Source organism: Haloarcula salina, from assembly GCF_049603855.1.
Taxonomy (GTDB): domain Archaea; phylum Halobacteriota; class Halobacteria; order Halobacteriales; family Haloarculaceae; genus Haloarcula; species Haloarcula salina_A.
In genome coordinates, this window is sequence record NZ_CP187146.1 from 553,810 (window position 1) to 662,675 (window position 108,866).

Here is a 108,866-nt window from a genome sequence, read left to right on the forward strand (position 1 = left end):
TCTCGATGTTCTCGCGGTCAGTGGCGGCGGCGACGATGTTGACATCGGGGTTGAGCGTCTGCGCTGTCAGTATCGCCAGCGCGTCCTGTGCGTCGTCGTTCGTGGCCGCGACGACCGCCGCCGCGTCCTCGATGCCGGCACGCTGGAGCGGTTCCTCGTCGCTCGGGTCGGCGGTCAACACGTTGATGTCCTGCTGTTGCAGGCGGGTCGCCGCGTCCGTGTCCGGCGTGATGACGACGAAGTCGATCGCGCCGGCCAGTTCTTCGATGATCGGTTCCGTCAGGTCGCCGAAGCCGAGGACCAGCACGTGGTTCTCGAGCAGATTGAGTTGTGCGTCAGACATGTTTCCGAGGACTTCCGCGAACCGCTTTTCGATGGCCGGGCCGAGCAGCGACCCCAGCGCGATACCGAAACTGGCCACGCCGAGCACGACGACGGACATCCCGAACAGCCTCGCCTGTGGCGTCTGCGGCGTGATGTCGCCGTAGCCGACCGTGCTGGCGGTGACCAGCGTGAAGTAGAACGCGTCGGTCAGCGTCGAGATGCCGCCGAACTCCTCGCGCAGCGCGTACGCCCCGACGGTCCCGTACACCTGCGCACCGATCAGCGCCGCACCGGCGGCGAGCTGGGCCGTCGAGAGGTCGATCGGCCGGTCGAACCGCCGGCGGTTCAACAGCATCGTCGGCAGCGACAGCAGCGAGAGCCCGACGAGCGGCAGCGAGAACGCCGAGCTCTGGACGAGGCCCTGCAGCGCCGAGACGGGGAGCAAGACGACGGTGACGTACCACGCGACCCGCAGCCGACGACGGAGACCGAGCACGCTGATCAGCAGCGTGAAGCCGGTCAGCGCGCCAGTGAACCCGGCGGCCCGCTGGATGCTTCGCGGGATGTACGCGGCGAGCGGTCCGCTGATAGACACGTCGCTGATGTTGACGACGCCGGTGGCAAAGGAGAGGATCGCCACCAGGACCGGGAGCAGGATCGCGGCCCGCGCCCCCAGCCAGTCCCGCGGTCTGTCCATGTCCATGCAGATTGCGTGGGTGGGTGTAAATGTACTGTCTGGGCCCCGTCCGCCGGAAGCGATTTACTGCCGGACGGACACGGTGTGGACATGGCTTCGCTCCCGATCGAGATTCTCATGGGCATCTATCTGGGGTTGCTGGTGGGAGTGATCCCGGCGCTCGTCTCCTGGGCGCTCGGCTTCATCTTCAAGTACTTCACCGGGGTGAGCGTCCCCGGCTTCGGTGTCGTCGTGCTGGCGATCGCGCTCGCCGGCGTCAGCGGCGGCCTCCTCGCACTCGCCGACAGGTCGATCACGCAGGCGCCGAACGCCGAGCGCGTCGTCACCGCGATCCTCCTCGTCGGGATGGTGTCGATGTACGCCCACAGCAAGGGCGACCAGCTCGGTGCGAACTTCCCGAAGCGCCTCTCGCTGAAGGGGCTGCGGGACAAGCGCCTCTCGGCCGACGTGGTCGAGTTCGTCGGCGGTCGCGACGAGGTCCGCATCCAGATCGTCGGTGAGGTCGCCGATATGGAGGGGTACCCGCCGCTGCCCGAGCCGCTCCGGGCCGAGATCCGCGGTGAGGAGTGGCGGTTCCCGGCGGACCTCCGGATCGGCGAACTCGAACGGCGCATGGAGGAGCGACTCAAATCGGAGTTCGACCTCGGCGACGTGGCCGTCACCATCGACGAACAGGGCCGGGCATCGGTGGTCGCCGCGCCGCCGTTCTCCGGGCTCTCGAAACGCGTGGGCGACGGCCGTCACGCGGTGTCGGTCGACGCGCTCCTGCCGACGGGGCTCGCCCGCAACGACGAAGTGACGGTCCTGACCGAAGACGCGCAGGTCCGGGGCACCGTCGTCAGCGCGCGCTCGGCGGAGACGGACGACGAAACGCCGGTCGAGACGCCCGACGAGCCGACGGTCGCCGACGCGGAGCAGCCGTCGGCACCGATCCGCGCCCCGACGACCGACGGCGGCGAGGGCCGTCTCACTGTCGCCGTCACCCGGACCGACGTCCAGCCCCTGCTGCGCTCGGCCGCGCCGAAGGTCGTGGTCGAGCCGCGGGGCACGCACCGCGAGTACGAACTCGTCTCCTTGCTCCGGCGGGCGGGCAGTCGGTTCCGGCGGCTCACCGTCCGCGCGGCGGGGCCGCTCGACGACACGACGCTGAGCGACGCGCGCGTCCGCGACACGTACGGCGTCGCCGTGGTCGCCATCCGCAAGCCGGACGGCTGGCAGGTCGCGCCCCACGGGACGGCGACCGTCGAAGCCGGGGACGAACTGTACGCCGTCGGGGGGCGCGACGCCCTCGACGACTTCGAGGAGGCGGTAGCGTGACGCTCGCGCTCCTCCAGGGTGGCATCGTGCTTCAGGGCGACTCGGCGACGGAACTCGTCGTCGAGGCGCTCGCCGAACTGCTCGGCGTGGCGGTCGCCGCCGGCGGCATGTCCGCGTTCACGGCGCTGGTGTATCGCTGGTACGTGCGCGAACGCGTTCAGACGGGCGTCGCCGTCCTTTTCGGGCTGACCGTCGTGGTGCTGTACCTCGGAACGACGGCGGCGCTCGGTCAGGTGATCGGCGGGGAAGACGAGGTCCTCGAACTGCCGCGGGTCCTCACGAACATTTCGGCGTTCGTCGCCGGCGGCCTCGGCGCGTACGCTGGAACGCGGGTCGGCGACCGACTCGGAACGGACCTGTTCGCGGCGACGGCGCGGGGCGCGGTCGACGCCGACGTGAGCGAGATCGTCCAGACGGTCGGTCGGGTCACGTCCGTCCGCCTGCCGGAGGACGTCGACGACATCGTCGGGTACGACCCGTCGCCGGACGCGACGAAGGAGAAGCTCGCGAACCGGCGCTTTCTCTTCCCGCGCCGGCTGACGAAAGCGGAGCTTCGCGAGCGGCTGGTCGCCCGGCTGAAGACCGACTACGGCGTCGGCCACGTCGACCTCGAACTGGCCGACGACGGCACCGTCGAGTACCTCGCCATCGGCTCGCGGGCGGCCGGCATCGGGCCGACGCTCCCCCCGGCGACCAACGCCGTCGCCGTCCGGGCCGACCCGGCGAACGCCGCGAGCGCCGGCGACCTCGTCCAGGTCTGGGAGCGGAACCCGGCGACGCGCGTCCTCACGGGCGAACTCCGCGGCGTCGCCGGCGACGTGGTCACGGTGGCCATCGACGCCGCCGACACGCCCAAGCTCGACCCGCAGACCACGTACAAACTGGTCACGCTCCCGGTACAGGAGCGACCCGACCGCGAGTTCGCCTCGCTGCTCCGGGCGGCCGACGAGACGATGGGCACCGCGACGGTCGAGCGCGGCAGCGAGGTCGAGGGGACGACGGTCGGCGCACTGGAAGTCACGGTGGTGGCCATCACCCGAGACGGGGAGTCGCCGGAGACGATTCCGTCCCGGGAGCGCGTGCTCGCGGCCGGCGACACGCTTTACGCCATCGCGACTCCAGACGCGCTCCGACGGCTCGAACAGGCCACCGAGGGGACGGGCGAGGAACCGCCGGCTGACGACCACGTTGACGGCCCCGACGCGGCGGGACCGGCGGCCACCGATTCAGGGTCGGTGGTCGACGAGCCGGCACCCGGCGACGCTCCGACGGACTCGGTGCCCGACGCCGCGGACGCGACCGACGACGTCACCGATGCAGCGGTCGGCGATGACGGCGACGCGGTGGGTGCCGACGACGCCGACCCGTCTGGCGACAGCAGCGACTCGTCCGACGACGATCCGCTGGACGGGATTCCGGACGCCGAGGGATTCGAGCCACTCGACGAAGACGCCGACGGTGGCGACGACGAGGAACCGGTAGAGCTGTGGGACCCTGCGGAGCGCGTCGGCGACCCGGTCGCCGAGGACGAGGCGGACGCTGCGACGCACGACGAGTCGGCGGCCGGCGAACCGAGCGACGACGTGACGGACGCCGAGTCGGGCGATTCGACAGAGGACGACACCGAACCCGAGTCGGCTGACGACGCGGGGGAGTCCAACGCAGCGATCGAGGACGGCGATCCCTCAGACGACGGCGACGACGCCGAACGGTCCGACTGAGTCGCCGGTCTGCGGGTCGGAACGCTCTTTTGACCGACGCACCGAGTGCGACTATGGAGTGGAAGCTGTTCGCACACCTCCGCGACGCGGCCGACGGGCAGTCCGTCAGCGTCGACGTCGACGGGGACGCGACGGTCGAGACGGCCCTCGACGCCCTGCTCTCGGCGCGGCCGGCGCTCGCCGAGGAAGTGCTCGACGAGGACGACGAACTGGCCGACCACGTCCGACTGCTGGTCGACGGCGAGGACCCGTTCGCCGGCGGCGACGGCCTAGAGACGGCGGTCGAGAGCGACACGGAACTCGCGCTGTTCCCGCCGGTCAGCGGCGGGTGAGGAGCGGTCGCGTCAGGCCCGCCCGATCGTCGTCCGACCCGAGACGACGACGCGGAAGCCGTCTCGGTAGTCCGTGTCGATGGTCGGCTCCCAGCCGTGGGTCTCGGCCAGCAGCCGCAGGTTCGGGAGCGGCAGTCCCGACTGACCGTCCGGGATCGCCTGCCCGTACGTGAAGAACGGCGCGGGGTCGTCGCGGGCCGGCGGCTGGCCGTCGTCGGTGATCGTGAACCCACCCTCGGTGACCGCGACCGACACCGACGACGCGCCGTTGTGTGCCGCGAACCGGAACGCGTTTTCGAGCATGGTCTGCAAGCGCGGCGGGTCGGCCTCCAGCGTGCCGTCCGCCTCGACGACGAGCGTGAGGTCGTCGAGGTCGGCCGACTGGAGCGCGCGTTCCGCGATGTCCCCCAGCTCCACCTGCCGCGTCGATTCGACGGTCTGTCCGTGCTGTGCGAGTCGCGCGAGTTTGTTGACGACGTCGGCCATGTGGTCGGCCGACTGGGACGCGGTCTGGAGCGATTCGCGGGCCCGGTTCACGTTCCCGTCCGAGAGGGCCCGCCCGGCGATCTCGACCCGTCCGTTGACGGTCTGGAGCGTGTTGAGCAGTTCGTGCCGGATGGCGGCGGCGAACCCTTCGAGCTGTTCGTTCTGTCTCGCGAGCTCTCGCCGCTGGCGCTCGACCTCGGTCACGTCCGAGAGGACGAGCATCTCGCCGATGTTGGTCTGCCCGAGGACGAACGATGTCCTGCTGACGAGATAGTAGCTGACCTCGCCGTCCGCGGCGTGTTCGAGTATCTGCTCGTCGCTGTCGAGTGCGCGCTCGACGTTCGGGAGCGCGTCACCGAGGCGTTCCCCGACCGTTCCGTCGAGGGCCGGGAACGTCGACGCCGCGAGATCGTTGTACTCGCGGATCCGGCCGGTGTCGTCGAGGTAGACGATCGGGTCGTCGACCCCGTCTGTCAACTGGACGGCGAGGAACGTGGTGTCGAAGACGTAGAGGACGCCGAGGGCGAACACGACGACTCCCAGCGGCTCGTAGTTGATGTCGAGCAGCCGGTCGCTCGTGAACCCGACGATGTCGAGGAGGACTGGGAGCCCAGTCACGCCGACGAGCGCGACCAGCGGACGTGTGTCGTACTCCGCCTCGGCACAGAACTCGTACAGCATGAAGAAGCCGACGGCGACCAGCGCGTACGAGAGCCCGGCCACGAGCCAGTGGAACGTCTGGTGTTGGATCGTCAGGTGCGGGAACGGCGTCTGGACGAACACTGTCTGGAAGTACAGCCCGTGGAGCGGGTTCGTCACCTTGACCGCGACGATGGTGAGGTAGACGCCCACGGCCAGTCGGCGGTACGGCGCGGCCCGGTGGAGCGAGCGGCCGGTGTACGCCGAGGTGAAGTAGAGCCACGAGCCGACGGTCGTCAGTCCCACGACGAGGCTGAGCAGGTAGGCGGCGTACTGCAGTTCCGGCGTCGGCGCGACCAGGAACGCCAGTTCCAGCGCGGCCCACCCACCACTTCCGGCGAGCAGGCCGACGAGACCGCGCCGTGTGTCCGGGTCTGTGACCCGGAGCGCGCGCGGGACGGCTGCCAGACACCCGACCGTGGCGACGGTGTACGCCGTCACGTAGGCCGCGAACGAGAGTGAGAGCCCGTTAATCCACATCTACTCTGGTACAGGGCGGTCCGACCATGAAACATCGGGTCGAGTTTCCAGCGATGATAACGGGGCGCCGGTCAGGTGAGGTCCGCGCTGCAGACGAACGTGGGCCAGTCGCTCGTGTCTCCCCGGACGGCGGCCGCTTGCGCGACGTGACGCGGCGTCTCGGGGATCAGGACGCGCGTCCGGTCGACGCCGAGCGCGGCGGCGTCGTCCCGAATTGCGTCGAACAGCGCCGCCGCGGCATCGGCGCCGTCCCACGCGCCGACGGCGTACTCCGCCAGGCGAACGTCGTCGCCTGGGTCCCGCGTCACGCGGGCGCGACACGCTGTGGCGCGCGTCCCGCCGTCCGTGACGGCGAACACGGCCTCCTCGTCGGCGAGGATTCGCAGGTCGTCACGAGTGAGTTCCGAGAGCGCCCACGACTGCTCACGGTCCAGTGCCAGCCCCGAGAGGGCGGTTCGCGCGTCGCTGTCGGTCCAGTAGGTCCACGCCACCGTCGGGTCGTCTGTGACCGACAGCGACGGGGTCGCCTCGCGCGGGTCCGGCGACGCCCACCGGAACGAACACGTCGGCTCGAACCCCGCCGCGATGGACTGGCCGAGGCCGGCGTCGTTCCACGAGAACACCATGTTTCTGGCGACCGTCGCACCGCCGTCGGCCGCCCAGTCGAGGAGGTCCTCGACCATCGCCAGCCCGTGGCCCTCGCCCCGGTGGGCCGGGTCGACGCGGATACCCTGGAGCCACGCCTCGTGGTCGCTCAGTATGACGCCCTGACAGAGGCCGACGGTGGTCCCGTCGACGGTCGCGACGACGGTCCGCTGGTCCGGGCCGTCGCTGGCAACCCAGTCGCGGAACACCGCCGGGATGTACTCCGCCGTGTCGCGGTCGCTCCAGACCTCCTCGACGAAGGCCACCACGTCGTCGTAGTCGTCCGCTCGCGCCTGTCGCACCGTCGATGACATACTCGACACTGCGGGGCGGGGCGTGAAAAGTTCGGCCGCTCGCCCGCTCGTTACAGCCAGGGGGTCGACCGCTGCTGGATCTCGCCGGCGAGCGGTTCCTGCATGGCATCGGCCACGTCGTCGCTGTTTGCCAGCGCCCACATGAGCTTGACCTTCGCCGTTCCGGGCAGCATGTCCTCGCCCTCGATTACGCCGGCGTCGAGCAGGTCGCGGCCGGTGTCGTAGACGCGGTCGCAGACCCGGCCTTCGAGGCACTGGCTGGTCATGACGACCGGGACGTCGAGGTCGTCGATGACGCCGATCCAGTCGGTGTTGACGTGGCCGAGGCCGGTCCCCTCGATGACGAGGCCCTCGCTGTCGGCGGCGGCCGCTTCGAGCAGCGAGGCGTCCATGCCGGGCGAGAACTTCACCAGTTCCACGTCCGTCTCGACGTCGTCGTGCAGCGCGAGGTCGGTCGCGCCCCGCTCGGTGTACTCGCGGCGGAAGGACACCGTGCTCTCGCCGTCGATGTCGTAGTCGACCTCGCCCAGCGGCTTCGCGCCGACGGTTTCGAAGGCGTCCCGGCGCGAGGTGTGGTTCTTTCGGACGCGAGTGCCGCGGTGCAGCGCGCAGCGGTCGTCGGACTCGTCAGCGTGCATGCAGACCAGCACCTCCGCGCAGTCGCTTTTGGCCGCTTCGACGGCCGAGACGGCGTTCATCACGTTGTCCGAGGAGGGCCGGTCGGCCGAGCGCTGGCTTCCGGTGAAGACGATGGGGACCGGCGTGTCGAGCATGAAGGCCATGGCCGACGCGGTGTACTGCATCGTGTCCGTGCCGTGCATGACGACGACGCCGTCCGCGCCGGCTTCGATCTCCTCGTGGACGGCCCGGGCGAGGTCCTGCCAGACCGCGGGCGTCATGTTCTCGGAGAGGATGTTGGCGACGACGCGGCCGCGGTAGTTCGCCATCCCCGCGAGGTCAGGGACCGCCCGCAACACGTCCTCGGCGTCGAACTGCGCCGTCACCGCGCCGGTGCGGTAGTCGACGGTGGAGGCGATGGTCCCGCCGGTCGAGATGAGCGACACCGTCGGCAGGTCGTCGTCGAACTCGATCGCCGACGTGCCCTGCTCGTCCTGTGCGCTCTCGACGTCGTAGACGGCCGACTCCAGTACGTCGACCTCGGCGTCCTCGCGGTCGATACCGACGTTGTACCCCCCGTCGAGCTTGACGACGAGGTGGTCCGGCGTGCTGGAGGGGAGCAACACGCCCTCGTAGGTCTGGGCCGCGCGCTCGACGCGGACCCGGTCGCCTGCGTTCATGCGCGGGACTTTCCGCCGGTGGGACTTGAACCCACTCGTTTCGCAGTCCCCAAAAGGTCCATACCGCTCGCGGTCCCACCTCCGGTATGGCCGAGCGAACCGAGGAGCGGACACGCGAGGTGGAGGCCGAGTCCGACGGCGAGTTCGGCGTCGACGTCGACGCGACCGAGTCGCTGGGCGGGACGACCGACGCCACCACGGAGCAGTCGTCCGAGTCCACGCACAGCTACTTCTCCCTGCGGGCGCTGCTGTACGCGTTCGGCGCTGTCGGCGGCGGGATGGTGCTGGGCGGCCTGATCCCACTGGTCCCGTTCACCGAGATGCTGGGCATCGCGCTGGGCGGATTCGTCTACGGACTGGTCGCGAGCCAGCGCCGCTACCCCGAACTGGCGGTCGCCGGCGGCGTCAGCGGCGGCCTCACGGTCGTCCTCTCGCTCCTCCCACAGCTCGCCGCGGGGCTGAACGGCACCCGATTGTTCGCAATCGCCGGCGCTGTCGGCCTCGTGCTCTCGGTCCTGGGCCACTACTTCGGCCGGGACCTGCGAGACGGTCTCACGAAAGACCTGTGAGCCGAGCGCCGGCGGCGCGGACGCCGCTCAGGTGATCTCCCAGCCGTCGTCGGTCTGCTCGACGATTCCGTCGTCTTCGAGCCGCAGCAGGGCCTCCTCGACGATTTCCGGCGGGGCCTCTATCTCCCTGGCCAGCGCTGGCACGGAGTCGACGCCGTTGGCCAGCCCGCTGACCAGTTCGGCGTACAGCCGGCCGTCGCCGTTTTCGAACCCCTCGTCGATGCGGTCGCGCACGTCTGTCATCCGGGCCTGGACCCACCGCTGGGCCAGCGAGAGCTCGTTTTCGAGCTGTTCTAGGTGCTCCAGTTCGCGCGCGAGGTCGTGGAAGTCGCCGCCGGGTTCCGCGTCGAGGGTGATCGACAGGTGGCGACAGGACGGCATCTCGAACTCGGGGTTTGCGGGGTAGGCGCTCTTGGTGCCGAACTCGTAGGGTGAGACGCGGACTTCCAGACGGAGGTTTCGGGCGATGGAGAAGTACTTGCGCCGCTGGTCGTCCGTCCGCGAGTCGATGAGCCCGGCGTCTTCGAGCTTCTGGAGATGGTCGATGACCGCCTTGGGACTGACGCCGATGTACTCGCTGATCTCGGTGACGTAACAGGGTTTGTGGGCGAGCAGTCGGAGAATCCGCCGTCGGTTGGCGTTCCCGAGGAGATTGAGCAGCTCGGCGGAGTCCATTCACCTGAAGATAGCGGGTCACGGTTCAAAAGCATGACTCTCGTCGGGCGATTTATCGTGTCTGGCGAACTGCCCTCGACGGTCGTTACGGCAGCAGCGTCACGTCGACTTCGGACCCGACGGAGTTGGGTCCGCCACGATTGCCGCCGTCACCGCTGTTCCCGCTGTTACCGCCACCGCTGTTCCCATCACTACCGCCACTACTGCCGTCCCCGCCGTCGCCACTGTTGTCGTTCCCGCTGTTACCGGTCGCTCCGTCGCTGGTCCCGTTTCCGTCGTTCCCGCCGGCGTTATCACTGCCACCGTCGCCGGCACCGTCGCCGTCACCCCCGTTCCCGTTTCCCTCGCCGGCCTCGTTCCCGTCGTTCCCCGAATTCGACTGGTCGCCGCCGGTCGAATCTCCGGCCCCGTCTCCGGACGCCGAGTCGCCGCCGTTACCGGCGTTTCCCTCGTCGTTCGGTCCGCTCTCGGTCGCGTCGTCCGGCGGCCCGGATTCGTTCGAAGCGTCTTGTCCCGGCGCGTCAGATTGGGTCCCGCCGGTCGCGTTTCCCGACTGACCGGGCACGTCGGTCGGCGGCCCCCGGACGCTCTCGTTAGCTTGCGGGCCGGGCGCGTCGGTCAGCGATCCGCGTTCGCTCCTGTTCTCGTCTCCGCCGGGCACGTCGGTCGGCGGACCGCGATCACCGCCGGCCAGGGCTGGCGGGCCGCCGAGGCCTCGTGCGATCACCGAGACCCGCTGGCCGGAGAGTTCGCTCGCGTTCTGCCTGAGTCGGTCGAGCGAGGTGTCGTTCACGCCCGTCTGCTCGGCAGCCTGATCCGTGTCGTTGATCGCTGTCTGGAGCCCCTCGATCTCGGCCGAGAGCCGACTCTGCTGTGCGACGTACGCCTGTCGCGAGAGGCTGTCGTTCTCGTACCGGGCTTCGAGCGACTCGTTACGGTCCTGGAGGCGTTCCAGTCGGCGTTCGAGCGACCCGGCCCGTTCCGTCACCAGCCGCGCTCGCTCCGTCTCATTCGACTGGGCGAACCCCGACTTCCACATTCCGTTCTCGACCGTGTCGTTCGCCGCGGCCGAACTCGACTGGAGGAAGGCGGTCAGGCGCGTCCCCAGGCCGCCGTCTGACTCGTTCTGGGCGGCCGGCGTCTCCGTCGCGGTCTCCTGTGCCGCCGCGGCCGGGAGACCGACGGCGACGATTCCCACGAGGACCAGCAACGCGAGAAGCGCGGCCTGACGTTGGCTCATTCGTACCTTCGTCTATCGACCCCGCAATAAAAAAGAGGTGCCTTCGTTCGTGCCGTTCACGCGCTATCGAGACGCCGCCAGACCGTCCAAGAGCGTTTAGGATCCACTCTCGGGGCGTTTCCCATCCGAGAGAAGTGTCCACGCGATCGCGACCGAGAGAACCGAGAGCACGACCGTCGCGAGCGGGAGCGCGAGTCCGGGGTCGTACCGCAGCGGCGGGTAGTAGCCCAAGCCGTAGTCGAGCGCGTCGTTGACGAGCGCGAGCACGAGAGCGACCGCCAGCGCACCCTTCGTCGTCCGGGCGTAGTGAGGCACTAACAGCCCCTCTGCGACGAATCCGAGGTGGGTGACGATGATGCCGAAGTACGCCCACGGGGCCGGGAAGTAGGCGTCGAAGCCGAGGTTCAGCGCGAGAACGGTCCACAGCCCCATCTTGACGAGCCAGACGAGCGCCAGCGTGTGCAGGTACGCGAGGGGAGTCGTCAGCGGCACGTCGTCGAGCGACTGCCCGAGGAAGGGCAACAGTGTCGCCAGGGACAGCGTCATCAGGAACAGCGCGGCGGGAGAGTCGGCGTACAGCGGCCAGAGGAACGTCGAAACCTCGGGCATCGTCTCGACGTAGTAGCGGACGCCGACCAGCATCGCGACGGCGTTGACGACGAGCAGCCACACCAGGCTCGGCGTCTGTTCCAGGTAGTAGCGCGCGTACCGACGCGGCAACGGCCCCCAGTCACTCATGGGTCGAACCGGGACCGCTCGCGGCAAAGCCCTGTCGAAGGCCTCCGGGCGGGCCGCTCGCCCGGCGAATATTGCGGTCTGAATGCACGACGGCAAAAGGATACCGGCGAAAGCTTATGTGTGGCAATGTCCCACATGAAACTGCACCGATGTTCGAACAGTTTTCGAGCGGATACTACCTCGGCCGCCTCTACATCGAACCCAGAGACGACGCGGCGGCCGCCATGTGTCGCGAGCAGCACGAGCGAGTGAACGAACAGCTGTACGCCTCGGGAGACGGGGTCGAGCGGACAGACTACCCGCTCGTCATGAAACTCGGCTCGCGGCACTTCGCCGTTCACGGCGACGAACAGGTCCCGGCAGACACCCTCGCGCTCCCCGAGACAGTGCTCGAGGACGCCAACGTCAGGAACCCGCCCAGCCTCGAAGAGGTGTTCCTGGCGAAAGCCGATCACGCGGCGCAACTGCTCTCGATTTCCGAGGGGACGCCCACGCTCCCCGACACAGCGGTCTAGCGAACGCGGGCAGCCACTTTTAAGCCCGTCGCCGCACGCCTCTCAGTCGATGTTGGACCGGTTGCTGGGACGGGCCGCGCTGAAGGAGCGGGTGGCCGAACTCGAAGACGAGAAACACCACCTCGAGCGCCAGCTAGAGGCCGAGGAGGAACGACGGGCAGACGCGGCGACCGAGCGCCAGCGGGCCGAGGCCGAGGTCAATCGGTTAGAGGACCGCGTCGCCGAACTCGAAGACCGGGTCGAGCGTCTGCAAGACGAGGGCGCGGACGCGTCGTTTCGGGCCGAGGAGACGCTCTCCCGGGAACGGTTGGCGGCCGTCCTCGACCGCCTCGAATCGTTCGAGACGGGCCCGGAGGGCGTGTTCAGCGCCTACGTCGCCGACGAGCACGACCTGCCCGGCCCGGTCCGCGACGCTTTCGGCGACCGCGCGTCGCTGGTGGCGAGCGCTGCGCCCTGCCTGGCCGTCACGGACGACGCCGGCCTCCTGTCGGCCTGTCTCTCCGTCCCCGCGCCGCCGACGCCGTTCGCCCAGTGGGGCGAGACGGTCCGGCTGGAGCGGTCGTGGTTCGAACCGACCGGCGCGTACGTCGTCGCGCTCGTGCGCTCGGACCTGTTCGCCGTCGGCGAGTACGACGGCCGCGAGCGGACGGCGTTCCACGGCTTCGACTCGGCCCTCAAGAGCCAGCACTCGAAGGGCGGCTTCTCGCAGGGCCGGTTCGAGCGGCTCCGCGACCAGCAGATCGACACGCACCTCGACCGCTGTCACGCGGCCCTCGACGAGGTGTCGCCCGACCGGCTGTACGTCGTCGGCGAGCGCTCGGTCATCCACGAGTTCGCGGACCGAGCGACGGCGACGAAGGCCGTCGACGCGACGGGCGAGCCGGCGGCCGCGCTGGACGACGCCGTCCGGTCGCTGTGGACCGTGCAGTTGCGCGTGCCGTAGAGCCGCGTCCGTCCACCGCGGTGCGTGGGTAGCTTTTTCGCCGCTCGGCGACTCTCTCGGCACATGGACCTCGCCATCCTCACACACGGGTCGTTCCCGGACCGGGCGAAGACCGGCGTCGGGCTGTTGCGCTACGGCGACCAGACGGTACGGGCGGTCGTCGACCGCGAGCGGGCGGGCCAGCGCGTCCACGACTCGCTCCCGGACGTACAGGACGCCCCCATCGTCGCGTCGATGGCCGACGCGCCCGCGGTCGACGCGCTCCTCATCGGCATCTCGCCCATCGGCGGCGAGTTCGACGAGTCCTGGCGCGACGACGTACGCACGGCCATCGAGCGCGGCTGTGACGTGTACTCGGGGCTCCACTACTTCCTCGCGGAAGACGAGGAGTTCGCCGATCTCGCCGCCGAGCACGGCGTCGAACTGCACGACCTCCGGAAGCCGCCGGACGACCTCACCGTCGCGGCGGGGACGGCCGGCGACGTGGACGCGACGGTCGTCACCACGGTCGGAACGGACTGCTCGACGGGGAAGATGACGGCTTCCTTCGAGATTCGCGACGCGGCGCGCGAGCGGGGTCTCGACGCCGCAGTCGTCCCGACCGGCCAGACCGGCATCGCCATCACGGGCCGGGGAATCGTCGTCGACCGCGTTATCGCCGACTACGCGGCCGGGGCCGTCGAGCGCCTCGTCGAGGCGGAGGGCGACCGGGACCTGCTGGTCGTCGAGGGCCAGGGCGCCATCGCCCACCCGGCCTACTCCGGCGTGACGGCGAGCATCCTCCACGGGTCCGCCCCGGACGCGCTCGTCATGTGCCACGAGGCCGGCCGCGAGGCCGTCCACGGCTACGAGTCGTTCGCTATCCCTCCGCTGTCGGAGTACGTCGACATCTACGAGCGGATGGCGGCCCCCGTCGCCGACGCGTCCGTCGTCGCCGGCATGCTCAACACGCGCCACCTGGACGACGACGCGGCGGCTCACGCCGTCGCGGACTACGCCGAGGACCTCGGCGCGCCGGCGACGGACCCGGTCCGCCACGGCGTCCCCGACGACGTGCTCGACGCCATCCTATGAACTGGACCGTCGAGCGCCACGACCTGCCGCTGTCTGACCCATTCGGCATCTCTCGGGAGACGAGCGAGACGAGCGAGACGGTCGTGGTGGAACTGACCCACGAGGGGACGACCGGCGTCGGGGCCGTCACGCCCTCGGCGTACTACGACGAGCGCGCGGGGTCGGTGGCCGACGCCCTCCCGGCGCTGCTCGAACGGGTCGACCGGATCGGCGACCCGCAGAACCAGCAGCGCATCGAGCGGGCCCTCCACGAACGCGCGCCGGACCGACCCGCCGCGCGGATGGCCGTCTCCATCGCGGTCCACGACCTCGCCGCCCGGGAGGTGGGGCTCCCCCTCTACCGCAGATGGGGGCTCGACCCCGACGCGGTGCCGCCGACCACCTACACGGTCGGCATCGAACCGCCCGAGCGGATGGCCGAGAAGGCCCGTGACGCCGCCGACGCGGGCTTCTCCCGCCTGAAAGTCAAGCTCGGGACGGACGACGACCGAACGCGCTTCGACGCGGTGCGCGACGCCGCCCCCGACGCGGAACTGCGGGTCGACGCCAACGCCGCGTGGACCGCAGACGAGGCCGTCGAAGCGGCCGCGTGGCTCGCCGACGCCGGCGTCACGATGCTCGAACAGCCGGTGGCGGCCGACGACCTCGGCGGCCTTCGGCAGGTGACCGAGGCCACAGACATCCCAGTCGCCGCCGACGAGTCCTGTCGTGTCGCCGCGGACGTTCCGCAGGTCGCCGACGCCTGTGACATCGTCAACGCCAAATTGCTCAAGTGCGGCGGCCTGCGGCCCGCGATGCGGCTGTTGGACGCCGCCGACGCCCACGGCCTCGACACGATGCTCGGGTGCATGGTCGAGTCCAACGCCAGCATCGCCGCCGCCGTCCACCTCGCGCCGCTCGTCGACTACCTCGACCTCGACGGCGCGCTCTTGCTCGCCGCCGACCCCTACAGCGGCGTTCCGCTGGACGGCGACGTGTTCGACCTGACGGCGGTGTCGGCCGGGACCGGCGCGACGCGGAAGCCGTCCGAGCGCGGCTCGGACTGAGCCGACGAATGCCCGGAGACCGGGGAGAATGCGCCGTGAACAATCACCATTGATAATCAGGTACTAACTACTTTGTATCCATCTTGCAACCCACGACTATGGCACGCTCAGTTCTCTGCGTTGATACTGAAGAACGGATCGACGACGTGGCGGCGGCGGTCGAGGACGACGACTCCCTGACCGCGCTGACGGCGACGACGGTCGAGGGGGCGCGGGAGACGCTCGACGCCGAGCCCATCGTCTGTGTGGTCACAGCGTACGACCTCCCGGACGGCACCGGCCTCGAAATCGTCGGCGCAATCCGGGATATCGCGCCCCAGACCCCCTGCGTCCTGTTCACAGACGTTCAGCCGACGGAGATCGACACGGCGTCGTTCGAGGAGAGCATCGTCGAGTACCTCAACCGCGACCTCCCCGACGCCCACGACCGGCTGGCGTTCGTCGCTAACGACGTGATCGACTACAGCGCCCAGGCGAGCTTCATTCGCCCTGACGACGAGGACGAGCGACTGGAGACGCTGGCGCAGTACGACGTCGAGGAACTTCCGATCGAGGACAGCTTCGACCGCCTGACGGGCCTCATCGCCAGCCACTTCGACGCCGCGGTGGCATTCATCGGCCTCATCGAGGAAGAGGAGGAGAACTTCCTGGCCTGTCACGGCGGCGATCTGGACACGCTGACCCGCGAGAACACGATCTGCACACACAGCATGCTCCAGGAGGACGTGATGGTCGTCGAGGACATCATGGAGGACGCCCGCTTCGCCGAGAACGAACAGCTCCAGAACCTCGGCATCCGCTCGTACGCCGGCGCGAACATGACCGCGAGCAACGGGCAGGTCATCGGGCAGGTGTGTCTGCTCGACCACGTCCCCCGGAGCTACGACGCCGAGGAGCAGGCCGAACTCGAAGACTTCGCCGACACGGCGATGGAGATTCTGGAACTCCGACAGACCGTTCGCGACGCCGAGCGAACGGAGGTCGCACAGTGAGTTCCCTCTCCGCGGACGGGTTCGACGTGTCCGACGGCATCGGTCCGCTGGCGAGCGGCACGAGCGTCCTGCTGACGGGCGACGACGCGGACGCGCTGGAGTCGGTGTACGCCCGCGTCGTGGCACCGGCCGACGGCGAGCGAGGCGTCGCCCTCACGACCGAGCACCGCGGCCGGGCGGTCAAGCGGATCCTGAACGGCGAGCGCCGCGGCGCGGACGACCGGACCGCGGTGCTGGCTGCAGACGGCTCGGCGACCAGCGACGACATCAGGCTGGTCGACGATCTCACCGATCTCACGGGACTCGGGATGTCGTTCTCGTCGCTCGCCGCCGAGGCCCAACAGGAGACCGAGCGCTTCCGAACCGGCATCTTCCTCTGTTCGACCATCGCCAGCGAAATCGACGACACGCGGTCGCTGTACCGCTTCCTCAACTCGAACTTCCTGACCGAACTGCGCCGCGGCAACGGCATCGGCGTCTGCGCGATCGACACGAGCGCCGACATCGGCGCGGACGTGAACAGCACGGTCACGGGACTGAAAACGTCGTTCAAGACCCACATCGAGGTGACCGACACCGACCGTCGGAGCGCGGAGCTCGCCATCGACGGTCCCGACGGCGAGCGGACGCTCGATACGGCGCTCTAACGTCTCGCGAAAATCACCGGCCACCGGTCGGCCCGCTGGGACGGACCGCTGTCCGTCTCAGGCCGACCGGACGGCGTCCAGCAGTTCTTCGTAGTCCGGTTCGTTCGTCGGATCGTCGGCGACCCAGTCGTAGGTGACCGTGCCCTCGTCGTCGAGAACGAACACGGACCGGTTCGCGACGCCGAGCAGGCCGAGGTCCTCGATGTCGATACGGACCCCGTAGGCCTCGATCGCGTCGCGGTCCATGTCGCTGACGAGGTCGAACGCCAGGTCGTGCTCGTCACGGAAGGAGTTGAGCGAGAACGCCGAGTCCGCGCTGACTCCGAGGAGGGTGGCCCCGGCGTCCTCGAAGCCGTCGTGGTGGTCCTGCAGGGCGACCATCTCGTTCGAGCACGGCGGGGTGAACGCCCCGGGGAAGAACGCGAGGACGACCGGGCCGTCACCGACGTGGTCGTTCAGTTCGAAGGCCTCTACCTCACCGTTTGCGACTGTCGCCGAGATGTCGGGCGCGGAATCGCCAGTGGATACCATCACGCCGACGTAGCGGCGTCACCCGAATAAACACCCGTCATCCGTGTGACACGGTACCGTCTGAACGCCCCGCTAGAGCCACTCGTCGAAGGAGTGGTGTTCGCGACTCGCCGCGACGTAGTCTCGCTGCATCGAGCAGATCGCGTCCTCCAGGGGCTCTCCGTCGGACAGATACTCGCGGACCCGCTCGACTTTCCAGGCGCTCGGCGTCGTCTCCGCGTCGTATCGTGCTTCGAGGGGGGCGAGATACTCTTCGACCTGTGCCTCGGGGACGCCCTGTTCGTCCAGGCCGCGGCGGGCGTAGCGGAAGACCTCGTCGTAGATGACCTCGCGGTCGCTGGTCCGCTCGCCGTGGACCGTCACCCACGAGAGGTCGGCGTCGAGGCCGTCGCGGGCGGCGGCGTAGAAGCTCTTTTCCGCGTCCTGCCAGGGCAGTTCCGAGACGGGGTGGTCGGCGGCGACGAGGCCCCGGAGCAGGCCGACCGTCAGCAACTGGAGGCCGATCACGTCCTTGACGTGGGGCTGCGTCGGGAGCGGTCGGTACTCGATGCGGAGCGAGCGCTCGGTGCTGGCTCCCTCGACCGGGTCGCCGCCGACGACGCAGCGGAGCCAGCGCCAGTACGTCCCGCGCTTGTGGTCGAACTCCCAGAACTCGTCGGCGAAGTCCTCGCGGTCCCCGTCTTCGAGCCACTCGCGGAGGAACGGCGCGAACAGGTCGTCCTCGACGACGCGGCCGACCACGTCCGTCGTCGAGTCGAGGTCCCGCGGGACGCGCACCTTCGGGTGCTCGCTGGTGTTGACCGACTGCTCGAAGGCGGCGATGCGCAGTTCGTGGTGCGTGTTGTCACACAGCCACTGGCCGTCCGTGTCGTCGTACAGGTCTGCAGGGAGGAACGGCGAGTTCGCGGACAGCGCGAGCAGCGGCCCGAGCGTCCGAATCGCGGCGTTGTAGTACTCGGGGAACGCATCGGTGTCGGGAATCTGGAGGTGGGGCTGGATCGAGGTGGCCAGCGACTCGAACAGGATGGAGGGAAAGGACCCGCTGTAACCCGGCACGTCGAAGTCGATGCTGCCGCCGGCGTGGCGCAGCGCCTCGTTGTCCAGCGCGACGTACCGCGGAGCCTGGCGCATGTTGTCCGCCAGGACGACCCCGTCGCGGGTCTCGTGAGCCGAGAGGTACGCCTCGCTCCCTTCCTCTGGCGGAATGGTCCACATCGCGTCGAGCACCAGTTCGCAGTTGCGGTTGCTCGCCTGCTGGCGGGCCTGCTTGGTCTGCATCTCGACGGCGGTGGTCTGGACCGCGATGCCGGTCTCGTCGAAGCTGTCCGGCTCGGTGTTGACCTCCGCGTTGTGCAGGCCCAGTTCCTTGTTCGCCTCGCCCTCGAAGACGGCGTCGGGCAGTCGCGTCAGCCGCCCGGCCCAGTCTTCGGGATCCATGTACGGCTCGTCGGGCTCGTCGTCGGTCGCCTCGACGGCCGGTGCCTCGTCTTCGGCGGGCGTCTCCGGTTCGTCCTCGGCCAGCGGGCTGTCCGGGTCGATGTCGAGCGACGGGCCCTCGCCGGGGCCGAACCCGGCGTCCGCGGCCTCGTCGGCCTTCTCCGGGTCCTGCGCGTCGTCCGCGTCGGCCGCTGCGTCGAGCGAGTCGCTCGCCTCCAGCGACGCGCCACCGCCGCCCTCGGATTCGGCCGGCGCGTCGAGCGACCCGCTCCAGGCCGCGTCCGCCGACCCGCTCAGGCCGTCGTCGAGGTCCGATTCGTCGATTTCCTCCTCGCCGTCCTCGTCCGCCTCGGGTTCGGGCGGATCCGGCTCGGCGTTGATCGCGTACAGTTCGACCTCGATGCCGACGGAGAACGCCTCGTTGTCGAACTCCCCGGCGTCGATGGCGGCCCGGAGCTTCATCGCCTGCTCGTCGACCCGCTCGGTGAACTCGGCGGCTGTCTCGTCGGCGAGCGACCGCGTCACCAGGTCGACGATATCGTCCATGCTCGGTACTGTGTGGGCTCTTCCACTATAAGTGACCCGTCACCCGTTGCCACTTCTGATACTCGGCCCCTACTCGAAGAGGTCCTCGTGGCGGGCCGCGAGGTTGGCGTAGTCGCCGGAATGGAACGCCTCGAACACCTCGTCGGGGTCGATGGTGGTCTCGGACAGCGGCGTCACCGAGGCCGGCGACCCGCGGACGAACGACTCCGACGGGACCTCGTAGCCCGGCGGGACGACCGTCCCCATCGCGACGATGGATCCCTCGCCGATGACGGCGTCGCTGACGGTCGAGTTGAAGCCGACGAGCGCCCCGTCGGCCACTTCGGCGTCGTTGAGGACGGCCCCGTGGCCGACCATCACCTTCTCGCCGACGGTCGACGCGTGGACGATCGCGCCGTCGCCGATGGCCGACTCCCGGCCCACCTCGACCGGACCGACGTCGCCGCGAAGGACCGCACCGGGCCAGACGTTCGCGTTGGGACCGACGGTCACGTCCCCGACGAGCGTCGCCTCGCGGCTGACGTGTGCGTACCCGTGAATGTCTGGCGCCGCTCCCTCGAACGCGTAGTCTCGGCTGTCCATACGTACGTCAGGGTATCGCTCGTCCGAAAAGATACCGGTCAGACGGATGACAGTGGTCGAGCCCGGTCGACGGCGCCACCGTGGCCGCATCAGCGGGTCGTGCGGATACTCGGGCCCCGCACCGACGGACTGGTCGGTGCTGTCCGCCAGTTCACTCGATGTGGACGACGAGGACCGGAACGGGCGCGTTCTGGACGACGCGCTCGGTGACGCTGCCGAGGTTCGCGACGCGGTCCCGGCCGGTGCGCCCGTGGGTGCCCATCACGACGAGGTCGATGTCCGCCTCCTCGACGTAGTCGATGATGGTCTTGTGCGGAATTCCCTCCTCCTTGCGCGTGACCACGTCGAGCCCCGACTCCTCGCCGCCGACGACGATGTCGTCTAAGGCGATGTCGCCCTCCTCTTCGAGGGACTGGCGCACGTCGTCCTGGTCGTCTTTGTCGGCCGCGAGGTAGAGGCGCTTGTCGACCACGTAGAGCCCGTGGAGCGTCGCCTCGTTGTCCCGCGCGATAGCGGCCGCGTGGGCGAGTGTCTCGTTCGTTCCCGAGCTACCGTCCGTGGCGACGAGTACCGAGTCGTACATTGCTACGCGTGGCCCTGCGGCCCGTGTCCACATAGTACTCCCTGTCGCGGCGGCGACGCGTGGCCCACCACTCGCCCCGGCTCGAATGTAGTTTTCTCCAGATTCCACTGTTCAATATAAATACCGAGTGTCCATTACTTGTCAACGGGAATACTTTTCCCCGTCCCTGTCTAGTGTTTGCATACGATGCAGGGGAGCACGCAGCCGGACGACACACGGGCAGAGCTATATGTCCGCTCGTTACTGCCAGACGGACACACCCAGCAACAGGCGGGGATGATCGACCGACTCGATGCGCTTACCGACGGCGACGCGCTGTCAGACCTGACCGTTCACGTCGTCGGTCGACAGATTCCGTCGACCCCGGCCGACGCCCGGACCGACATGGGGCTGTTCGCACTGAACCGCGTCAGCGTCTTCCAGGAGTGGGCCAAACGAAACGACTGCTCGCTCGAACCCGCGTTTCGCCTTCGGTCGGTCGAGTCAGAGATCTCCGGTGAGCAGTACCGGGCACTCGTGTTCCCAATCCAGCTTCTCGCGGAGTACCGCGGCGCGAAACTCACGTGCGTGACCCCACACACGGCCGACGGCGAGACGGTGACGGTCACCGACCGACTGCGGATGCTCGAACGAAACGAGGAGACGACGGCGTTCTCGCCGCTCGAACGCGCCAGCGCTCCGCCGCCAGCGACCGGTCCCGAAGCCGCAATCGAAGTCGAGGCTGAGGCCGAGGCGATCGACGAGGACTCCGATCCGCTGTTGCCCGAGTGACGCCCGCGTCTCAATACACTTATCCCCGGCCGCCATCGTATTCCCGGGTATGAGTACGGTCACGGTCACGCTGCCCGACGGGACGCCGCTCGAGGTCGAGCGTGGCAGCACGGTCGAGGATGTCGCCTACGAAATCGGGCCGGGGCTGGGTGACGACACGGTCGCCGGCGTCGTCGACGGCGAGCTGGTCGACAAGCACGCCCCCATCGAGGACGACGTGGAACTCGAGATCGTCACAGACGGGAGCGACGAGTACCTCGACGTGCTCCGTCACTCGGCGGCTCACGTCTTCGCCCAGGCCCTCCTGCGGCTCTATCCCGACGCGAAGCTGACGATCGGGCCGTGGACCGACGACGGCTTCTACTACGACATCTCCGGCGTCGACATCGACGAGGACGACCTCGAAGCCATCGAGGCCGAGGCCGAGGAGATCATCGCGGAGGACTACGACATCGAGCGCGAACTCGTCGATCGCGAGGACGCCTTCGACCGCTACGAGGACAACCCCTTCAAACAGGACATCCTCGAAACGGAGGCCGCCGACGAGGACCCCGTCTCCTTCTATACACAGGGCGAGTTCGAGGACCTCTGTCAGGGCCCCCACGTCGAATCGACCGGCGAGATCGGCGGGTTCGCCCTGCTCGAAATCTCGGCGGCGTTCTGGCGCGGCGAGGAGGACAACGAGACGCTGACCCGCGTCTACGGCACCGCGTTCCCCACGCAGGACGCACTCGACGAGTTCCTCGAACGCCGGCGCAAGGCCGAGGAGCGCGACCACCGCAAGATCGGTCAGGAGATGGACCTGTTCTCCATCGACGACACGACCGGGCCGGGCCTGCCGCTGTACGAGCCAAACGGCAAGAAGATCCTCAACGAACTGTCGGACTACGTCGCCGGGCTCAACCGCGACGCCGGCTACGACGAGGTGGAGACGCCCCACGTGTTCCGCACCGAACTGTGGAAGAAGTCGGGCCACTACGAGAACTACGTCGACGACATGTTCCTGCTCGACGTCAACGACGAGGAGTACGGCCTGAAGCCGATGAACTGCCCGGGCCACGCGACCATCTTCGAGCAGAACTCCTGGAGCTACCGCGACCTGCCGGTCCGGTACTTCGAGGACGGGAAGGTCTACCGCAAGGAACAGCGCGGCGAACTGTCGGGCCTGTCCCGGACGTGGGCCTTCACCATCGACGACGGCCACCTGTTCGTCCGCCCCGACCAGATCGAGTCGGAGGTGCTCGCGACGGTCGACATCATCCTCGACACGCTCGACACCTTCAACCTCGACTACACGGTCCAGTTCGCCACGCGGCCCGAGAAGTCCGTCGGCGGCGACGAGATCTGGGAGAAGGCCGAGTCGCAACTGGAGTCGGTCCTCGAAGAGCAGGACATCGACTACGTCGTCGAAGAGGGTGACGGAGCGTTCTACGGCCCGAAGATCGACTTCGCCTTCGAGGACGCGCTCGGCCGCCACTGGGACGGCCCGACCGTCCAGCTGGACTTCAACATGCCCGAGCGCTTCGACCTGACCTACACGGGCGAGGACAACGAGGACCACCGCCCGGTGATGATCCACCGCGCGCTGTACGGTTCCTACGAGCGCTTCTTCATGGTGCTGACCGAGCACTACAACGGGAAGTTCCCGCCGTGGCTCGCGCCCGAGCAGATCCGCCTGCTCCCGGTCAGCGACGACAACATCGAGTACTGCGAGGAGATCGCGGCGGAACTCGACGACTTCCGCGTCACCATCGAGGACCGCTCGTGGACGGTCGGTCGGAAGATCCAGCAGGCTCACGACGATCGGGTCCCCTACATGTGTGTCATCGGCGACAACGAGGAGGAATCGGGTACCATCTCCGTCCGCGACCGGAAGGAGCGCGAGGAGACGGACATCGACCTCGAGGCGTTCCGCGACCATCTCGAAACCGAGATCGAACAGAAGCGGACCGCCGTGACCTTCCTCGCCGGCCGGTAAGTCGGCGCGCCGTCGCCCCTCTTTCTGCATTCGACCGTCCACCCGGCAGACTCCGGGCCGGCGTTTTTATTCCCGGCGGGCGACCGTCGCCGTATGACCCCCGACGACGGTCGCTCTGATGACGGTGGCGGCCAGTCCGACGCGGACGGCGGCTCGAGTGACCCCAACGGGCAGGCGAGCGACACCATGCGTGAGCGCGCGTCCGAGGACACGCGGCTCCTCTGGCTCCTGCTCGACGCCGACCGGTGGCTGGTGACCGGCCTCTTCTCAGCCGTGCTGTTCTGTGGGATCATCGCCGTCGGGCACTTCCACCCGTCGTCGGCGCTGACGCTGCTGACGCGCGGCGACCCGATCGAGACGCTGTTTCAGGCCCTCATCACGGGCACGATCACGGCCGTGACGCTGGTGTTGACGCTGAGCCAGCTCGTCCTCTCCCAGGAACTGGGAGCGGTCGGTGACCAGCGCGACCGGATGGACGGCGCGATGCAGTTCCGGGAGGACGTGGCCGACACGCTTGGGACCGCCGTCAGCCCGGCCGAGCCGTCGGCGTTCCTGCGCTCGCTGGTCCGGGCGACCGGCGAACGGGCGCAGACGGTTCAGGACGCCGTCGACGAGAGCGACCTCACCGAGGAGCACCGGGACCTGCTCACGAGGTACCTCGACGACGTAGTCAGCAACGCCGAGCACGTCACCGACCAGCTAGAGGGGAGCACCTTCGGCGAGTTCGACGTCATCAAGGCTGCGCTGAACTACAACTACTCCTGGAAGCTCTACGCCGGCCGGCGCATCCGCGAGTCCTACGCCGCCGACCTCTCCACCGACGTGGAAGAATCCCTCGTCGACCTCGTCGAGACGCTCGAACTGTTCGGTCCCGCTCGCGAGCACTTCAAGACGCTGTACTTCCAGTGGGAACTGTCGAACCTCTCGCGGACGCTGCTGTACGTCGCGGTCCCGGCGCTGCTCGTCTCGATCACCTCTCAGACGTTCTTCGACCCGCGGGACTTCGTCGGCGTCACCGCCGGGATTTCCGACGCGCTGCTCATCCTCGCTGTGACGACCACCCTCTCGATTCTCCCCTTTACAATCCTGCTGTCGTACATCCTCCGTATCGTGACCATCACGAAGCGGACGCTCTCCATCGGTCCGTTCATCCTCCGACAGACGGATCGGTCGGTCGACGTGAACTGGGACTAGCCCGTTCAGGGCGAGTCCAACGGTATAAGTGTGGCTCGCCACACGGTAGGCACATGCAGATCGGCTCCCGTCGGTGCATACTCAATCCCGTCAGCGGCGACGGCGAGCACGCCGACTACGTCCCGCGGCTCATGCGGGCGCGCGGCTTCGAGGTCCGCGAGACGACGGGGCCGGGCGACGCGCTCGCACTCGGCCGCGAGGCGGGCCGGGACAGCGTGTCGGAACTCGCGGTCTGTGGCGGCGACGGGACGATCAACGAGGTCGTCCGCGGCCTGCACGACGCCGGCCACCTCTCGGACGTGACGCTGAGCGTCGTCCCCGCCGGGACCGCGAACCTCCTCGCCGGGAACGTCGGCATCACGGACCTCGAACACGGCGTCGAGGTCGCCGACACCGGCGAGAAACGAGCCGTGGACGTGGGGATGGCCGGCGACGAGCCGTTTCTCGTCTCCTGTATCGCCGGCCTGCCGGCCGACGCCAGCGTCTCGACCTCCGGCGAACTCAAGGAGCGATTCGGCACGCTGGCGTTTTTCATCACCGGTGTCCAGGAGACGCTGCGCTTCGACGGGCTCGACATCGACATCGAGGCCGTCGGCGAAGACGGGCCGTTCACCTGGTCGGGGACGGCGACGTGCCTGCTGGTGGGCAACGCCCGGAAGTTCGTCGGCGAGGGCGGCCAGGGCGACATGGAGGACGGCCTGCTCGACGTGGCGGTCGTCGAGCAGATGCCCGCCGGGAACCTCGTCGCGGAGGCCATCGGCCAGCGCCTGCTCGCGCTCGACACCGAGGGCGTGACCCACGTTCGCGCGAACGAGATCTCGGTCAGCGGCGACGGCGACGAACTGACGTTCAGCCGCGACGGCGAACTCAGCACCCACGAGTCGCTGACGCTGTCGGTGCGCGAGCGCGCCCTCACGCTTCGCGTGGGTGCGGGCTACGAGCCGAACCCGGAGTGACGAGACAGCGCGACCGGAGCGACGGCGTGTCGGCGGGCGGAGCGAGCCGCCCCGTGAAATCCCCCGACAGCGTCCCGGACGTTTTTGTCGTCGTCCGTCGAGAGACGTGGTATGGCCCCGCTCTCGACGGGCGCGCTCGTCGTCTTCGCGCTCGTCGCCGCCGCCCTGACGCTGTTCGTCACCGAGTGGCTGCCGCCGGACATGACCGCAATCGCTGTCCTCGTCGCGCTGGTCGTCCTGGAACCGTACACCGGCGTGCCGGCGCGGACGGCCATCGAGGGGTTCGCCAGTCCCGCGGTCGTGACGATCGTCGCCATGTACGTCCTCAGCGCCGGCGTCGAGTCGGCTGGCGTCGTCGACTGGCTGGCCGGCAGACTGGCCGCGCTGACGGGCGGCGACGAGCAGCGCCTGCTCGCTTCTATCGTCGGGACGACGGGCGTCAGCGCGGGGTTCGTCAACAACACGCCGGTGGTCGCCGTCTTCATCCCGCTCGTCACCGGGCTCTCGGAGCGCTACGGCATCTCGCCGTCGAACCTGCTGTTGCCGCTCTCCTTCGCCGCGATGCTCGGCGGGACGCTCACGCTTGTCGGCACCACGACGAACCTCCTCGCCAGCGACCTCTCGGCGCAGTTGCTCGGCCGGCCGTTCTCGATGTTCACGCTGACGCCCGTCGGCGTCGTCGTCCTCGCCGTCGGCGTGGCCTACCTGCTGACGGTCGGCCGGGCGCTGGTCCCCGAGCGGGTCCACCCCGCCGCCGACTTCACCGAGGAGTTCGACATGGACCGACACCTGGCGCAGCTCCGGGTGCGCGAGGCGTCGCCGCTGGTCGGGCTGACGGTGCAGGAGGCGCTCGACGGCGGCGTCCCCGACGAGGTTATCGAGGCGGTCGCGGACGTGGCCGGGGCGGGGGAGTCACTGTCGACCGACGCAACTGTCGAGGAGGTCATCGCCGCGAGCGACCCGCTCGACATCGACGTGCTCCAGATCGACCGCGACGGCGAGTCGTTCTTCGCGACGGCGACCGACCGGCCGCTCGAACCCGGCGACGTGCTGACGGTCCGGGGCAACCGCCAGGCCGTCAATCAGTTCGCCCAGACGCTCGACCTGCGGGACCTCGCCCGCGAGTCCGTCACCGCCGACCTCTTGGCAGAGAGCGGCCACCCGGGTGTCCTCGCAGAGGCCGTCATCCACGGGGAGTCGCGGCTCCGCGGGCGGACGCTCGCCGACGTGCAACTGCGGAGCCGGTTCGACGTGACGGCGCTCGCCGTCCGCCGCGGCGACGAGATCATCCACGAGGACCTCGCGGCGGTCGAACTGTCCGCTGGCGACCTGCTCTTGCTCCAGACGCCCCTCGACGAGGTGGGCCACCTCCAGGACGAGGGCTATCTGATCCTGACCGAGGGACCGCCGGAACTGTTCGACGCGCTCGACGGCGGCCCGCCGTCGCTCGACGCCTCGGCGGCGGTCCCGCTCGGGACGCTGCTCGGCGTCATCGCGCTCGCGGCGCTGGATCTGCTTCCCATCTACATCGCCGCGCTGGGCGGCGTCGTCGCCACGGTGGCGACCGGCACGCTGAGCGCCTCGCGGGCCTACGACGCGGTGAGCTGGAACGTCGTGTTCCTGCTCGCCGGCCTGCTCCCGCTGGGACGGGCGATGCAGGCCACCGGCGGGGCGGCCTTCGTCGGCGGGCTCCTCGTCGACGCCGCCGGCGTCCTCCCGCCGCTCGCGCTGCTGGCACTGGTGTATCTCCTGACGGCCGTCCTCGCCAGCGTCATCACCCCGGCCGCGACCGTCGTGTTGATGGTGCCGATCGCCGTCGCCACCGCGGCCGAGATCGGCGTCGCCGGGTTCCCCTTTCTCACTGTCGTGACGTTCGCGGTCGCGACGGCGTTCCTGACGCCCATCGGCTACCAGACGAACCTGATGGTGTACGGTCCCGGTGGCTACCGCTTCACCGACTTCGCGCGCGTCGGCGGCCCGCTACAGCTTCTCCTGTGTGTCGTCACGACGCTCTCGGTGTCGATCGTCTGGCCGCTGTGAAGCCCACCGCTCACGACGCCCGGTGCCGACGGGCTACTTGTCGTCTTCTTTCAGTTCGTCCAGTTCGGCCTCGACCTCGCTCTCGTCGACGTCGACCTGCGTGGACTCGTCGGCCAGTTCCTGTTCGAGCTCTGACTCCGAGACGCTCTCGGTGTCGTCCGACCCGCCGTCGGCCTCGCCCTTCCCCATTTCGGCTTTCAGCGTGTCGAGCTCGGCGTCGATCGACCCCTGCTGCTGGACGTCCTCCAGTTCGCGCTCCAGCGAGCTCTTATCGGAGAGCTGGTCCTCGAGGACGCCGTCCTCGCGGAGTTCGTCCATGGCCTGCGCGCGGGCCTCCATGTCCTCCGTGCGCTCCTCGGCGCGCTCGATTGCCTGGTTCACGTCCGCCATCTCGTCGCCGGCCCCGGTCATCGCCTCGTTGACGCGCGCGGACGCCTTCGCGGCCTCGTGGCGGGCCTTCATCGTCTCTTTCTTCGTGCGGAACTGCTCGATCTGCTTCTGGAGCTCGTCTTTCTGCTCGACCAGCGTGTCCTGCTGGGACTGGAGGTCTTTGATCTGGCTCTCCAGTTCCTCGATCTGGGTCATCTTCTGCTTTTTCTTCTCTAAGGCCTGGCGCGCCAGGTCTTCGCGGTCCTGCTCGACCGCTTGCCGGGCCTGTTCGTTGTGCTTCTCGACGTTCTCTTCGAGGCGGCGTTTCTGGATCTCCAGGCGTTTCTTCTGGGTCGTCAGATCCGCGATGCCCTGTTTGACGTCCTGCAGTTCGTTGCGCAACTGCTCGTAGCTGTAGTCGAGGGTCTCTGTCGGGTCCTCCGCTCTGTTCAGGACGGCGTTGAGCTTCGAGCGGATGACGTACGACGCGCGCGAGAGGATTCCCATGTTACCGCATAGGGCTCGCCTGCCTTAAATTTCTTACAGCGGTGCGTCAGATATTGTCGGTCCGTGCGCCGGGCGGGCCACGAGGTCGGCCGTCCGCTGGAGCTTTTTTCCTGGCCGCGGTAGGCGGTCGTATGGCTCCCGTCGGCATTCCGGGCGGACGCTCGGTCACGGGGACGCTCGACCGCGGCGACGCGGACGCCGTGGTCGTCGCCTGTCCGCCCCACCCGCAGTACGGCGGCTCCCGCTCGGACCGGCGGCTCCGGGCGGTCAGTGATGCCGTCGCCCCCGACATCGGCTGTCTGCGCTTCGACTACGGCCCGTGGGACGAGGGCCGTGGCGAGCGCGTCGACGCCGAGAACGCGCTCCGGTGGGCGAACGAGCGGTACGAGGCCGTCGGGCTGTTCGGCTACAGTTTCGGCGCGGCGGTGGCGCTCTGTGCGGCCGCGGAGCTCGGTCCTGCCGCGGGGCCGGCGGCCCTCTCTGTGCTCGCCCCGCCGGCGCGCGAGACCGACGACCTGGACGCCGTGGGCGCGCTCGACGAACTCGACTGCCCGGTGCAGGTCGTCGTCGGCGAGCGCGACGACACCGTCGACTGGCTGCCGGTCGCCGAGCGCGCCACCGCGCTGGGCCACGCCGTCGAACGTCTGCCGGCCGACCACCACTTCCTCGGACAGGCCGACCGCGTCGGCGAGGTCGTCGGGCCGTTCCTCTGCGAGCGACTCTAGTCGCGGCCGCACCACTGGCCGACCGCTCGCCGCCGTCGCTCCGCCAGTCAGTTCCACGCCGCGTGTGTCAGGACAGAACACTTATCGGGTATCTGGTGGACTTTCGGGTATGGCCGTCCTCCAGGCCCTCCGAGACGCAGTCGAAACGCTCCAGCGGAACCCCGTCCTGTTCGTCGCCGCGGCCCTCTACGCACTCGTGCAGGCCCCGGGCTTACTGCTGCAAGTCGCCGGCAATCCGCTCCTCAACATCGCCTCGTCGGGGTACAACCTCCTGTTCTACCTGATAATGCCCTTCTTCCTCGGCGGGATGATCGCGATGGCCCGTGAAGGACTCTCCGGGCCGACCGACCTGTCCCGGCTCTGGACCGGCGGGAAGACGTACTACCTCCGTATCCTCGTCGTCGTGCTCCTCGGACTGGTGGTGTACTTCATCGTTGGCTTCGGGATGTTCATGCTGGTCATCGCGCTCGTCCTCGCGCTGGGAACGAACCTCGGGAGCGTGCTGGCCGGCCACGGCGCGGGACTGGGCGGGATGTCGATGGCTGCTGTCGCGCTCATCGGCGTCCTCGTCTTGCTGTTCGCGCTGGTCATTCTGGCGGTGTTGTTTCTGCTCCAGTTCTACGCCCACGCCATTGTCGTCGACGACGCCGATGCGGTCGGCTCACTGAAGCGGAGCTACGCGGTCGCTCGCGGAAACGTCGTCTCCGTGCTCGGATACGACCTGCTAGCGACCGTCTTCGGACTGCTCATCGTCGCGGTCCCGTTCGCGTTCGTCTTCGTGATCGCGGACGGTTTCACCGGACTGTCGAGTACGGCCTGGTCCGTCCGCCTCGGGTACGTCGCGCTCACCGTCGTCATGTCGGCCGTCTCAGGAGCTTTCGGCCTGACGTTCTCCACCGCATTCTACGTCCGCCTGACCGGCGGGACCACCGGATTCGGCGGGACGTCCAGCGGCGGCCTGTGAGCGCCGCCGGTCGGGTCCCCGGACCCGAATCGAAAGGCAGCTGTGGCGCGTGCCCGTAGCGCGGGGCGTGACACGTCCACTCCTCCACGCCGCGGTCGCGTTCGTCGCCAGCCTCGCGACCATGCTGGTGCTCATGTACACGACGACGCTCGTCGCTGGCGGACCGCTCAGAGCGGTCGTCCTCGCACTTGCGGCCGGCCTCGGCACCTACCTCGCCGTCGGGTCGGGTGTTCTCGACCCGTGATCGAAGGTAAATTTATATTATATAATGAATAATATGGGATTATGTCGACGCGAACGCGGACGGCGGTTGCCCGCTCGACGCGCCACGGTGTCGTCTCACTCCTCGGCGGGTTCGTCGCCGGATACCTGCTGTTCGTCGCGGTCGGATCCCCGCCCGGCGACGCGCTGTTTTCGGCGCTCTCGCTCGCGGTGCTCGTGACGGCCTGGCGCACGCTCACGCGGTCGCCACTGTCCCCGCGCTGACAGTGCGACGGGGTGGCGAAGATGGCGCGCTCCGAAACCGTTTAGACCACGCGGGGTTCACCGTCGGTATGCCGACCGAACCCGAAACGGACTACGACCCTGAACTGGGTCGGAAGTTCATCTTCGTAACCGGCGGCGTGATGTCTGGCCTGGGGAAAGGCATCACCGCCGCCAGCACAGGTCGCTTGCTCAAGAACGCCGGGTTCGACGTGACAGCGGTCAAGATCGACCCGTATCTCAACGTCGACGCCGGCACGATGAACCCGTTCCAGCACGGCGAGGTGTACGTGCTGAAAGACGGCGGGGAGGTCGACCTCGACCTGGGGAACTACGAGCGCTTCCTCGACATCGACATGACGTTCGACCACAACGTCACGACGGGCAAGACCTACCAGCACGTCATCGAGAAGGAGCGCGCCGGCGACTACCTCGGCCGCACGGTCCAGATCATTCCGCACATCACCGACGACATCAAGCGGCGCATCCGCGAGGCCGCCGAGGGCAATGACGTCTGTATCATCGAGGTCGGCGGCACCGTCGGCGACATCGAGGGGATGCCCTATCTCGAGGCCCTGCGTCAGTTCGCCCACGAGGAAGACGAGGACGACATTCTCTTTACCCACGTCACGCTCGTGCCCTACTCGAAGAACGGCGAACAGAAGACCAAGCCGACCCAGCACTCCGTGAAGGAACTGCGCTCCATCGGCCTCCAGCCGGACATCCTCGTGGGTCGCTGCTCGGACAAACTCGATATCGACACCAAGGAGAAGATCGCGCTGTTCTGTGACGTCCCGACGGAGGCCGTCTTCTCGAACCCCGACGTCGACGACATCTACCACGTCCCGCTGATGGTCGAGGAGGAGGGTCTCGACGAGTACGTGATGGAACGGCTGGACATCGCCGACGAGGCGTTGCCCGAGGCCGAGCGCGAGAACCGCTGGCGCGACCTCGTCACCCAGCAGACCGAGGGCGAGGTCGACGTGGCCCTCGTGGGCAAGTACGACCTCGAAGACGCCTACATGTCCGTTCACGAGGCGCTGAAACACGCCGGCTTAGAGAAGAACGTCGACGTGAACGTCCAGTGGGTCAACTCCGAGAAGATGAGCGACCACCACGCCGACCGGATGCGCGAGGCCGACGCCGTCGTCGTCCCCGGCGGGTTCGGCGCGCGCGGGACCGAGGGGAAGATCGAGGCCATCCGCTACGCCCGCGAGAACGACGTGCCGTTCCTCGGCCTCTGTCTCGGCTTCCAGATGGCCGTCGTCGAGTACGCCCGAAACGTCCTCGACCTGACGGGCGCTCACTCTGCCGAACTCGACGAGGACACGCCCCATCCCGTCATCGACATCCTCCCCGAGCAGTACGAGATCGAGGACATGGGCGGGACGATGCGCCTGGGCGCACACGAGACCGATATCGACGCCGGCACGCTCGCCGCGGCGCTGTACGGCGGCGAGTCCTGCACCGAACGGCACCGTCACCGCTACGAGGTCAACCCCGAGTACATCGAGGACCTCGAAGCCGCCGGCATGGTGTTCTCCGGCCGCGCCGGAAACCGCATGGAGATCCTCGAACTCGGTCCCGAGGACCACCCCTACTTCATCGGGACGCAGTTCCACCCCGAGTTCCGCTCGCGACCGACCCGCGCCAGCCCGCCGTTCGTCGGCCTGCTCGAAGCCGTCATCGGCGAGGATCCCCACGCTGCGACGACCGAGGAGGTGAGCCACTGATGGTGAACGTCGACGAGTTCATCGAGGAGGCGAAAGCCGAGATCGCCGAGGAGATCGGCGACAAGCACGCCGTCATCGGGCTCTCCGGCGGCGTCGACTCCTCGACCGCCGCCGCACTGGCCTATGAGGCCATCGGCGACCAGCTCACCGCAGTCTACGTCGACACCGGACTGATGCGGAAGGGCGAGACCGACGAGATCCGCGAGACCTTCGACTACATGGACTCGCTGCGAATCGTCGAGGCGCAGGACCGCTTCCTCGACGAACTCGAAGGCGAGACCGACCCCGAGGAGAAGCGCCACATCATCGGCGAGCAGTTCATCCGGGAGTTCGAGACGGTCGCCCGCGAGGTCGACGCCGACTACCTCGTCCAGGGGACCATCTACCCCGACCGCATCGAGAGCGAGGGGACCATCAAGTCCCACCACAACGTCGGCGGTCTGCCCGAGCGCATCGACTTCGACGGCATCGTCGAGCCGATGCGGGACCTCTACAAGGACGAGGTGCGGGAAGTGGCCCGCGCGCTCGACTTAGAAGAGATCATCTCCGAGCGGATGCCGTTCCCCGGTCCCGGACTCGCCGTCCGAATCATCGGCGAGGTCACCGAGGAGAAACTGGCGGTGGCTCGCGAAGCCAACCACGTCGTCGAGGAGGAACTGGAGGAGTACGAGCCCTGGCAGGCGCTGGCCGCCGTCATCGGCAAGGCCACGGGCGTCAAGGGCGACAACCGCGTCCACGGCTGGGTCGTCGCCGTCCGCTCCGTCGAGAGCCGCGACGGCATGACTGCCCGGGCGCAGGAACTCGACTGGGACACGCTCCAGCGCATGCAGTCGCGCATCACCGGGGCCCACGAGAACGTCGCCCGCGTCGTCTACGACGTGACTCACAAACCGCCGGCGACCATCGAGTACGAATGAAGGTCGTCCTCGTCGGGACGGACCCCAACGGGCTGACCGACGCGCTCGACGCCGAGGGCCACGCGGTCACGGTCGCCGACATCGGCAACCGGCCCGGACTGGAGGAGGCCGGCATCCACGACGCCGACGTGTACCTGCTCACGGAGATGGAGCAGGCCACCTCTATCGCCGTCGCCAAGGACCTCAACCCCGACCTCCGGGTCGTCGTCTACGCCGAGGGCTCGCTCCCAGACTTCGCGAGCAGACAGGCCGACCTCGTCGTCGACCCGAACCTGCTCGACCCCGAGGCCGTCGCCGAGGAACTGGACTGATCACAGCGTCGCCGCCAGCCGGTCGAATCGGTCGGCCCCGTCGCGCTGGAAGGGGACGCCGTGACCCGGCACGGCCACCTCGAAGTCGGGCGCGCCCTCGTAGAACGTTTTGACGCTTCGCGCTGCCTCGTCGGTATCGTAGCTCAGCAGCCACGGCGACGGCTCGAATCGGCCGCTGTCCTCGCGAACGAGGTCACCCAGCAACGCCAGCGAGTAGCGCTCGCTGACGTACGAGACGTGACCCGGCGTGTGACCGGGCGTCTCGTAGACGGTGAAGCTCCCGACGGTGTCGCCGTCGGACAGCGTCACGACGGGACTGTCCGGCGCGTCGATGACCGATGTGGCGAGGCGCTGGAACGCCCCCTTGTGATTGTCGAGCGGCGGGTCGCGCTCGCCGGTGACCAGCGGCGCGTCCCGTTCGCCGACGTAGATCGTCACGTCGACGCCGTCGAAGGCGGGCAGGCCGCCGACGTGATCGACGTCGAAGTGCGTCAGCAGGATCCGGTCGAGGTCCCGGAGCTCGTAGCCGGCGTCGGCGAGGCCCGCGATGAGCGTGTTGCCGTGCCAGGGCATCCCCGCGTCCACGAGCGTCAGGTCGCCGTCGTCGTCGACGAGTGCGGCGTTGACTCCCCGGAGGTCGTACCACCAGACGGCGTCAGCGAGCGCCGTTACCATGCGACGGCGTAGGGACGCGGCCGACAAAACGGTTGGTCACTCGCCCCGCGGCCGTCTTCAATCCAGACGCGCTCTGTCGGCCCGGCGCACGTCCCGTTCGAGTCGGTCCGCGTATTCGAGACGGAGTTCCCGTGCGGTCTCCGGCGACACCGGCTCCCGGCCGTCGACCTCCTGCGAGATAGGGTCGTATGCGTCCACGTCGAACCCCATCCGGTCGAGGTAGGCGCACACTTCCGCGTCGGCCGTTCCCTCCCGAATCGCGTCGTCGACGTAGTCGAGCACGGCGTCGAACTCCGGGAGGACAACCTCGTCGTCGGTCACTCGACCGGTGTCGCCGTCGATGCGGACGTCGGTGTTGCGGAGTCCGCCGACGAAATCGGTCACGTCGTCGGTCAGCTGGACGACCTGGCTCGGGAGCGCGGTGTCGGGCGAGCGCCACTCGACGGTGCCGAACTCACCTCTGAGCTGTACCGGCGTCCAGACGGCGCTCTCGGGATCGAAGTTCGCCTCGACGGTGTGTCGGTCGATGCCCGCGTCGACGGCCGCGGTCACGAAGTCCTCGTAGCGGCGTTCGAGTCGCCGGTTCCACTCCGCCTCGTCGGATACGTAAGACCACAGCCACCCCTGGTGTGGGACGGAGTTGTACGCCATCCAGCGGTACAGCTTCGAGCGCGCCCCGTCGGCGATGCGCTGGCCCCGGAAGTACGGCGAGGACGAGACCAGCGCGAGCGCGGGGTCGATGGCGACGAGCGCGTTCAACTGATCGACGGCGCGACCGAGACGCTGCTCGACGTGGATGTGCGTCCCGGCACAGTGGCGTACGTACTCGAAATCCTCGCCCACGACGCAGTTCTGGACGCGTGTCCGGTCGCTCGGTAGTTCCTGAATCTCGTCGGCGTAGATCGGTGTCGCAAGCGGGACGAGTCCCTTTCCAAGCTCTGCAGCCAGTTCCAGGACGGTTCGGATCCGCCCGAGCAGTTCCTCGCGGAGGTCGGCGGTCGTCCCGCACGGGGTGGTCTTGATCTCCAGCACCGGCTCGACGAACTCTCGCTCGGCTCCCGGTGTCGCCTCGACGAGCGGTCCCGGGTCGACCAGCCGACCGTCCTCGTCTATCACCCAGTACTCGACCTCGACGCTCTGTCGTATCGGCTCGGAGTCGTGTACAGACACGGTATCCACGGTGCGGTTTCGTCGGTGTGTTATTTCCACCCGAGACTATTGATACCACACCACAACTGCAGTCGGGCGAGCGGACTCATGATAGTTTCGCGTGTCGCAATATTTGCTCCGGGCTGACGAGATCCGGCGTTCCGCCGAGCGGAATCTGCAATGCTGTTCGGACGACTCGGGACTCCACCGGCCTCCATTGCCACTCAGGGTATTTCGAGGTTACTCGACCGACGGTCGCGCTCGGCGCCAGCGGATCGAACCGCGCCACGCGCGTCCGTAATCGGTGACTTCTCCGGTGAACGGTTTCCCGGTATTATGGCCGCTAGCGAGCCATACACACCGTCTCTCGCGAGACAGGAGCACAACGCATGCGATACACCACTCGGCGGCGCGGACGGATCAGTGAGCGACTGCCCAGGCCAAGGGAGCCAGGCGAATGAGCGACGTTTCGGGGGTCTTCGTCTCGCTAACGACTGGGTCCGGTCGCTACGAAGGGACCGACGACCACGTGTACCTCGGCGTCTGTGGGACTGTCGGCGGCCGGGAGTTCGCTCTCGACGTGGCCGATTTCGACGACTGGGAGGAGGGGACCGTCGTCACCTACTCCTTCGGGCAGTACGCGGACTTCTACGGTGGGAAGGAACCGGCGACGGCGGCCGAGCAACTGGACCGGATGACCATCTGCATGCCGAACGTCACGCACGTCTACCTGCGTAAGCAGGGCGACCGGACCTCGCGGGGCGACGACTTCTGGGAACTGTCGTCGTGTCGGGTCCACCTCCACACCAGTTCGAGCACGCGGATATTCGAATCGACCGGTTCGGCCCGCCTCGGCAACGAGTACGGGCACAAGGTCTGGCTGGCCGAGAGCGGCGACGAGTACGTCGACATGCGGATGGTCGACGAGGGCAACACGGACTGCGGCCCGGAGTAGGGACTCCCGGCGGTCGGACGACGCCTGACTCAGCGGTCCGCAGAGCGCCGACGCAGTCGCCGATCCGGTGACCAGACGAGGGCGCCGTCGCTACGCTTCGAGAATCGTACCGCCCGCGCCGACCGCGATGGCGGGGTCCCCCCGGACCACCGCCGTCAGGTTCTGCCCGGTCGGCGTCTGTGCCTGTGTCCAGTCGCCGTCGTCGAGCGCGTACAGCTTGCCGCCGCCACCGACCGTGTAGCCGCTGTCGTCGTCGTCGGTGACCTCCACGTCACGCAGTCCGGCGTCGCCGGTGTCGGCCGATGTCCACGCCGACCCGTTCCAGTGGAACACCATGCCGCCACCGCCCGACACCCACACGTCGGCCGGCCCGTCGGAGTCGACGCCGTAGAAGTTGACGTTCGCGTCTGCCAGTCCGATCTTGTCCCAGGTCGCCCCGTCGTCGGTGGCGAACACCGACTTGTTGCCGTCGACGATGTGACCCGACCGCGGCCCGTGGAAGTCGACGGCGTTGATGGCCGACCCGGACCCCGGGGTGGTGTACTCCCACGTGCCGCTCGCGCCGTTCTCGAAGGAGTAGTACAGCTTCCCGGAGTCGCCGGCGACGTAGACGTTGGCTTCACCGGCCGCGCCGGTGACGGCCACGTCGTTGAAGTTGTTCGTCACGTCCATCGGGGCGCTGTGGTCGGTCAACACGCCCGCCTCCACGTCGTACTCGCCGATGGCCCCGGACGAGCCGACGAACCAGAGCCGCTTCCCGTCGTCGGTCACGTCCGCGCCGTAGAGGCTGTTGCCGTTACCGGTCGGCCCGCCGCCGATGACCTTCTTCCACCCGGCGTCGGTCCGTTCGAGGACGATGCCGCCGCCGGCCACCGCGTACGCGCCGGCCGTCGTGGCCTCGACGTCGTGGAGCGTGTTGCCGGTCGGAGACTCGACGGCCGTCCACGTCCCGGTCGCCGTGGCGGCCCCGGAGAGGGCCGCGCCGCCGACCACCGTCGCAACTGTCGCGCCGATCCCTTCGAGCACGCCGCGTCGAGTCGCCTTGCGTTCGGACATGGCATCCGGCGCTGGGGACCGATTGCACTTCAATGGGGGCCGCAGTTAACGTCCATTTGCACCGTTTCATTCGTTTATCCCGGCGATTTGCCGGCGGAGCGACGCTGAATCTCGGAGACCGCGAAGCGGCCCCGATAGCGGTTAAATCAGGTGTTAAATCCGGTCAAACGACACAAGACTGATAAGGTGGTCTCCGTCCGGCGATTTCACTGCAGTTCCGCGACGATGTCACCGGCCTCCGGCGCGATGATCTCGTCGACGGCGAGGCCGGCCGCGTCGGGGTCCTCCGGGAGACAGAACACCGGCGTGCCGTCGGCGATGCCGGCAGTCGCCCGGACGGTGATGACGCTCGTTCCCATCGGTTCGAACAGGAGGCTCCGATACACCTCCTCGAAGCCGGGCAGCGCCTTCTCGAACAGCGGGTGGACCGCTTCGAGGGTGGCCTCGGACGGCCCGACGCCGATGCCGCCGGCGGTGACGACGACGTCCACGTCCGCGCGTCCGACGAGGGTGTCGACCGCCTGCTGGATCCCGTCGTAGTCGCCCCGCAGGCGCTCGCGAGCCGTGACCGTGTGCCCGTCGGCTTCGAGCGTCGTTTCCAGGTGTTCAGAAGTCGGATCGCCGCCCTCCTCGGTCGCCGTCCCGACGGTGACCACGGCGACGGCGACCGACTGACCGCTGTCGCTCCCCTGCGCCGTGGCGGGGCCAGTCGCTCCCTTGCTCGTCGCCGGCCCGGGACCGGTCGCGGTCCGGTCCGTCGACGCTTCAGTGTTGGTTGCCGGCTCCCCGTCCCCCGCATCTACCGAGTCCTCGCGAGCGGCGTCGTCGGCGAGCGGGTCCTGGTCCGTTCCGGCGTCGTCGGCTTGGGCGGCATCGTCCACCGTGCCCGTGGCGGCGTGTTCGCCGTCCGCTCCGTCTGTGGACGTCTCGGACTCGGTGGGCTGGTCGGGGGACGCAGCCGCCTCGGCGTCGGCGTCTGTCTCCGAGGGGCCGTCACCGTCGTCGCGCTCGTCCTCGTCGTCAGTCGGGCCCCGGCGCGTGTCCCGTGACTGAAAGTCAACCATACCGACAGATGTGTCGCCGTGGGTAAATAGTCCTAGAGCCGGGGAACGAAGTCCGGTAGGTACGGAACTCACATCGATAGATTTATCCAAACTAGGGGATGAATAAATATCATGGTGGGGGCATATCATCTCGTCTGTCACGAGTGTCCGTTCGAGGGGCTCTACGACGAACGCGCGACCGCCGAACGAGAGCGAACCGCACACGAGTCGACGACCGATCACCGGACGACCCTGCTCGACATCTCCGAGCCGGAACCCGCCGGTGTGCCGGGCCCGTCCTGACGGCGAGACCGCCAGCGTTTTGCGCGTGCTTCCCTCACGGCGAGCCATGACGACTCGCTCGCATACCGGTCCATCCGCCCCGTCGGCGCGGCGGGGTGCCGCTCGATGACGCCAGACGACTCCGCGTCGGCCGACGCCGACGGCGGCTACGTCCACCGGCCGGAGGGGGATGCTGACGCGTCGGCCGACGCCGAGTTCGGGACGAGCGGGTGGGCCCTCGTCGGGATGCTCGTGGTCGCATTCCTGGTCGTTCCGGGCGCGATATTGCTGTTACCGGCCGCTCAGGGTGTCATCCGCGCTCTCGGACTGACTCTTCGTGACGCGTACCTCACGCTCCCGCTGATTCCCGCGTTCGCGCTCGGCGCGTTCGCGGTCTGGTCGGCGCTTCGGTCCCACGCCGAGTGAGCGAGAACAGTTATATCTGGGACTGCATTACTACGGAAACGAATGGTTACGACGCCGCTCGCAGTCGTCTTATTGGCCGGCGTCGTCGGCATGGCTGTCGCCTTTCTCGTGTGGCTCCACCGCGATCGGCCGGGAGCCGGCCCGCTGGCGACGTTCGTCGTCGCGGCGAGCCTGTGGGCGGTCGCGTACGGGATCGAACTCGCGATGCCGGGCCTGGAGGGCATGATCCGGCTCCTCCAGGTGCAACTGACGCTCTCGGTCGTCATCCCGGTCGCGTGGCTCGTCACCGTCCTCGAGTACACCGGCCACCCGGGCTGGCTCACGCGGCGGCGGGTGGCCCTCCTGCTCGTCGAGCCGGCCCTGTTCGTGACGCTCGTCTGGTCGAACGACGCCCACGACCTCGTCTGGACGGCGACCGAGACGCGGTACCTCTCGTCGGCGGCGGTGGCGCTCGATCCCGCGTTCGGGATCGCCTACTGGGGGCACCTGTCGTACATGCTGGCGCTGGTGCTGGCCGGCGGCCTGTTGCTCCTGCGCGTGATGGTGGGATCGAATCAGCTGTTTCGCGGACAGGTGCTCGCGCTGCTGGTCGCCATCGGTGTCCCGACGGTCGTCCAGTCGCTGTTCGTCCTCGGTGTGTTGCCCGTCGACTTCGACCCGACGAGTCTCAGTTACGTCGCCTCCGGCGTCGTCCTCTCCGTCGCGATCTTGCGGACCAAGCTGCTGGACGTCGCGCCGGTGACGCGGGAACTCGGCCGCGAGGCCATCTTCACGGAACTCGACGACCAGGTGGTGATCGTCGACGAACAACTCCGTGTCGTCGACGTAAACGGTGCCGCGATGGCCCTGTTCGAGCGGGACCAGGACGCCCTGCTGGGACGGCCGCTGACTGAGGAACTCCCCCGACTCGCCGAGACCGTCCCGGACCCCGGCCAGCGCGCGCAGACCGAGATGTCCCTCGAACGTGACGGCGCGCTCCGGTACTACGACGTCCGCGCGACGCCGCTGTACCGGGCCTACGGAGTCGTCTCCGGCCACCTCATCAGTCTGCGGGACATCACGGACCGTCGCCAGCGCGAACAGCGCCTCGACGTGCTGAACCGATTGCTGCGCCACGACATTCGCAACGAGATGAACGTCGTCCAGGGGAACGCCGACATGCTCAGGGACACCGCCGGCCCCGAGGAACGCGAGCGGATCCAGCGCATCATCCGCACCGTCGACGGTATCGTCGACCGGAGCAACAAGATCGGGCGCGTCACGGAAGCCCTAGAGAGCGAGCGACACCGCCCGATGCGACTCCGGTCGCTGCTGGAACCGGTCGTCGCGGAGGCGCGCGAGCGCTACCCGGATGCGACGATTTCCCTCTCGTGTGACCGCGACGTCTGGATCGAGGGCGGCCCGTCGGTCATCATCGCCTTCGAGGAACTGATCGAGAACGCGGCGGACCACGGCGCGGCCGACGACGGGTCGGTCGCGGTCGAGATAACTGTCGAGCGGACCACTGGCACGCCGGGGGTCGTCGTCCGCGTCAGCGACGACGGCCCTGGAATCGCCGCCCACGAGCGGGAGGTCATCCGTTCGGGGACCGAGACGCCGCTGAAACACGGTTCCGGTGTCGGGCTCTGGCTCGTCAACTGGATCGTCCGAAACCTGGGCGGTCGGATGGCCTTCACCGAGGACGAGCAGTCGGGCACGTCGGTCGAACTGCAGGTGCCGGCGGCCGATCCCGAGACGGCCGAAGTCGAATCGCCGCGTCCCGGCGAGGACTGACGCCGCTATCGCTCTTCGTCGCGGCGCATCGCGATCTCGAACCACGGACAGAGGCGGAGCTGGCGGTAGTACTCCGGGTGCTCGCGGAGCCGGTCGTAGGGCACCCACATGAGGCCGTCGACCTCCTCGGGGTTCGGGTCGAGCGCGGTGTCGGTCAGCGTCGCTTGCAGGACCGCACACACTTCCCACTCCAGGCCGGCGTTCTCGTAGTAGCGCTTGTACTCGAACCGGTCGGTCACGCGGAGGTCGCGGTACTGGGCGGGCGTGATGCCGAGTTCTTCTTCGAGTCGCTCCTCGGTGGCCTCGACCTGCGTCTGGCCCTGGACGGGGTGGGAGGCGACGGTGCCGTCCCAGTGGGTGTCCCAGAGGCGCTTGTTCGCGGCGCGCTGGGCCAGCAGGATTCGATCGTTCTCGTCGAACAGCAGTGCCGTAAACGCGCGGTGGCGGACGCCGTCGCCAGTGTGGGCCTCAAGTCGATTGACGAGCCCCTCCTCGTTGTCGTCGGCGTCGACGGCGATGACCTCCTGCCGGGCGTTTTTGTGCGTCTCGTCGACCGCGTCGTTGCTCATATGTCCACCATCTCACGGAGGTGAGTATTACGCCCTTCGACTTCTCGTCAACGCGTCCGGTGGTCGGCGACGAACTCTTTCAGGATCTTCTCCTCGGCGCGGTGCAGCGTCTCGCTGCAGGTCGACTTCGCGATACCGACGCGCTCGGCCAGTTCGGTCAGCGAGCAGTCCCGCGGCGTGTCGTAGTACCCGGCGTCGATAGCCGCCTCGACGAGCTCCAGCTGGCTCTCGGTCAGCAGCTGCTCGGATTCGAGGTGCTGCTGGATGCGGTCCACGTCGAAGGGGATGCCGAACTCCTCCAGTTGCTCGCCGAGCTCCGAGAGCCGCTCCTGGGGCGCGGAGATCTCCCAGACGGCCTGCCCGTCCGAGAGGGTAAACGGCATCTCCAGCGGGATGCCCGACCCCTGCACCGGAAACAGCAACAGCGGCATCGAGGTCTCGAACTGTATCAGCGCACGGTCGTCGCGGTGGGAGAGAATCTCCATCGACGTGACCGAGTTCCGCCCCTCGATGTCCCGCAGGACCGCCGGGAGGTCCGCCGAAGTGACCTCTGCGAGTCCGACCCCGGAGTCCTCGCCCGGGAGCGCGGCCAGGATTCGAAAGGTCGCCTCGTCGTACGTCCGCGACACGTCGCCGATCCAGATCTCCTCCGGTATCGTGAGGGTGAGTTCAGCGTGTGGCATCTCTCTATCCGAATATATTCGCCCCGGTCCCGCGGCCGTGTTGCCGAACATGTTCGGTTTCGTCGGCGCGGCCAATGAATCTTGTGCATGGGTGACAATGGCGCGGGCCGGCGACCGCGGACGAGGTGGGCGCGACTGACTGGACGCAGGCCGACCGCGAACAAGAACGCCGGTCCGAACACGTGCGGGTGTGGCGAACGCTTATTCCGTCGGGCGAACGCCATCCGGTATGGAGCGCGTCTCGCTGACCCGGACGGTCGACGCCGACCCGGAGACGGTCACCGACCTCGTCACCGACGTGGAGCCGTTCATGCGGGCCGCGGGCTTCGACGACGTGACGGTCGAGGGCGACACCGTCGTCATCAAGAATCACGTCGGCCTGTTCCAGATCGAACTGGTGGTCGAACTGATAGAGACCGAGGCCGTGCTGACCTACGAGCAACGGGAGGGCATCTTCGAGTCGATGACCACCGACTACACCGTCGAGGCCGTCGACGGGGGGACCGAGGTGACGGCGACGACGGAGTACACGGCGCTCGATCTCCCGGTCCTCGGGACGATGATCGACTCGACCATCGTCTCGCGCCAGCGCAGCAAGGAACTGAATCGCCAGTTCGACTGGCTCGACGAGCAGGTGCAGGGATAAACCCCCGAACATCTGCGGGAGCAGACCGAGGGGGCCGGGCCGACTACGGTCGCCCATGAGCCGCGTCCACGAGAACGTCCCACCGGTCACCGACGCCGTCCACGACAACTCCTGGTCGGCGAATCTGGAGACGCCCGAGCACGCCGAGGACCGGGCGCTGGTCGTCGCACAGGCGGTCGACGCCGTCGAGAAGACGACGGCGGGAAACCACGTCAACCTGGTGAGCCACGCCGCCCACGGCCACCCCGAGACGTACCTGTTCGACGCGCTCGACGACCGCTTCGGCGAGGCCGTCTCCGCGGACTACGTCGACCAGTGCGGCTGTGGCGGCCACGTCACCCGCGTCCACGTCCACGAGGAGGCGTAGATGCGCGGGAACCTCGACCTGGACCGGCGGCCGCTGGTCCTCATCTGGGAACTCACGCAGGCCTGCGAACTGGCGTGCAAGCACTGCCGGGCCGACGCCCAGCCCCGGCGACACCCCGACGAGCTCTCGACCGCAGAGGGGAAGACCCTCCTCGACCAGGCCCGCGAGTTCGGCGAGGGGCAACTGGTCGTGCTCTCGGGCGGGGACCCGCTCGCCCGCGAGGACGTCTCGGAGTTGATCGAGTACGGGACCGAGCGAGGGCTTCGGATGACGCTGACGCCCAGCGGCACGGCCTCGCTCACGCGGGAGCGGCTGGCCGAACTCGACGACGCCGGCCTCCGGCGACTGGCCCTGTCCGTCGACGGCGGCGACCGGGCGGCCCACGACGCCTTCCGCGGTGAGGACGGGAGCTTCGAGGCGACGATGGCGGCCGCCGAGGCGGCCCGCGACCTCGACGTGCCGCTCCAGATCAACACCACCGTCTGCGCCGAGACGGTGGGGCAACTCCCGGCGATCCGTGACCTCGTCGACGACCTCGATGCCGTGCTGTGGTCAGTCTTCTTCCTCGTTCCTATCGGCCGCGGCCGGGTGCTGACCCCCATCGACCCCGACCGGGCCGAGCGGGTCATGTCGTGGCTCCACGAGGTCAGCGAGGACGCCGGATTCGGCGTCAAGACGACCGAAGCGCCCCACTACCGGCGGGTGGCGCTGGAGGAGCGAGACGACGACGGCGACTTCCGCCGCCGCCTCGGCATCCGCGCCGGCAAGGGGTTCGCCTTCGTCAGCCACACCGGCGAGGTGTTCCCCTCCGGGTTCCTCCCGAAGTCGGCAGGGAGCGTCCCCGACGAGAGCGTCGTCGACATCTACCGCGACTCGGACCTGTTCCAGCGACTCAGGGACGACGACGCGCTGACGGGCAAGTGCGGGGCCTGCGAGTACCGCGCCGTCTGTGGCGGCAGTCGGTCGCGCGCCTACGCGACGACCGGAGATCCGCTGGATGCCGACCCCCTGTGTGGCTACGAGCCGACGGGCTACGACGGGCCGATTCCCGACCAGCACCCGGCGGATTGAGGGCCTTTTTCACTCCGTGGGAATGCGCCTCGTGCGTTTTGTAGGCATAGGAGGAACTGTTGGATATGAGTGACTCGGGCATCAGAGTGGAACTATCGGTCGATTCCCCCGGCGCGTGCCCGGTGGCGAGCGTCTCCGAGGAGGCCGGGACGGCGGTGACAGACGTGGCACGGAGCAGTCCAGACGCCGACGGGCGGGTCATCGAGGAGTTCACCGCGGCGGACGACGACGGTGAGACACCTCTCGACGAACGGGCAGACCTCGACGAGGTGTTCGTCACCGGCAACGGGACGCGCTATCAGTTCACTCGGACGCGGACCGACTGCGTCTGCGAGGCGGTCGAGCGCTTCGAGTGTCCGGTCGCCGACATCCGTGCTGAGGACGGACAGCTCCAGATGACGTTTCACGCGCCGGACATCGACCGCGTCCGCGCCATCGTCACGCGGCTGAAGGAGCTGTACGACGGCGTCTCGCTCCGGTCGATGCGCCAGAACGGCTCGGTCGACCCCGTGGATTCGATCCTGGTCGACCGGAGCACGCTCACCGACCGCCAGCGCGAGGTGCTGGAGACGGCCGTCGAGATGGGCTACTTCGAGTACCCGAAGGGGGCGAACGCCGGTGACGTGGCCACCGAACTCGACATTTCGGTGTCGACGTTCGCCGAACACCTCGCGGCGGCCCAGACGAAACTGCTCGATAGCATCGTCGAGGCGTAGCGCGGGATCAGCGGCCGCGGCGACGGTCGAACGCCGCGAACAGCAGGTAGACGAACAGCGCCGCACCGGTGACCCCGAGCATCGCGCCGGCGGTCGACGCGATTCCGAGGCCGAGTAGCGCCCCGAGCACCTGGAGCCCGAGTCCGCCCCCGAGCAGTGCAATGGAGGCCACCGCCGTCCGGTCGGACGCGAACGGCCACGTCCCGACCGCCGGCGGATAGAACTGATACGCCGCGCCGACGACGGTCAGGCCGAGGAACCCCACGAGCATGAGGCGGTAGTGCGCCCGAACCAGCGCCGGGTCGCGGGCGGTCACCGCCATCGCTAGTCCGAGTCCGACGCCACAGACGCCGGCGACGGCCGCCAGCGCCACCGCGTAGAAGCCGACGCGGCGGCGGTCCGAACGGACGAACAGGACGAGATAGGACACGGCGAACCCGACGACTGCGACGGCCTCGACGACGCCGCCGACGAGCAGGACGGCCGGCGCGAACAGGCCGAAGCCCAGCAGCGCCGGCCCGACGGCCCCGGTCAGTAACACGACGCCGACGAGTCGGCGGGGCGGCTCGGCGACGAGAAACCGTGGAAACAGGCGGAAGCCGACGCCGAAGACGAGCAGGGCGGCCGTCCCCGCCGCCAGCAGGTGCGAGCGCTGCTGGACGGCGAGCGGGCCCGCGCCGAGCGGTTGGACCTCGAACGCGCCGGCCAGCGCCGCGACGGTGCCCAGCGCCAGGTAGCCGAGCGCTAGCGGCACGACCGCGTTCGCGCGCCTGTCGACCGGCCGCCGGTGAGCGTTCGCGTCGCCGGTCCCCGTCGCCGCCCCGGTCGGGTTGTATCGAATCGTCCAGCCGAGCGTTCCGAGAAAGACCGCGACGCCGCCGGCCCACAGCGCCGTCCCCGCCGGATCGAGCCACGCCGGTCCCACCGGAGCTAGCGCCAGCGCAGCGGTCCCGGCGACCGACAGCGGCCACTGGACGGCGGGCGCGGACGGCCACGCCAGCGACCGCTCGAAGTACGACGGCACGAGCGCGTAGGCCTTCCCGAAGACGACGTGCAGGACGAAGCCGTACAGTCCGAGGGTCACGACGGTCCGACGCGACGCGCCCGCGGCCATCGCGAGCTGAAGGGCGAGGAAGAACAGCGCGCCCGCCGCGACGAACCACCGCGAGGCGCGCGCGGTCGACATCTCACTCCGGCCGGACCGTGACGTGCCACTCCTCGTCTGCGACCTGTTCCGCGTCGTAGCTGAAGCCGCGGTCTTCGAGGACGCCGTACAGCGGAACCGGTTCGAAGCTGTTCACCAGTCTGAGTCGTTCGTCGTCGCCGATGTCGTCCAGCGCCGCCATGATGTCCGAGAACGGTTCGCCCTCGACGCGCCGCACGTCCAGTTCGCGAACGCCGCCCTGCGAATCGGTGCTCATACCCATCTCAACGGCGGGAGTTCGTCAGGGGTTTGTCCCGAACGTGTTCGCTGCGGTGTCCGTCGCCCGTCAGTATCGGTCGTCGCCGGCATCGTCCCAGGTATCCGTCGAGTCGTCGTCCCACGCGCTCGTGGACTCGTCGTCCCACGTACTCGTGGACTCGTCGTCCCACGCGCTGGCGGTGTCGTCCGTCTCGTCACCGGTGCCCCGGTCGTCGGACTCCCCGGCCACGTCGGCCGTCGTCCCGACGCCGGTGCCCGGACCGCCGGCCGCGGGCGAAAGCGGCGGTTCGCCGAACTCCTCCTCGTAGGCGTCGGCGAAGCCGTCAGCCCAGATGTACATGATCCCCGACTGCCCGACGAACGCGACGAAGGGTACGAGCAGGTAGCCGACGATTGTGAACCCGAGGACGCTGCTGACCGCCGAGACGATGATGTTGACCGCGAACGCCATGAGGACGGCCATCAGCATCGTCCGGTTCGTGACCACGGCCCGGAGCACGTCGAGGTCGAAGCCCGCTCCGATACTGTCCTCCTTGACGAAGTTCCCCGTCGCGACCGGGAGGACAGCCGCCATCGCGAGGACGCCCGCGAGGTAGACGAGTCCACCGACGAGCACGCCCAGCACCGCCAGCGCGCCGGATTCGCCCACGATGCCCGTGAAAATCACGACGCCCGGAATAGCGAGCACGACCAGCAGCGCCAGCGCGTAGCCCACCATGACGACGGTGTGTCGGACGCCGTCGACGGTTATCTCCACGAGGTCGAGGTCCCCCCACGCGGGCGGCGTCTCCGTCTCGCCGCGCATCACCCGGCGCATCACTTCGAGCATGTAGCCCTGAAAGGTAAACAGCGGGAGGATGAAGATCCCAAGAAAGAGCACGCCGCCGCCGATCGCCACTCGTTTCAGCCAGTCGTCGCCCTGCGTCTGATAGCGGAGCGCGTCTTCAATCATATCAGTATCAGTCTCCGGACTATTTTATATAGGTTTTGCCCGGCTTGAAAAATCAGCCACTCGGCCGTCGCGTCTCGTCCCGCGACGGAACGGCCGCCCCGGTGACACAATCTCGAATGAACTGCCCAACGCGCTCACTGCTACTGGCCCGGCGACGTCTCGTCGACGAACGCTGCGCCTCCGACCGGTCGTCCGCAGACCGGGCAGCCGACCGCCAACAGCCGCTCTCGAACCCCGGCGTCGACAACCGCGTTCGCCCCGCAGTCTGGGCAGGTAAAGCGAAAGTCCGCCATGTACCGTCCCCCGTTCGGGCGGACAAAGGACCGCTACCCCCGATTTGACGGCCCTATAGGTTCCCGTACCATCGAGTGGATGGTGGCCGACCCCAGGGGGTGTTGGACAGGTTCCCGCCGCTCGCCGTGGCTACGTCGAATCGCAGACGGCAGCGGGGGCCGCGAGAGTTGCGAGTGCACTCATCAGAGACATCCCTCTGGGCGTTTGACAACTGCCGAAATGAATTGGCTGGGGAGTGCTGCCCCCAGATCCCGGATGGCTGAAGACCACCCGGAGTGGGAGTGGGCCAACTCGGTCTTAGCAATCGGTACTTGCTGTCGGGTACGGTATTCGGCAATCATCGTTAGATTTCCTCCGGCAGTTGGTCGCGGCGTCGACGCATTCGCTGGCGCTTCGACGCTTTGTCGTAGTGCTTTTCGAGGATCTTCTCGGACACGTCGCCGCGGTCGCTGACGACCTCGCGTGGCGTGCCTGCGTCGCGGTGGGCCGTGATCGAGCCGGTGCGCACAGCGTGGGGTGACACCGAGGATGGACACCCGCTCGCGCGGTCGTGTGTGTTGAACTCGCAGGTTTCTGGGTCGTAATCGTGCGGGCAGGCCTCACCGATGACGCAGGGGCGAGTCAGTCGATACACCCAGTTCTGGAACGTCGTCACAGAGGGTCGTCCGTAGGAGGTAGTCACCAACGGGGTTCGGTCATGATCATCGGTCACGTCGTGGCGGTTCGGACTGTTGATGTAGTCCTCGACGACCGTCGCGACGTGGGGCGACAGTGACACGTCTCGCTCGCCACGTTCACCGTTCTTCAGCGGTGTTCCCGTCTCCGGTCGGTGACGGAAACAGAGCGCCCTGTCGTCTGCGTCGAAATCGTCGAGATCGAGCGCACGGACGCCACCGCGTCGAGCGGAGGTCCGCCACATCAGCAGTAGCGTGACGTGTTCAGATGAGGCATACCGATACTCGAGCAGGTAGTCGAGGATCGCATTCGCTCGCCCGGAATCGAGCTGCGTGTCGTTCGAGCCGTCACCTTCGACGTTCGGGAGCCGAATCCGCTCCGGCAGGGCTTCAGGTACGGCGTCGATGTCCGTCAGGTGGTCGAGGAACCGGCGGACGGTCGACACCTGCCCCTGCATCGTCACGGAGTTGCAGGTGTCATCGTCGCCGTTGTCCTCGCGCTTGTAGACGCGGTACGTGTGGACCGCGCGGAGGTCCACCTCGTTCATGTTCTGGATGCCCTGGTCTTGGAGCCAGTCGACGAACGACCGGAGACGCGATTCGTGCGTTCGCATCGTCGTCTCGCGGAGGTCGTAGCGCCGCGAATCGAGGTAGTACGTCAGCGCCGCCTCGGGCGTGATCGGGTCGAGGTCGTCGTCGCTCATTGCTCACCTCGCTCGAAGGTGAACGCGAGCGACAGCGGCTCACCGTGGTTTCCACACGCGGGGCAGACTCGAACCGGCTCGAACGTCACGTTCGAGCAGGCTTCGCAGACGTACAGGCGGTCGTCGCTCATCGTTCTCCGTCGAACACCAGTCGGTTGCACCCAGTGCAGTAGAACGACGGTCGACCGGCCTGACCACCCGAATCGTGGTCTTTTCGCGCCGCTTCAGGGTGGTCACAGTCCTCGGAGAACGGTGAGAACGCGCTGTCGACAGCGCGGTTCTCCGAAGTCATCGCCGCGAACCGGCTCATCGTTCACCTCCGACATGAACGCAGTGTGCCGGACGCTGCTGATCCGCGGTCTTTTCACATTGTACGCCGTTGCCTCTCGTGCGGGATCTCAGTCCCGCGCAGGTTTCGGTTTCCATCGTTTCACCGGAGCCACCTCGGGGCCGTGTTCCAGCACGGCCCTTCCGTTTACTTCCCGGCTAGTGTCGTCAACGACCAACTTGGCGGCTCCATCTTAGCCAATTACTGGTAGGAAGTTAAATCTTGTTACTAATCCGTATCCAACGTTTGGTATCCAATAGTACCAACCTTCAATATGGCGGGAACTATTTAGTAGCAAACAATGGGTGACTCAGATCAGGGACCAGATTGGCTCACAGACACGGACAAGGACATTCTAAAAGTTCTCTGGACCAAGCTCATTCTATCTCCGTCGATTATCGCCGAGAACACCGACCGCTCACGGGTTAGCGTTTCTCGGCGGCTGGATACACTTCAGGCGGGTGGACTGGTTGACAAGGTCGACAGAGGAAAATACAAGATTTCTGAGAAGGGAATTGAGGCGATTGAAGTGTATGGTCATCCCGAGAATTTCCGGGAAGATACGCTAAGTAGTGAATAGTGAACGCTTTCTCACCGATGATTCGGTCGCCGCCAGCACTCGGGGACTTGTTCGGTGGTCGCTTAGTATAATCTCCGTTCAGATCGATTTGATTGGTAAATACTTGCCCGTAGAATTACTACAATTGCACTATTAAATGGTAATGTGACTGAACCGAACTCTTTAGAACCACGAGAGAATAGTGAGCCAGCCAGTTTGTTTGAAATGGCAGAGGCGATTGAAGAGAGTAATGAACAAGATCTGAGTTTCTGGAAAACCCAAAACAAACGATCTGTAGAGGCGTTTCAATCGAGTGTTTCAATGATTGACGAGAAGAAAAATACGGTACTTGGACTGATCAAAATCAATCTGTTAATATCTACATTCGTCTTAGCAGTGTTCCAATATGTAACTAATAGCGGAATGACAATGCCACGGTATTCTATAATATCATCATTCACATTTCTACTTCTTTCTATGACTATATTTGTTATTATATATTTTATCCTGGATAACCGATTCATTGGAGCAACCAGTAACGAGTTTCTAGAGGTGATTTCGAGCGGATATAATGAAAAACAGTATTATAAAGTAATAACGCCAATTTACCTCAAACGAGTTGACAAAAACATCCAGATCAGTAAAAAAGCCTCATATGGAATTACAATTGGTATTTCATTCATTTTCGCTTCGCTTGGATCTGTTGCCTCTTTATATTTATTTGTGTGATTACGACCACACATCAAGGATCGGCGGCCCCTTCTCCCGGTCTATTACCGGTATGTCGACACCGTCGTCGGCACAGTCCTCAATAACTTCGAGGTTCTGATGACCGTCGGCCAGTTCGTCGCTGGGGAGGTCCCAATACGCATACGCACCGATATAGTCGACTAGACAGCGAAACGTGGCTTCCTTTGGCAGTGTCGAACGCACCAGCGGCTGTTCCACATCGGAAATCGCCCGTTCTACGGCGGCGTCGAGATCGTCGAGGTCGTCCCACTGCCGACGGGCGAGGTCGTCGCGTATCTCGCTCTCGCTCGCGGCCTGTACGGAGTCGAGCGAACACCAGCGCACGGCTTCGCGCACGTCCGGGTCTTGCAGGTGGTCGTTCGGGTCGATTCCTTCCGTAATCGGTTTCGAGCAAGACCAGAACCGACGGTTCGTCGCCCAGTACAGCGCGAGTTTCCACGTCGCCGCTTTGTCCGCGTACGTCTCTCGTTCGTCGTCGGCCTGCTCGAAGGACTCCGTCGCGTCGAGCAGCGAGCCGAACGTCGCGCTCAGGTACTTCCCGAGATACGCGCCGGCCGTCGACTCCTTCTCATAGCCGTCGTCGCCGAACTCGATCAACTCGTGCGAGCGGGTCCGTTCCCGGACCCACTGCTCGCCGTGATCGTGGTCACCGAAGCGGTACCAGTCGACGAAGCCCTCGTCGCTCTGGAACTCTGGTTCCAGGTCGTCGAGGTCGTCGCGGTACGTCAGCGGGTACACGTCGACGATCTCTCCCTGTCCGTAGTCGGTCCACTTCTTTGCCAGCTCCGGCTTGTCGCACAGCCACGGCATTCCATCGTCGTCGCGGGTCGGAACATCGAAGAACAGCACGTGCAGGTGCGGATAGCCCTTTTCGGTGAACTCCAGCGCCTTGATGTAGTCCGGTCGCTCTCTCGGCCGGCCGGTCACGTCGTCGTCGAGATCGGGACGCCAGCCGAGTACGTCCGGGTCTCGCGTGTCGGCTTTCGTCGACGGGTCCGAATCGAAGTACGACAACAGCCGGTTGAAGTTCTCGTTTATCGAGTCAATTCCGTCGAGCAAGGAATCTTGGCGCTTCGGGTCGGTTGTCAGCGTCACCAGCACGGCGTTCTCGGCGTTCTGGTATCCGTATTCCAACGCGTCGTTGAATCGCGCGAACTGTTTCGAGACGCGCCCGGAGTCGTTGAATCGGGTCTTGTAGTCCTTCGTCATCCGCTGGGTAGACTCGCCGCCGCGGCGGTCGACGAAGTGAACGTCGAACAGCAGTTGGTAGTCTTTGATGCGATTCAGGTAGGATGTAAAACCGTCCTTCAGTAGCTCCCGAAGATCATCGTCCACAGAATCGACGCGAGAGAGGTAATTCCGTAGGAACTCGCGGTCGTACTTGACGCCCTCATTTTGGCGTGTTTGAGTAATGCCTTCTGTAATCAAGTCAAGAAGGCGCAGTGTCGGGGTCACGAAAAGGACGCCTGACGAGCGTGATTTCCGCACGTACGGGTCGTCAGGCGCTACGAGGTCGTCCACGAAACGGTAAGCGAACTGGTAGTCGGCGTCTGAACCTTCGACGCGCTCGCACGTCTCAGGTGAGACGCCTTTGACGGCGTATGAAACGACGTGTGACAGCGGTGTACCCTCTGGATGGGCTGCTATGAACTTCGCAATGCGCACGCGGTCCTCGTCGCGCTGAGTGAGTGTTCCGTCTATCAGCTGACCGTGACCGAGGAGGTCGCGATCTTCGAGGAGGTCTGCTAAAACGGGAGTGTTACATCTATCCGCGAGGTCGAGCCCGCCCAGGTGTCCCGGCGGCTCGACAACGCTCATCAGACGTGTGCGGTATCAACTGCGGTCAGGGGCCGGTTGCGACCCACGTACCTGTGGGTCGGTCGGTGGGTGGGTGGCAGATGGACCGACCGACGGGCGTGCCGGTCACTCATCGGCCTGCCGAACCGCTTTGAGTAGCGACTGTATCGTTACCCCACGTTCCGGGCCTGCGGCCGGGCTTTCGCGTTGGGATTGCCCCCGTCGCTCCGCTCGGGGGCGTGCGCTCTCTCGGTCGGTCGGACCCCCATGTGAGGGGGTCGCTCCCTCCGCTCGCTCGCTTGTGGCGATTGTCGGGGCCGGCTGTTGTTCCAGGTGCTGCTCGACGAGTTCCAGAACCTCGTTGTGGTAGTACTGCTGGTAACAGCCGTTGCAGAGATCGACGCCGGTCCGGTCGAGGTCGCGGTGATTGATACAGATTTCACCACATTTCCGGCAGCAGTAGTGCCGATACTCGGACCATTCCGTCATCGACGATCACCTCGGCGGAGATCGTCGGCGCTGTGCCGGTCGAGCGTCGGAACGTCGAAGCAGTCACGACATTCACGAGCGCGGGCGTAGACCGAACCGAGTTCGTTAACACAGGGTTCGTCGCAGTAGATGCACCTGTACGCGGTGTACTGCGTCCAGTCGACGGAACTCCGAACGTCTAACTGGTGGTTCTCTGGCGTCTTTTCAGGTGGATACTGCTGAGTCTCGGACCATCCCGAGTCACTCATCAGTACCACCCCGGCGAATCGTCACTTCGCCTTGGCTAAGACTAATCGCCAGACGGCGAAGGGGGCCGCCAAGGTTGCTTGTGAATTGCTCAGAACGACCCTTATGGGTATATTTCTGAGGTGCCGAAAAGAAGCCTCTGAGGGCTTGTAACTTCGGAATCGGGTGGGCTGGAAACCACCCGGAAAGAGAGTGGGCCAACTCGGATTTGAACCGAGAGCCTCCCGGTTATCAGCCGAGCGCTCAACCTGATTGAGCTATTGGCCCGGATGAGCGCATATTCCAGTACCCGAGGGGTATTGAAAAGGGTAACGTTTCGCGGGCGCCTGGGGATGTGAAACCGCGGCAGGGCTTCAGTGTTCGTCGCGTTCCTCGAAGTCGATGTCGGTGGCGTCGTCGGGATCGAACGACGACCCGGAGCCGGCCGCACCGCCGTCGGGGGCATCGCCGGGACCAGACGGACCGGGGCCAGCCCCACTGGGGCCTGCCGCGCCGCTGTCTTCGTCGGGGAAGCCGCCGATGTACACCTGGCCGCTGGCGAAGCCGCCGGTCTTGGAGTCGATGTAGGGACGGACGACCCAGCGGCGCGTCGCGGCCCGGACCGGGTAGCGGGTGAACGGGACGGCGAGCAGGAGGCCGACGAAGTCCGTGACGAGGCCGGGCGTGAGGAAGAACGCGCCGGCGGCGATGAGCAACCCGCCGTCGATGAGTTCGTCGGTGGGCAGTTCGCCGGTCGCCAGCTTCTCCTGTATCGTCCGCAGCGTGGCTCGCCCCTCGGCGCGGACGAGCAACATTCCGACGAGAGCCGTCAGGACGACGAGAGCGACCGTGACGAGCGGGCCGAGGTAGGGGATGGCCACCGTCACCAGCAGCACGATGTCGAACAGCGGGATGAGCAACAGCAGCCCGATGACCCGGAGCATACCACCGCTTGCAGGTCCGCCCCCAAACGCCTTTCGAGAGACCCATCCCACGGTGCCGGTGTCGAGCGCAGTCCCGGACGGCGGGCTCAGCGTTCGCGGAGGCGTACTTCGACCGGTTCCGTGGGACTGAGCGTGATCTGCATCGCGAGCGACAGCGGCGGCTTGGTGATCGGCTCGACGGCGTACTCCTGGGCGATGGTCGCCAGGGCGAGCTTCGCCTCCATCCGGGCGAATCGCATCCCGATGCAGTGGCGCGGACCGCCGCCGAAGGGGTAGTAGGCGTAGTCCGGCAGGGCGTCTTCGAGGCCGTCGGTCCATCGCTCGGGCCGGAACGCGTCGGGGTCGTCGTACCAGCGCTCGTCGCGGTGGACGAGCCACTGCGGGAGCGTGAGCTGAGCCCCGGTGGGGATGTCGTAGCCGCCGAGGGTCGCCGGCTCCGTCGGCTGGCGGAAGACGGTGAACGCGGGCGGGTACAGCCGGAGGACCTCGTTCAGCACGGCGTCGAGGGTGGGCAGGTCGAACAGGTCGTCCGGCGTCGGTCGGCGGCCGCCGAGCACGTCGTCGAGTTCGTCGTGCAGCCGCCGCTGGGCGTCGGGGGCGTTCGCGAGCAGGAACCACGCGTAGGTAAGCGTCAGCGCCGTCGTGTCGTGGCCGGCGACGAGGAAGGTCAGCAGCTGGTGGCCGAGGCGCTCGCGGTCCATCGTCGCCTCGTCGAGCGAGAGCAGCAGGGAGAGCACGTCGTCGCGCTGTTCGCGCGCGGCGGCATCCTCGCGCCGGCGAGCCGCGACGACCTCGTCCAGCGTGGTCTGGAAGTCGGCGAGGGACCGGGTGACCGCGCGGTTCGTCTTCGTGGGGACCCACAGCGGAACGTACGCCGACGGCGAGCGCGGGTCCAGCCGGCGGCGGAGCGCGTCGAGCAGGGGTTCGAGCGCGTCGGCGGTCGTCTCGATGTCCACGTCGAGCAGCGTCTTTCCGAGGATGTCGAGCGTCAGCGACTGCATGTGGGGGCGCACGTCGAGGCGTTGGCCGTCCGCCCACTCGCCGGCGGTCCGCGCGGCGAAGTCGGTCATCGTCTCGCCGTAGGCGGCGACGCGCTCCCGGAAGAACGCCGGCTGGAGCGCCGTCCGCTGGTCGCGCCACTCCTCGCCTTCCAGCAGGAACAGCCCCTCCCCGATGAACCGGCCGAGCGACCGCCGGAGGAGCGCGCCCTTCTCGTAGGACGCGGCGTCGGTGACGAGCACGCGCTCTACGAGGTCCGGATGACAGACGAAGTAGCCCGTCGTCCCGGCGACGTTGTAGCCGACCACGTCGGCCGCGTGGTCGCCGGCGCGGTCGTAGAAGGCGAGCGGGTCCCGCAGCATCGCGACGGTGTTGTCGACGAGCGGGACGCGGCCGAGGCGGGGCGGGCGGTCGCCGGGCGTGACGGGTTCGGACGGCTCAGTGGGATTCTGGAGGGCGTCCATCGGCTGTCCTTGGGCCGCCCGGCCAATCGGTCTTTCGTCGGGAGCGGGGCCGTCGTCAGTCGGTTTGGTCTCGACCGACCGACGACGAACTTCGAAGCGTGAGGCGGCGGCGACAGTCCCTATGAGAGGGCCTTTGTAGGGCCGCCGCCGAGGCCCCGTATGGACGAGTTCGCGAGCGAGACCAAAGTGGAGTGGCGCGAGTGGGGCCCCGAGGCCTTCGACGCCGCCGCCGAGTCCGGCAAGCCCGTGTTGCTGGCGCTGACCGTCCCGTGGAGCGCGGAGTGTCGCGAGATGGACCGCCGGACGTTCGGCGAGCCCCGCATCGCGGCCAACATCAACGACGGCTTCGTCCCCGTGCGCGTCGACGCCGACCGAAATCCCCGCGTTCGGGAACGCTACACGATGGGCGGCTTCCCGTCGACGGTGTTTCTCACGCCCGACGGCGAGGTCATCACCGGCGCGACGTTCCTGGGGCCCGACGGCTTCCGGGGCATCCTCGATTCGGTCCGCGAGTCGTGGGACGCACAGGGCGCGGCCGCCGGGTCCGTCCCCCGACAGCTCCAGGACGAAGCGCCGCCGGCGGGCGAGCTCCGGCCGCGCATCGAGGAGCACATGGTCGAGCAGTTACTCGGCGCGTTCGACGACGAGTTCGGCGGCTGGGGCTCGGACGTGAAGTTCCCGCTCCCCCGGACCGTGGAGTTCGCGCTGGTCCGGGCGCGCGACCAGGCGACGCGGACCCTCGAAGCGATTCGCACGCACTTACTCGACACCTACGACGGCGGCTTCTTCCGCTACTCGACCGAACGCAACTGGGGGAACCCCCGGCGTGAGAAGCTGCTGGACGAGAACGCCGCGCTGGTCCGGGCGTTCGCCCACGGCTACCGCTACACCGGGACCGAAGCGTACCGCGACGCCGCCCAGCGGACCGTCGACTACCTCACGACGACGCTGTGGACGGGTGAGGCGTTCGCGGCCAGCCAGGCCGGCGACGACTCGTACTACCGGCTGGAGGCGGCCGACCGCGAGGACCGGACGCCGCCCCTCGTCGACGAGACGGTGTTCGCCGATCGGAACGGGCTGGCCATCGACGCACTGCTGTGGGTCACCGCCTACACCGACGACGAGCGCGCCCGGCAGTACGCCCAGCGGGCGCGGGACGCTGTCTGTGACTCGCTCGTCGACGACGGCGAGGTCGCCCACTACGACGGCGCGGCGAGCGACACCGGCCTCCTGCTGGATCAGGCCCAGCTCCTCCAGGGGCTGACGACGAGCTGGCAGGTGCTCGGCGAGCCCGGCCCCGCGAGGGCCGTCGCCGACTGGACCATCGAGCACCGCCAGCAGGACAGCGGCGCGTTCCGCGACGGCCCGGACTCGGGCGCTGGCCTCTGTGGCCGGTCGCTCCACCCGCTCGACGCGACGGTCGAACTCGCGGACGCGCTGGTGGACCTCGCGGCGCTGACCGGCGAGGAGCGATACCATCAGGCCGCCCTCGACGCGGTCGAGTCCTTCGCCGGCGCGGCCGAGCGGATGGGCGTCGAGGTGGCCGGCTACGCCGGCGTCGCGGCCCGCCTCCAGCACCCCCAGCGCCTCACCGTCGGTACAGAGGCCGGATCCGACCTCCACCGGGCCGCACTCCGCATGGCCGACCACGAGACGACTGTCGTCCCCGACCCCGACGGCGACGGCGTGGCGCGACTCCTCGAGGGCGACGCCGTCGTCGCCGAAGGGGAGACGCCAGCCGACCTGGAGGCCGCGCTCACCGGCGCCGAGTGAGACGGGCTGCGGGAGTCCGACGCCCGAGTAACAACGGTCGAAAACGGAGACAAACGGTAAACTCCCGATAGGTTTTTGCCGCTCTCGGCCGATGTGTGGGTATGTCGAGTCTCAGAGACCTCGGGCTCTCCGAGTACGAGGCCCGAGCGTACCGCTCGCTGCTCGAAACCGGGCCGACAACGGCCAAAGAGTTGTCACGCGCCAGTGACGTTCCGATGGGGCGCATCTACGACGTCCTCAACAGCCTGGAGACCTACAACCTGATACGCAGCCAGACCGCCAGCCGGCCGAAGAAGTACGTCGCCGTCGAGCCGGACACAGCGCTCGATCGCCTGCTCGAAGACAAGAAACGCGAACTCCAGGAGAAGGTCGACCAGTACGAGGACATCGTCGACGACCTCTCCTCGCAACTGGAGTCCGCCGAACCTGTCGAGGAGTCCTTCTGGACGGCCGCGGTGGGGCCCGGCGACTCGCTGGACCTCTTGCTCGAACGGCTGGCCGCCGCGGATCGCGAGATCGTCATGGTCGGCTCCGCGCCCGCCCGTCAGGTCGACATCCGGTCCGGGACGGAACGCATCGTCGACGAACTCGAAGCCGCGCTGGAACGCGGCGTCGAGGTGTCCCTGCTCGTCCGTCCCGACCTCTTCGAGAACCTCCCCGAGGAAGCCAACCGCGAGTACTACGACCGCCTCTCGCCCTACGACAACTACAGCGCCCGGGCCAGCCCGAACATCACCACCACGTTCGAATTGCTCGACCAGATCGAGGTCTGCATCGAGGTCCCGCACCCGCTCGGACGGGAGGAGACGTTCGGCGTCATCGACCTCAAGGACCCGGATTTCACCAGCGACATCAGCGACGCGTTCGCAGAACACTGGGCCGAAGCGACGCCCATCGGGCCGCCGCGCTGAGCGACCCGTAGCTAGAACCGAATTCCCGCTCAGGCCTCGCCGTCTTCGACTTCCGCTCGCAGGTCGCCCAGTTCCGCAACGCGCTCGGCGTGGGCGTTGTGCTGGTGGATGGACTCGTCGTTGGACTGTTTCATCGTCACGATGGCGTCGTCGTCGAGGTCGGGGAACGTCTCCACGACGCCCTCGGCCAGCGCGCGCACGCAGTCCTCGACGAACTTGGCGTCCTTGTGGGCCTCGTAGGTCATGTGGTCCTCGTCGGGCCGTTTCGCGAGGTTGTAGATGCGCGCGCTCATCGAGTCCCGCGCGACCTCGATGAGGTCGTTCAGGTCGACTTCCGGCGCGCCGTCGCTCTCGACGGTCAGGGTGGCGTGACCGCGCTGGGAGTGGCCGGCCTGCGGGTTGGCTTCGAGGAACTCCTCGATGACGTCCTCCTCGACGTCGAGCTGGCGAAGCGTCTGCCGGGCACGGGAGGCCGACATTCCCTGCGAGCAAGGGCAGACCGTCATGCCGGTGACGCGCGCACCGATCTCCTCGCTCGTCCCCTCCTCTGTCGCGGTCGCCGAGGCGATGATATCGGCCGTCGACTGGGTGGCCATCCCCGACGCGGGCGTCTTCTCGTGGGTGACGTACTCGGCTTCCATCCGAACCTCCGCCTTCGTCGTGTAGTCGTGTTTCTCGAGCAGGAGTTCGGCGGCGTCGCCGCACACGTCTTCGACCCGGTAGGCCTCCTCGGCGACGGCGGTCTCGAGCGTCTCGTCGATGACCTCCATGTTGCGGGACATGTCCGCGCCCTTCCGCCAGGAAGGCAGGTCGACGAACACTTCGAACTCCGCCATGAGCACGATCGGGTCGCGGTCGCGACGCCCCAGTTTGACGAGCTTCTCGACGCCCGTCACACCGACGCGATTGAGGCCGACCGTTACGTCCGGACTCGACGCCTGCACGTCCGGGAGTTGTTGACTCATTGGCCTTCCTATGGAAGAGACTCGGTTAGTGCTTTCGAAAGGGACAGGGCTTCAGTGTCCGCTCTGACCGCCGGACGTCGGCCCAGCCTACGACGTGTGGTCGGTCGCGCCACCGTTCGCCCCGTCGCCCGTGTCGAACTCCCGGAACAGCGCCTCGAAGTCGGTCGCGTCGAACGACGCGCTGATCTCGTCTAGCTCCGCACGGACCGCCGTCAGTTCGGCTTCGAGGTCGGCGAACTCCTCGCTCTCTTCGAGGGTCGCGTCCGGTTTGGAGGACTGCAGGGCGGCGTACTTCGCGGTCAGCGAGTAACACTCGCGCAGGCGTTCCTCGTAGTCAGCGTAGCGGAGTAGGCGCTCGACCGTCTCGACGAGGTCCGCCTCCGTCACCGGCTTGACGACGTAGTCGTCGAAGGGCATCTCGATGATGTCGAAGTCAGGTTCGACGGCAGTCACCATCGCCACGCGGGCGTCGTGACGGTCGTCACGGATCGCCGACAGAACCTCGTCACCGGTGCGGTCGGGCATCCGTCGGTCGAGCAAGACGACGTCGACGGACGGGTCCAGCCGATCGAGGGCCTCCTCGCCGCTGTAGGCCGTCTCGACAGTGTAGCGGTCGCGCAGTTGCCGCGCGTACGTGTCGGCCACGTCGGACTCGTCGTCGACCACGAGGACTTTCGCCCGCCGACTCTGTGACATTGATTACCACGTTCCGGGTAGAATAAGAAAAGGGTTCCGGGGGTTACGGCGGCCGTGTGGCCTGATTTAGCAAGGCTGCGCTACTGGCCAACGATATCGTCGTAGCGCGCCCCGGTCTGTTTGAGCGTCGCCGTCGAGTAGAGCCTGTCGTGGTCGTAGGGGAGGTACTCGCCGGCCAGTTCGTCGATCTTCTCGTCGACGGCGGCCGTTTCGCGACCGTGAATCATCGTGAACAGATTGTAGGACCAGCCCTGCTCCGGCCGCCGTGGCCGGTGATAGCACAGCGTCACGTACGGGAGTTCGCCGACGGCCTCGCCGCGGTCGTCGAGCGCGTCGTCGGGCACGTCCCAGACGACCATGCAGTTGCTGTCGAACCCGGTCGCGATGTGGTTGACGACACAGCCGATACGCTTGATGCAGTGGGTGCGCTGGAGTCGTTCGATGGCCGACAGCACGTCGGTGACATCAGCGTCGACGGCATCGGCCACCGCGCGGTACGGCGTCGCCACCAGCGGGAACCCGCCCTGGATTTCGAGCAGGAGTCGCCTGTCGAGCGCCGAGAGGTCGGCGGCCGCGTCCTCGCTGATGCGCGTGGCGCTCGCGTCCGTCTCGTCCAGGCGCTCGCCCGCCCCCTCGCGTCCCGACGGGTCTGCCTGCCCCGTCTCCCGGGCGAACCGGTCGCCGTTCACGACCGGGAACTCGAGGTCGATGTAGTAGTCGGTCAGCATCGGGAGGACGAGCACCGAACAGTCAGTCCGGGCTTCGATGTCCGCCAGGATCTCGTCGCGGCGCTGTCTCGATCCTGCGGTGACGACGAACCACATGTTCCACTCGTGGTCGCGGGCGTAGTTGTGGTTCACCTGCCGATACCCGTTTATGATCTCGGCGATCTCGTCGAACCGGTCCTCGGGCGCGCTGACGGCCGCGAGCGTCGAGGAGCCGATGACCGGCGGATTGAGGACCGGGCCGAACCGCCGGAAGACGCCGTCGTCTCGCAGTCGCTTGACCCGGTCGAGCGCCTCGTTGCCGGACACGCCGAGCGCGTCGCCGACGCCCTCGAACGGGCGCTCTCGGATCGGGAACCCGCTCTGGAACTCGTCGATGAGGGCGGCGTCTACCTCGTCGATGCGCTCGCGCCAGTCGCCCGACTGGAGGCTCATTGGTCTCCGTTAGGGACGATGTGGTGTATCCCTTTCGGGAAACGGCCCAGTTCCCGCAAATTGGGAACGAAACGCAGGGGCTTTTGGACTCGCGCCCGAACGCGTTCGCATGGCGCAAGCGACCCGGGACTACGGCGAATGGCCGCTCAAACGACTCGTGACGGAGGTCGTCGGTTCGGGACCGAAGTCTGCCGACGACATGACCCGCGAACAGGCCCGGGAGGCGTTCCAGCGAATCCTCGGCGGCGAACCGGACCACACGACGCTCGGTTCGTTCTGGCTCGCCAACCGCTGGAAGCGCAACAACCCCGAGGAACTTGCCGCGTACGTCGACGTGATGGCCGAGGAATCGGTCGTGACGGCCGAACCCGACGCCGACCCCGTCGACTGCGGCGCTAACTACGACGGGAAGGGCCGCTCGGCGATTCTCGGCGTCGCCGCGGGCGTCGTCGCCGCGGCGGCGGGCACACCGATCGTCGTTCACTCAGGTGATCGCGTCCCGACACAGAAGCAGGACGCCTACAAGCACGTCCTCGACGAACTCGGCGTTCGAACCGAACTCGACCCGCAGGAGAGCGCCGACATGGTCGACGACGTCGGCTTCGGCTTCTACTATCAGCCCGCGTTCAATCCCGGCATCGACGCCCTGTTCGACCGCCGCGACCAGATGGGCGTTCGGACGTTCGTCAACACCGTCGAGACGCTCGCGAACCCCGCAAACGCCAGCGTCCACCTCGGGAGCTTCTACCACCTCGCCTTCGCGAAGAAGATGGTCCGCACGCTCACGGAATCCGAGACAACGTCCGTCGAGCGGGCGCTGTTCTTCCAGGGGATGGAGGGCTACGACGACGTCCGCCCCGGGGAGACAATCGTCGCCGAGTGGCCCGTCGAGGGCGACGACGCCGACGAGGACGGCATCGCCGACTTCGAGATCCGGACCGGCGACTACGGCATGGACATCGAGAGCGAGGACCTCGGCGTCGAAGACGTCGCGGCGGAGTCGGCCGCGATCACCGAAGACGTCCTGACCGGCGACCGCGAGGACGGGTTCGCCGACGCCGTCGCACTCAACGCCGCCCTCCGCATCTACGCCCGCGAGGACGCCGACAGCATCCAGGACGGCCTGGACCAGGCCCGTGCGGCCATCGACGACGGCAGCGCCGCCGACACGCTCGACGCGCTCCGGTCGTTCTGAGGACGGCCGCGCTGAGACCCGAACCGCATCGTTTTCCGTCAGCAGACCAACTACGGAGCGATGGAACCGCCCGGCGAGCGTTCCGACTGGACCGTCCCTGCGGCGGACACGCCCGGTACCCACGACTGGGTCGACGCCGACGGCGTTCGCTTGCACGCCGTCGTGGCCGGGCCGGAAGACGGCCCGCTGGTGCTTCTGCTCCACGGCTTCCCCGAGTTCTGGTACGCGTGGCGACATCAGCTTCCAGCGCTGGCGGCGGCGGGCTACCGCGTGGTCGCGCCGGACCTCCGCGGGTACAACTGGTCTGCGAAGCCGGCCGGCGTCGATTCGTACCACGTCGACGAACTGGTCGGCGACGTGGCGGGCCTCGTCGCGGCGTTCGGTCGCGAGCGCGCACACGTCGTCGGCCACGACTGGGGCGGCCTGATCGCCTGGCAGGCGGCGATCGACCGCCCCGATGTCGTCGACCGGCTCGCGGTGCTGAACGCGCCTCATCCCTCGGCCTACGAGCGGGCGTTGCGGACCTCGCCGGCGCAGGTGCTCCGCTCGTGGTACGTCGCCGCGGCGCAGCTCCCGGCGCTCCCGGAAGCGGCGATACGGGCGCGGGATTTCGCGCTGCTGGAGCGCTTGCTCCGGACGGGACCGACTCGTCCCGACGCGTTCACCGACACCGACGTGGCTCGGTACAAGTGCGCGCTGGGGCGGCCGGGCGCGCTGACGGCCGCGCTGCACTACTATCGCTCGATCGTTCGGCGCAACGCGTGGCTGACGCTCACGCGGGGCGGCGTCGGCGACCTCCCGGTCGACGCGCCGACGCTGCTCGTCTGGGGCGAGCGCGACGACGCCTTGAGCGTCTCGCTCACGGAGGGCCTGGACCGCTGGGTCCCGGACTGCCGGGTCGAGCGGCTCCCCGAGGCGAGCCACTGGGTGCAGGCCGACGCGCCCGAGCGGGTGACGGACCTGCTGCTGTCGCACTTCGGGCCGTAGCGAACAGCCGACGCGTTCGGGCGCGCGGCGGTGCGTCGGACTCCCGCTCGCCGCCGCGCGGTGGCGTTCAGGACACGGCGACGTTGGGCCCGCCCCGGTACAAGAATCCTCGTCCCTCGGGCGCGTAGTGGGCAGGCTTTTCTGCGGGGCATCCCTCCGGTCGGGTATGAGCGATCTGACCGCGACCCTGCACACGACAGCTGGCGACATCGAGGTCGAACTGTACGACGAGCGCGCGCCGACCACCGTCGAGAACTTCGTCGGCCTGGCCGAGGGGGCCGACGACTACGACGGGACCGAAATCGGGCCGGGGACCGGCGCGTGGGCCGACCCCGAATCGGGCGAGAAGCGCATCGACCCGCTGTACACCGATATCGAGATTCACCGCGTCATCGACGACTTCATGATCCAGATGGGCGATCCGACCGGGACCGGCCGCGGCGGCCCCGGCTACTCCTTCGACGACGAGTTCCACGACGACCTCACCCACGACGGGCCGGGCGTTCTCAGCATGGCCAACAGCGGTCCGAACACCAACGGCTCGCAGTTCTTCATCACGCTCGACGCCCAGCCCCACCTCGACGGCAAGCACGCCGTCTTCGGGAAGGTCGTCGACGGGATGGACGTGGTCGAGGAGATCGGCGGCGTCGACACGGATCCGCGTGACGCGCCGAACGAGGAGATGCTGCTCGAATCCGTCGAAATCAACCGATAAGCGCGTCGGACGCGCGTTAGTTCCAGTCGGGGCTGGATCCCTGTTTCCGGCCCGACCGCGACAGCCGCTTTCTGAGGTACCGCGTGACCGGGAACAGCCGCTCGCTCAGCCGGCCGGAGACGCCGGTCTGGCTGGCGTAGACGAGGACCGGCACGTCCCGGTCGGCGGCGAGCGCGATGACCTCGTCCGGCGTGCTCCCGAACAGGGCCTGCCTGAGCCAGCGGTCACGCGACGCGCCGATGACCAGCACGCCGCCGTTCTCCGCCGCAGTCTCGACGAGGCCGTCGGCGACCGAGCCGGCCCGGACGTTGTGGACCTGCGTCGTCTCGACGCCTTCGAGCGCGTCGAGCGTCGTCCCCGAGGCCTCGTTCGTCCCCTCGTCTTCGGTGCTGACGTTGATGAGGTGGAGTTCGCTCCCCTGCTGGCCGAGCGCGTTCACGAGCGGGAGCACGGCCTGGTGGTGCGGGCCGCCGCCCGCGCCGATGTTGATCACGTCGAGGTCATCCGCGGACGTGGTCTTGTCGGCGAAGAACACGTCGCAGGGCGCTTCGCGCTCGACGGTCTCGGTCACGTCCTGGTGGCGCTCCGGGTAGCCCATGAGAACGAGGTCGGCGTCGTCGTCACGTGCCGTCTGGAGGATGTCGAAGGCCACGTCCCGGCAGGTGTGGCCCTCGATGTGCAACTCGGCGCCGTAGTCGTTCTCGTCCAGTTCCGACCGGATGCGCTCGGTCCGGGCCTTCGCGGTGTCCTGAACGGACTCCCAGGGCGTCTGGTCGGGGATCTGGGTCACGTTGAGGACGTGGACGATGGGGTCCTCGTCGGACACCTTCGCGAGCGCCGCCGCGAGTTCGACGTAGCGAACAGCCCGATCCGGCCGCGCGATGGGGACGAGCACGCGGAAGCCGCCGGCCTCGCCGGCCGCTTCGGCTTCGCTTCCGTCCGCCGCGCCCGACGCAGGAGTCTCCGGGACGACCTCGCGAAGCAGGTCTTCGGTCTCCGGCGCGCCGCCCCAGGCGAGGTACGCGACGACCATCGCGCCCGTCAGCACCAGCCCGGTCACGACTCCCTTCGGCGGGAGATTGTAGATGAGGCCGAGGTTCGCGAGCACGCCGACGACCGGGACGACCGGGACGCCGGGGACGCGAAAGCCCCGCGTGATGTCCGGGAACCGCCGCCGGGAGTAGATGAGCGCGATGTTGACGACGGCCAGCGGTAAGAGGAGGTTCAGCGTCGCGAAGCCGGTCAGGGCGTTCAGCCCCAGATGGAGACCGAGCCCGTCGAGTAGACCGCCCTCGGCGGGGAACAGCGCGATGAAGAACACGATGAGCGCGACGATGGTCGCCGTCGCGGTCGCCACGCTCCAGGACGGCGTCCCGTAGTCGGGGTGGATGCGCGAGAACCGCCGGGGGGCCTGTCCGCGGGTCCCCATCAGCGAGCCGATGCTGCTCGCGGCGAGGATCGACGCGTTCGAGGCCGACACCATCGAGAAGATGGCCCCGGCGACGATGAGGCTCTCGCCGATGCTCCCGAGGAACGAGGCGGCGACGCGACCCATCGCCGTCTCGCCCTCCTGTGCGATGACCTCTGCGGGAATCGGGGAGTTCACCATCGCGACGATGACGAACGCGTACAGGATCGTGACCGTGAGGATGCTCGCGGCGATGGCGCGCGGAACGGTCCGCTTGGGCTTGATGATCTCGCCCGCGCTGGCCGCGATAGCCGAGAAGCCGAAGAAGGTGATGAACGCCAGTGCGGAGATCGCGAGGATGTCGACCGGGCCGCCGCCGAAGTTCCCGGCGAACTTCCCGACGGCCGCCGAGGGTCCTCGGAAGGCGAACGCGCCGCCGATGAACGCGAGCAGGACGGCGACCTTCGCGCCCGTGACGATGAGCTGGAAGCTCCCGCTCTCCTCGGTCCCGCGGGCGTTGAGGACGCCGAGCAGGACAGCGGTCGCCACGCCAGCGGTGCCGTGTGGCAGGAAGTGCAGCGATTCGGGGAGGATGAAGCGGACGACCCACTCGTCCATCGTCGCGAGGTAGAACGCCGTCGTGCCGGTGTAGCCGAGGAACAGCGACATCCCGATGCTGTAGGTCAGCAGGTCCCTGTCCTCGAAGGTCCGCGAACAGAAGAGGTAGCCCCCGCCGTTCTCGGAGTAGACCGACGCGAACTCGGAGTAGGCGGCGGCGGTGACGCCCGCGATGACGGCGGCGATGACGAACGCGATGACGGCGCTCGAACCAATCGCTGCGACGGCGGTACCCGACAGGGAGAAGATCCCGGCGGCGATCATCGTCCCCAGCCCGATCGCGAACGCGATCTTGAAATCTAGCGTTCGGGTGTGCTCGACCATTCGTCTGGGAACTGATTGCCCCAGTCGATACGTAATAGTATCGTTCCAGTGACTTTCCGTGACCTGTCTCTCGTCTGCCGATTTCGGCAGTCTTGAGCGGGATACGGACGGGATCCGGGATGGGAACGGGGGTGCTGTCCCAACGGCTCAGAACAGGCGTTCGAGCAGCCCGCGGTGGCGGTGTTTCTCGCCGAGGACGACCGTACACTCCACGTCGTCGACGATATCGAGGACCAGAGAGCCGCCGACGAGCCGTCGCAGGAGCCCCTCCTCGGTCGCGCCGACGAACAGGAGCGTCGCGTCCTCGGCGGCCGCCTCGATGGCGGTCTCCACGTCGCCGGTCTCGATTCGGAGCGTCGCGTCGCCGAGGTCGTGTTCCGCGGCCCACTCTTCGAGGAACGCTTCGGCGTCGTCGCGCTCGCCCTCGTCGGCGACGTTGAGCAGCGTCACCTCGGAGCCGTACTCGGCCTGCAACAGCTTCGCGATCGAGGCCGTGAGATCAGAGTCCGGACCGCCGGCGGTCGGCAGGAGGATCCGCGAGGGGTCGAACCCGCGGTCGCGCATGACGAGGAAGTCACACGGCACCGCTTCGGTCAGTTCGTCCATCGCCGACTCGGCGCGGCCGGGCGAGCCGTGCGAGTCAGGCCCCCAGCCCATCACGACGAGGTCTGCGTCGTGGGACTTGGCCGCGTCGAAGATGGCCTCGAAGGACTTGTGGGAGATGATGGTCCGGGTCTCGACGTCGACGCCGAACGTCTTCGCGTCCTCCTGTGCGCTCGCCAGCAGGCGCTCGGAGGTCTCGTCGATCTCGTCGGCGCGCTCGGCCGCGCCGGCGAGCGCGGTCTGGTCGGGGACAGAGACGATGTGGGTCGCGACGACCGTTCCGCCTCGCTGCTTCGCGACCGCGCTGGCCAGCGTGATGAGGTCCGTCTCGTGTTCGGGGTTCGCGAGCGGCACCATCACGCGGTAGTTCCCGCCGTCGGGCTGGACCCCGGTCGCGGCGTTGACCGCCGCGGAAGGCATCTCGTCGGACCGCGAGAGGATGAACTGCGAGAGGATCCCCTCTTTCGTGGCCCGCGAGCGGGCGTACCCGAAGTACCAGAGGACCGCGCCGGCGACGAGCGCGGCGCTCAGCCCGATCACGAACGGGGAGATGAAAATTATCAGGCCGAGCGAGGTCAGCGTGCCGAGGATCGGCACGACGGGGTACAGCGGGACCGAGTAGTCGGGGTCGTACTCCTCGGCGTCGGCCTCGCGCATCACGATCAGCGCGACGTTGAGGAGTGCGTAGATGATGAGGTGCAGGACGCTCCCCATCGAGGCGAGCGTCTCGACGGTCCCCGCCGCGATGAACAGCAGGATGAGCCCGCCGGTGATGGCGATGGAGCGGTATGGGGTGGCGAATCGGGGGTGGATCTCGTTGAGCGACTCGCTGACGATGCCGTCCCGGCCCATCGCGAAGTTGATTCGCGAGGACGCCAGGATCGAGGCGTTCGCCGAGGACGCCGTCGCCAGCAGCCCGCCGAACAGCATCGCGATGGCCCCGATCGGGCCCAGCAGGAGGCGCGCCACCTCGACGACTGCGATCTGTTCGGTCGGGAGTCTGTTGATGAAGCCCGGTTCGACGGCGGCCGCCATCGTCAGCAGGACGAGCGCGTAGATGACTGTCACCAGCAGGACGCTCCCGATGACCGCCCGGGGGAGGTTGACGCCGGGGTCCTGTATCTCCTCGGCGACGCTCGTGATCTGGACGAAGCCGAGGTAGGAGACGAAGATGATGCCGGTGACGGTCATCGTGTCGGTGAAGCCGGCCGTCGGCGGGAGGTTCGAGGGGTCCGCGCGAAGACCGCCGTACACCGTGAACACGGCCAGGATCGCGACGAGGATGACGACGATGACGTTCTGGAGCCGGCCGGTCTCCTTCGCGCCGATGTAGTTGACCGCGATGAACAGGGCTGCCCCGCCGAGCGCGATGAGCTTCACCGGGTCGAGCGCGATCGGGCCGACGCCGATGGCAGTCTCGATGCCGAAGATCTGCTGGATGTACTGGCCGAACCCGACCATGTAGAACGCGGAGGCGAAGGCCAGTCCGAGCCAGTTCGCCCAGCCAGCGATGGAGCCGAACAGGGGCCCCATCGCGTGGTTGACGTAGTAGTAGGCCCCGCCCGACTTGGGCATGGCCGTCCCGAGTTCGCTGGCCGAGAACGCCGTCAGGAGCGCGATCGCCCCGCCGAGGGTGAACGCCACGATGGCGAACGACCCGGCCTGGCTGATGGCCGTCCGGGGCAGGACGAAGATGCCGGCCCCGATCATCGTCCCGACGCCGATGGTCAGCGCCGCGAGCGGCCCGATGTCTTTCGCGAGTTCGCCGTCACTCATCGGTGTCCGGTGGGTCCGTGTCTGTCTCGTCGTCGGGCAGTACCACGACGGGGCGGTCCGTATCGGTCACGAGGTGCAGCGCCACGTCGCCGGTGATGAGTTGCACGAACCGGTTCCCGCCGCGCGGTGTGACGACGATGGCCGAACTGTTTCGCTCGGCGGCGGCGTCGAAGATCGTCTCGGCCACGTCGGAGCCGTATAGCACGTCGGTCTCCACGTCGCCCAGCACGGCACGGGCCGCGTCGAACATCTCCTCGGCCGCCTCCTCGCGCTGTTCGACGCCCGCTTTGTCGGGCGCGCCGTCGGCCTTCTCGACGACGTGGACCACGGTCACCGTCCCGTAGTCGTGGCCGGTGAGGGCTCGCGCGGAGGTGCGCGCGTCTTCCTCGCTCGCGACCGGGAGCAGGACGTTCTCCAGGAGGTCACTCATCGTCTCCCTCCGTGGCGACGAGACCAGTCGGCGTCGGTCGTGATAGCAGCGAGGCTGTCCGCAGCATATCAGGTACCCAGTTCTGCATACGTATTAACTCCCGCCATCGTCGCCGGAGTCAGCCGCCGGCCGGCGGCCCGGCCGACTCAGTCCTTCCAGTCGGGGTTGGCCCGGGGTGGACTGAACACGTCGATGCCGCTGACCGGCTCATCGCCGTCGTTTCGGGCCTCGTGGGGCTCGCCGCCCGGGATGACGTAGGAGTCGCCGGGCCCGATGACGTACTCCTCGCCGTCGACGTGGAAGGTGAACGTCCCCCTCGCGACGTACCCCACCTGCTCGTGGTGGTGGCTGTGCTCGGGAACTGCGGCCCCGGGCTCGATGTGGAACTGCTGGACGCTCATGCGCTCGCCGACGGCCAGCTGTGTCAGGTGGACTCCCTCGACCGCTTCGACGGTCTCGCAGGCCGCCTGTGGGACTTCTTCCATGCCCGGTCCTGTCTCGGCCGCCGCACCTAAGCCTTCGTCCCCCGGCATCGGTCGTCGGTGGATTCACTACGCACGGGCCCCGAGCGGTGAGCATGTACGCGGTGGTCGGCTGTAGCGAGTGCAGCGCGCTGTGGGTCACGGAGGGGCGGCCCGAGACGACCCAGTGCCCGCGCTGTGGGACGCGTCGGAAGCACGCGAAGCGCCGGAAGTTCGTCGAGACGGACGACGAGGCTCACGCTCGCGAGGTCAGGGCGTCGATGCTCGCGAACCGGCAGGGCCAGGGCGACGCCTTCGCCGAACTGGACTCCTACGCGGAGATGGAGGGGCAACTGGACGACGCGGGGGTCGACGACGAGACGTACCTCGAAGCCTCGGGACTCGACGCCGACGCCGTGGCCGCGGCCGGCGACCGCGCCGAACGGGGAACCGCCGGCGGGTCGAGCCGGAAGGAGACGGTGCTGGCGGCGGTGCGCGACCTCGACGAACCGACCGAGGACGCCGTCGTCGCCTACGCCGAGGAGCGCGGCGTCCCGGCGTCGTACACCGAGCGCGCCCTGACGAAACTCGTCCGGGCCGGCGAACTCTCCGAGAGCCGGGGCCGCTACCGACGGCTATGACCGCCTCCGTCGCCGGACCCGGGACAGATTTATTCGCTCGGGGAGCAACTGTCCGCCGATGACACAGGGTTCGCGGCTCCGGACGCTCGACACCGCCCTCCTCGGCGTCGTCGTCGTCCTCTTCCTCTTCGGACCGTTCGAGGTGGCCGGCGTTCCTGTCCTCCCGTTCGCGGCCTTCGCGCTCTCGGGGACCAACGCGGCGCTCGCGACTCACCGGCCGGACCCGCGGTACTGGTGGCGACACGTCGGCTTCGCCGGCGTCTGGGGGCTGTTCGGACTGGTGGTCCTGCTGAACCTCGACAGGCGGCTGTACGCGGTGGCCGCCGTCTACGGGCTGGCGTGCTTCGCGATGTCGATTCGCGCGGCCCGGTCGAACGAGACCGACGCGGCGTAATCGGCGTCGCGTTCCGCCCTCACCGACCGAGTTCGGCGTGCGCGGAGGAGAGGTGCCGCGAAGACAGGGCCGCGAGCAGGGAGAGTTCGCCGGCCAGCGCCGCGGCGGCGATGACCTCCGCGAGCGCGTCGGCGTTGCTTCCCGCGGGGTCGCCGCCGCCGGCGTACCCCAGCACGTCGAGGGCCTCGGCCTGCGTGGGGAGCTTCGTCCCGCCGCCGACGGTCCCGACTTCGAGCGAGGCGATCGTGACCGAGGCGTAGAGGCCGTCCTCGCGCGCGTCGACGGTGGTGATGGCGTTGCTCCCCTCGACGACCTGCGCGATGTCCTGGCCGAGCGCGAGGAAGGCCGCGGCGACGATATTGGCGGCGTGAGCGTTGAACCCGAGCGCGCCGGCCTTCGCGGAGCCGACGAGGTTCTTGCGGGTGTTGGCCTCGACGATGGCCTCGGTTGTCGTGTCGAGTCGCTCCTCGACCTGCTCGTGGGGGACGAGCACGTCGGCGGCGACGGTGCGGCCCCGGCCCTCGACGGCGTTGATGGCGGCGGGCTTCTTGTCCGAGCAGAGGTTGCCCGACAGCGCGACGAGGTCGGCGGCCGTCTCGGCCTCGACGACCTCGCAGGCGGCCTCCGTGGCGATGGTGGCCATGTTCATCCCCATCGCGTCCTTGGTGTCGTAGGAGAACCGGAGGAAGACGCTGTCGCCGACGACGTACGGCGTCACGTCCTGTAGCTCGCCGTGGCTCGTCGTCGACTCGGCGGCGTCGGCGAGGTCGTCGACGTGTTCGCGCACCCACGCCGACACCTCGCCGGCGGCGGCCACGTCGTCGACCTTGAACACCGGCGCGCGGGTCATCCCCGACTTGAGGACGCGAGCGGTCGCCCCGCCGGCGTTCCGAATCGTGGAGACGCCGCGGTTGACCGAGGCCAGTAGCGCGCCCTCGGTGGTCGCGAGCGGGAGGTGGTGGTCGCCCGAGGCGGCCCCGCCGTCGACGGGCAGGGGGCCGACCACGCCCATCGGGACCTGCGCCGCACCGATCATGTTCTCGATGTTGCTCTCGGCGTCGGCGGCGTCGAAGGCGTAGTCGCCGACCGCCGAGAGGTCGGTCCCGGTCTCCTCGGCGAGCAGGTGTCTCCGGGCCGCCGCGGCGGTGTCGGCGTCGGCGTGGTCCTCCAGTTCGTAGAGCCGCAGGTCGCCCTCGCGGACCCGCTGTGCGAGGTCGGCGGCGTCAGCGTCGGTCATACAGGGCCGGTAGCGGGCCGCCCCCCTAACAGTTGCTCTTGCGGGCCGGTCTCAGTCGTCGGCTATCGGCGCCCCGGTCGGGCCGCTCTCCGTCTCGCCGCCCTCCCCCGTGACGGTCACGTAGAACATGATGAGCATGGACGCGATGAGACAACCGCCCCAGAGGAACCCGGTCGGCATGAGGAGCGCCAGCCCTGCGCCCTCGCCCAGCCAGACGATGCCGGGGATCCCCCACTGGCCAGCGACGTACAGCCCCGTGACGGCCCTCCGGAGAGTGCCCGTCACGCCCAGCGCCGGGACGGCGAAGCCCATCACGATGGCCAGAATCGACAGGACGCCCAGGTGCGCGTGGCCGCCGATCATCCACCCCGGGACCGAACTCCCGCCCGACAGCAGGACGAACTGGTACATGCCCACGGTCATCATCACCGCCAGTCCGAGGAAGCCGGAGGCTTTGAGTGTGCGTGTCATACACAAACAAATATAGGTTATACAACAATAACGTTTGCTCCCGGTCATCGTTCCGCCCGTCGAGACATTCTGACCAGATATTGCCCAGTGTTAACCTATGCCGTGTCTGAACAACGACTCCGATACAGACTCTGATGTTCCCCACGCGGCATCATTGAAGATAAAATCTTTTCAATACCGTAGTCCGAACGCTAGTACACTCACAGGTGGATACATCGTGCCAGAAATGGAAACGGCGGCGTTCGAAACTGACCTGAGTCTCTTCAAGTACGACAACCTCGAACAGTTACCCCCTGAATACCGGGAACTGGAGGAAAACGAGCGAACGGAGCGCATCGAGTCGGCGCTCGACGAACTCGGCGACGACGTGGTCATCCTCGGCCACAACTACCAGCGCCGGGAGATCGTCGAGCACGCCGACTTCATCGGCGACTCCTACCAGCTCTCGAAGGAGGCCGCCGACTCCGACGCCGAGTACGTCATCTTCGGCGGCGTGACGTTCATGGCCGAGTCCGCCGACATCATCACCGACGACGACCAGAAGGTCATCCTCCCGTCGATGGAGGCGTCCTGCCCGATGGCCGGCATGGCCGAGGCGCTCCAGGTCGACGCGGCGTGGGCGGAACTCACCGCCGCGACGGACGATGAGATCATCCCGATCACCTACATGAACAGCTACGCCGACCTGAAGGCCTTCTGCGCCGAGCAGGGCGGCCTCGTCTGCACTTCCTCGAACGCGCACAAGGCGTTCGAGTACGCCTTCGAGCAGGGCGACAAGGTCCTGTTCCTGCCCGACAAGCACCTCGGCGAGAACACGGCCCACCGCCTCGGCATGGCCGACGAGACCGTCGAGTGGGACCCCTGGGACGCCGAGGGGACCGACGCCGCGGCCGCCGTCGAGAACGACGTCATCCTCTGGGAGGGCTACTGCCAGGTCCACGAGCGGTTCCGGACCGACCACATCGAGCAGATCCGCGCCGACAACCCCGAGGCCAACGTCATCGTCCATCCCGAGTGTCGCCGCGAGGTCGTCGAGGCCGCTGACAGGGCCGGCTCGACCGCCGACATCTGCCAGACCGTCGCGGACGCCGAGCCCGGCGACACGTGGGCCATCGGCACCGAGATCCACCTCACGCACCACCTCCAGCGGTGGCACCCCGAGGTGAACGTCCTGCCGCTGTGTGGTGACGCCTGCATGGACTGCAACGCCATGCGCCAGATCGACCCGAACTACCTCGCGTGGGTCCTCGAAGAACTCGTCGCGGGCCGCGAGCGCAACGTCATCGAGGTCGCGCCCGAGGAGAAGGACCTCGCACGGGTCGCCCTCGACCGGATGCTGGAGATCTGACCATGACGGACGACGCTCTCACGACGGACGTGCTGGTCGTCGGCTCCGGCATCGCCGGGCTGGCGGCCGCGCTGGCCGCCGCGCGCGCCGGCGACGAGGTGACGCTCGCCACGAAGGCCACGCGGCCCGAAGGGGCCTCCTCGTGGTGGGCCCAGGGCGGAATCGCCGTCTCCCGCGACGACCCCGAGCAGTTCAAGCGCGACATCGTCGCCGCCTCCGACGGGACCGCCGACCGCGACGCCGTCGACGTGCTCGTCGAGAATGCCAACGAGGCCGTCGAGGACGTGCTGTTCGACACGCTCGACGTCGAATTCGACGAGAACGGGACCGGGCTGGATTACACCCGCGAGGCGGCCCACAGCGAGGACCGCATCCTCCACGTCGACGCCTCGACGGGCAAACACGTCCACGTCCCGTTCCTGAACTACCTCGACGACCGCGAGGACGTGGACATTCGGGACGACACCGCCGCCCTCGAACTGATCCGCCACGAGGGCCGCGTCCACGGCGCGATGCTCGAATCCGCCGGGGCCGTCGAGCCGTGTTTCGCCGGCAGCGTCGTGCTGGCGACGGGCGGCATCGGCGACCTCTACCCGCGGACGACGAATCCGGCCGACACGACCGGCGACGGCGTCGCGATGGCCGCGCTGGCCGGGGCCGAAGTCGAGGACATGGAGTACGTGCAGTTCCACCCGACAGCGTGCGTACTGGCGGATGACGACGCCGGCAGTGCCGACGTGGCGTTCCTCGTCAGCGAGGCCGTCCGCGGCGAGGGCGGCCTGCTCCGCAACGGCGACGGCGAACGGTTCATGCCCGACTACCACGCGGACGCTGAACTCGCGCCCCGCGACGTGGTCGCCCGCGCCGTCAAAGCCGAGCGGGAGGCCACCGGCGCGGTCACGCTGGACGTCTCGCCCCTCGATTTCGCCGACGAGTTCCCCGACCTCGCACAGCGTTGCGAGGAACACGGCGTCGACTGGAGCGAGGGTATCCCGGTCGCCCCCGCCGAGCACTTCCTCTGTGGCGGCGTCAGCGTCGACAACCGCGGGCGGACGACGCTCGACCGACTCTACGCCGTCGGCGAGTGCGCGCGCACGGGCGTCCACGGCGCGAACCGCCTCGCCAGCACGTCCCTGCTGGAGGGACTCGTCTGGGGACTGCGCGCCGGCGAAGACGCCGCCGGAAACGAACCCGACCCGATCGAAGCGCCGGACCTGCTGGAGCGCGACCCTGACCTGCCGGACCGCTTCGCCAGCGACAAGTTCCACCGGCTTACCCGCGTGATGGACGAGTACGTCGGCGTCGAGCGCGACCCCGACGACCTCCAGCGCGCGATGGCCGTCCTCCGCCGGCTCAAGGGCGAGGTCGACGCCTACGTGCGCACGCGGACCAGCCGGTCGCTGTACGAACTCCGGAACGCGAGCGTGACCGCCCTGCTGGTGGCGCGCCACGCCGCAGAGAACGAGGAGAGCGTCGGCACGCACAACCTCGTCACCGGCGGGCGCGACGAGCGCCGGGAGCAGACGGCGGACTGATGCTCACCGACGCCGACGTCGAGCGGTGGCTCCGCGAGGACGTGGGCCACCACGACGTGACAAACGACGTGCCCGGCGAGACGACGGGGCGGCTGGTCGCGAAGGAGTCCGGCGTCGTCGCCGGTCTCGACGCGGCCACGGCCGTCTTCGAGTACCTCGACTGCGCCGTCGAGACGCCGGTCGACGCCGGGGACCGTATCGACGCCGGCGACGTGGTGCTCCGCGTCGCGGGGCCGGCCAGGGCCGTCCTCCGGGGCGAGCGGGTCGCCGTGAACGTCACTGGCCACGCCTCGGGGGTCGCCACGAAAACCCGCGCCGCCGTCGACGCGGCGGAATCGGCCGATGTGGAGTCGGCTCCTCGCATCGCCGGCACGCGAAAGACCACGCCCGGCCTGCGCGGCGTCGAGAAGCGCGCGGTGGCCGCCGGCGGCGGCGACACCCACCGCCTCGACCTCTCGCACATGGTGATGGTCAAGGACAACCACGTCGCGGAGATGGGGCTGGTCAGTGCGGTGGAGCACTTCCGCGAGCGCGCCTCGTTCGCGACGAAACTCGACGTGGAGGTCGAGGCCCCGGAAGACGCGCCGCGGGCCGCCGCGGCCGGGGCTGACATCGTCCTGCTCGACAACATGACGCCAGCCGAGACCGAACGAGCAGTCGACCTCGTGGCCGCCGCCGACGCCGACGCGCTCACCGAGGCCAGCGGCGGCATCACCGTCGCGGACGTGCCGGCCTACGCCGCGACTGGCGTCGACGTCGTCTCGATGGGGTCGCTGACCCACTCTGCCCCCACGCTCGACTTCTCGTTTCGGACCGGCTGAGACGGACCGTTCCCGGTTCTCGGCCCGCCGTCACTCGCCGTCGAACCGCCGCGCCAGCATCACCTCGTCGACCAGTTCTCCCCGTATTTCGTAGTGGTCAGCGCGGACGGCCTCGACTGTCCAGCCGGCGTCCCGCAGGAAGTCGACGGCGCGCTCGTTCGTCGCCGGCAGGCTGTTGTACACCTTCCGACACCCGCGGCTCGCGGCCCACTCAACCCCGCGGGCGAGGAGGTGACTCCCGATGCCGTGGCGGCGGTAGGTCGCCATCACGCCGAGGGTGAGCTCCGCGGTCGACGCGAGTTCGTCGACCTCGGACATGGCGACGTGGACCCAGCCGACCACGTCGTCGTCGACCGTCGCGACGAACACCACGCGACAGCGGGTCGGACACCAGCGCACCAGCGTGTCCTCGTAGGCCAACTGCTCGCCGACGCCCCCGGCGACGACGCACGGTTCCTCGCTCGTGACCGCCCGAATCGTCCCGACGACGCCCGAGAGGTCAGCCGGTCGGGACGGCCGGATCTCGTAGCGGACGCCCGCCTCGTAGTGCTCGACCGCCTCCCCGTGGTGGAGCGCGACCGTGAGCTTCCCGTCGGCCGTGGTCTCGACGAGGTCGTCGCGCTTGAGTATCGAAATCTGGTGCTGGAATCGCTCCGGGTCGATACCGAGGGTTTCGGCCACGTCGGCCGGCGCGACCGGGCCGTTCCGCTCGACGAAACGGTACACGTCGGCGCGGTCGTCGTCGAGGTCGAGGTCTGTGGGCGACGCCATCCCTACGGACCAGTGATAGCCGTACCCACTTGAAAACACTCGGCGAGCAGACATGAACTCTCAGGCCGGCTCCGTCGCGGGCCCGGTTCCGCGAGCCACGCGTGACGCTTTAGGTCCGCCGCGACGGAGCACCGGCGATGCCAGACGCGATCCGCCGCTGTCCGGACCACGGCTTCTTCGCGGGCGCGGCCTGTCCGACCTGTGGGGCGTCGGGCGCGCACGTCCTCGACGGCGAGCGCCGGCGACGGCTCTCGAAGTTCGTCTCCGGCGCGCTCCGGCACTTCCCCGACGACGCGGGCGTCGATCTCGATTCGGCGGGCTGGACACCCTTCACGGCGCTGGTCGAGGCCGTCGAGCGACAGAACGACTGGGCCGACGCCGAGGCGCTGGCCGGCGTCGTCGCCACCGATCCGAAGGGGCGTTTCGAGCGGACCGGCGGGGAGACGACGGATCGGAGTGCAGAGCGGGCGAACCGGAACGGAGAGGCGGACCCGGGTGCGGCGACGGCAGACGACCGGATCCGCGCCGCCTACGGCCACTCCGTCGACGTGTCCCTGGGCGCGACTGACGCGCCCGTTCCCGACATGCTGTACCACGGCACCGCGCCGCGCAACGTCGCGTCGATACGCGACGACGGCCTCGAACCGATGTCTCGACAGAAGGTCCACCTCTCCGGGTCGGTCGCCGAGGCCGAGGCGGTCGGCCGCCGCCACGCCGACGACCCGGTGGTGTTCGCCGTCAACGCCGCGGCGATGGGCGCGGACGGCCGCCGCGTCGTCAAGCGCGGGGCCGGCACCTACACCACCGACCGCGTGCCGCCGCGCTATCTCGACCTGCTCGACGACGCGTGAGGTCGCCGTCGCCGTCCGACCTTACTCCAGGAGCGGCGTGCCGGTCATCGCCGCCGGTCGGTCGACGTCCATGAGCGCCAGCGCCGTCGGCGCGAGGTCGGCGAGCGTCCCGCCGTCGCGGGCCGTGCGGCCGGCCGCCGTGCCGTCGGGTGAGAGGTAGACGAACGGCACGGGATTGGTCGTGTGGGCGGTGTGGGGGTCGTCTTCGGTCCCCATGTCGTCGGCGTTGCCGTGGTCGGCGCAGAGCAGCACGTGCCCGCCGGCAGTCTGAATCGCCTCGACGAGGCGACCGAGTTGCTCGTCGACGGCCTCGACGGCGGTCACGGCCGCGTCGAAGTCGCCGGTGTGGCCCACCATGTCCGGGTTCGCGTAGTTCAGCACCAGCGCGTCGGGGTCCTCGTCCTCGATGAACGCGACCGCGGTGTCGGTCAACTCCGGCGCGCTCATCTCGGGCTGGAGATCGTAGGTCGCCACGTCGGGGCTGTCGACGATCTCGCGGCTCTCGCCCTCGAATGCGACTTCGCGACCGCCGTTGAGGAAGTACGTCACGTGGGGGTACTTCTCCGTCTCGGCCATCCGGAGCTGGGTGCGGCCGGCGTCCGAGAGGACTTCGCCCAGCACGTCCTCGGGCTGGTTCGGCGGGAACGCGACCGGCAGGTCGAACGTCTCGTCGTACTCCGTCATCGTCACGAGACGGGTCTCCGGCGGTTCGGTGTCGGCTCCCCAGTCCTCCGACCGGATGTCGCCGAGCATCCGGGTGAGTTGTCGGGCGCGGTCCGAGCGGAAGTTGAAGAAAATGACCGCGTCCCCGTCCGCGAGGCCGTCGTGGTCGCCGACGGTGGTCGGTTCGACGAACTCGTCGGTGGTGTCGCGGGCGTACGACTCCGTGACGGCCGCGACGGGGTCGTCGGCGTGGTGGTCGCCCTCGCGGTGAACGATGGCGTCGTAGGCCCGGCGCGTCCGCTCCCAGTTCTGGTCGCGGTCCATCGCGTAGTACCGGCCGCAGACGGTGGCGACGTGGCCCGTGCCGTGTTCCTCGGCGTGTGCTTCGAGGTCGGCGAGGTAGTCCTCGCCGCCGGTCGGCGAGGTGTCCCGGCCGTCGGTGAAAGCATGCGAGACGGCGTCTGTGCCGCGTTCGCCGGCGAGTTCGATGAGCGCGTGGAGGTGGTCCTGGTAGGAGTGGACGCCGCCGTCGGAGACCAGCCCCATGAAGTGGACCCGGCCGCCGTGGTCCTCGGCGTACTCGAAGACCGACAGGACCGTCTCGTTCTCGAAGAAGGGCGGGTCCCGTGCGTCGTCGTCCGGCGGCGACTCGCCACGCGAGCGGGCGATGCTGTCGCTGACGCGTGCTGAGTCCTGCTTGACGACGCGGCCGGCCCCGATGTTGAGGTGGCCGACCTCGGAGTTGCCCATCTGGCCCTCCGGGAGGCCGACCCGGCGGCCGTGGGTCTCCAGCGTCGAGTGCGCGCCCGCGTCCCAGTACCGGTCGAAGTTCGGCGTGTCGGCGGCGGCGACCGCGTCCCGGACGCCCTCGTCCGGGTTCAGTCCCCAGCCGTCGAGAATGATGAGCCCGACTTCCATGTCCGACGAGTGACGCGAGCGGCCTAATACACTGTCGGTCAGGCGTGAACGCCACGGTCGATGATGGGGGTCCCGCCGGCGACGCCAGCGGGTCGGTCGCGGCGGAGGCGAGTGGGGATGGGCCCGTCGCGGGCGTCGCGTCTGGGGGTTCGCCGGAACCGTGTTGTTAAGAGGCTGGCCCGTCTCCTTTCCGGTATGACTCGGAACATTCTCTCGGACGATCTGGCCGACGCAATCGTCACGACAGCCCGGACGGCGACGGGCGACTCGCTCCGGTCAGTGACCTATTTCACACGTGCGAACTTCGAACAGCTCTACCTGCGGGACGACCTCGAACAGGACGCGGACCTCAACGACTTCGTCGGTCACGAGTGGCAGGGGTACAAGCAGACCAAGAACGCCTACCAGGACTCCGAACTGGGCGACTACCGCTTTACCGTCCGCGCGTTCTCCAACGGCTACCTGCTGCGCGCCACGACCGAGCGCCAGGGCGTGCTCATCACCACGGACGGCCTGACGATGCAGTCCTACGAGGAGATCGCCGAGGCCATCGAGCGCATCCTCCGCGAGGAGTCCGGCAAGGAGTGATCACGCCAGATTTAGCAGCCAGTTCGCGGCGTTGAGCGCGACCAGCAGCGCGCCCTCGACGCGCGAGACGACGGTCTCGGTGTGGGCAATCACGGCGACGAGCACGACCGTCCCGAGGAGCCACGTGGTCCCTTCGACTCCGCTCGGACCGACCGGGAGCGGGCGGACGACGGCGGCCAGTCCCAGCACGCCGAGGACGTTGAAGATACAGCTTCCGAGGAGATTCCCCGTCGAGATTCCGGTCCGGCCCCGTCTGGCCGCCGCGAGGGAGGTGGCGAACTCGGGAAGCGAGGTCCCGGCGGCGACGACGGTGAGTCCGATGACCCACTCGGAGACGCCGACGCTCCCGGCGATATCGACCGCGGAGGCGACCAGCAGGTGGCCGGCGCCGATTACGACCGCCAGCCCGCCGACGAGCCGCCCGACGTCCGGCCAGTGAAACGACCCGGCGCCGTCCGCCGTCGACCCGCCGTTGCCGGCGCGGACGAGGTAGGCGAGGTAGGCGAGCAGCGAGGCGAACATGACCGCTCCCTCGACCCGGCCCAGGCGGCCGTCGGCCGCGAACCCGAGCAGGAGCGCCGTCGACCCGACGAGCAGTGTCGCGTCCCGGCGCACGAGCGTCCGCGTTGTCGCGAGCGCCTGGACGAGCGCGACGCCGCCGAGGATGAACCCGAGATTGAGGACGTTCGAGCCGACGACGTTGGCGACGGAGACGTCCGCGCGGCCGACGAGGGCGGCGTCGACGGTGACCACGAACTCCGGGGCCGACGTGCCGAAGGCGACGACGGTGAGACCGACCACCAGCCCCGGCACGCCGAGTCGGCGCGCCGTGCGCGCGGCCCCGGCCACGAACTGGTCGGCCCCGACCCACAGGCCGACGACGGCGACGCCGACCAGCAGCGCGTCAAACAGGACCATCGCAGTCTCGGTCGGACTCCCGTTCGCGCTTCGGCGCCGATGCACTCGACATGGGAACGGCTTGCGCCGGCACGTCCCTAACCGTTGTGCCGCCCCACCAGAGTTATGCTCGTCCCGGCGAACCCACGGGCATGACACTGGACCCGGTCCACGTCGACGGCATCGCGCAGTTAGCCGGGCAGGTGCGCCAGACCGTCGAGACGAGCGACCAGGACGCGGCCGCCGAGCGGGCGTGGGCGGACTTCCTCGACCCGCTGTGGCACGACGGCGTGAAAGTGCTGGAGCCGATGGGCGAGCAGCGCCGCCGGAAAGTCGCCATCGAGGACGTGGCGCTGACCGACCCGCCGTTCCCGAGCCAGCACGGGCTGGATTCGGGGACGATCAATCCCACGACGTTCAAGAACGGGCTCGTCATCGACGTGGCGCAGGCGGCGATGAGCGCCGTCCCCTCCGACGTGGAACTCCACCGCGGCCGGACGATCATCATGGCGGTTCACTCGAACGACGCGACGCTGGGGTTCGACGGCGACTGGCAGGGCGGCGACCGCGGCTACGCGAAGCGGCGCGTCCTCGACGTGCCCCAGGTCGACCGCTACGAGCAGCGGGTCGTCCACGCGCTGGCGCTGTACCTGGCCGAGAGCCAGCACGCGCTCACGAACGCCGACGTGGTCGACGACCTGTTCGTCCTCGACGGGCCCATCTATCCGACCGGCGTCCTGCGCTGGGCCGACCGCGACACCGAACTCGCCGACCTGCTCGCCGAGGACGACCGACCGAAGACGGTCGTCGGCAACTACGTCGAACTCATCGAGCGGTTCGTCGAGCGTGACGTGCCGCTGGTCGGGTTCGTCAAGAACTCCTCGACGAAGGCGGTCACGCGGACGCTACGACGGAAGACGAACGCGCCGTGGGTCACCGATTCGGCCTTCTTCCGTCGGATCCTGGAGCGCAGCGACGACGACGGCGACCGGCAGACAGACTGCCTGACCGCGACGAACTGGTTCCGGTCGCGGGCCGGCACCGACGGCATCATGTCGGCAGAGGGGTCCGCGCTCGGAATCGAGCGCTCGCTCGATCCCGAGGCCTACGAAGTGACCTTCTTCGTCTGTTACGACCCGCGGACGGACCTCGTCTTCCGCGTCGAAGCGCCGTACGCGTTCACGAAGGACCCCGACCGGCGGGCGAAGCTCACGCGACAGATTCTCCACGACGTGGCCGCAGAGCAGGGACCGCCGCTGGCCGTCGCGAAGGCCGACGAACTGGCGAAGATCGACCGCCAGGGCAGCGAGGAACTCACCCGCCGCATCGAGCGGGAGTTCGACACCGACCGCGACCGGGAGTTCAACGACATCCGCTGGGGCGCGGTCGAGGAGACGTTCTGAGGCCGTTTCCGTATCGCGCTCGATTTAGGCCTCCTCGGCCCGCTGGACGGACACGGTGACCGAGTCGCCGGCGACGCCGACGCGGGCGAACTGCGTCCGGATGTGTTCTTTGGCCGCGTCGATGGCCGCGTCCCGCGTCTCGAAACCCCGCGGCATGGGCGACTCGAAGGCGATACGCAGTTCGCGGTCGCCGATCGCCTGGACCTGCCCGCCGCTCTCGACCTCGTAGAAGGCGTCGCAGACCCAGACGTACGGCGTTCCCTCGTCCGGCGCGCCGCTGAATTCGGGCGGTTCTTCGCCCGGCTCGTACAGGGTCCCGGTCAGCGCCGTCCCACCGGCCGTCCCCCGGATAAGCAACATATCGGACAATACGCGCCCCAGTGGCAAAAGACTCTCCCCGTCTCAGCGGTCGAAGTCGACGACGACGGGCAGGTGGTCCGAGCCGAAGTGATCGTCGTCGCGGTCGGCCAGCACCGCCCGCACGGCGACCGAGAGGTCCTCGCTGACGAAGACGTGGTCGATGCCCATCTCCGGGAGCAGGTCGTGGAAGTCGGTCCGGCTCGTCGTCGGGCCATGGGTCGCGGCGGCTACGTCACGGGCGTCTTCGAGCGCCCGGCCGTCCGGGAGCGTGTGCCCATCTGCGTGCTCGTGGGCCGGTTCGCCGACGACGCAGTTGAAGTCGCCTGTCACGACCGCCGGGGTCTCGCCGACGACCTCGTCGAGGCGGTCGAGGACGAGGTCGATGCCCTCGACGCGCGCCCGCTCCCCGGTGTGGTCGAGGTGAGTGTTCAGACACACGACCGACTCGTCGGTGTCACGGTCCCGGAGCCGCGCCCACGTCGCCACCCGCGGGTAGCTCGCATCCCAGCCGAGGCTGTGTGGCTCGTCCGGGCGCTCGGAGAGCCAGAAGGTGTCGGTCGCCTCGCAGGCGAAGCGCTCGGTCCGGTAGCCGATGGCCGTGTGCTCGCCGCCGGCGTCGACGCTGTCGCGCGGGTCGCCGACCCACTCGTAGCTCGGCAGCAGCGACTCCAGTTCCCGGAGCTGGTGGGCCATCGCCTCCTGGATGCCGATCACGTCCGGGTCGTGGTAGCGAACGATAGACGCCACCAGTCGTCGTCGGTGCGGCCACGCGTCCAGTCCGTCCCCGGCGGTGTCGTACCGCACGTTGTACGACATCACCCGCGTCCGCTTCATACTCGCTCGTCGACACCCGGATGGGTAAGGCTTCACTTTCGCCGCGCTGGGGAAAGGTGTTAATCCCCGGCTGTCTTCGTCTGTCGTATGTCCGACCTCGGGGATTTCACCGATTTCGACGGCGACGACGGCGCAGACGAGACGGACGACGCGGACGAGACGGACGACGCGGCGTCTGCTGACCCCGCCGACGACGAGCAAGTGCGGACCGAGCCGACGCAGTCCACCGACGACTTCGAGGAGATCGACGTCGACCCGGCCGGCGCGGACAGCGGTCTCGGCGTCCTCTCGGCGTCCGACGGCCTCCGCATCAGCGAGGAGGACGACGAGTGCGTCTTGCGGGCCTACGTCACCGCACGGAACCGCTCGCGGGTCCGTATCGGGAAGTACCTGCTCGTCCCGTATCCCGATGGAGAACGCCTGTTCTGTCGCATCAAGTCCCTGGAGTACGCCCAGGAGTTCCGGGCCGACGACGCGACCGAGATCCACGCCCGGCGCGCGATGCGCGAGCGGGGAATCGACGAGCGCGACTTCAAGTTCATCGCGGAGCTGGAGCCGGTCGCGGTCCTCTACAGCGACGGCGGCGACCTCAAGCGGCGGATGACCGACCGCGTCCCCAAGCCGGAGACCATCGTCCGCGAGGCCACCGACAAGTCCGAGATCAAGACCGGGCTGAAGATGCCCGAGGACGGCGTCTTCCTCGGCCACCTCTCCGTCGGCGGCGAGAAGGTCCAGACAGCGGCGGAGCCGCCGACCATCGACTATCGGCTGAAAGACGACTACGAGGCCGGCGACCCGCTCGTGTTCCGCCACACGCTCGTCGCCGGGGGGACCGGGTCGGGAAAGACCCACTCCTCGAAGAACGTCCTCCGGCAGTACCTCGGGCGGACCTACGCGATGGGCGACGGCCGGACGCCCGAACTCGCCGTCGTCCAGTTCGACCCGCAGGACGAGTACGCCCAGATGCACGACGACAACCCCGCGATGACCGACGAGTTCGAGCGCCGTTGCGAGCGCGAGGGCGTCGCTCACGGCGGCTACGACGACACCATCGCCTTCGTCCCGAAGGTCGCCGGAGCCGACTACAACGTCAGCCACCACCGGGCCGAGCAGGTGGAGTTCACGGTCCCGTTCTCGCTGGTCTACGAGAACCCGTGGCTGATCGCCGGCTCCAGCCTGAACGACAACCAGTACGGCGCGCTCGTGAACACGCTCCTCCCGCGGTTCAGACACGAGTACGGCTCCGGCGGCACGTACGAGCAGTTCCGGAGCTTCCTCGGCGATCCGGCGCTCAGGGAGGAACTCGACGAGGCTGGCGACGTACACGAGGCCACCTTCGACGCGATCAAGCGCCGCGTCCAGGGCTTCGGTGCCGTCTTCGATCAGGACGCCCGCCCCATCACCGAGCAGATCTCGCAGTTCGTCCGCGACGGCGGGCTGACGGTGATCCCGACGTACCACATCACCGACTCGCGGACGGCCTCGACGGTCGTGCTGGCCGTCTCCAGCCTGCTCATCGACGAGAAGCTCTCGAACGACCCAACCTACGACCGCATCAAGGAGACGCCGCTCGTCCTGGGGATGGACGAGGCCCACAACTTCCTCACCGACGCCGACAGCGTCCAGGCCCGGAAGGTCATCGGGAAGTTCACCGAGGCCGCCAAACAGGGCCGCAAAGAGCGCCTCGGTCTGTACCTCATCACGCAGGACCCCCAGGACATCGCCGACCCGGTGTTCAAGCAGATCAACACGACGATGGTGCTCAACCTCGGCGACGAGGACGCGATCAAGGCCGTGAACATCCCGAGCAACCTCGAATCGAAGGTGCCGTACATGGAGAAGGGCCAGCGCGTCGTCTACTCGCCCGACAACTCCGAGCCGGTGGAACTCATCGGCCTCTCGACCTGCGTGACACGCCACGGGCGGGACTGAGCGCGTCCACCTCCGCTCGGCCGCTGGCCCGTCCGACGACCGCGGCCGCTGGCCCGTCCGACGACCGCGGCCGCTGGCTCGCCGTCGGCCGGTTCTCCCGCGGCCGAAGATTCAAAACGTCCGCCCGTGGAAGTTTGAGTATGGGCAAGCGAATCCTCGTCGCCGTCGACAGCTCGGAACAGGCCTCCGAGGCCTGTTCGTTCGCCGCCGAAGAGCACCCGGACGCCACCCTCGTCCTGCTGCACGTCATCAACCCCGCCGAGGCCGGCTACAGCGCCGAGGCGTCGATCCCCTCGTTCTCCGAGGAGTGGTACGAACAGCAGGAGGCCGCCGCCGAGTCGCTGTTCGACGACCTGGAGGCGACGGCGACCGAGGCCGGCGTCGAGACCGTCGAGCGCGTCCTCGAAGTGGGGCGGCCGACGCAGGTGATCGTCGACTACGCCGAGGACAACGACATCGACCAGATCGTCATGGGCAGCCACGGTCGCGCCGGCATGTCCCGTATCCTCCTGGGCAGCGTCGCCGAGATCGTGGTCCGTCGCGCGTCTGTTCCAGTGACCGTCGTCAGGTAGTCACGCGTGGCGGACGATGTGAACGTCGTACTGCGGGTCTTCGGAGACCGGTGAGCCGACGCTGGAGACCGGGGTCGAGACGCGACCGGCGTTCTCGCTCCCGACGAACACGATCGACGCGTCGACCTCGTTGGCGATCTGTCGGATCGTTCGAACCACGTCCGTCGTGATCGAGGCCATCGAACTCACGTCCTCGGGGACCTCGTGGCGGAACGAGGCCCCGGGCGCGATGGACTCCACTTGCTCGGCCATCCGGTCGGCGATGGCCCCGATGTCGAACGGGTCGTTCGCGTCGAGCCAGCCGCGTTCCAGTGCGTACTCGGGTTCGTCGGGAATCACCGTCAGCGCGAGCACGTCCTCGTTCCGGTAGGTTGCGAACTCCGTCGCACGCTCCAGTGCGGTACGAGAGAGGTCGGACCCGTCGAAGGGTACGAGCAGTACCATACCTCACCTGTCACCCGGTCGTGGTTTAATTGTTTCCGGGGCGTTCGCCGATCGCGGCTCGCGTCGACGCACCCCCCGATCGTCCCCCGTCCTGCGGTAAGCTGAACGAACGTCTCGACAGGGAGTCTGTAACTAAACGCCTTCGGTGTGTCAAAACATACCATGGATTCGATAGGTGACTCGCTCCGGTATCCCATGGAAGACGAGGACTGGCTGACGACCGTCGTCATCGGTGGTATCCTGACGCTACTGGGCGTGTTCTTCATCCCGATACTGCCGGTGTACGGGTACGTGGTCAAGGCAATCCGCGAGCGGGCATCGGGGGCCACCCAGCCGCCGGAGTTCGGCGACTGGGGCGACCTGTTCGTCGACGGGATCAAGGCCTGGGTCATCGGCGCGGTGTACATGCTGATCCCCGGCATCGTCGCGGCGGTCGTCGTCGGCGGGAGCCTCATCTCGATCATGACCGGGACCCGGGCCGGCGTCGGTGCGGGGATGGCCGGTCTCCTCGGGGGCCTCCTGCTCTCGGCCGTACTCTCGCTCGTGTTCGGGTACGTCGCGGTTGCGGCTATCGTGCACTTCGCGGTGACTGACGAACTGAGTGCGGCGTTCGACTTCGGGACGCTCCGCCGGCTCGCGCTCTCCTCGGAGTACGCGACGGCGTGGCTGTTGTCGGTCGTGCTGTTCGTCGGGGCCAACATCGCGGTGAATCTCTTCAACGTCATCCCGTTCGTCGGCTCGCTCATCGCGGGCGTGCTCACCGCGTTCGCCACGTTCTACGTGGCGGTCGTCGCGACGGACCTCTGGGCCAGCGGCTACAACGCCGCGCTCGAAGACGGCGACGAGGCGGAATCGGTCGGGACGGCCCCGGTCTAGAAGATATTCGCCTGCTGATAGACCGAGATCCCGTCGTTCGTGATCTCGTAGGGCTTGGTCTCCCGCGAGTGGTTCGCGTTCCGAATCTTCAGAATCTCGACCGCGAGGCGCGTCTCGCTGGTCTCGGTGCGGACGTACTGGAGGATGAACACGGCGTCGGTCAGGTACTCGATGATGCCGTGTCTGGACGCGTAGGGGTTGTCCTCGCTGGCCTCGGAGACGAGCATCGTCGTCACGCCGGCCCGCTTCAGCGAGCGGGTGAAGTCGAACACCTCGGTCCGCCGCCGCGCCTGGTCGTCGTACATCATCTCCAGCAGCGAGACGGAGTCCAGTACCAGTCGGTCCGCGCCGAAGTCCTCGATGAGCGACGGGAGTTCGCCGCGGATGTTGTCGAGGCTGTTGGCCATCTCCACGGGGTCGAGGTCGACGACCGCCAACTGGCCGTTCCGCTCGTATTCCTCGAAGTTCCAGTCGCGGTCACTCGCGGTGTCCATGATCGCTTCGTGTGACTGTTCGAGGGTGAGAAACACCGCGTTCTCGCCGTTCTGGAGGCCGTGGTGGAGGAACTGCAGCCCAAAGGTGGTCTTCCCGGTCCCGGCCGAGCCGACGGTGACCATGAGGTGGCGCTCGGGAATCCCGCCCTGTATCATCTGGTCGAGTCCCTCGATGCCGATGTCCACCCGCGGGATGTCGGAGTCGAACTCCTCTTCGAAGTCCCCGCCGCCGCTACTCGCGCCGCTGCCAGCGGCCTCGAACGCGGTGGCGAAGTCGTCCTCGAAGAGTCCGCCGCCGTCGCTGCCGTTCCCTTCGTCGTCGAAGGGACTGCCGTCTTCGCTGTCGCTGAAGGGACTGCCGTCTTCGCTGTCGCTGAAGGGACTGCCGTCTTCGCTGTCGCTGAAGGGACTGCCGTCTTCGCTGTCGCTGAAGGGACTGTCTGTGTCGCCCTCGAACGGACTGCCAGACTCGGTTTCGTCGTCGACTCCCCCCAGCGAGTCGACCGTCGTCGGCTCGGCGTCGTCGCTCTCGTCGCTCGACGCGGATTCGTCGTCGAGCGCGCTCTCGAACCAGTCGTCGTCTGACGTGTCGTCCTCGCTCATACGCCCTGCCCCCGACGCGAACGGCCCATGAGGTCGAATACTCGTGCGGACGGATATAATTGCCGTCGTGGTGGGTTTATGTACGCCCGGTGGAAAGCCCCGGACGATGACTGTCGGTATCGTCGCTCAACGCGACAACGACCGGGCCCTCTCGCTCGCGAGCACGCTGTCGGATCGGCTGCGGGCCACGTCCGCGTCGGTCGTCGTCGACGAGACGACCGCCGGCGAGGCGGACGACCACGAGGCGTGGGACGCGGCGGCCCCCGACGCCGCACCCGTCGACGAGATGGCCGACTGCGAACTGGTCGTGAGTATCGGCGGCGACGGGACCTTCCTGTACGCGGCCCGCGGTGCGGGGTCGACGCCGCTCATGGGCGTGAACCTCGGCGAGGTCGGCTTCTTGAACGCCATCGCTCCCGAGGAGGCCGTCGAGACGGTCGTCGCCGAGGTCGAACACATCCAGAAGACCGGGAGCGCCCGGACGCGCGCCATGCCCCGGCTCCGGGCCAGCGGCGAGGACTGGTCGCTCGCGCCGGCGCTGAACGAGGTCGTCGTGCAGGGGACGCGCCGGGGCCACGGCGGCGGCGCGACCGTCGACGTCTACGTCGACGACTCGCTGTACGCCAGCGGGCACGCCGACGGCGTGCTCGTGGCGACGCCGACCGGTTCGACGGCGTACAATCTCAGCGAGGGCGGCCCGCTCGTCCACCCCGACGTGTCGGGGCTGGTCGTCACGGGGATGGCCGACGAAGCGGGAACGCGGCCGCTCGTCGTCGACGTCGACAGCGAGGTCGCGGTCGAACTCTCCGACGCCGACAGCGGCGTCGTCGTCAGCGACGGTCGAGTCCGAAAAGACGTCTCGCCACCCGTCAGGGTGACGCTCTCGCGTGCGAGCGAACCGGTCCGCCTCGCCGGTCCACCGCTGGATTTCTTCACCGCGCTGGACAAATTGGCCTAACGGCGGCCAACGGCGAACAGCACGGGCGCGAGCACGATCAGGACGATGCCGAACACCTTGTACTGGAACGCGGACGCGAGGAGGCTCCCGGCGTTCGGCTCCATCGCCGAGGTCGGCGTAATCAAGAGCAACGCGCCGAGCGCGACGGTGTGAAGCCCGAGCATTCGGAGCGATCGTTGCGGGAGAATGGCCACGAGGCCGCCCACGAATCCGAGTAACAGGACATCACCGATGGTGTAGTTCAGCAGGAAGCTGTCGATGACTTGCAGCGGTGGCGCGAGCATTCCTATCCAGATTCTCGCTCTGACGGAATCTTTAAAGTTCCGTTACGCTACCGCCTCGTTGTCGTCACCTGTCCGCCGGCCCCGGCCGCTCAGTCGGCGGCTCCCCCGATCGGCGTCAACAGGAGGTAGCCGGTCGCCGACTCGCCGACGGTGCGCAGTCGAAAGCGGGTCGGCTCGTCCGGGGCCGTCGAGAGCACGACTGTGTCGAGATCCTCGTCGCGGACCGTCTCGGCGTCCACCTCGTCGATGCCGGCCACGAGGAGCGCCTCCGAGAGGGCGGTCCCGCCGACCCGGTCGGCCGGCACGTCGAACGCGGCCCCGAAGGCTTCGTTGGCCGCCCGAACGACCGGGCCGTGCCCCTCGTCGGCGACGTACAGGACCGGATCCGGGTGAGACTCGAAGAGGTCGGCCGGCTGCGGGTCCGGGGTCGTATCGGTGTCCGACGACACCGTCACCGTCTCGTCGGCGCTCTCGCCGTCGTCGGTGGCGATGAGGTACGACACGCCGCCGAGGCCACCGCCCATGGCGAGACCGAGACCGACGGTGGCCTCCTGGGTGAGCCCCAGTCCGGCGACCGACTGGACGACCAGCGCGACGGTCGCAACGAATATCGCTCCCGCGCCGATCCACCCGACCGCGGCCGCAAGACTCCCGAGGCGGTGCGTTCCACTCCCGGTTCCCCCCGACTCTCCATCCATCAGTTGATTTTCTACGGGCCACCGGTTAACACTTTTCGAGAACGATTCGCCGATAAAACATATACGCGCGAACGCCCTATTCGTACTGTCGTGTCACGAGCTACATCCGGCCAACCCCACGTTCTCATCGTGGACGACGAGCACGACGTCGCCGACACCCAGGCGCTGAAGCTCGACCACCACTACGAGACGACCGTCGTCTACGGCGGAGCGGCGGCGCTCGACACCGCCGGCCCGGAGTTCGACGCGATTCTCCTCGACCGCCGGATGCCGGACGTGCACGGGGACGAGGTACTGGCCCGCCTCCGCGAACGAGGCTACGACGGCGTGGTGATCATGCTGACCGCCGTCGACCCGGACCTGAACATCCTGGAGATGGCATTCGACGACTACCTCCAGAAACCGGTCGAGCAGTCGACGCTGGTCGCGGCGCTCGAACAGCACCTCGACCGGTCCGGCGAGGACGACCGGCTCGACGAGTACTTCGAGATTACGTCGAAGCTGGCTGTGCTGGAACGGGAGAAGTCCGCGCGCCAGCTCGAATCCAGCGCGGAGTACACGGCGCTCGAAGAGCGTGCCGCGGAACTCGAAGCACGCCTCGAAGCGGAACACGACGACTTCGAGGAACTCGTGGAGACGCACCGCTCGATCAGTCGCGGGTCAGTCTGAGCGAGCGGGCCCGACCTGCGTCATCGCACATGCGAGGGGCACGACGGCAGTGTACTCAGAATTTCGACTCAGTCGTCGCCGGGCACGTCCTCGACGACGAGGTGCTGTTCGATGTACTCGTCGATGGTCTCGCGAATCTCGGCGGCCGGGTCGTCGTCACGCGTCGCGTGCTGGAGGATGGCTCCGTGCAGAATCGTCAGCAGCATCTGGGAGGTCCGCTCCGGGTCGACGTCGGCGAACTCGCCCTGCTCGATCCCGTCACGGATGAGCCGCTCGAACCGCTTTGCGAACTGCTCGTCCGTCTCGGTGTACTTCTCGCGGAACTCGGCGTTGTGGACGGCCTGCGCGCGAAGTTCGACGAGCGACCGGAGCACCGCGTCTTTCTCCGGCATCTCGCCGTAATCGGGGAGGTCGTCGAGGATGAGACCGAGGAACGTCTTGAGATCCTGCTCCGGGTCGCCGGTCGATTCGAGCTGGACGATCCGATCGAACTGCGCGAGCATGAACTCCTGAAACGACAGCAGGAGGTCTTCCTTCCCGTCGAAGTGGTGATAGAACGTGGACTTGCTGAGATCGGCCTCGTCTGCGATTCGCTGAATCGAGAGTCCGGCGTATCCGTATTCCTGCAGGGCACAGAACGTGGCCCGCATTATCGCTTCGTGGGAGTTCTCCGGGTCCCCGGCGAACGGAATACCATCACTCATCCCGACCGAATATTCGGTCGGTACCTATATACCTTCCTACTGTGCGCGAACCACAACGTTGATAGATGACCGAACGTTCGTTCGACGTACAGAGTCGGAGTAGCGTTCGGTCCGAACGGGGGTGGTCGAATCCGTGGCCGTTCCAGTGACCGACGCACCGACTGAACCACCGATTCACAACCATGGAACGCCCGAACCGCTCCCACAATCGCCTGTGTCCCCACGCATGAACCTACGCACTATCGCCACGCTGGCAGTCGTCGCAATGCTCCTCGGATCAGGGACCGCGCTCGCCGCCGTCACCGGCAGTCCCGACTTCGATGCAACCTTCGTCGACAACACCGTCGCGCCCGGCGAGGAGACGACGCTCGACGTCGTCCTCGTCAACAGCGGGACGGTCGACTCCGGGCCGTCCTCGCAGTCCGTCACGACGAGCGAGGTGACGACCGCCCGCGGCACGACGGTCAACGTCAAGGACGGTGATGCACCCATCACCGTGACGACCAACAAGCAGGCCGTCGGCTCCGTTCCCGTCGGCAAGACCGAGCCCATCGCCTTCGACATCAGCGTCAAAGAGGACGCCAAGCCCGGGACCTACACGGTGCCCGTCGTCGTCAAGTACGAGTACACGAGCTACATCTCCGAGAACGACGGCACGCGCGACGAAGACACGGCCACCGAGCGGATCGAACTCGACCTCGAAATCGACGACGACGCGGCGTTCGACGTCGTGTCCGTCGACTCCGGGGCGCGCGTCGGCTCGACCGGGACGGTCGCCGTCACCGTCGAGAACACCGGCGACAAGGCCGCGAGCGACGCCTCGGTGACGCTGGAATCGACGAACTCCGAACTCACCATCGGCGGCGACACCAGCAGTTCACGGTTCGTCGACACCTGGGAGTCCGGCGAGCAGCGGACCCTCCGCTACCGCGTCACGGCGAGCCAGGACACCAGAGCCGAGCCGTATCAGTTCGACCTCCAGGTCGACTTCGACGACACCGACGGCGTCCGCAAGCAGGCCACCGCCGCTTCGATCGGTGTCACGCCCGCCCGCGAGCAGACGTTCTCCGTCCGCGGCGTCGAGAGCAGCGTCGCCGTCGACGACTCCGGGACGTACAACGTCACCTTCCGCAACGACGGTCCCGTCACCGTGCGCGACGCGACCGTGTCGCTGACGTCACAGAGCAGCGAGATCACGTTCGGCGAGTCCGAGTCCGCCTCCCAGTACGTCGGGACCTGGGAACCGGGCGAGACGCGGACCGTCAGCGTCGAGGCGTCGGCCAGCGGCGACGCATCGGTCCGAGGGTACGCCATCTCCGCGTCCGTCGGCTACACCGACCCGGAGGGCGACTCGGGAGCCGACGAGAACATCGCTCTCGGCCTCCGGCCCGAACCCGAGCAGTCGTTCGCCCTCGAGAACGTCCAGTCGACGCTACGTGCTGGTGACGACGGGACGCTCGAAGCCTCGCTGACGAACACCGGCGATCAGCCGGTGCGCAACGTCGTCCTCCACTGGACGAGCGACCACCGGAACATCTCGCCGAAGGTGACCCAGTACGCCGTCGGCAACCTCGAACCGGGCGAGTCCGCCACCGTCTCGTTCGACGCCGACGTGTCCGACAACGCCAACGCCGGCCCCCGGCAGTTCGACTTCGTCGCCAACTACCGCAACAACGAGGGCGACAAGCGCGAGAGCGACACCATCGAGGTCCAGCAGAACGTCGCGGGAAGCGCCGACGAGTTCGACCTCGAAACGTCGAACACCTCGGTCAACGTCGGCGGCTCCGGCACCTTCGACGTGACCATCACGAACCGGGCCAACGAGACGCTGACCAACATCGAGGCGAAACTGTTCGCCGAGTCGCCGATCTCGGTCGACGACGATCAGGCGTTCGTCAACGCCCTCGAACCGGGCGAGTCCGCGACCATCGAGTTCGGCATCAGCGCGAGCGGCGGCGCGATGACCAAGGACTACCCCGTCTCGATCGACTTCCAGTACGAGGAACCCGACGGTGATACGCCGGTGTCGGACACGTACCGGCTTCCGATCTCCGTGACCAACGCCGGCGGTGGCGGCACCCCGCTGACCGCGATCATCGGCGTCGCCATCGTCGCCGTCCTCGCCATCGGCGGCTACTTCAGGTTCCGCTGACGCATGGACTACCAGCGCTACATCGACTGGGCCGACGACCGCATCGTCAACGACTCACGGCGGGTGGTCATCACCTTCCTGGTCGTGACGGTGGTCTTCAGCGCCGGTCTCGGGAGCGTCTCGACCAACGCCGGAACGTCGCAGTTCACGACGGACCTCCCGGCCGAGGAGGCGTTCACTCGCGTCAACGAGGAGTTCTCCCCGACGTTCTCACCGGACACCGGGAGCACACAACTCATCCAGCGAGAGACGAACGTCCTCTCGAAGCCGGCGCTGTTGCGGATGCTCGAGTCACAACATCGGGTCGAGCAACACCCGAGCCTCCGGGTCACGTCGACCTCCAGCGCGGCCGGGATCGTCGCTCAGGAACTGGATCCCAACGCGACGACGACTGAACAGCAGATCAACGCCGTCGAGTCCGCGACGAGTAGCGAAATCGACGCGGCCGTCCGCAGTGCCGCCGAGGAGAGTCCGCGGTTCACGTCGCTGCTGAGCACCGACTTCAACCGACGGTCCGCCACGGCGTCGGCGACAATCGGCGTCGTCACCCACGAGGTCCCGGCGGGCATCTCCTCGGGGTCCGGCCAGGGCGGTTCGAGCCCGCTGACGAGCATCCAGAAACAGGCGGACTTCACGATCCAGTCTGCAGCCCACGGGAGTATCACGGTCTTCGGGAGTGGCATCGTCGCCGAGGAGTTCTCGAGCGTCGTCGTCGATTCGCTCATCCTCACCGTCCCCGCGGCCGTGCTGTTCATCCTCCTGTTCCTGATGATCGCCTACCGCGACCTGGCGGACATGGCGCTCGGGTTGCTCGCGCTGTTCATGGCCGTCATCTGGACGTTCGGCTTCATGGGGCTCGCGGGAATTCCCTTCTCGCAGATGCTCATCGCCGTGCCGCCGCTGTTGCTCGCGGTCGGCATCGACTTCGGCATCCACGCGGTCAACCGCTACCGCGAGGAGCGGGCCGACGGCGAGTCCGTCGCGACCTCGATGCGGATCACGACCGACCAGCTGCTGGTCGCGTTCTTCATCGTCACCGGGACGACCGTCATCGGCTTCGCGGCCAACCTCACCAGTTCGCTGCCGCCCATTCAGGACTTCGGGTACGTCGCCTCCGTCGGGATCACGTTCACCTTCTTCATCTTCGGCGTCTTCCTGCCCGCCGCGAAGGTGGAACTGGATCGCCTCCGCCAGCGCTACCCCATCCCCACGTTCAGCGAGAGTCCGCTCGGCTCCGAGGGGTCGGCCCTCGGAGGCGTCCTGCGCGGCGGCGTCGTCATCGCCGAGCGGACGCCGGTCGTCTTCCTGCTGATCATCCTGGTCACCACCGCCGGCGCGGGCTACTACGCCACCGGCGTCTCCACGTCGTTCACCCAGGAGGACTTCCTCCCGCCCGAGGAGAACCCCGACTTCGTCGAGGCGCTCCCCGAGCCGTTCGCGCCGAACGACTACACCGTCACGGGGGTGTTGAACTACCTGGAGGACAACTTCGCCACGACGCAGTCCAGTCAGGCGACGGTATACGTGGAGGGGCCGATGCGACAGGACTCGGCGCTCGAACAGATGTACCGGGCGGGCGACGACCCGCCCGAGTCGTTCGTCCGCGAGGACGGTCGGGCCGACTCGACCTCCATCGTGACGGTCATTCAGGACCGCGCTGCGGAGGACCCCGAGTTCCGCCGCCTCGTCGAGCGAAACGACCGTAACGACAACGGCGTCCCCGACGACAACCTCGAAACGATCTACGAGTACCTGCTGGACTCCTCGTCGCGAGAGCGGACCCTGAACTACCTCTCCGAGGACTACCGGAGCGCGCGCGTCGTCTACACCGTCGAGTCCGACGCCAGCGACTCCGCGGTGACCGCCGACACCCGCGAGGTGGCCGAGGACTTCCGGTACGAGGCCACCGCGACCGGGTCGATCGTCGTCTTCCAGGCCGTCGCCGACCTGATCTTCGAGTCGGCCATCCAGTCGCTGGCCATCGCGCTGGCCGGGGCGTCGGTCTTCCTCGTCCTGATCTACTACGTCCTGGAGGGGCGGCCGTCGCTCGGTCTCGCGAACGTCGTCCCGGTCGTCGTCACGGTCGCCTGGCTGGCCGGCACCATGCGCGTCCTCAGTATCCCGTTCAACGCGCTCACGGCGACGATGCTCGCCATCACCATCGGGCTGGGCGTGGACTACTCGGTCCACGTCACCCACCGCTTCGCAGACGAGTACGCCGAGAACGATCTCGAAACGGCGCTGGACCGCACGGTCCGCGGGACCGGCGGCGCGCTGTTCAGCAGCATGCTCACGACGGTGTTCGGAATCGGCGTCCTCGCGCTGGCGGTGTTCCCCGCTATCGGGCAGTTCGGCATCCTGACGGCGCTGTCCATCGCCTACGCCTTCCTCTCGTCCCTGCTGGTGCTCCCCTCGGTGCTGGTCGTCTGGGATCGCCTGTTCAACGCGCAGGGCTCGATCGGCGACCTGTTCTCGTTCGGCGAGGCCCGCCGGCCCGAACCGATCGACGGCGACGACTGAGACGGAGCCCGGACGGACGGGGGCACTCCTCTCGCGCGCCGGTCGTGTCCGTCTCGGACACGGCATTGAAGCCTTTATCCCGCGGCGTCGCCCTAGCCCTCGATATGACTCACGTCGTCATCATCGGCGCGTACGGCAGCGCAGGAGCCGCCGTCGCCGGCGAGCTCGTCGACGAAGAGGGCATCGAACTCACGCTCATCGACGACGGCGACCCCGGCGGCGGGCTCTGCATCCTCCGCGGGTGCATGCCGTCGAAAGAGGTCCTCTCCGCCGGAGCCCACCGCTTCCAGGCGCGCCACGACGAGCGCCTCGTTGGGGACGTCCCGGACATCGATCTGGAGGCCGTCGTCGAGCGCAAGGACGACCACGTCCTGGAGTGGGCCGGCTACCGCCGCGAGTCCATCCACGAGATGGCCGAGCGCGAGGACGTGACCTTCGTCCACGACACCGCGACGTTCGTCGACGACCACACTGTCCGCGCGGGCGGCGAGGAGTACGAGGCCGATTACGTCGTCATCGCCACCGGCTCAAGCCTGAACGTCCCGGACACGCCCGGCATCGACGAGGTCGACTTCATGTCGAGCGCGGACGTGCTCGACGCCACCGAGCTCCCCGACTCCGGCATCGTGATGGGATTCGGCTACATCGGGATGGAGATGGTCCCGTATCTGGCCGAGGCCGGCGACATGGAGCTCACCGTGGTCGAACACGACGACCGCCCCATCGACGAGGCCGACCCGGCCTTCGGCGACGCGGCCCTCGACATCTACGAGGACAACTGGGACGTGACGATTCCGACGAACTGCCACGAGAAGGCACTCGAAGCGACCGAGGACGGCGGCGTCCGCCTCACCGTCGAGTACGACGACGGGAGTGAGGAGGCCTTCGAGGCCGAGCAACTGTTCCTCTTTACCGGCCGTCGTCCCACCGTCGAGGGGCTGGGCCTGGAGAACGCGTCCGTCTCCGCGGAGGGCGACTGGGCACGTGACACGATGCAGACCCGCGACGCCGACCACGTCTACGCCGTCGGCGACGTGAACGGCAAGGAGCCGATCCTCCACGTCGCCAAGGAGCAGGGCTTCACCGCCGCCGAGAACATCCTCCGCCAGGAGGCCGGCGCGACGCCCCAGGCGTACGAGAACGTCCACCACCACGTCATCTTCTCTGGGCTCGGGGTCTACCCGTTCGCCCGCGTTGGCCACAACGAACAGACCGCGAAAGAGGCGGGCTACGACGTGGTGACCGCGACGCGTCAGGCCAGTGACGACGGCGTGTTCAAGTCCAAGGACGTGCCCGAGGGACTGGGCAAACTGGTCGTCGACGCCGACGATGGCACGGTGCTCGGCTGGCAGGGCATGCACTATCACGCCGACAGCTTCGCGAAGACGTTCCAGATCGTCGTCGAACTGGGACTGGACGTGCGCGACCTGCCCGACCGGGCCTATCACCCGACGCTGCCCGAGAACGTCGACGGCCTGATTCGGGACTGCGTGGCCGAACTGGAGTCCTGACGGGGCTCACCCGGTCTCGATGCCGGTCACCTCGAAGCGCGCACCACCGGCCTCGCCCTCGGTCGCTCTGACCCCGCCGCCGTGGGCCTCGGCGATCTGCCCGACGATAGCGAGGCCGAAGCCGGTGCCGTCGTCGCTCGTGGTGTAGCCGCGTTCGAACACCTGCTCGCGGTCGGCTTCCGAGAGGCCCGGCCCGTCGTCTTCGACGAAGAAACCCCGCCCGCCCGGGAGCGTCCCGACGCGGACTGTGACGGACTCGCCGCCGTGTTCGACGGCGTTTCGAAAGAGATTCTCGAAGAGCTGCTGGAGCCGGGTCCCGTCGCCCCTGATCGTCGCGTCTTCGTCCACCAGATCGAGCGTCGCATCGGCCGACTCGACGGTGTTCCAGGCGGCGGTGGCGACGTCGCTCAGCGCGACCTCGGTAGCGTCGACGACCTTGTCGCCGCCGCGGGCCAGCGCGAGCACGTCTTCGATGAGTTCGTCCATTCGTTCGAGCGCGCGCCGGGCCGCGCCGACGTGCTCGGGGTCGCCGTCGTACTCGGCGGCGATGAGTTCCAGCCGTCCGAAGGCGACGTTGAGCGGGTTCCGGAGGTCGTGACTGACGACGTTGGCGAACTCCTCGAGTCGGTTTCGCTCGCGTGTCAGTTCCTCGCGGTGGTGCTCGCGCTCGCGCTCGTAGCTCACCCAGTTGCCCATCAGTTCGACGAGCGTGACCTCCCAGTCGGTGAACGGCTCGCGGGGCTCCGTGTCGTAGAAGCAGAAGGTGCCGTACACCTCGCCGTCGACGACGACAGGCGTCCCGAGATAGCAGGTGATCCCCATCTCGGTGAACCCGGCTCGCTCGGCCAGGTCCGGTGCGTCGGCCGCGATGTCCGCGAGGACGAGCGTCTGTTCCTCGACGACTGCCCGCTCGCAGTTCGTCGTCTCCAGCGGGACGGTGTCGCCAGGCTGGGTGTCCCCCGTCGGGTCCCGGACGATATCGAAGACGTAGGTTTCCCCCTCGATGCGCGAGAGTGCGGCGACGTCGGTCCCGAGCGCCTCGCGCCCGATGTCGAGCAACCGCTCGACCTTCGCTTCGAGGTCCATGTCCTTCCGGGAGACGACGCGGTACGTCTCCCTGAGCGTCTCTTCGCGCTTCCCGAGTTCGCGCTCGTGCTCGCGGCGCTCGGTGACGTCCCGGAAGTACACCGACAGCCCCGTCGCCGACGGGTAGGCGTTCACCTCGAACCACGTTTCGAGCGGTTCGTAGTACGCCTCGAAAGAGACCGCCTCTTGCTCGCGCATTGCTCGGTGGTACTGCTCGTAGAACTCCGTTCCGACCGCCGAGGGGATCGCCTCCCAGATGTCGCGCCCGAGCAGGTCGTCGCCCTCGATCGCAATCTCGGCCGCATCCGAGATGACCTGCCGACCGCGGTCGTTGAGGTAGGTGAACTCCCAGTCCTCGTTCAGTGCGAAGAACGCGTCGGTCATGCGATCGAGGATGCGCGTCTCAGCCCGCCGCGTCGCCACCGCATCGGTGATTCGCTGGCGGAGCACCGCCGTCTGTTCCCCGAGCGGCGTCTTCGTCAGGTAGTCCGTGACGCCGGCGGAGATGGCGGCGCTGGCGACGCGCTCGTCCCCGTCGTCGGTAAAGAGGATGAACGGGAGCGTCGGCCGACTGTCGCGGACCGCTCGCAGCAGCGCCACGCCGTCCCGATCGGGCAACTGATACTCGCTGACGACGCAGTCGACGGCGTCACCGTCCAGCGCCGCGAGCGCGTCGTCGGCCGTCTCACACACTCTCACATCGAACTCGTCGTCGGCCGCCGAAAGCGTCGTGCGAACCGCGGACGCGTCGCCGTCGTCGCCGTCCACGTAGACGACGCGCAGCCGGTCCTGCCGTTCGCGTTCCCCGTGTTGCGTACCGGTCGTCACGGGAGAATCCATACCCACACTATTGTGTGGTAACATAAAGCACTACTGACCGATTCAGTCCGCGTTCGACCCTCCGACGCCGCCGAGCAGGCGCTCACTCGCCGTCGCGGCGGTCCGGCCGACGCGCGGCGAGGACCGGCATCTCGGCGACACGGTCGTCCGAGAGCGCGTCCCAGTCGACCCCCGTCGGCCGCGGGTGTGGCGTCTCCGTCTCGACTGTGCGCCCGGGCGTGACCACCCAGTCCATCGGTACGTCGTGGTCGTCGACCGGGACGGCCGCGTCGACGACGCCCTCGGGCCCGCCGACGACCTGCAGTTCGTGAACCGTCGTCGCGACCGGCGTGTCGTCGTCGACGAGGCCGAGTTCCCGGAGCACGGCGTATTCGAGGTCGCTGTACCCCTCGCCCTTGCCGATTCGCGCGCCGTCCTCGGTGACCGTGACCGATCCCGAGACGACGAGGTCGACGGTCCCGACGGCCTCGGGGCCGACCTGGCGCGCGTGGTCGGCGACGTTCGACACCGCCGGCGCGGCCTCGACGTCGTCCAATTCGGCGGGGTCGAGTTCGTAGAAACACCGCTCGTCTCGCAGGCGCGGCACGGCCATGTACACCGTCTTGCCCGCCCGGAGCGCCGCCCGCCGGACCGGTAACTGCGGCGCGTCGGGGTTCGCTTTCACCGTCTCCGCGGCGTTCCAGACCGGCGTCCCGGTCAGGCGCTCGGCGGCCGCGTCAGCGCCCTCGAAGTTCGGAATCCGGTCGTGGGGCGGGAACGGGAAGCGGGCGACGCCGCGTTCTTCCAGCGCGTCCCACACCCGCTCTCGGACGGCCTGCTTGTCCACGCTAGTCCTCCCGCTGTCGAACCCCGAGTGCGCAGACGAGCGCGAGCAGGCCCGCGAGCGCCGCGACGGCGGTGAATCCGGGGCCGCTGGCGTCGGTCGTGGGCTGGTCAGTGCTCGGCGTGTGGTCCGCGGGCGTCGGCTCGCTCGTCTGGGTCGCGGTGGCCGTCGCCGTACCAGTCGCGGTCGCCGTTCCCGTCGTTCCGTCCGCGTCCGTCTCGGTCGGCGTCACCGCCGACCGGGGGACGTAGCTGTCGGCGTCGTAGCGGTCGGGATACAGCTGTGCGGTGGCGTTGTGCGCGACGTTGACGACGCTCCGGGGCGCGGGCTGATTGAGATCCCTGACCCGCAGGAACACCGTGGCGTTTCGCTCGCCGGCCGTGGTGCTCGCGTAGGGTTCGCTCTCGGCGATGGTCGCCGAGTTCTCGGTGACGAACAGCACGTCGGGGTCCATCCGCAGGATCACTTCGTCGCTGAGTTGCGGGTAGCCCGTGTGGTTGCGCGCGGCGACGTTCTCCGCTCCCACGAGTTCGATGAGCGAACTGATGAACGTGTCCCCGGCGGCCACGTAGCCGCTCCCGAGCGGGTACAGCGCCTCGGGGCGGTCCTCGACGCCGGCGGTCACCTCGCCGATGGCCTCGACGTTCGCGTCCATCCAGTCGTTGGCCGCGGCCGCGCCCTCGCAGTTCCCGGTCAGTCGACCAGTGGTCGCCGTCTTCTCGCGGATGTCGTCGAGGGTCGTCGCGGCGCGGAAGTGATACACCATCAGGCCGGCCTGCCGGAGCGGTTCGACGTCGCCGGCGCTGGCGTTCGGCGCGAGCACGAGGTCAGGCTCGGTCCCGACGGTCTTCTCGACGCTGACGCCGAAACTGGCCGAGACGTTGGTCCGGCTTTCAGCACCGTCCAGATAGCTGGCGTACTGGGTCAGTCCGACGACCTGCGACCGGCCGCCGATCTCCCACATCGTCTGGGCGGCCGAGGGGTTCGTCGTCGTGACGCGCTCCGGGCGCTCCTCGATGGTGACTTCGGTCCCGGTCGCGTCGGTCAGCGTCACCGGGAACGCGCAGTCGCCCGATTGGGCGGCGGTCGACGCCGACGCCGGGGCGGCCCCGACGAGCGAGACGACGAGCAAGAGTCCGATAACCGCGGGCGAGAGTCGTGACATACTGTAGGCGGGCGCCAGGAGCAATAAATACTTATCTACTGCAACTGGGGTTTCATACATGCGTTTCGCGGGGCGTACCGTCGGGTGGTCGGCCGGCCTCATCGCCGTCCTCGGTGCCGTGGTGACGGTGAGCGCCGGGATCGGCCCGGTGTGGATTCCGCCGGCCGCGGTCGCGAAGGTGCTGCTCAACGCCGTCGCGGTCCCGACCGGCGTCTCGCTGTCCGGCCCCGCGTTCGACGTGTCCACGACTCGCCTGTTCGCCTATCCCGTCACCGACCTCCAGACCCAGATCGTCATGCAGGTCCGCCTGCCCCGCATCCTGCTCGGTGCGGTGGTCGGCTTCTCGCTCGCTGCGGCTGGCACCATCATGCAGGGCATCTTCCGGAACCCGATGGCAGACCCCTCTATCATCGGCGTCTCCTCCGGCGCGGCGGTCGGCGCGGTCGGCTACATCGTCGCGCCGGTCGCGATCCCGCTCGGCCTCGGCCTGCGCGGCGCGGCCTTCGCGGGGGCGATCCTCGCCGCCTTCGGCGTCTACCTCATCGCGACGCACAACGGCGAGACGCCCGTCGCGACGCTGCTGCTGGCCGGCGTGGCCGTCCAGACGTTCCTCGGCGCGGTCGTCTCCTTTCTCCTCTTACACAGCGGCGAGAGCATCCGCAGGGCGCTGTTCTGGTTGATGGGGCACCTGAAGGGCGCGTCGTGGCCCGAGGTGACCACCAGCGTCCTCCTCGTCGCCGTCCCGTTCGTCGTCCTGCTGGCCTACGCGCGCGACCTGAACGTCATGCTGCTGGGCGAGGAGGATGCCCAGAGCCTCGGCATCGAGGTCGAGCGGACCAAGCGGGTCCTGCTCGCGCTGTCCTCGGTCGTCACGGCCGCAGGCGTCGCCGTCGCCGGCATCATCGGCTTCGTCGGCCTCATCGTCCCCCACGTCATGCGCCTGCTCGTCGGCCCGGACCACCGAATCCTGCTCCCGACGGCGGCGCTCGCCGGAGCATCGTTCCTCGTCGCGACGGACACGCTCGCGCGATCGGGCAGCGCCGAGGTCCCGGTCGGCATCGTCACCGCCGCGCTGGGCGCGCCCTTCTTCCTGTACCTGCTGCGCAAGCGGGAGGTGCGAGAGCTGTGAGCGACCGCGCCGGGGACCCCCGCGGGCCGATGCTCGACGTGGCCGACCTCTCCGTGGCCTTCGGCGACCAGCGCGTGCTCTCGGGGGTCGACTTCGCGGTGGAGCGCGGGACACTCGTCGGTCTCGTCGGTCCCAACGGCGCGGGCAAGACGACGGTCCTGCGGACGGTCAAGGGGACGCTCGACCCGGACGGCGGGACGGTCCGCGTCGACGGCGACCCGATCTCGGACCGCTCGGCGAAGGCGGTCGGCCGCCTCGTCGCGAGCACGCCTCAGGGAACCGACCTCTCCTTCGATTTCACCGTCAGGCAGACCGTCGAGATGGGGCGGACGCCCCACCTCGGGCGCTTCGACCGGATGGGCGAGCGCGACCACAGCGCCGTCGAGACGGCGATGGAGCGCGCGAGCGTCGCCCAGTTCGCCGACCGGCCGTTCACCTCCCTCTCCGGCGGCGAGCGCCAGCGCGTCCTGCTGGCCCGGGCGCTGGCCCAGGAGACGCCAGTCCTCCTGCTCGACGAGCCGACGGCGAACCTCGACATCAACCACGCCGTCCGCACGCTCGAACTGGTCCGCTCGCTCGTCGCCGACGGGAAGACGGCCGTCGCCGCCATCCACGACCTCAACCTGGCGGCGCGGTACTGCGACGAACTGGTGTTGCTCGCCGACGGGGCGGTCCGCGCCGCGGGCCCTCCCGGCGACGTGCTCACCAGCGAGACGCTCCGGGACGCCTTCGATGCGGAGACGCTGGTGACGACCCAGCCGGGCACCGACGCGCCGCTGGTGACCCCGCTGGCCGAGCGGGAGTCGGTCGACCGCCGCGTCCACGTGGTCGGGACCGGCGCGGCGGCGGCCGACGCCGTCGCGGCGCTCGTCGGAGCCGACTGCCGGGTGAGCGTCGGCGTCGTTCCGGCCGGCGACGCGGCCGCCGAGCGCGCCGCCGAACTCGATTGCGAAGCGGTGGCGGTCCCGGCCTTCGCCGGCGTCGACGACGCGGCCCGCGAGCGCGCGGTTGCCCTGGCAGGGGCCGCCGACGCCGTCGTGGTCGCGGGGGCGGTCGGCGACGGGAACGCGCCGGTGGTCGACGCCGGACGCGTCCGTCTGGGCGTCGAGGCCGATAGCACCGACCACTCGCAGACCGTCCGCGACACGGTACCGCTGGCGGCGTTGCCGACCGCAGTCGCGACCCTGCCACCGCCCGGGGTCGGGGCCGAAGCGACACCGCCCCTCGGTCAGTCCTCGACCGACTGAACGGGTGCCGGCCACTGGCCGGCTTCGGGGCCGAAAACAGCAACACCGATACGCCCCGTCCCCGTATTCCGCCCGTGGACGACACCATCGCGTGGCTCCGCGAGCGCCCGTACTACGAGGGCCAGATCGTCGACGAGCGGACGGTCCCCGGGCGGTCCGGGCGGACGGCCGACTGCGAGGTCGACGACCGCCTCGCGGGCGTGCTCGCCGACGAGGGCATCGAGGACTTCTACGCCCACCAGGTCGCGGCCATCGAGGCCGTCCGCGGCGGCGAGAACGTCGTGCTCGCGACCGAGACGGCGAGCGGCAAGAGCCTCGCCTACACCGTCCCCGCGTTCGAGCGGGCGCTCGACCGGCGCGCGACGGGGCTGTACGTCGCCCCGCAGGTCGCGCTCATCAACGACCAGACAGAGACGCTCTCCGAGCTCGCACAGGGACTGGGATTCGCCTCCGGCGTCTCGGTCGCGCAGTACACCGGCCGGCAGTCCAAATCGGAGAAGGAGGCGATCAGAGAGCGCCAGCCGACGGTCCTGCTGACGACGCCGGACATGCTCCACTACGGCATCCTGCCCCACGCCTACCGCCTGTGGGACTGGTTCTTCCAGCGCCTCGAAACCGTCGTGATCGACGAGGTCCACGGCTATCGCGGCGTCTTCGGCAGCCACGTCTCGCTCGTCATGCGCCGCCTGCAGCGGGTCGCCGAGCGCTTCGACGCGGGAAGCGACAGCGGGACCCCGGGCGGCCCGGAGTGGATTTGCTGCTCGGCGACCATCGGCAACCCCGTCGAACACGCCGCGGCCGTCACCGGCCGGGCGGAGTCGTCGTTCGCGCTGGTCGACGAGGACACCAGCGCCAGCGGCCCGCGCCACTGGCTGCTGTGGAACCCGCCCGAGTACGAGGGCGAGGGCTGGGGCAGCGGCCGGCGGCGGTCGAACCACGTCGAGACCAAGCGGCTGTTCGTCGACCTCGTGGCGCGGGGGCTCCAGACGGTCGTCTTCGCCGGGTCGCGCCAGACCGCCGAGCGATACGCGAGCGACAGTGCCGACGAACTCCGTGACCGCGGGGAACACGACCTCGCGGACGCCGTCGGCGCGTACCAGGCCGCGCTGACCGACGAGCGCCGCCGCGCACTGGAGCAAGGTCTCCAGTCCGGCGACCTCCGGGGCGTCTGGTCGACCAGCGCGCTCGAACTGGGCGTCGATGTGGGCGGCCTCGACGCCGTCCTGCTCGACGGCTACCCCGGCACGCGGATGCGGGCGTTCCAGCAGGCCGGGCGCGCCGGCCGCGGGACCGACCCGGCGCTCGTCGCCCTCGTCGGCGGCGAGGACCAGCTGGACCAGTACGTCCTGCGCAATCCCGACGCGCTGTTCGAGACCGGAGCCGAGCAGGCCGTGACCAACCCCGAGAACGAGCAGTTGCTCCCCGACCACGTCCACGCGGCCGCCTGCGAGAACTGGCTCTCGCCCGACGACGACCGCCACTTCGGCGAGCGGTTCCCCGACGTGGTCGCGGATCTGGAATCGACGGGCGCGCTCGACCGCCGCCAGACCGACCAGGGCATCCGCTGGCTCGGTAACGGCAGCCCGCACCACGAGATGAACCTCCGGACGGTCGACGACCGCGAGGTGAAACTGGTGGCGAAGGGGGACGTCATCGCGACACTCCCCTTCGAGGACGCCCTGCGCGACGCCCATCCCGGCGCGATCTACCACCACCAGGGCCGGCGCTACGAGGTGACAGACCTGGACCTCGCGACCGGTGTCGCCGAACTGTCCCGGACGTGGGCGGACTACTTTACACGCGTCCTGCACGACAAGACCATCACCGTCGAGGCCGACCTCGACGAGCGGCGACTGCCGGCCCGCGAGGACGTGCCGGTCCGCTTCGCCTCGGTGACCATGCGAAAGCAGATCACCGGCTACGAGCGCCGCGACGGCTCCTCGGGGGAGGTCCTCGGCCAGCGCCCGCTCGACCTGCCCGAGACGACGCTGGAGACGAAGGCGCTGTACCACACCGTGCCGTCCGAGCTGGAAGCCCAGATTCGCCGCGGCGAGTACGGGCCCGACGGCGGTCGTGGTGACGGCGACAGTCGCTCCGGCGACACGGCCGCTGACGGCGGTGGGGCCGGTGACTTCCCCGGGTCGATCCACGCCGCCGAGCACGCCGCGATCTCGATGTTCCCCTTCGAGTACCTCTGTGACCGCGGCGATATCGGCGGGCTCTCGACGCCCCACCACCCCCACACCGGCGAGCCGACCATCTTCGTCTACGACGGCTATCCCGGCGGGATCGGCCTGACGCGTGCGGGATACGGCGACATCGGATCGCTGCTGGACACGACGCTGTCGATGCTGCGCTCGTGTGACTGCGCCGACGGCTGTCCGGCCTGCGTGCAGTCGCCCCACTGCGGGAACGCCAACGACCCGCTGGACAAGCACGGCGCGATCCACCTGCTGGACGGGCTGACTGGCGGGTCGAGTTGACAGCTATCGGAAGTCGTCGAGTCGCATCTGGTTCGACGCCAGCGTGTCGGGCTCGTCGGCCCCGAGGAGCCGCGGTAACGCCGTGTTCGCGAATGTCAGTCCGACGACGAGCAGTATCGGGGCGAAGAACAGTCCGTAGAACCCCAGGACAACCGGCCCGAGCGTGTACGCGAGCATCAGGAGGCCGACGTGCGTGTCCTCGCCGCTGAGGAGCGGCCGGAGCACCAGGTCGGGGATGGTGTCGACGACGACCACGGCGACGAGGAGGAAGCCGAGAACGTACACGAGCAGCGCGGATTCGCCGTCGAGAAGCACCGGCAGCGCCGCAATTCCGGTCAGTGGGAGGTAGACGATTTTCATCCCGACGACGGGAATCAGACTGGCGATGCCGGTCAGCGCGCCGGCCAGAGCCGGATACGGGACCTCGACGGCCGTGGGCGCGACCGCGTTGTACCCGGAGAACGCCGCGATGGCGATCAGCGAGATGGCGACGACGTTCAGGAGGTTCCCGAACAGGACCGCCTCGAGTTCCGCGTCGACGGCCTCGAGATACTCGCGGATGATGGCGTCGTCGTCGAACCGGAGCAGCCACTCGCGAATGCGCCGTCCGTCGAGGAGGAGGTAGTACGTAACGATGGTTGTGACGAACAGATTGAGGACGAACGACGAGACGACCGAGGTCAGGACGATCGCGTTCTCGCTGAGGAACGTGACGAACGGTGAGAACTGTCCCGACTGATACGCGGTGTAGAGCCCCTCGACGGTGAAGTCCGGGACGGACTCCGCTCCGTCGAGCCAACTGACGTGCGTTGCTGCCACGTCGATGAGTGCGTACTCGGTGACGAACTGCCGGGCCTGTACGATGAGCAACACGGTCGCGTAGCTCACGATCAACAGCAGTGGGAGCGCGAGCGACGACATGACGACGACCGCACGGATCCGCGCCGGGAGCTTGAGCCGCCGCAGCGACCCGTAGTACCGCCGCGTCGAGTAGTAGAGGAACACCGAGACGGTGAACGCAGCGATGAACCGGAACGCGAGGAATCCGACGACGACCGCGACGAGGAAACCGAAGAGGGCGACGACGAACCGTTTTTCGTCCATATACGTGCCATCTTACCTACGGATATAAACGTATGGCCGTTTTTTCGGCCCGTAATGATGCAGGCCGGTCGGGCGTCCCGTCTTCGTCGTGTCGTCAGCACGCCGATTGTCGCCGGGTCGGACGACCCAGGACTGGATACCACGCCCTCGTCGGTCACTCGGGGCGGTCGCCGACCGGCTCAACGGGGTCCCGAAGCGCCACTTCGCCCGACAGCGAGTGCTGTCTCGTCTCGCTGAGGTCGATGCCCTCGGCGCGACAGGCCTCGTGCACGCCGCGGACGAACGCCGAGTGGACGCTGGGCAGTCGGTTCCGGCGGTTGTTGGGAATCCAGATTCGCCCGGTCACCAGGACGGCGGTGTCGGCCAGTTCGTCGACCCCGACGACCGGTTCTGGCTTCTCGGCGACGTGGTCGATGTCGCGTGCGACGTTCCTGATGATGGCCTCCACCTGGTCGAGGTCGGCGTCGTAGCCGACGCCGAACTCGTAGGAGATGCCGATCGGTCCCGTCGAGGTCCGGTTGGTCACTGCGCTCGTCGCCAGGTCGGTGTTCGGGACGATGATCCGCTCGTTATCCGGCGTCCGAACGCGCGTGACACGGAGGTCGATGTCGACGACGACGCCGCGGTTGCCGTTCCACTCGATCGTGTCGCCGACGTTCAGGTCCGGGTCGGTGACGATGAACACGCCCGAGACGAAGTTTCCGAGCACGTCCTGGGCAGCCAGACCGACGGCGATCGTCACGCCGGCCGCGACGAGCGTCGACCCGGCGAGGGTCCCCTGGAACCCCGCGACGCTCGCTGCGACAACCACCGCGAGGACGACGACGAGAAGGTGACTGACGCTTCCCAGCGCGCTTTCGAGCGTCTGGTCGATCTTCGACCGCTCTAGGCCCCAGCGGATGGCCGGCACGAGGAGTAACCGCCCCAGAAAGTAGAGGACCGCTCCGACGACGAGGAACTCCGCGCCGTCCTCAGCGAGTTGCGCGTACGTCGAGGCGAGGTCCCCCGAAAACGGGTCCGTGACCTGCATACCTGCCGTACCGGGGCGACGACCATGAATGTCAGCCACGCTGACCGACCGCTCGGTCCCGATTTGGCTCACGTGAGTCACGCTCGGGACGCGACCTTTCGCGTCGCTTCGCTATCGCTCACCCCACTCGCTCGTCCAAAATCAGCCTCACTCGGCAAATATCGGTTCTGTGCGTCGCTTCGCTGTCGCTCAGCCGACGCGTTCGTCCAAGATTAGCCTCGTCTTCGTCCCCACGACCTCCTCCAACTCCCGGGCCTTCGTGATGAGTTCGTTGACGGCGTCGGTGTCGGCGGCGTCGACGACGACCACGATGTCCTCCTCGCCGGAGACCTGCCAGACGAAGTCGACCTCCTGCCACTCGGCGATGCGGTCGGTGACGGCGCTGGTATCGACGTT

The 108,866-nt window shown here is 68.1% G+C and carries 109 protein-coding genes and 1 tRNA gene (2 of these 110 only partly in view); 56 read left to right on the forward strand and 54 right to left on the reverse strand.

What is annotated here, in order from left to right:
• Window positions 1-1,021, reverse strand: partial view of an NAD-binding protein gene (locus tag ACOZ4I_RS02815; RefSeq protein WP_424002817.1) — the 5' portion only. Its footprint begins 149 nt before the window's first position; the window shows 1,021 of its 1,170 coding nt (coding positions 1-1,021); the start codon lies at window positions 1,019-1,021; the stop codon falls past the left edge of the window.
• A 90-nt stretch (window positions 1,022-1,111) separates the two neighbouring features.
• Here ACOZ4I_RS02815 and ACOZ4I_RS02820 point away from each other — a divergent pair, with 90 nt between their 5' ends.
• From ACOZ4I_RS02820 to ACOZ4I_RS02830, 3 genes are read left to right on the forward strand one after another with little or no spacing between them, the layout of a single operon-like run.
• Window positions 1,112-2,338 (forward strand): potassium channel family protein, encoded by a 1,227-nt coding sequence (locus tag ACOZ4I_RS02820; protein WP_424002819.1) that lies wholly within the window; start codon window positions 1,112-1,114, stop codon window positions 2,336-2,338.
• Window positions 2,335-4,059 (forward strand): cation:proton antiporter regulatory subunit, encoded by a 1,725-nt coding sequence (locus ACOZ4I_RS02825; protein WP_424002821.1) that lies wholly within the window; start codon window positions 2,335-2,337, stop codon window positions 4,057-4,059. The genes ACOZ4I_RS02820 and ACOZ4I_RS02825 overlap by 4 nt, the downstream gene beginning before the upstream one ends.
• Window positions 4,060-4,112: 53 nt before the next feature.
• Window positions 4,113-4,391, forward strand: coding sequence for a ubiquitin-like small modifier protein 1 (locus ACOZ4I_RS02830; protein WP_424002823.1), 279 nt, complete (start codon window positions 4,113-4,115; stop codon window positions 4,389-4,391).
• A 12-nt stretch (window positions 4,392-4,403) separates the two neighbouring features.
• On the opposite strand, the gene ACOZ4I_RS02835 is transcribed toward ACOZ4I_RS02830, so the two are convergent.
• From ACOZ4I_RS02835 to gatD, 3 genes are all read right to left on the reverse strand, one after another.
• Window positions 4,404-6,056: a histidine kinase N-terminal 7TM domain-containing protein gene (locus ACOZ4I_RS02835; RefSeq protein ID WP_424002825.1), complete on the reverse strand. Its 1,653-nt coding sequence runs from the start codon at window positions 6,054-6,056 to the stop codon at window positions 4,404-4,406.
• Window positions 6,057-6,127: 71 nt separating this feature from the next.
• A complete protein-coding gene (locus tag ACOZ4I_RS02840) occupies window positions 6,128-7,015 on the reverse strand; it encodes an N-acetyltransferase family protein (RefSeq protein WP_424002827.1) in 888 nt (295 codons plus the stop codon).
• A gap of 50 nt (window positions 7,016-7,065) precedes the next feature.
• Window positions 7,066-8,313, reverse strand: a complete 1,248-nt coding sequence (gene gatD / locus ACOZ4I_RS02845; RefSeq protein ID WP_424002829.1) for a Glu-tRNA(Gln) amidotransferase subunit GatD — start codon at window positions 8,311-8,313, stop codon at window positions 7,066-7,068.
• A gap of 86 nt (window positions 8,314-8,399) precedes the next feature.
• On the opposite strand from gatD, the gene ACOZ4I_RS02850 reads away from it, so the two are divergent.
• Window positions 8,400-8,882, forward strand: coding sequence for a hypothetical protein (locus tag ACOZ4I_RS02850; RefSeq protein WP_424002831.1), 483 nt, complete (start codon window positions 8,400-8,402; stop codon window positions 8,880-8,882).
• A 27-nt stretch (window positions 8,883-8,909) separates the two neighbouring features.
• Here ACOZ4I_RS02850 and ACOZ4I_RS02855 read toward each other — a convergent pair whose 3' ends face one another.
• The 3 genes from ACOZ4I_RS02855 to ACOZ4I_RS02865 all read right to left on the reverse strand — a co-directional run bounded on the left by ACOZ4I_RS02855 (window position 8,910) and on the right by ACOZ4I_RS02865 (window position 11,535).
• Window positions 8,910-9,557, reverse strand: coding sequence for an ArsR/SmtB family transcription factor (locus ACOZ4I_RS02855; protein WP_424002833.1), 648 nt, complete (start codon window positions 9,555-9,557; stop codon window positions 8,910-8,912).
• A gap of 85 nt (window positions 9,558-9,642) precedes the next feature.
• Window positions 9,643-10,797, reverse strand: coding sequence for a hypothetical protein (locus ACOZ4I_RS02860; RefSeq protein ID WP_424002835.1), 1,155 nt, complete (start codon window positions 10,795-10,797; stop codon window positions 9,643-9,645).
• 96 nt (window positions 10,798-10,893) lie between these two features.
• Window positions 10,894-11,535: a DUF1405 domain-containing protein gene (locus tag ACOZ4I_RS02865; protein ID WP_424002837.1), complete on the reverse strand. Its 642-nt coding sequence runs from the start codon at window positions 11,533-11,535 to the stop codon at window positions 10,894-10,896.
• A 149-nt stretch (window positions 11,536-11,684) separates the two neighbouring features.
• Between ACOZ4I_RS02865 and ACOZ4I_RS02870 the strand changes: the two genes are divergently transcribed.
• The 6 genes from ACOZ4I_RS02870 to ACOZ4I_RS02895 all read left to right on the forward strand — a co-directional run bounded on the left by ACOZ4I_RS02870 (window position 11,685) and on the right by ACOZ4I_RS02895 (window position 16,752).
• Window positions 11,685-12,050, forward strand: a complete 366-nt coding sequence (locus ACOZ4I_RS02870) for a DUF5802 family protein (RefSeq protein ID WP_424002839.1) — start codon at window positions 11,685-11,687, stop codon at window positions 12,048-12,050.
• 49 nt (window positions 12,051-12,099) lie between these two features.
• On the forward strand, window positions 12,100-12,993 hold the full coding sequence (locus ACOZ4I_RS02875; protein ID WP_424002841.1) for a Vms1/Ankzf1 family peptidyl-tRNA hydrolase: 894 nt from the start codon (window positions 12,100-12,102) through the stop codon (window positions 12,991-12,993).
• Window positions 12,994-13,056: 63 nt separating this feature from the next.
• A complete protein-coding gene (locus tag ACOZ4I_RS02880; RefSeq protein WP_424002843.1) occupies window positions 13,057-14,067 on the forward strand; it encodes a DUF1611 domain-containing protein in 1,011 nt (336 codons plus the stop codon).
• Complete coding sequence (locus ACOZ4I_RS02885) at window positions 14,064-15,113, forward strand: dipeptide epimerase (protein ID WP_424002845.1); 1,050 nt, start codon at window positions 14,064-14,066, stop codon at window positions 15,111-15,113. Before ACOZ4I_RS02880 ends, ACOZ4I_RS02885 begins: the two co-directional genes overlap by 4 nt.
• 98 nt (window positions 15,114-15,211) lie before the next feature.
• Window positions 15,212-16,105, forward strand: a complete 894-nt coding sequence (locus ACOZ4I_RS02890) for a GAF domain-containing protein (protein ID WP_424002847.1) — start codon at window positions 15,212-15,214, stop codon at window positions 16,103-16,105.
• Complete coding sequence (locus ACOZ4I_RS02895; protein ID WP_424002849.1) at window positions 16,102-16,752, forward strand: hypothetical protein; 651 nt, start codon at window positions 16,102-16,104, stop codon at window positions 16,750-16,752. Before ACOZ4I_RS02890 ends, ACOZ4I_RS02895 begins: the two co-directional genes overlap by 4 nt.
• Before the next feature lie 57 nt (window positions 16,753-16,809).
• Here ACOZ4I_RS02895 and ACOZ4I_RS02900 read toward each other — a convergent pair whose 3' ends face one another.
• From ACOZ4I_RS02900 to ACOZ4I_RS02915, 4 genes are all read right to left on the reverse strand, one after another.
• A complete protein-coding gene (locus tag ACOZ4I_RS02900) occupies window positions 16,810-17,283 on the reverse strand; it encodes a redoxin domain-containing protein (protein WP_424002851.1) in 474 nt (157 codons plus the stop codon).
• A gap of 72 nt (window positions 17,284-17,355) precedes the next feature.
• The gene (locus ACOZ4I_RS02905) at window positions 17,356-19,266 is read right to left on the reverse strand and encodes a hypothetical protein (RefSeq protein ID WP_424002853.1); all 1,911 of its coding nucleotides are present in this window, start codon (window positions 19,264-19,266) and stop codon (window positions 17,356-17,358) included.
• Between the two features lie 69 nt (window positions 19,267-19,335).
• On the reverse strand, window positions 19,336-19,848 hold the full coding sequence (locus ACOZ4I_RS02910) for a gamma carbonic anhydrase family protein (RefSeq protein WP_424002855.1): 513 nt from the start codon (window positions 19,846-19,848) through the stop codon (window positions 19,336-19,338).
• 151 nt (window positions 19,849-19,999) lie between these two features.
• On the reverse strand, window positions 20,000-20,431 hold the full coding sequence (locus ACOZ4I_RS02915) for a universal stress protein (RefSeq protein WP_424002857.1): 432 nt from the start codon (window positions 20,429-20,431) through the stop codon (window positions 20,000-20,002).
• Window positions 20,432-20,617: 186 nt separating this feature from the next.
• Here ACOZ4I_RS02915 and ACOZ4I_RS02920 point away from each other — a divergent pair, with 186 nt between their 5' ends.
• The 5 genes from ACOZ4I_RS02920 to ACOZ4I_RS02940 all read left to right on the forward strand — a co-directional run bounded on the left by ACOZ4I_RS02920 (window position 20,618) and on the right by ACOZ4I_RS02940 (window position 27,370).
• Window positions 20,618-21,202, forward strand: coding sequence for an HTH domain-containing protein (locus ACOZ4I_RS02920; RefSeq protein WP_424002859.1), 585 nt, complete (start codon window positions 20,618-20,620; stop codon window positions 21,200-21,202).
• Window positions 21,203-21,251: 49 nt separating this feature from the next.
• Window positions 21,252-23,180: a threonine--tRNA ligase gene (gene thrS, locus ACOZ4I_RS02925; protein ID WP_424002861.1), complete on the forward strand. Its 1,929-nt coding sequence runs from the start codon at window positions 21,252-21,254 to the stop codon at window positions 23,178-23,180.
• A gap of 186 nt (window positions 23,181-23,366) precedes the next feature.
• Entirely contained in the window at window positions 23,367-24,374 is a 1,008-nt protein-coding gene (locus tag ACOZ4I_RS02930; protein WP_424004774.1) for a hypothetical protein, read from the forward strand.
• A 53-nt stretch (window positions 24,375-24,427) separates the two neighbouring features.
• A complete protein-coding gene (locus ACOZ4I_RS02935) occupies window positions 24,428-25,330 on the forward strand; it encodes a diacylglycerol/lipid kinase family protein (RefSeq protein ID WP_424002863.1) in 903 nt (300 codons plus the stop codon).
• A gap of 111 nt (window positions 25,331-25,441) precedes the next feature.
• A complete protein-coding gene (locus ACOZ4I_RS02940) occupies window positions 25,442-27,370 on the forward strand; it encodes an SLC13 family permease (RefSeq protein ID WP_424002865.1) in 1,929 nt (642 codons plus the stop codon).
• A gap of 33 nt (window positions 27,371-27,403) precedes the next feature.
• Here the strand turns inward: ACOZ4I_RS02940 and ACOZ4I_RS02945 are convergent, their stop codons facing one another.
• Window positions 27,404-28,246: a PspA/IM30 family protein gene (locus ACOZ4I_RS02945; RefSeq protein ID WP_424002867.1), complete on the reverse strand. Its 843-nt coding sequence runs from the start codon at window positions 28,244-28,246 to the stop codon at window positions 27,404-27,406.
• Between the two features lie 131 nt (window positions 28,247-28,377).
• On the opposite strand from ACOZ4I_RS02945, the gene ACOZ4I_RS02950 reads away from it, so the two are divergent.
• The 7 genes from ACOZ4I_RS02950 to ACOZ4I_RS02980 all read left to right on the forward strand — a co-directional run bounded on the left by ACOZ4I_RS02950 (window position 28,378) and on the right by ACOZ4I_RS02980 (window position 33,379).
• The gene (locus tag ACOZ4I_RS02950) at window positions 28,378-28,971 is read left to right on the forward strand and encodes an alpha/beta hydrolase (protein WP_424002869.1); all 594 of its coding nucleotides are present in this window, start codon (window positions 28,378-28,380) and stop codon (window positions 28,969-28,971) included.
• Window positions 28,972-29,080: 109 nt separating this feature from the next.
• Window positions 29,081-29,935, forward strand: a complete 855-nt coding sequence (locus ACOZ4I_RS02955) for a hypothetical protein (protein ID WP_424002871.1) — start codon at window positions 29,081-29,083, stop codon at window positions 29,933-29,935.
• Between the two features lie 67 nt (window positions 29,936-30,002).
• The gene (locus tag ACOZ4I_RS02960; RefSeq protein WP_424002873.1) at window positions 30,003-30,179 is read left to right on the forward strand and encodes a hypothetical protein; all 177 of its coding nucleotides are present in this window, start codon (window positions 30,003-30,005) and stop codon (window positions 30,177-30,179) included.
• A 41-nt stretch (window positions 30,180-30,220) separates the two neighbouring features.
• A complete protein-coding gene (locus ACOZ4I_RS02965) occupies window positions 30,221-30,421 on the forward strand; it encodes a hypothetical protein (protein WP_424002875.1) in 201 nt (66 codons plus the stop codon).
• A gap of 68 nt (window positions 30,422-30,489) precedes the next feature.
• Entirely contained in the window at window positions 30,490-32,151 is a 1,662-nt protein-coding gene (locus ACOZ4I_RS02970) for a CTP synthase (RefSeq protein ID WP_424002877.1), read from the forward strand.
• Window positions 32,151-33,068: a glutamine-hydrolyzing GMP synthase gene (gene guaA / locus ACOZ4I_RS02975; protein ID WP_004963685.1), complete on the forward strand. Its 918-nt coding sequence runs from the start codon at window positions 32,151-32,153 to the stop codon at window positions 33,066-33,068. The genes ACOZ4I_RS02970 and guaA overlap by 1 nt, the downstream gene beginning before the upstream one ends.
• Window positions 33,065-33,379: a DUF7126 family protein gene (locus ACOZ4I_RS02980; protein ID WP_424002880.1), complete on the forward strand. Its 315-nt coding sequence runs from the start codon at window positions 33,065-33,067 to the stop codon at window positions 33,377-33,379. Before guaA ends, ACOZ4I_RS02980 begins: the two co-directional genes overlap by 4 nt.
• On the opposite strand, the gene ACOZ4I_RS02985 is transcribed toward ACOZ4I_RS02980, so the two are convergent.
• A complete protein-coding gene (locus tag ACOZ4I_RS02985) occupies window positions 33,380-34,054 on the reverse strand; it encodes an MBL fold metallo-hydrolase (protein ID WP_424002882.1) in 675 nt (224 codons plus the stop codon).
• Window positions 34,055-34,111: 57 nt separating this feature from the next.
• Complete coding sequence (locus ACOZ4I_RS02990; protein WP_424004775.1) at window positions 34,112-35,224, reverse strand: glutamate-cysteine ligase family protein; 1,113 nt, start codon at window positions 35,222-35,224, stop codon at window positions 34,112-34,114.
• Between the two features lie 436 nt (window positions 35,225-35,660).
• On the opposite strand from ACOZ4I_RS02990, the gene ACOZ4I_RS02995 reads away from it, so the two are divergent.
• Complete coding sequence (locus ACOZ4I_RS02995) at window positions 35,661-36,158, forward strand: hypothetical protein (RefSeq protein ID WP_424002884.1); 498 nt, start codon at window positions 35,661-35,663, stop codon at window positions 36,156-36,158.
• A 90-nt stretch (window positions 36,159-36,248) separates the two neighbouring features.
• Here ACOZ4I_RS02995 and ACOZ4I_RS03000 read toward each other — a convergent pair whose 3' ends face one another.
• Complete coding sequence (locus tag ACOZ4I_RS03000) at window positions 36,249-37,214, reverse strand: WD40/YVTN/BNR-like repeat-containing protein (protein WP_424002886.1); 966 nt, start codon at window positions 37,212-37,214, stop codon at window positions 36,249-36,251.
• 206 nt (window positions 37,215-37,420) lie between these two features.
• Window positions 37,421-38,278, reverse strand: coding sequence for a molybdopterin-binding protein (locus ACOZ4I_RS03005; RefSeq protein WP_424002888.1), 858 nt, complete (start codon window positions 38,276-38,278; stop codon window positions 37,421-37,423).
• Between the two features lie 111 nt (window positions 38,279-38,389).
• Here ACOZ4I_RS03005 and ACOZ4I_RS03010 point away from each other — a divergent pair, with 111 nt between their 5' ends.
• The 3 genes from ACOZ4I_RS03010 (at window position 38,390) to ACOZ4I_RS03020 (ending at window position 40,738) form a co-directional block, all read left to right on the forward strand.
• Window positions 38,390-38,560, forward strand: a complete 171-nt coding sequence (locus ACOZ4I_RS03010; RefSeq protein WP_424002890.1) for a hypothetical protein — start codon at window positions 38,390-38,392, stop codon at window positions 38,558-38,560.
• A gap of 105 nt (window positions 38,561-38,665) precedes the next feature.
• A complete protein-coding gene (locus ACOZ4I_RS03015) occupies window positions 38,666-38,965 on the forward strand; it encodes a hypothetical protein (RefSeq protein WP_424002892.1) in 300 nt (99 codons plus the stop codon).
• 42 nt (window positions 38,966-39,007) lie between these two features.
• Window positions 39,008-40,738, forward strand: coding sequence for a histidine kinase N-terminal 7TM domain-containing protein (locus tag ACOZ4I_RS03020; RefSeq protein ID WP_424002894.1), 1,731 nt, complete (start codon window positions 39,008-39,010; stop codon window positions 40,736-40,738).
• A gap of 5 nt (window positions 40,739-40,743) precedes the next feature.
• Here ACOZ4I_RS03020 and ACOZ4I_RS03025 read toward each other — a convergent pair whose 3' ends face one another.
• Both ACOZ4I_RS03025 and ACOZ4I_RS03030 read right to left on the reverse strand, forming a co-directional pair.
• A complete protein-coding gene (locus ACOZ4I_RS03025) occupies window positions 40,744-41,307 on the reverse strand; it encodes an isopentenyl-diphosphate Delta-isomerase (protein ID WP_424002896.1) in 564 nt (187 codons plus the stop codon).
• Between the two features lie 47 nt (window positions 41,308-41,354).
• Entirely contained in the window at window positions 41,355-41,990 is a 636-nt protein-coding gene (locus ACOZ4I_RS03030) for a helix-turn-helix domain-containing protein (RefSeq protein WP_424002898.1), read from the reverse strand.
• Between the two features lie 229 nt (window positions 41,991-42,219).
• On the opposite strand from ACOZ4I_RS03030, the gene ACOZ4I_RS03035 reads away from it, so the two are divergent.
• From ACOZ4I_RS03035 to ACOZ4I_RS03050, 4 genes are all read left to right on the forward strand, one after another.
• Window positions 42,220-42,636 (forward strand): SRPBCC family protein, encoded by a 417-nt coding sequence (locus ACOZ4I_RS03035; protein WP_424002900.1) that lies wholly within the window; start codon window positions 42,220-42,222, stop codon window positions 42,634-42,636.
• Window positions 42,637-42,691: 55 nt separating this feature from the next.
• Complete coding sequence (locus ACOZ4I_RS03040; RefSeq protein ID WP_424002902.1) at window positions 42,692-43,003, forward strand: CGCGG family rSAM-modified RiPP protein; 312 nt, start codon at window positions 42,692-42,694, stop codon at window positions 43,001-43,003.
• Window positions 43,004-44,074 (forward strand): radical SAM protein, encoded by a 1,071-nt coding sequence (locus ACOZ4I_RS03045; RefSeq protein ID WP_424002904.1) that lies wholly within the window; start codon window positions 43,004-43,006, stop codon window positions 44,072-44,074. It begins immediately after the preceding gene.
• A gap of 65 nt (window positions 44,075-44,139) precedes the next feature.
• Complete coding sequence (locus ACOZ4I_RS03050) at window positions 44,140-44,790, forward strand: helix-turn-helix domain-containing protein (RefSeq protein WP_424002906.1); 651 nt, start codon at window positions 44,140-44,142, stop codon at window positions 44,788-44,790.
• 7 nt (window positions 44,791-44,797) lie between these two features.
• On the opposite strand, the gene ACOZ4I_RS03055 is transcribed toward ACOZ4I_RS03050, so the two are convergent.
• From ACOZ4I_RS03055 to ACOZ4I_RS03085, 7 genes are all read right to left on the reverse strand, one after another.
• Entirely contained in the window at window positions 44,798-45,976 is a 1,179-nt protein-coding gene (locus ACOZ4I_RS03055; RefSeq protein ID WP_424002908.1) for a hypothetical protein, read from the reverse strand.
• Window position 45,977: 1 nt separating this feature from the next.
• The gene (locus tag ACOZ4I_RS03060; protein WP_424002910.1) at window positions 45,978-46,211 is read right to left on the reverse strand and encodes a DUF2249 domain-containing protein; all 234 of its coding nucleotides are present in this window, start codon (window positions 46,209-46,211) and stop codon (window positions 45,978-45,980) included.
• A gap of 69 nt (window positions 46,212-46,280) precedes the next feature.
• Window positions 46,281-47,165, reverse strand: a complete 885-nt coding sequence (locus tag ACOZ4I_RS03065; protein ID WP_424002912.1) for a DUF4013 domain-containing protein — start codon at window positions 47,163-47,165, stop codon at window positions 46,281-46,283.
• 140 nt (window positions 47,166-47,305) lie between these two features.
• Window positions 47,306-47,458 (reverse strand): DUF7560 family zinc ribbon protein, encoded by a 153-nt coding sequence (locus ACOZ4I_RS03070; protein WP_424002914.1) that lies wholly within the window; start codon window positions 47,456-47,458, stop codon window positions 47,306-47,308.
• A 344-nt stretch (window positions 47,459-47,802) separates the two neighbouring features.
• On the reverse strand, window positions 47,803-48,837 hold the full coding sequence (locus ACOZ4I_RS03075; RefSeq protein WP_424002916.1) for a site-specific integrase: 1,035 nt from the start codon (window positions 48,835-48,837) through the stop codon (window positions 47,803-47,805).
• Window positions 48,834-48,968: a zinc ribbon domain-containing protein gene (locus ACOZ4I_RS03080; RefSeq protein ID WP_255410815.1), complete on the reverse strand. Its 135-nt coding sequence runs from the start codon at window positions 48,966-48,968 to the stop codon at window positions 48,834-48,836. The genes ACOZ4I_RS03075 and ACOZ4I_RS03080 overlap by 4 nt, the downstream gene beginning before the upstream one ends.
• On the reverse strand, window positions 48,965-49,147 hold the full coding sequence (locus ACOZ4I_RS03085; protein ID WP_424002919.1) for a hypothetical protein: 183 nt from the start codon (window positions 49,145-49,147) through the stop codon (window positions 48,965-48,967). Before ACOZ4I_RS03085 ends, ACOZ4I_RS03080 begins: the two co-directional genes overlap by 4 nt.
• A 319-nt stretch (window positions 49,148-49,466) precedes the next feature.
• On the opposite strand from ACOZ4I_RS03085, the gene ACOZ4I_RS03090 reads away from it, so the two are divergent.
• Together ACOZ4I_RS03090 and ACOZ4I_RS03095 are read left to right on the forward strand one after the other, a co-directional pair.
• Entirely contained in the window at window positions 49,467-49,745 is a 279-nt protein-coding gene (locus tag ACOZ4I_RS03090; protein ID WP_424002921.1) for a transcriptional regulator, read from the forward strand.
• Between the two features lie 144 nt (window positions 49,746-49,889).
• Window positions 49,890-50,453, forward strand: coding sequence for a hypothetical protein (locus ACOZ4I_RS03095; protein ID WP_424002923.1), 564 nt, complete (start codon window positions 49,890-49,892; stop codon window positions 50,451-50,453).
• Here the strand turns inward: ACOZ4I_RS03095 and ACOZ4I_RS03100 are convergent, their stop codons facing one another.
• The 4 genes from ACOZ4I_RS03100 to ACOZ4I_RS03115 form a co-directional block, all read right to left on the reverse strand.
• Window positions 50,454-52,292 (reverse strand): hypothetical protein, encoded by a 1,839-nt coding sequence (locus ACOZ4I_RS03100; protein WP_424002925.1) that lies wholly within the window; start codon window positions 52,290-52,292, stop codon window positions 50,454-50,456.
• A 907-nt stretch (window positions 52,293-53,199) separates the two neighbouring features.
• Window positions 53,200-53,273, reverse strand: a tRNA-Ile gene (locus ACOZ4I_RS03105).
• An 86-nt stretch (window positions 53,274-53,359) separates the two neighbouring features.
• Window positions 53,360-53,929, reverse strand: coding sequence for an FxsA family protein (locus ACOZ4I_RS03110; RefSeq protein WP_424002927.1), 570 nt, complete (start codon window positions 53,927-53,929; stop codon window positions 53,360-53,362).
• 86 nt (window positions 53,930-54,015) lie between these two features.
• Window positions 54,016-55,392 (reverse strand): cytochrome P450, encoded by a 1,377-nt coding sequence (locus tag ACOZ4I_RS03115; protein WP_424002929.1) that lies wholly within the window; start codon window positions 55,390-55,392, stop codon window positions 54,016-54,018.
• 159 nt (window positions 55,393-55,551) lie between these two features.
• Between ACOZ4I_RS03115 and ACOZ4I_RS03120 the strand changes: the two genes are divergently transcribed.
• Both ACOZ4I_RS03120 and ACOZ4I_RS03125 read left to right on the forward strand, forming a co-directional pair.
• Window positions 55,552-57,165: a DUF255 domain-containing protein gene (locus ACOZ4I_RS03120; protein WP_424002931.1), complete on the forward strand. Its 1,614-nt coding sequence runs from the start codon at window positions 55,552-55,554 to the stop codon at window positions 57,163-57,165.
• A 101-nt stretch (window positions 57,166-57,266) separates the two neighbouring features.
• Window positions 57,267-58,076, forward strand: coding sequence for a TrmB family transcriptional regulator (locus ACOZ4I_RS03125; RefSeq protein ID WP_424002933.1), 810 nt, complete (start codon window positions 57,267-57,269; stop codon window positions 58,074-58,076).
• 29 nt (window positions 58,077-58,105) lie between these two features.
• Here the strand turns inward: ACOZ4I_RS03125 and mptA are convergent, their stop codons facing one another.
• The 3 genes from mptA to ACOZ4I_RS03140 form a co-directional block, all read right to left on the reverse strand.
• Window positions 58,106-59,041, reverse strand: a complete 936-nt coding sequence (gene mptA, locus ACOZ4I_RS03130; protein ID WP_424002935.1) for a GTP cyclohydrolase MptA — start codon at window positions 59,039-59,041, stop codon at window positions 58,106-58,108.
• An 87-nt stretch (window positions 59,042-59,128) separates the two neighbouring features.
• Complete coding sequence (locus ACOZ4I_RS03135; RefSeq protein ID WP_424002937.1) at window positions 59,129-59,737, reverse strand: response regulator; 609 nt, start codon at window positions 59,735-59,737, stop codon at window positions 59,129-59,131.
• Window positions 59,738-59,817: 80 nt separating this feature from the next.
• Complete coding sequence (locus ACOZ4I_RS03140) at window positions 59,818-60,897, reverse strand: Lrp/AsnC family transcriptional regulator (protein WP_424002939.1); 1,080 nt, start codon at window positions 60,895-60,897, stop codon at window positions 59,818-59,820.
• A gap of 109 nt (window positions 60,898-61,006) precedes the next feature.
• On the opposite strand from ACOZ4I_RS03140, the gene ACOZ4I_RS03145 reads away from it, so the two are divergent.
• The 3 genes from ACOZ4I_RS03145 to ACOZ4I_RS03155 all read left to right on the forward strand — a co-directional run bounded on the left by ACOZ4I_RS03145 (window position 61,007) and on the right by ACOZ4I_RS03155 (window position 63,794).
• Window positions 61,007-62,092: an anthranilate phosphoribosyltransferase gene (locus ACOZ4I_RS03145; RefSeq protein ID WP_424002941.1), complete on the forward strand. Its 1,086-nt coding sequence runs from the start codon at window positions 61,007-61,009 to the stop codon at window positions 62,090-62,092.
• A gap of 60 nt (window positions 62,093-62,152) precedes the next feature.
• Window positions 62,153-63,079 (forward strand): alpha/beta fold hydrolase, encoded by a 927-nt coding sequence (locus ACOZ4I_RS03150; protein ID WP_424002943.1) that lies wholly within the window; start codon window positions 62,153-62,155, stop codon window positions 63,077-63,079.
• 166 nt (window positions 63,080-63,245) lie between these two features.
• On the forward strand, window positions 63,246-63,794 hold the full coding sequence (locus tag ACOZ4I_RS03155) for a peptidylprolyl isomerase (protein WP_424002945.1): 549 nt from the start codon (window positions 63,246-63,248) through the stop codon (window positions 63,792-63,794).
• A gap of 16 nt (window positions 63,795-63,810) precedes the next feature.
• On the opposite strand, the gene ACOZ4I_RS03160 is transcribed toward ACOZ4I_RS03155, so the two are convergent.
• The 4 genes from ACOZ4I_RS03160 to ACOZ4I_RS03175 all read right to left on the reverse strand — a co-directional run bounded on the left by ACOZ4I_RS03160 (window position 63,811) and on the right by ACOZ4I_RS03175 (window position 69,438).
• The gene (locus ACOZ4I_RS03160; RefSeq protein ID WP_424002947.1) at window positions 63,811-66,144 is read right to left on the reverse strand and encodes an amino acid permease; all 2,334 of its coding nucleotides are present in this window, start codon (window positions 66,142-66,144) and stop codon (window positions 63,811-63,813) included.
• Between the two features lie 147 nt (window positions 66,145-66,291).
• On the reverse strand, window positions 66,292-68,523 hold the full coding sequence (locus ACOZ4I_RS03165; protein ID WP_424002949.1) for an amino acid permease: 2,232 nt from the start codon (window positions 68,521-68,523) through the stop codon (window positions 66,292-66,294).
• Complete coding sequence (locus tag ACOZ4I_RS03170; protein WP_424002951.1) at window positions 68,516-68,953, reverse strand: universal stress protein; 438 nt, start codon at window positions 68,951-68,953, stop codon at window positions 68,516-68,518. The genes ACOZ4I_RS03165 and ACOZ4I_RS03170 overlap by 8 nt, the downstream gene beginning before the upstream one ends.
• A 146-nt stretch (window positions 68,954-69,099) precedes the next feature.
• Window positions 69,100-69,438 carry a cupin domain-containing protein gene (locus tag ACOZ4I_RS03175; RefSeq protein ID WP_424002953.1) on the reverse strand — a complete coding sequence of 113 codons (339 nt, stop codon included), beginning with the start codon at window positions 69,436-69,438 and terminating at the stop codon, window positions 69,100-69,102.
• A 92-nt stretch (window positions 69,439-69,530) separates the two neighbouring features.
• Between ACOZ4I_RS03175 and ACOZ4I_RS03180 the strand changes: the two genes are divergently transcribed.
• A complete protein-coding gene (locus tag ACOZ4I_RS03180; protein WP_424002955.1) occupies window positions 69,531-70,055 on the forward strand; it encodes a DUF5817 domain-containing protein in 525 nt (174 codons plus the stop codon).
• A 58-nt stretch (window positions 70,056-70,113) separates the two neighbouring features.
• Window positions 70,114-70,449, forward strand: a complete 336-nt coding sequence (locus tag ACOZ4I_RS03185; protein WP_424002957.1) for a hypothetical protein — start codon at window positions 70,114-70,116, stop codon at window positions 70,447-70,449.
• 19 nt (window positions 70,450-70,468) lie between these two features.
• On the opposite strand, the gene hmgA is transcribed toward ACOZ4I_RS03185, so the two are convergent.
• Both hmgA and ACOZ4I_RS03195 read right to left on the reverse strand, forming a co-directional pair.
• Window positions 70,469-71,686: a hydroxymethylglutaryl-CoA reductase (NADPH) gene (gene hmgA / locus ACOZ4I_RS03190; protein WP_424002959.1), complete on the reverse strand. Its 1,218-nt coding sequence runs from the start codon at window positions 71,684-71,686 to the stop codon at window positions 70,469-70,471.
• 51 nt (window positions 71,687-71,737) lie between these two features.
• Window positions 71,738-72,157 (reverse strand): hypothetical protein, encoded by a 420-nt coding sequence (locus ACOZ4I_RS03195; protein ID WP_424002961.1) that lies wholly within the window; start codon window positions 72,155-72,157, stop codon window positions 71,738-71,740.
• 226 nt (window positions 72,158-72,383) lie between these two features.
• Here ACOZ4I_RS03195 and nadA point away from each other — a divergent pair, with 226 nt between their 5' ends.
• From nadA to nadC, 3 genes are read left to right on the forward strand one after another with little or no spacing between them, the layout of a single operon-like run.
• Window positions 72,384-73,505 carry a quinolinate synthase NadA gene (nadA, locus tag ACOZ4I_RS03200; protein WP_424004776.1) on the forward strand — a complete coding sequence of 374 codons (1,122 nt, stop codon included), beginning with the start codon at window positions 72,384-72,386 and terminating at the stop codon, window positions 73,503-73,505.
• A 2-nt stretch (window positions 73,506-73,507) separates the two neighbouring features.
• A complete protein-coding gene (locus tag ACOZ4I_RS03205; RefSeq protein ID WP_424002963.1) occupies window positions 73,508-75,040 on the forward strand; it encodes an L-aspartate oxidase in 1,533 nt (510 codons plus the stop codon).
• Complete coding sequence (gene nadC, locus ACOZ4I_RS03210) at window positions 75,040-75,861, forward strand: carboxylating nicotinate-nucleotide diphosphorylase (RefSeq protein WP_424002965.1); 822 nt, start codon at window positions 75,040-75,042, stop codon at window positions 75,859-75,861. Before ACOZ4I_RS03205 ends, nadC begins: the two co-directional genes overlap by 1 nt.
• A gap of 30 nt (window positions 75,862-75,891) precedes the next feature.
• Here nadC and ACOZ4I_RS03215 read toward each other — a convergent pair whose 3' ends face one another.
• A complete protein-coding gene (locus tag ACOZ4I_RS03215) occupies window positions 75,892-76,632 on the reverse strand; it encodes a GNAT family N-acetyltransferase (protein ID WP_424002967.1) in 741 nt (246 codons plus the stop codon).
• Between the two features lie 137 nt (window positions 76,633-76,769).
• On the opposite strand from ACOZ4I_RS03215, the gene ACOZ4I_RS03220 reads away from it, so the two are divergent.
• Window positions 76,770-77,483 (forward strand): RNA 2'-phosphotransferase, encoded by a 714-nt coding sequence (locus ACOZ4I_RS03220; protein WP_424002969.1) that lies wholly within the window; start codon window positions 76,770-76,772, stop codon window positions 77,481-77,483.
• Between the two features lie 21 nt (window positions 77,484-77,504).
• Here the strand turns inward: ACOZ4I_RS03220 and gpmI are convergent, their stop codons facing one another.
• Entirely contained in the window at window positions 77,505-79,064 is a 1,560-nt protein-coding gene (gpmI, locus tag ACOZ4I_RS03225; RefSeq protein WP_424002971.1) for a 2,3-bisphosphoglycerate-independent phosphoglycerate mutase, read from the reverse strand.
• A gap of 195 nt (window positions 79,065-79,259) precedes the next feature.
• On the opposite strand from gpmI, the gene ACOZ4I_RS03230 reads away from it, so the two are divergent.
• A complete protein-coding gene (locus tag ACOZ4I_RS03230) occupies window positions 79,260-79,652 on the forward strand; it encodes a DUF7522 family protein (RefSeq protein WP_424002973.1) in 393 nt (130 codons plus the stop codon).
• Here the strand turns inward: ACOZ4I_RS03230 and ACOZ4I_RS03235 are convergent, their stop codons facing one another.
• Window positions 79,653-80,570 (reverse strand): calcium/sodium antiporter, encoded by a 918-nt coding sequence (locus ACOZ4I_RS03235; RefSeq protein ID WP_424002975.1) that lies wholly within the window; start codon window positions 80,568-80,570, stop codon window positions 79,653-79,655.
• A 131-nt stretch (window positions 80,571-80,701) separates the two neighbouring features.
• On the opposite strand from ACOZ4I_RS03235, the gene ACOZ4I_RS03240 reads away from it, so the two are divergent.
• Window positions 80,702-81,952: a DNA double-strand break repair nuclease NurA gene (locus tag ACOZ4I_RS03240; RefSeq protein WP_424002977.1), complete on the forward strand. Its 1,251-nt coding sequence runs from the start codon at window positions 80,702-80,704 to the stop codon at window positions 81,950-81,952.
• Between the two features lie 24 nt (window positions 81,953-81,976).
• On the opposite strand, the gene ACOZ4I_RS03245 is transcribed toward ACOZ4I_RS03240, so the two are convergent.
• Both ACOZ4I_RS03245 and ACOZ4I_RS03250 read right to left on the reverse strand, forming a co-directional pair.
• Complete coding sequence (locus ACOZ4I_RS03245; protein ID WP_424002979.1) at window positions 81,977-82,312, reverse strand: DUF7113 family protein; 336 nt, start codon at window positions 82,310-82,312, stop codon at window positions 81,977-81,979.
• 42 nt (window positions 82,313-82,354) lie between these two features.
• Window positions 82,355-83,146: an endonuclease/exonuclease/phosphatase family protein gene (locus ACOZ4I_RS03250; protein ID WP_424002981.1), complete on the reverse strand. Its 792-nt coding sequence runs from the start codon at window positions 83,144-83,146 to the stop codon at window positions 82,355-82,357.
• Window positions 83,147-83,233: 87 nt separating this feature from the next.
• On the opposite strand from ACOZ4I_RS03250, the gene ACOZ4I_RS03255 reads away from it, so the two are divergent.
• Window positions 83,234-85,078 (forward strand): ATP-binding protein, encoded by a 1,845-nt coding sequence (locus tag ACOZ4I_RS03255; RefSeq protein WP_424002983.1) that lies wholly within the window; start codon window positions 83,234-83,236, stop codon window positions 85,076-85,078.
• A 140-nt stretch (window positions 85,079-85,218) separates the two neighbouring features.
• Window positions 85,219-85,650, forward strand: a complete 432-nt coding sequence (locus ACOZ4I_RS03260; RefSeq protein WP_424002985.1) for a universal stress protein — start codon at window positions 85,219-85,221, stop codon at window positions 85,648-85,650.
• Here the strand turns inward: ACOZ4I_RS03260 and ACOZ4I_RS03265 are convergent, their stop codons facing one another.
• The gene (locus tag ACOZ4I_RS03265) at window positions 85,651-86,094 is read right to left on the reverse strand and encodes a universal stress protein (RefSeq protein ID WP_424002987.1); all 444 of its coding nucleotides are present in this window, start codon (window positions 86,092-86,094) and stop codon (window positions 85,651-85,653) included.
• Window positions 86,095-86,256: 162 nt separating this feature from the next.
• Between ACOZ4I_RS03265 and ACOZ4I_RS03270 the strand changes: the two genes are divergently transcribed.
• Entirely contained in the window at window positions 86,257-86,970 is a 714-nt protein-coding gene (locus ACOZ4I_RS03270) for a DUF4013 domain-containing protein (protein ID WP_424002989.1), read from the forward strand.
• On the opposite strand, the gene ACOZ4I_RS03275 is transcribed toward ACOZ4I_RS03270, so the two are convergent.
• Entirely contained in the window at window positions 86,967-88,067 is a 1,101-nt protein-coding gene (locus ACOZ4I_RS03275) for a KaiC domain-containing protein (protein WP_424002991.1), read from the reverse strand. The two genes, ACOZ4I_RS03270 and ACOZ4I_RS03275, sit on opposite strands and share 4 nt — an antisense overlap.
• A 106-nt stretch (window positions 88,068-88,173) precedes the next feature.
• Here ACOZ4I_RS03275 and ACOZ4I_RS03280 point away from each other — a divergent pair, with 106 nt between their 5' ends.
• Window positions 88,174-89,025: an NAD(+)/NADH kinase gene (locus ACOZ4I_RS03280; RefSeq protein WP_424002993.1), complete on the forward strand. Its 852-nt coding sequence runs from the start codon at window positions 88,174-88,176 to the stop codon at window positions 89,023-89,025.
• Here the strand turns inward: ACOZ4I_RS03280 and ACOZ4I_RS03285 are convergent.
• The gene (locus ACOZ4I_RS03285) at window positions 89,022-89,309 is read right to left on the reverse strand and encodes a hypothetical protein (RefSeq protein WP_424002995.1); all 288 of its coding nucleotides are present in this window, start codon (window positions 89,307-89,309) and stop codon (window positions 89,022-89,024) included. The genes ACOZ4I_RS03280 and ACOZ4I_RS03285 overlap by 4 nt on opposite strands.
• Before the next feature lie 89 nt (window positions 89,310-89,398).
• The gene (locus tag ACOZ4I_RS03290) at window positions 89,399-90,007 is read right to left on the reverse strand and encodes a hypothetical protein (RefSeq protein WP_424002997.1); all 609 of its coding nucleotides are present in this window, start codon (window positions 90,005-90,007) and stop codon (window positions 89,399-89,401) included.
• A gap of 90 nt (window positions 90,008-90,097) precedes the next feature.
• Here ACOZ4I_RS03290 and ACOZ4I_RS03295 point away from each other — a divergent pair, with 90 nt between their 5' ends.
• A complete protein-coding gene (locus tag ACOZ4I_RS03295; protein ID WP_424002999.1) occupies window positions 90,098-90,676 on the forward strand; it encodes a response regulator in 579 nt (192 codons plus the stop codon).
• 68 nt (window positions 90,677-90,744) lie between these two features.
• Here ACOZ4I_RS03295 and ACOZ4I_RS03300 read toward each other — a convergent pair whose 3' ends face one another.
• Complete coding sequence (locus ACOZ4I_RS03300) at window positions 90,745-91,380, reverse strand: TetR/AcrR family transcriptional regulator (protein WP_424003001.1); 636 nt, start codon at window positions 91,378-91,380, stop codon at window positions 90,745-90,747.
• A gap of 226 nt (window positions 91,381-91,606) precedes the next feature.
• Here ACOZ4I_RS03300 and ACOZ4I_RS03305 point away from each other — a divergent pair, with 226 nt between their 5' ends.
• The 3 genes from ACOZ4I_RS03305 to ACOZ4I_RS03315 all read left to right on the forward strand — a co-directional run bounded on the left by ACOZ4I_RS03305 (window position 91,607) and on the right by ACOZ4I_RS03315 (window position 97,563).
• Window positions 91,607-93,532: an NEW3 domain-containing protein gene (locus ACOZ4I_RS03305; RefSeq protein WP_424003003.1), complete on the forward strand. Its 1,926-nt coding sequence runs from the start codon at window positions 91,607-91,609 to the stop codon at window positions 93,530-93,532.
• A 3-nt stretch (window positions 93,533-93,535) separates the two neighbouring features.
• Window positions 93,536-96,052, forward strand: coding sequence for an efflux RND transporter permease subunit (locus ACOZ4I_RS03310; RefSeq protein ID WP_424003005.1), 2,517 nt, complete (start codon window positions 93,536-93,538; stop codon window positions 96,050-96,052).
• Window positions 96,053-96,156: 104 nt separating this feature from the next.
• The gene (locus ACOZ4I_RS03315) at window positions 96,157-97,563 is read left to right on the forward strand and encodes a dihydrolipoyl dehydrogenase family protein (protein ID WP_424003007.1); all 1,407 of its coding nucleotides are present in this window, start codon (window positions 96,157-96,159) and stop codon (window positions 97,561-97,563) included.
• 6 nt (window positions 97,564-97,569) lie between these two features.
• Here the strand turns inward: ACOZ4I_RS03315 and ACOZ4I_RS03320 are convergent, their stop codons facing one another.
• From ACOZ4I_RS03320 to ACOZ4I_RS03330, 3 genes are all read right to left on the reverse strand, one after another.
• On the reverse strand, window positions 97,570-99,489 hold the full coding sequence (locus ACOZ4I_RS03320; RefSeq protein WP_424003009.1) for an ATP-binding protein: 1,920 nt from the start codon (window positions 99,487-99,489) through the stop codon (window positions 97,570-97,572).
• Window positions 99,490-99,571: 82 nt separating this feature from the next.
• A complete protein-coding gene (locus tag ACOZ4I_RS03325) occupies window positions 99,572-100,315 on the reverse strand; it encodes a 5-formyltetrahydrofolate cyclo-ligase (RefSeq protein ID WP_424003011.1) in 744 nt (247 codons plus the stop codon).
• A 1-nt stretch (window position 100,316) separates the two neighbouring features.
• Window positions 100,317-101,477: a PGF-CTERM-anchored ABC transporter substrate-binding protein gene (locus tag ACOZ4I_RS03330; RefSeq protein ID WP_424003013.1), complete on the reverse strand. Its 1,161-nt coding sequence runs from the start codon at window positions 101,475-101,477 to the stop codon at window positions 100,317-100,319.
• 58 nt (window positions 101,478-101,535) lie between these two features.
• Between ACOZ4I_RS03330 and btuC the strand changes: the two genes are divergently transcribed.
• The 3 genes from btuC (at window position 101,536) to ACOZ4I_RS03345 (ending at window position 106,336) form a co-directional block, all read left to right on the forward strand.
• On the forward strand, window positions 101,536-102,606 hold the full coding sequence (btuC, locus tag ACOZ4I_RS03335) for a vitamin B12 ABC transporter permease BtuC (RefSeq protein WP_424003015.1): 1,071 nt from the start codon (window positions 101,536-101,538) through the stop codon (window positions 102,604-102,606).
• 29 nt (window positions 102,607-102,635) lie between these two features.
• A complete protein-coding gene (locus ACOZ4I_RS03340; RefSeq protein WP_424004777.1) occupies window positions 102,636-103,853 on the forward strand; it encodes an ATP-binding cassette domain-containing protein in 1,218 nt (405 codons plus the stop codon).
• Window positions 103,854-103,927: 74 nt separating this feature from the next.
• Window positions 103,928-106,336 carry a DEAD/DEAH box helicase gene (locus ACOZ4I_RS03345; RefSeq protein WP_424003017.1) on the forward strand — a complete coding sequence of 803 codons (2,409 nt, stop codon included), beginning with the start codon at window positions 103,928-103,930 and terminating at the stop codon, window positions 106,334-106,336.
• Window positions 106,337-106,339: 3 nt separating this feature from the next.
• On the opposite strand, the gene ACOZ4I_RS03350 is transcribed toward ACOZ4I_RS03345, so the two are convergent.
• From ACOZ4I_RS03350 to ACOZ4I_RS03360, 3 genes are all read right to left on the reverse strand, one after another.
• Window positions 106,340-107,440 carry an AI-2E family transporter gene (locus ACOZ4I_RS03350; protein ID WP_424003019.1) on the reverse strand — a complete coding sequence of 367 codons (1,101 nt, stop codon included), beginning with the start codon at window positions 107,438-107,440 and terminating at the stop codon, window positions 106,340-106,342.
• A 154-nt stretch (window positions 107,441-107,594) separates the two neighbouring features.
• Window positions 107,595-108,470, reverse strand: a complete 876-nt coding sequence (locus ACOZ4I_RS03355) for a mechanosensitive ion channel family protein (protein ID WP_424003021.1) — start codon at window positions 108,468-108,470, stop codon at window positions 107,595-107,597.
• A 189-nt stretch (window positions 108,471-108,659) separates the two neighbouring features.
• Window positions 108,660-108,866, reverse strand: the final stretch of a protein-coding gene (locus ACOZ4I_RS03360; protein ID WP_424003023.1) for an Lrp/AsnC family transcriptional regulator. The gene runs 207 nt beyond the window's last position; only the last 207 of its 414 coding nucleotides appear in the window; its start codon lies beyond the right edge, outside the window — the gene reads right to left on this strand; its stop codon occupies window positions 108,660-108,662.

What these genes read in the sequence shown, in the direction of transcription:
- ACOZ4I_RS03000 (WP_424002886.1), bottom strand. Translation starts at nt 37,214, where the DNA reads ATGTCCGAACGCAAGGCGACTCGACGCGGCGTGCTCGAAGGGATCGGC.
- ACOZ4I_RS03290 (WP_424002997.1), bottom strand. Translation starts at nt 90,007, where the DNA reads ATGGATGGAGAGTCGGGGGGAACCGGGAGTGGAACGCACCGCCTCGGG.
- ACOZ4I_RS03330 (WP_424003013.1), bottom strand. Translation starts at nt 101,477, where the DNA reads ATGTCACGACTCTCGCCCGCGGTTATCGGACTCTTGCTCGTCGTCTCG.
- ACOZ4I_RS02930 (WP_424004774.1), top strand. Translation starts at nt 23,367, where the DNA reads ATGCGTGAGCGCGCGTCCGAGGACACGCGGCTCCTCTGGCTCCTGCTC.
- ACOZ4I_RS03220 (WP_424002969.1), top strand. Translation starts at nt 76,770, where the DNA reads ATGCCAGACGCGATCCGCCGCTGTCCGGACCACGGCTTCTTCGCGGGC.
- ACOZ4I_RS02840 (WP_424002827.1), bottom strand. Translation starts at nt 7,015, where the DNA reads ATGTCATCGACGGTGCGACAGGCGCGAGCGGACGACTACGACGACGTG.
- ACOZ4I_RS03065 (WP_424002912.1), bottom strand. Translation starts at nt 47,165, where the DNA reads ATGATTGAAGACGCGCTCCGCTATCAGACGCAGGGCGACGACTGGCTG.
- ACOZ4I_RS03215 (WP_424002967.1), bottom strand. Translation starts at nt 76,632, where the DNA reads ATGGCGTCGCCCACAGACCTCGACCTCGACGACGACCGCGCCGACGTG.
- ACOZ4I_RS02905 (WP_424002853.1), bottom strand. Translation starts at nt 19,266, where the DNA reads ATGGACGATATCGTCGACCTGGTGACGCGGTCGCTCGCCGACGAGACA.
- ACOZ4I_RS02870 (WP_424002839.1), top strand. Translation starts at nt 11,685, where the DNA reads ATGTTCGAACAGTTTTCGAGCGGATACTACCTCGGCCGCCTCTACATC.
- ACOZ4I_RS02940 (WP_424002865.1), top strand. Translation starts at nt 25,442, where the DNA reads ATGGCCCCGCTCTCGACGGGCGCGCTCGTCGTCTTCGCGCTCGTCGCC.
- ACOZ4I_RS02875 (WP_424002841.1), top strand. Translation starts at nt 12,100, where the DNA reads ATGTTGGACCGGTTGCTGGGACGGGCCGCGCTGAAGGAGCGGGTGGCC.
- ACOZ4I_RS03340 (WP_424004777.1), top strand. Translation starts at nt 102,636, where the DNA reads ATGCTCGACGTGGCCGACCTCTCCGTGGCCTTCGGCGACCAGCGCGTG.
- ACOZ4I_RS02945 (WP_424002867.1), bottom strand. Translation starts at nt 28,246, where the DNA reads ATGGGAATCCTCTCGCGCGCGTCGTACGTCATCCGCTCGAAGCTCAAC.
- ACOZ4I_RS02850 (WP_424002831.1), top strand. Translation starts at nt 8,400, where the DNA reads ATGGCCGAGCGAACCGAGGAGCGGACACGCGAGGTGGAGGCCGAGTCC.
- ACOZ4I_RS02820 (WP_424002819.1), top strand. Translation starts at nt 1,112, where the DNA reads ATGGCTTCGCTCCCGATCGAGATTCTCATGGGCATCTATCTGGGGTTG.
- ACOZ4I_RS03145 (WP_424002941.1), top strand. Translation starts at nt 61,007, where the DNA reads ATGGCGCAAGCGACCCGGGACTACGGCGAATGGCCGCTCAAACGACTC.
- ACOZ4I_RS03270 (WP_424002989.1), top strand. Translation starts at nt 86,257, where the DNA reads ATGGATTCGATAGGTGACTCGCTCCGGTATCCCATGGAAGACGAGGAC.
- ACOZ4I_RS03005 (WP_424002888.1), bottom strand. Translation starts at nt 38,278, where the DNA reads ATGGTTGACTTTCAGTCACGGGACACGCGCCGGGGCCCGACTGACGAC.
- ACOZ4I_RS02995 (WP_424002884.1), top strand. Translation starts at nt 35,661, where the DNA reads ATGAGCGACGTTTCGGGGGTCTTCGTCTCGCTAACGACTGGGTCCGGT.
- ACOZ4I_RS03035 (WP_424002900.1), top strand. Translation starts at nt 42,220, where the DNA reads ATGGAGCGCGTCTCGCTGACCCGGACGGTCGACGCCGACCCGGAGACG.
- gpmI (WP_424002971.1), bottom strand. Translation starts at nt 79,064, where the DNA reads ATGGAAGTCGGGCTCATCATTCTCGACGGCTGGGGACTGAACCCGGAC.
- ACOZ4I_RS03060 (WP_424002910.1), bottom strand. Translation starts at nt 46,211, where the DNA reads ATGAGCACCGATTCGCAGGGCGGCGTTCGCGAACTGGACGTGCGGCGC.
- ACOZ4I_RS03120 (WP_424002931.1), top strand. Translation starts at nt 55,552, where the DNA reads ATGGACGAGTTCGCGAGCGAGACCAAAGTGGAGTGGCGCGAGTGGGGC.
- ACOZ4I_RS03025 (WP_424002896.1), bottom strand. Translation starts at nt 41,307, where the DNA reads ATGAGCAACGACGCGGTCGACGAGACGCACAAAAACGCCCGGCAGGAG.
- ACOZ4I_RS02865 (WP_424002837.1), bottom strand. Translation starts at nt 11,535, where the DNA reads ATGAGTGACTGGGGGCCGTTGCCGCGTCGGTACGCGCGCTACTACCTG.
- ACOZ4I_RS03165 (WP_424002949.1), bottom strand. Translation starts at nt 68,523, where the DNA reads ATGAGTGACGGCGAACTCGCGAAAGACATCGGGCCGCTCGCGGCGCTG.
- ACOZ4I_RS03195 (WP_424002961.1), bottom strand. Translation starts at nt 72,157, where the DNA reads ATGACACGCACACTCAAAGCCTCCGGCTTCCTCGGACTGGCGGTGATG.
- ACOZ4I_RS03320 (WP_424003009.1), bottom strand. Translation starts at nt 99,489, where the DNA reads ATGGATTCTCCCGTGACGACCGGTACGCAACACGGGGAACGCGAACGG.
- ACOZ4I_RS03310 (WP_424003005.1), top strand. Translation starts at nt 93,536, where the DNA reads ATGGACTACCAGCGCTACATCGACTGGGCCGACGACCGCATCGTCAAC.
- ACOZ4I_RS03010 (WP_424002890.1), top strand. Translation starts at nt 38,390, where the DNA reads ATGGTGGGGGCATATCATCTCGTCTGTCACGAGTGTCCGTTCGAGGGG.
- ACOZ4I_RS03150 (WP_424002943.1), top strand. Translation starts at nt 62,153, where the DNA reads ATGGAACCGCCCGGCGAGCGTTCCGACTGGACCGTCCCTGCGGCGGAC.
- ACOZ4I_RS03155 (WP_424002945.1), top strand. Translation starts at nt 63,246, where the DNA reads ATGAGCGATCTGACCGCGACCCTGCACACGACAGCTGGCGACATCGAG.
- ACOZ4I_RS03280 (WP_424002993.1), top strand. Translation starts at nt 88,174, where the DNA reads ATGACTGTCGGTATCGTCGCTCAACGCGACAACGACCGGGCCCTCTCG.
- ACOZ4I_RS03110 (WP_424002927.1), bottom strand. Translation starts at nt 53,929, where the DNA reads ATGCTCCGGGTCATCGGGCTGCTGTTGCTCATCCCGCTGTTCGACATC.
- ACOZ4I_RS02950 (WP_424002869.1), top strand. Translation starts at nt 28,378, where the DNA reads ATGGCTCCCGTCGGCATTCCGGGCGGACGCTCGGTCACGGGGACGCTC.
- ACOZ4I_RS03235 (WP_424002975.1), bottom strand. Translation starts at nt 80,570, where the DNA reads ATGGTCCTGTTTGACGCGCTGCTGGTCGGCGTCGCCGTCGTCGGCCTG.
- ACOZ4I_RS03275 (WP_424002991.1), bottom strand. Translation starts at nt 88,067, where the DNA reads ATGAGCGAGGACGACACGTCAGACGACGACTGGTTCGAGAGCGCGCTC.
- ACOZ4I_RS02835 (WP_424002825.1), bottom strand. Translation starts at nt 6,056, where the DNA reads ATGTGGATTAACGGGCTCTCACTCTCGTTCGCGGCCTACGTGACGGCG.
- ACOZ4I_RS03285 (WP_424002995.1), bottom strand. Translation starts at nt 89,309, where the DNA reads ATGCTCGCGCCACCGCTGCAAGTCATCGACAGCTTCCTGCTGAACTAC.
- ACOZ4I_RS03175 (WP_424002953.1), bottom strand. Translation starts at nt 69,438, where the DNA reads ATGGAAGAAGTCCCACAGGCGGCCTGCGAGACCGTCGAAGCGGTCGAG.
- ACOZ4I_RS03205 (WP_424002963.1), top strand. Translation starts at nt 73,508, where the DNA reads ATGACGGACGACGCTCTCACGACGGACGTGCTGGTCGTCGGCTCCGGC.
- ACOZ4I_RS02860 (WP_424002835.1), bottom strand. Translation starts at nt 10,797, where the DNA reads ATGAGCCAACGTCAGGCCGCGCTTCTCGCGTTGCTGGTCCTCGTGGGA.
- gatD (WP_424002829.1), bottom strand. Translation starts at nt 8,313, where the DNA reads ATGAACGCAGGCGACCGGGTCCGCGTCGAGCGCGCGGCCCAGACCTAC.
- ACOZ4I_RS02965 (WP_424002875.1), top strand. Translation starts at nt 30,221, where the DNA reads ATGTCGACGCGAACGCGGACGGCGGTTGCCCGCTCGACGCGCCACGGT.
- ACOZ4I_RS03170 (WP_424002951.1), bottom strand. Translation starts at nt 68,953, where the DNA reads ATGAGTGACCTCCTGGAGAACGTCCTGCTCCCGGTCGCGAGCGAGGAA.
- ACOZ4I_RS03140 (WP_424002939.1), bottom strand. Translation starts at nt 60,897, where the DNA reads ATGAGCCTCCAGTCGGGCGACTGGCGCGAGCGCATCGACGAGGTAGAC.
- ACOZ4I_RS03030 (WP_424002898.1), bottom strand. Translation starts at nt 41,990, where the DNA reads ATGCCACACGCTGAACTCACCCTCACGATACCGGAGGAGATCTGGATC.
- hmgA (WP_424002959.1), bottom strand. Translation starts at nt 71,686, where the DNA reads ATGACCGACGCTGACGCCGCCGACCTCGCACAGCGGGTCCGCGAGGGC.
- ACOZ4I_RS03350 (WP_424003019.1), bottom strand. Translation starts at nt 107,440, where the DNA reads ATGGACGAAAAACGGTTCGTCGTCGCCCTCTTCGGTTTCCTCGTCGCG.
- ACOZ4I_RS02935 (WP_424002863.1), top strand. Translation starts at nt 24,428, where the DNA reads ATGCAGATCGGCTCCCGTCGGTGCATACTCAATCCCGTCAGCGGCGAC.
- ACOZ4I_RS03355 (WP_424003021.1), bottom strand. Translation starts at nt 108,470, where the DNA reads ATGCAGGTCACGGACCCGTTTTCGGGGGACCTCGCCTCGACGTACGCG.
- ACOZ4I_RS02980 (WP_424002880.1), top strand. Translation starts at nt 33,065, where the DNA reads ATGAAGGTCGTCCTCGTCGGGACGGACCCCAACGGGCTGACCGACGCG.
- ACOZ4I_RS02830 (WP_424002823.1), top strand. Translation starts at nt 4,113, where the DNA reads ATGGAGTGGAAGCTGTTCGCACACCTCCGCGACGCGGCCGACGGGCAG.
- ACOZ4I_RS02885 (WP_424002845.1), top strand. Translation starts at nt 14,064, where the DNA reads ATGAACTGGACCGTCGAGCGCCACGACCTGCCGCTGTCTGACCCATTC.
- ACOZ4I_RS03250 (WP_424002981.1), bottom strand. Translation starts at nt 83,146, where the DNA reads ATGAAGCGGACGCGGGTGATGTCGTACAACGTGCGGTACGACACCGCC.
- ACOZ4I_RS03255 (WP_424002983.1), top strand. Translation starts at nt 83,234, where the DNA reads ATGTCCGACCTCGGGGATTTCACCGATTTCGACGGCGACGACGGCGCA.
- ACOZ4I_RS03125 (WP_424002933.1), top strand. Translation starts at nt 57,267, where the DNA reads ATGTCGAGTCTCAGAGACCTCGGGCTCTCCGAGTACGAGGCCCGAGCG.
- ACOZ4I_RS03090 (WP_424002921.1), top strand. Translation starts at nt 49,467, where the DNA reads ATGGGTGACTCAGATCAGGGACCAGATTGGCTCACAGACACGGACAAG.
- ACOZ4I_RS03245 (WP_424002979.1), bottom strand. Translation starts at nt 82,312, where the DNA reads ATGTTGCTTATCCGGGGGACGGCCGGTGGGACGGCGCTGACCGGGACC.
- ACOZ4I_RS02920 (WP_424002859.1), top strand. Translation starts at nt 20,618, where the DNA reads ATGCAGGGGAGCACGCAGCCGGACGACACACGGGCAGAGCTATATGTC.
- ACOZ4I_RS03075 (WP_424002916.1), bottom strand. Translation starts at nt 48,837, where the DNA reads ATGAGCGACGACGACCTCGACCCGATCACGCCCGAGGCGGCGCTGACG.
- ACOZ4I_RS03045 (WP_424002904.1), top strand. Translation starts at nt 43,004, where the DNA reads ATGCGCGGGAACCTCGACCTGGACCGGCGGCCGCTGGTCCTCATCTGG.
- ACOZ4I_RS03265 (WP_424002987.1), bottom strand. Translation starts at nt 86,094, where the DNA reads ATGGTACTGCTCGTACCCTTCGACGGGTCCGACCTCTCTCGTACCGCA.
- ACOZ4I_RS02855 (WP_424002833.1), bottom strand. Translation starts at nt 9,557, where the DNA reads ATGGACTCCGCCGAGCTGCTCAATCTCCTCGGGAACGCCAACCGACGG.
- ACOZ4I_RS03260 (WP_424002985.1), top strand. Translation starts at nt 85,219, where the DNA reads ATGGGCAAGCGAATCCTCGTCGCCGTCGACAGCTCGGAACAGGCCTCC.
- ACOZ4I_RS02985 (WP_424002882.1), bottom strand. Translation starts at nt 34,054, where the DNA reads ATGGTAACGGCGCTCGCTGACGCCGTCTGGTGGTACGACCTCCGGGGA.
- thrS (WP_424002861.1), top strand. Translation starts at nt 21,252, where the DNA reads ATGAGTACGGTCACGGTCACGCTGCCCGACGGGACGCCGCTCGAGGTC.
- ACOZ4I_RS03185 (WP_424002957.1), top strand. Translation starts at nt 70,114, where the DNA reads ATGACACAGGGTTCGCGGCTCCGGACGCTCGACACCGCCCTCCTCGGC.
- ACOZ4I_RS03040 (WP_424002902.1), top strand. Translation starts at nt 42,692, where the DNA reads ATGAGCCGCGTCCACGAGAACGTCCCACCGGTCACCGACGCCGTCCAC.
- guaA (WP_004963685.1), top strand. Translation starts at nt 32,151, where the DNA reads ATGGTGAACGTCGACGAGTTCATCGAGGAGGCGAAAGCCGAGATCGCC.
- ACOZ4I_RS02900 (WP_424002851.1), bottom strand. Translation starts at nt 17,283, where the DNA reads ATGGTATCCACTGGCGATTCCGCGCCCGACATCTCGGCGACAGTCGCA.
- ACOZ4I_RS03020 (WP_424002894.1), top strand. Translation starts at nt 39,008, where the DNA reads ATGGTTACGACGCCGCTCGCAGTCGTCTTATTGGCCGGCGTCGTCGGC.
- ACOZ4I_RS03160 (WP_424002947.1), bottom strand. Translation starts at nt 66,144, where the DNA reads ATGGTCGAGCACACCCGAACGCTAGATTTCAAGATCGCGTTCGCGATC.
- ACOZ4I_RS02880 (WP_424002843.1), top strand. Translation starts at nt 13,057, where the DNA reads ATGGACCTCGCCATCCTCACACACGGGTCGTTCCCGGACCGGGCGAAG.
- ACOZ4I_RS02890 (WP_424002847.1), top strand. Translation starts at nt 15,212, where the DNA reads ATGGCACGCTCAGTTCTCTGCGTTGATACTGAAGAACGGATCGACGAC.
- mptA (WP_424002935.1), bottom strand. Translation starts at nt 59,041, where the DNA reads ATGAGTCAACAACTCCCGGACGTGCAGGCGTCGAGTCCGGACGTAACG.
- ACOZ4I_RS03080 (WP_255410815.1), bottom strand. Translation starts at nt 48,968, where the DNA reads ATGAGCGACGACCGCCTGTACGTCTGCGAAGCCTGCTCGAACGTGACG.
- ACOZ4I_RS03115 (WP_424002929.1), bottom strand. Translation starts at nt 55,392, where the DNA reads ATGGACGCCCTCCAGAATCCCACTGAGCCGTCCGAACCCGTCACGCCC.
- ACOZ4I_RS02915 (WP_424002857.1), bottom strand. Translation starts at nt 20,431, where the DNA reads ATGTACGACTCGGTACTCGTCGCCACGGACGGTAGCTCGGGAACGAAC.
- ACOZ4I_RS02910 (WP_424002855.1), bottom strand. Translation starts at nt 19,848, where the DNA reads ATGGACAGCCGAGACTACGCGTTCGAGGGAGCGGCGCCAGACATTCAC.
- ACOZ4I_RS03240 (WP_424002977.1), top strand. Translation starts at nt 80,702, where the DNA reads ATGACACTGGACCCGGTCCACGTCGACGGCATCGCGCAGTTAGCCGGG.
- ACOZ4I_RS03050 (WP_424002906.1), top strand. Translation starts at nt 44,140, where the DNA reads ATGAGTGACTCGGGCATCAGAGTGGAACTATCGGTCGATTCCCCCGGC.
- nadC (WP_424002965.1), top strand. Translation starts at nt 75,040, where the DNA reads ATGCTCACCGACGCCGACGTCGAGCGGTGGCTCCGCGAGGACGTGGGC.
- ACOZ4I_RS03135 (WP_424002937.1), bottom strand. Translation starts at nt 59,737, where the DNA reads ATGTCACAGAGTCGGCGGGCGAAAGTCCTCGTGGTCGACGACGAGTCC.
- ACOZ4I_RS03070 (WP_424002914.1), bottom strand. Translation starts at nt 47,458, where the DNA reads ATGGCGGACTTTCGCTTTACCTGCCCAGACTGCGGGGCGAACGCGGTT.
- ACOZ4I_RS03230 (WP_424002973.1), top strand. Translation starts at nt 79,260, where the DNA reads ATGACTCGGAACATTCTCTCGGACGATCTGGCCGACGCAATCGTCACG.
- ACOZ4I_RS03055 (WP_424002908.1), bottom strand. Translation starts at nt 45,976, where the DNA reads ATGTCGACCGCGCGCGCCTCGCGGTGGTTCGTCGCGGCGGGCGCGCTG.
- btuC (WP_424003015.1), top strand. Translation starts at nt 101,536, where the DNA reads ATGCGTTTCGCGGGGCGTACCGTCGGGTGGTCGGCCGGCCTCATCGCC.
- ACOZ4I_RS02955 (WP_424002871.1), top strand. Translation starts at nt 29,081, where the DNA reads ATGGCCGTCCTCCAGGCCCTCCGAGACGCAGTCGAAACGCTCCAGCGG.
- nadA (WP_424004776.1), top strand. Translation starts at nt 72,384, where the DNA reads ATGGAAACGGCGGCGTTCGAAACTGACCTGAGTCTCTTCAAGTACGAC.
- ACOZ4I_RS03180 (WP_424002955.1), top strand. Translation starts at nt 69,531, where the DNA reads ATGTACGCGGTGGTCGGCTGTAGCGAGTGCAGCGCGCTGTGGGTCACG.
- ACOZ4I_RS03015 (WP_424002892.1), top strand. Translation starts at nt 38,666, where the DNA reads ATGACGCCAGACGACTCCGCGTCGGCCGACGCCGACGGCGGCTACGTC.
- ACOZ4I_RS02970 (WP_424002877.1), top strand. Translation starts at nt 30,490, where the DNA reads ATGCCGACCGAACCCGAAACGGACTACGACCCTGAACTGGGTCGGAAG.
- ACOZ4I_RS03100 (WP_424002925.1), bottom strand. Translation starts at nt 52,292, where the DNA reads ATGAGCGTTGTCGAGCCGCCGGGACACCTGGGCGGGCTCGACCTCGCG.
- ACOZ4I_RS03315 (WP_424003007.1), top strand. Translation starts at nt 96,157, where the DNA reads ATGACTCACGTCGTCATCATCGGCGCGTACGGCAGCGCAGGAGCCGCC.
- ACOZ4I_RS03305 (WP_424003003.1), top strand. Translation starts at nt 91,607, where the DNA reads ATGAACCTACGCACTATCGCCACGCTGGCAGTCGTCGCAATGCTCCTC.
- ACOZ4I_RS03085 (WP_424002919.1), bottom strand. Translation starts at nt 49,147, where the DNA reads ATGAGCCGGTTCGCGGCGATGACTTCGGAGAACCGCGCTGTCGACAGC.
- ACOZ4I_RS03300 (WP_424003001.1), bottom strand. Translation starts at nt 91,380, where the DNA reads ATGAGTGATGGTATTCCGTTCGCCGGGGACCCGGAGAACTCCCACGAA.